The 113305-nt window shown below is 70.2% G+C and carries 107 protein-coding genes and 2 pseudogenes (1 of these 109 cut by a window edge); 76 read left to right on the top strand and 33 right to left on the bottom strand.

All coding sequences use genetic code 11. The features are described from left to right. On the top strand, nucleotides 1-1362 hold a 1362-nt coding region (locus tag ACFY2X_RS04925; RefSeq protein ID WP_389932376.1), incomplete at its 5' end, for a hypothetical protein. 306 nt (nucleotides 1363-1668) lie between these two features. Here ACFY2X_RS04925 and ACFY2X_RS04930 read toward each other — a convergent pair. After that, on the bottom strand, nucleotides 1669-2595 hold the full coding sequence (locus ACFY2X_RS04930) for an MBL fold metallo-hydrolase (protein WP_389932377.1): 927 nt from the start codon (nucleotides 2593-2595) through the stop codon (nucleotides 1669-1671). Nucleotides 2596-2706: 111 nt separating this feature from the next. Here ACFY2X_RS04930 and ACFY2X_RS04935 point away from each other — a divergent pair, with 111 nt between their 5' ends. Further along, nucleotides 2707-3225: a single-stranded DNA-binding protein gene (locus ACFY2X_RS04935; protein ID WP_389932379.1), complete on the top strand. Its 519-nt coding sequence runs from the start codon at nucleotides 2707-2709 to the stop codon at nucleotides 3223-3225. Between the two features lie 83 nt (nucleotides 3226-3308). Here ACFY2X_RS04935 and ACFY2X_RS04940 read toward each other — a convergent pair whose 3' ends face one another. Beyond that, entirely contained in the window at nucleotides 3309-4601 is a 1293-nt protein-coding gene (locus ACFY2X_RS04940; RefSeq protein WP_389932381.1) for a DUF1015 family protein, read from the bottom strand. Nucleotides 4602-4810: 209 nt separating this feature from the next. Between ACFY2X_RS04940 and ACFY2X_RS04945 the strand changes: the two genes are divergently transcribed. Together ACFY2X_RS04945 and ACFY2X_RS04950 are read left to right on the top strand one after the other, a co-directional pair. Continuing rightward, nucleotides 4811-5152, top strand: a complete 342-nt coding sequence (locus ACFY2X_RS04945; protein ID WP_389932384.1) for a tetratricopeptide repeat protein — start codon at nucleotides 4811-4813, stop codon at nucleotides 5150-5152. A gap of 321 nt (nucleotides 5153-5473) precedes the next feature. After that, complete coding sequence (locus ACFY2X_RS04950) at nucleotides 5474-6529, top strand: HAD-IIA family hydrolase (RefSeq protein ID WP_389932387.1); 1056 nt, start codon at nucleotides 5474-5476, stop codon at nucleotides 6527-6529. Nucleotides 6530-6819: 290 nt separating this feature from the next. Here the strand turns inward: ACFY2X_RS04950 and ACFY2X_RS04955 are convergent, their stop codons facing one another. Beyond that, nucleotides 6820-7167 (bottom strand): SCP2 sterol-binding domain-containing protein, encoded by a 348-nt coding sequence (locus tag ACFY2X_RS04955; protein ID WP_389932390.1) that lies wholly within the window; start codon nucleotides 7165-7167, stop codon nucleotides 6820-6822. Between the two features lie 125 nt (nucleotides 7168-7292). Between ACFY2X_RS04955 and ACFY2X_RS04960 the strand changes: the two genes are divergently transcribed. From ACFY2X_RS04960 to ACFY2X_RS05025, 14 genes and pseudogenes are all read left to right on the top strand, one after another. Further along, nucleotides 7293-7964, top strand: a complete 672-nt coding sequence (locus ACFY2X_RS04960; protein ID WP_389932393.1) for a phasin family protein — start codon at nucleotides 7293-7295, stop codon at nucleotides 7962-7964. Next, complete coding sequence (locus tag ACFY2X_RS04965) at nucleotides 7961-8134, top strand: hypothetical protein (protein WP_389932395.1); 174 nt, start codon at nucleotides 7961-7963, stop codon at nucleotides 8132-8134. The genes ACFY2X_RS04960 and ACFY2X_RS04965 overlap by 4 nt, the downstream gene beginning before the upstream one ends. After that, nucleotides 8131-8949 carry a TlyA family RNA methyltransferase gene (locus ACFY2X_RS04970; protein ID WP_389932398.1) on the top strand — a complete coding sequence of 273 codons (819 nt, stop codon included), beginning with the start codon at nucleotides 8131-8133 and terminating at the stop codon, nucleotides 8947-8949. Before ACFY2X_RS04965 ends, ACFY2X_RS04970 begins: the two co-directional genes overlap by 4 nt. Nucleotides 8950-8974: 25 nt before the next feature. Then, entirely contained in the window at nucleotides 8975-9880 is a 906-nt protein-coding gene (locus ACFY2X_RS04975; RefSeq protein ID WP_389932402.1) for an NAD kinase, read from the top strand. Between the two features lie 91 nt (nucleotides 9881-9971). Beyond that, complete coding sequence (gene recN, locus ACFY2X_RS04980) at nucleotides 9972-11684, top strand: DNA repair protein RecN (protein WP_389932405.1); 1713 nt, start codon at nucleotides 9972-9974, stop codon at nucleotides 11682-11684. 128 nt (nucleotides 11685-11812) lie between these two features. Next, nucleotides 11813-13024, top strand: a complete 1212-nt coding sequence (gene steA, locus ACFY2X_RS04985; RefSeq protein WP_389932408.1) for a putative cytokinetic ring protein SteA — start codon at nucleotides 11813-11815, stop codon at nucleotides 13022-13024. After that, nucleotides 13021-13983 carry a copper transporter gene (locus ACFY2X_RS04990; protein ID WP_389932410.1) on the top strand — a complete coding sequence of 321 codons (963 nt, stop codon included), beginning with the start codon at nucleotides 13021-13023 and terminating at the stop codon, nucleotides 13981-13983. Before steA ends, ACFY2X_RS04990 begins: the two co-directional genes overlap by 4 nt. Nucleotides 13984-13987: 4 nt before the next feature. Further along, a complete protein-coding gene (locus tag ACFY2X_RS04995; protein WP_389932413.1) occupies nucleotides 13988-14851 on the top strand; it encodes a hypothetical protein in 864 nt (287 codons plus the stop codon). After that, complete coding sequence (gene murJ, locus ACFY2X_RS05000; RefSeq protein WP_389932415.1) at nucleotides 14851-16491, top strand: murein biosynthesis integral membrane protein MurJ; 1641 nt, start codon at nucleotides 14851-14853, stop codon at nucleotides 16489-16491. Before ACFY2X_RS04995 ends, murJ begins: the two co-directional genes overlap by 1 nt. Before the next feature lie 2 nt (nucleotides 16492-16493). After that, nucleotides 16494-17588 (top strand): annotated as a pseudogene (locus ACFY2X_RS05005) (glycosyltransferase family 4 protein); the annotation flags it as partial. A 232-nt stretch (nucleotides 17589-17820) separates the two neighbouring features. Further along, complete coding sequence (locus ACFY2X_RS05010; RefSeq protein ID WP_389932418.1) at nucleotides 17821-18813, top strand: TerC family protein; 993 nt, start codon at nucleotides 17821-17823, stop codon at nucleotides 18811-18813. A 128-nt stretch (nucleotides 18814-18941) separates the two neighbouring features. Then, a complete protein-coding gene (locus ACFY2X_RS05015) occupies nucleotides 18942-19589 on the top strand; it encodes a phosphatidylserine decarboxylase (protein ID WP_389932421.1) in 648 nt (215 codons plus the stop codon). Then, nucleotides 19576-20406 (top strand): CDP-diacylglycerol--serine O-phosphatidyltransferase, encoded by an 831-nt coding sequence (gene pssA, locus ACFY2X_RS05020; protein WP_389932424.1) that lies wholly within the window; start codon nucleotides 19576-19578, stop codon nucleotides 20404-20406. Before ACFY2X_RS05015 ends, pssA begins: the two co-directional genes overlap by 14 nt. A 203-nt stretch (nucleotides 20407-20609) precedes the next feature. Next, nucleotides 20610-20894 (top strand): hypothetical protein, encoded by a 285-nt coding sequence (locus ACFY2X_RS05025; protein WP_389932427.1) that lies wholly within the window; start codon nucleotides 20610-20612, stop codon nucleotides 20892-20894. 29 nt (nucleotides 20895-20923) lie between these two features. On the opposite strand, the gene ACFY2X_RS05030 is transcribed toward ACFY2X_RS05025, so the two are convergent. Both ACFY2X_RS05030 and ACFY2X_RS05035 read right to left on the bottom strand, forming a co-directional pair. After that, a complete protein-coding gene (locus ACFY2X_RS05030) occupies nucleotides 20924-21565 on the bottom strand; it encodes an MBL fold metallo-hydrolase (RefSeq protein WP_389932430.1) in 642 nt (213 codons plus the stop codon). After that, nucleotides 21562-22368, bottom strand: coding sequence for a maleylpyruvate isomerase family mycothiol-dependent enzyme (locus tag ACFY2X_RS05035; RefSeq protein ID WP_389932433.1), 807 nt, complete (start codon nucleotides 22366-22368; stop codon nucleotides 21562-21564). Before ACFY2X_RS05035 ends, ACFY2X_RS05030 begins: the two co-directional genes overlap by 4 nt. Nucleotides 22369-22586: 218 nt before the next feature. On the opposite strand from ACFY2X_RS05035, the gene uvrA reads away from it, so the two are divergent. The 12 genes from uvrA to ACFY2X_RS05095 all read left to right on the top strand — a co-directional run bounded on the left by uvrA (nucleotide 22587) and on the right by ACFY2X_RS05095 (nucleotide 35769). Next, nucleotides 22587-25427 carry an excinuclease ABC subunit UvrA gene (uvrA, locus tag ACFY2X_RS05040; protein ID WP_389932435.1) on the top strand — a complete coding sequence of 947 codons (2841 nt, stop codon included), beginning with the start codon at nucleotides 22587-22589 and terminating at the stop codon, nucleotides 25425-25427. Nucleotides 25428-25536: 109 nt separating this feature from the next. Continuing rightward, nucleotides 25537-25938 (top strand): Rieske (2Fe-2S) protein, encoded by a 402-nt coding sequence (locus ACFY2X_RS05045; RefSeq protein ID WP_389932438.1) that lies wholly within the window; start codon nucleotides 25537-25539, stop codon nucleotides 25936-25938. A gap of 135 nt (nucleotides 25939-26073) precedes the next feature. Continuing rightward, a complete protein-coding gene (locus tag ACFY2X_RS05050; protein WP_389932441.1) occupies nucleotides 26074-26532 on the top strand; it encodes a Rieske (2Fe-2S) protein in 459 nt (152 codons plus the stop codon). A gap of 172 nt (nucleotides 26533-26704) precedes the next feature. Continuing rightward, nucleotides 26705-28675 carry an excinuclease ABC subunit UvrC gene (uvrC, locus tag ACFY2X_RS05055; protein ID WP_389933669.1) on the top strand — a complete coding sequence of 657 codons (1971 nt, stop codon included), beginning with the start codon at nucleotides 26705-26707 and terminating at the stop codon, nucleotides 28673-28675. Beyond that, on the top strand, nucleotides 28672-29544 hold the full coding sequence (rapZ, locus tag ACFY2X_RS05060; RefSeq protein WP_389932443.1) for an RNase adapter RapZ: 873 nt from the start codon (nucleotides 28672-28674) through the stop codon (nucleotides 29542-29544). Before uvrC ends, rapZ begins: the two co-directional genes overlap by 4 nt. Then, complete coding sequence (gene yvcK, locus ACFY2X_RS05065; RefSeq protein WP_389932445.1) at nucleotides 29541-30476, top strand: uridine diphosphate-N-acetylglucosamine-binding protein YvcK; 936 nt, start codon at nucleotides 29541-29543, stop codon at nucleotides 30474-30476. The genes rapZ and yvcK overlap by 4 nt, the downstream gene beginning before the upstream one ends. Nucleotides 30477-30568: 92 nt before the next feature. Further along, complete coding sequence (gene whiA, locus ACFY2X_RS05070; protein ID WP_389932448.1) at nucleotides 30569-31549, top strand: DNA-binding protein WhiA; 981 nt, start codon at nucleotides 30569-30571, stop codon at nucleotides 31547-31549. A gap of 342 nt (nucleotides 31550-31891) precedes the next feature. After that, nucleotides 31892-32896 (top strand): type I glyceraldehyde-3-phosphate dehydrogenase, encoded by a 1005-nt coding sequence (gene gap / locus ACFY2X_RS05075; RefSeq protein ID WP_389932452.1) that lies wholly within the window; start codon nucleotides 31892-31894, stop codon nucleotides 32894-32896. Further along, nucleotides 32896-34083: a phosphoglycerate kinase gene (locus ACFY2X_RS05080; protein ID WP_389932455.1), complete on the top strand. Its 1188-nt coding sequence runs from the start codon at nucleotides 32896-32898 to the stop codon at nucleotides 34081-34083. Before gap ends, ACFY2X_RS05080 begins: the two co-directional genes overlap by 1 nt. A 106-nt stretch (nucleotides 34084-34189) precedes the next feature. After that, on the top strand, nucleotides 34190-34975 hold the full coding sequence (gene tpiA / locus ACFY2X_RS05085; RefSeq protein WP_389932457.1) for a triose-phosphate isomerase: 786 nt from the start codon (nucleotides 34190-34192) through the stop codon (nucleotides 34973-34975). Between the two features lie 134 nt (nucleotides 34976-35109). Continuing rightward, entirely contained in the window at nucleotides 35110-35340 is a 231-nt protein-coding gene (gene secG, locus ACFY2X_RS05090; protein WP_389932460.1) for a preprotein translocase subunit SecG, read from the top strand. A gap of 81 nt (nucleotides 35341-35421) precedes the next feature. Further along, entirely contained in the window at nucleotides 35422-35769 is a 348-nt protein-coding gene (locus tag ACFY2X_RS05095) for an RNA polymerase-binding protein RbpA (protein WP_012892502.1), read from the top strand. A gap of 147 nt (nucleotides 35770-35916) precedes the next feature. Here the strand turns inward: ACFY2X_RS05095 and ACFY2X_RS05100 are convergent, their stop codons facing one another. The 6 genes from ACFY2X_RS05100 to ACFY2X_RS05125 all read right to left on the bottom strand — a co-directional run bounded on the left by ACFY2X_RS05100 (nucleotide 35917) and on the right by ACFY2X_RS05125 (nucleotide 41209). After that, nucleotides 35917-36522 (bottom strand): energy-coupling factor transporter transmembrane component T family protein, encoded by a 606-nt coding sequence (locus ACFY2X_RS05100; RefSeq protein WP_389932463.1) that lies wholly within the window; start codon nucleotides 36520-36522, stop codon nucleotides 35917-35919. Next, on the bottom strand, nucleotides 36519-37193 hold the full coding sequence (locus ACFY2X_RS05105) for an energy-coupling factor ABC transporter ATP-binding protein (RefSeq protein ID WP_389932465.1): 675 nt from the start codon (nucleotides 37191-37193) through the stop codon (nucleotides 36519-36521). Before ACFY2X_RS05105 ends, ACFY2X_RS05100 begins: the two co-directional genes overlap by 4 nt. After that, the gene (locus tag ACFY2X_RS05110) at nucleotides 37194-38348 is read right to left on the bottom strand and encodes a thiolase family protein (protein WP_389932468.1); all 1155 of its coding nucleotides are present in this window, start codon (nucleotides 38346-38348) and stop codon (nucleotides 37194-37196) included. It abuts the gene before it with no gap. A 1-nt stretch (nucleotide 38349) separates the two neighbouring features. Beyond that, nucleotides 38350-39807 (bottom strand): AMP-binding protein, encoded by a 1458-nt coding sequence (locus ACFY2X_RS05115; protein ID WP_389932472.1) that lies wholly within the window; start codon nucleotides 39805-39807, stop codon nucleotides 38350-38352. A 7-nt stretch (nucleotides 39808-39814) separates the two neighbouring features. Further along, on the bottom strand, nucleotides 39815-40462 hold the full coding sequence (locus ACFY2X_RS05120; RefSeq protein ID WP_389932475.1) for a biotin transporter BioY: 648 nt from the start codon (nucleotides 40460-40462) through the stop codon (nucleotides 39815-39817). 177 nt (nucleotides 40463-40639) lie between these two features. Further along, nucleotides 40640-41209 carry a permease gene (locus tag ACFY2X_RS05125; protein ID WP_389932478.1) on the bottom strand — a complete coding sequence of 190 codons (570 nt, stop codon included), beginning with the start codon at nucleotides 41207-41209 and terminating at the stop codon, nucleotides 40640-40642. 375 nt (nucleotides 41210-41584) lie between these two features. Here ACFY2X_RS05125 and ACFY2X_RS05130 point away from each other — a divergent pair, with 375 nt between their 5' ends. After that, nucleotides 41585-42286 carry a TetR/AcrR family transcriptional regulator gene (locus tag ACFY2X_RS05130; RefSeq protein WP_389932480.1) on the top strand — a complete coding sequence of 234 codons (702 nt, stop codon included), beginning with the start codon at nucleotides 41585-41587 and terminating at the stop codon, nucleotides 42284-42286. A gap of 116 nt (nucleotides 42287-42402) precedes the next feature. Here ACFY2X_RS05130 and ACFY2X_RS05135 read toward each other — a convergent pair whose 3' ends face one another. The 3 genes from ACFY2X_RS05135 to ACFY2X_RS05145 all read right to left on the bottom strand — a co-directional run bounded on the left by ACFY2X_RS05135 (nucleotide 42403) and on the right by ACFY2X_RS05145 (nucleotide 44828). Then, on the bottom strand, nucleotides 42403-42618 hold the full coding sequence (locus ACFY2X_RS05135) for a hypothetical protein (RefSeq protein WP_389932483.1): 216 nt from the start codon (nucleotides 42616-42618) through the stop codon (nucleotides 42403-42405). A gap of 181 nt (nucleotides 42619-42799) precedes the next feature. After that, nucleotides 42800-44062 carry an MFS transporter gene (locus ACFY2X_RS05140; RefSeq protein ID WP_389932484.1) on the bottom strand — a complete coding sequence of 421 codons (1263 nt, stop codon included), beginning with the start codon at nucleotides 44060-44062 and terminating at the stop codon, nucleotides 42800-42802. Nucleotides 44063-44213: 151 nt separating this feature from the next. Beyond that, entirely contained in the window at nucleotides 44214-44828 is a 615-nt protein-coding gene (locus tag ACFY2X_RS05145) for an ATP-binding protein (RefSeq protein ID WP_389932487.1), read from the bottom strand. Between the two features lie 251 nt (nucleotides 44829-45079). Between ACFY2X_RS05145 and ACFY2X_RS05150 the strand changes: the two genes are divergently transcribed. After that, nucleotides 45080-46456 carry a helix-turn-helix domain-containing protein gene (locus ACFY2X_RS05150; RefSeq protein ID WP_389932490.1) on the top strand — a complete coding sequence of 459 codons (1377 nt, stop codon included), beginning with the start codon at nucleotides 45080-45082 and terminating at the stop codon, nucleotides 46454-46456. Between the two features lie 424 nt (nucleotides 46457-46880). On the opposite strand, the gene ACFY2X_RS05155 is transcribed toward ACFY2X_RS05150, so the two are convergent. Both ACFY2X_RS05155 and ACFY2X_RS05160 read right to left on the bottom strand, forming a co-directional pair. Next, nucleotides 46881-48494: an amidohydrolase gene (locus ACFY2X_RS05155; protein WP_389932493.1), complete on the bottom strand. Its 1614-nt coding sequence runs from the start codon at nucleotides 48492-48494 to the stop codon at nucleotides 46881-46883. Nucleotides 48495-48637: 143 nt separating this feature from the next. Then, the gene (locus ACFY2X_RS05160; RefSeq protein WP_389932496.1) at nucleotides 48638-50038 is read right to left on the bottom strand and encodes an NAD(P)/FAD-dependent oxidoreductase; all 1401 of its coding nucleotides are present in this window, start codon (nucleotides 50036-50038) and stop codon (nucleotides 48638-48640) included. 166 nt (nucleotides 50039-50204) lie between these two features. On the opposite strand from ACFY2X_RS05160, the gene ACFY2X_RS05165 reads away from it, so the two are divergent. Beyond that, nucleotides 50205-51239: a GNAT family N-acetyltransferase gene (locus tag ACFY2X_RS05165; RefSeq protein ID WP_389932499.1), complete on the top strand. Its 1035-nt coding sequence runs from the start codon at nucleotides 50205-50207 to the stop codon at nucleotides 51237-51239. A gap of 285 nt (nucleotides 51240-51524) precedes the next feature. Here ACFY2X_RS05165 and ACFY2X_RS05170 read toward each other — a convergent pair. Further along, a pseudogene (locus ACFY2X_RS05170) lies at nucleotides 51525-51950 on the bottom strand (Clp protease N-terminal domain-containing protein); the annotation flags it as partial. Between the two features lie 181 nt (nucleotides 51951-52131). Here ACFY2X_RS05170 and add point away from each other — a divergent pair. Together add and ACFY2X_RS05180 are read left to right on the top strand one after the other, a co-directional pair. Next, complete coding sequence (gene add / locus ACFY2X_RS05175; RefSeq protein ID WP_389932502.1) at nucleotides 52132-53172, top strand: adenosine deaminase; 1041 nt, start codon at nucleotides 52132-52134, stop codon at nucleotides 53170-53172. Between the two features lie 332 nt (nucleotides 53173-53504). Continuing rightward, nucleotides 53505-53801, top strand: coding sequence for a DUF6204 family protein (locus ACFY2X_RS05180; RefSeq protein WP_389932505.1), 297 nt, complete (start codon nucleotides 53505-53507; stop codon nucleotides 53799-53801). Nucleotides 53802-53850: 49 nt separating this feature from the next. Here ACFY2X_RS05180 and pgl read toward each other — a convergent pair whose 3' ends face one another. From pgl to tkt, 6 genes are all read right to left on the bottom strand, one after another. Then, nucleotides 53851-54624: a 6-phosphogluconolactonase gene (pgl, locus tag ACFY2X_RS05185; RefSeq protein WP_389932508.1), complete on the bottom strand. Its 774-nt coding sequence runs from the start codon at nucleotides 54622-54624 to the stop codon at nucleotides 53851-53853. Nucleotides 54625-54692: 68 nt separating this feature from the next. Continuing rightward, nucleotides 54693-55604, bottom strand: coding sequence for a glucose-6-phosphate dehydrogenase assembly protein OpcA (locus tag ACFY2X_RS05190; protein ID WP_389932511.1), 912 nt, complete (start codon nucleotides 55602-55604; stop codon nucleotides 54693-54695). Beyond that, complete coding sequence (gene zwf, locus ACFY2X_RS05195; RefSeq protein ID WP_389932515.1) at nucleotides 55605-57299, bottom strand: glucose-6-phosphate dehydrogenase; 1695 nt, start codon at nucleotides 57297-57299, stop codon at nucleotides 55605-55607. Beyond that, the gene (locus tag ACFY2X_RS05200) at nucleotides 57300-58928 is read right to left on the bottom strand and encodes a glucose-6-phosphate isomerase (RefSeq protein WP_389932518.1); all 1629 of its coding nucleotides are present in this window, start codon (nucleotides 58926-58928) and stop codon (nucleotides 57300-57302) included. A gap of 5 nt (nucleotides 58929-58933) precedes the next feature. Beyond that, on the bottom strand, nucleotides 58934-60037 hold the full coding sequence (gene tal, locus ACFY2X_RS05205) for a transaldolase (protein ID WP_389932520.1): 1104 nt from the start codon (nucleotides 60035-60037) through the stop codon (nucleotides 58934-58936). Nucleotides 60038-60039: 2 nt separating this feature from the next. Beyond that, a complete protein-coding gene (gene tkt / locus ACFY2X_RS05210; protein WP_389932523.1) occupies nucleotides 60040-62151 on the bottom strand; it encodes a transketolase in 2112 nt (703 codons plus the stop codon). 305 nt (nucleotides 62152-62456) lie between these two features. On the opposite strand from tkt, the gene ACFY2X_RS05215 reads away from it, so the two are divergent. Together ACFY2X_RS05215 and ACFY2X_RS05220 are read left to right on the top strand one after the other, a co-directional pair. Then, the gene (locus ACFY2X_RS05215; protein WP_389932526.1) at nucleotides 62457-63413 is read left to right on the top strand and encodes a heme o synthase; all 957 of its coding nucleotides are present in this window, start codon (nucleotides 62457-62459) and stop codon (nucleotides 63411-63413) included. 195 nt (nucleotides 63414-63608) lie between these two features. Then, nucleotides 63609-64943, top strand: coding sequence for a PrsW family intramembrane metalloprotease (locus tag ACFY2X_RS05220; RefSeq protein ID WP_389932529.1), 1335 nt, complete (start codon nucleotides 63609-63611; stop codon nucleotides 64941-64943). Here the strand turns inward: ACFY2X_RS05220 and ACFY2X_RS05225 are convergent. Both ACFY2X_RS05225 and ACFY2X_RS05230 read right to left on the bottom strand, forming a co-directional pair. Further along, nucleotides 64922-65611 carry a vancomycin high temperature exclusion protein gene (locus ACFY2X_RS05225; RefSeq protein WP_389932532.1) on the bottom strand — a complete coding sequence of 230 codons (690 nt, stop codon included), beginning with the start codon at nucleotides 65609-65611 and terminating at the stop codon, nucleotides 64922-64924. The two genes, ACFY2X_RS05220 and ACFY2X_RS05225, sit on opposite strands and share 22 nt — an antisense overlap. A gap of 55 nt (nucleotides 65612-65666) precedes the next feature. After that, nucleotides 65667-66656 (bottom strand): heme A synthase, encoded by a 990-nt coding sequence (locus ACFY2X_RS05230; protein WP_389932535.1) that lies wholly within the window; start codon nucleotides 66654-66656, stop codon nucleotides 65667-65669. Between the two features lie 203 nt (nucleotides 66657-66859). Between ACFY2X_RS05230 and ACFY2X_RS05235 the strand changes: the two genes are divergently transcribed. The 13 genes from ACFY2X_RS05235 to ACFY2X_RS05295 all read left to right on the top strand — a co-directional run bounded on the left by ACFY2X_RS05235 (nucleotide 66860) and on the right by ACFY2X_RS05295 (nucleotide 79291). Further along, nucleotides 66860-68002 (top strand): NAD(P)/FAD-dependent oxidoreductase, encoded by a 1143-nt coding sequence (locus tag ACFY2X_RS05235; protein ID WP_389932538.1) that lies wholly within the window; start codon nucleotides 66860-66862, stop codon nucleotides 68000-68002. Then, nucleotides 67999-68385 carry a (2Fe-2S)-binding protein gene (locus tag ACFY2X_RS05240; protein ID WP_389932541.1) on the top strand — a complete coding sequence of 129 codons (387 nt, stop codon included), beginning with the start codon at nucleotides 67999-68001 and terminating at the stop codon, nucleotides 68383-68385. Before ACFY2X_RS05235 ends, ACFY2X_RS05240 begins: the two co-directional genes overlap by 4 nt. Nucleotides 68386-68392: 7 nt before the next feature. Next, on the top strand, nucleotides 68393-69781 hold the full coding sequence (locus ACFY2X_RS05245; RefSeq protein ID WP_389932543.1) for an NAD(P)/FAD-dependent oxidoreductase: 1389 nt from the start codon (nucleotides 68393-68395) through the stop codon (nucleotides 69779-69781). Between the two features lie 5 nt (nucleotides 69782-69786). Further along, nucleotides 69787-70680, top strand: a complete 894-nt coding sequence (locus ACFY2X_RS05250; protein WP_389932546.1) for a dihydrodipicolinate synthase family protein — start codon at nucleotides 69787-69789, stop codon at nucleotides 70678-70680. 94 nt (nucleotides 70681-70774) lie between these two features. After that, nucleotides 70775-71776, top strand: a complete 1002-nt coding sequence (locus ACFY2X_RS05255; protein WP_389932549.1) for a proline racemase family protein — start codon at nucleotides 70775-70777, stop codon at nucleotides 71774-71776. A 372-nt stretch (nucleotides 71777-72148) separates the two neighbouring features. Continuing rightward, nucleotides 72149-73324, top strand: coding sequence for a branched-chain amino acid ABC transporter substrate-binding protein (locus tag ACFY2X_RS05260; protein ID WP_389932552.1), 1176 nt, complete (start codon nucleotides 72149-72151; stop codon nucleotides 73322-73324). Further along, nucleotides 73321-74214, top strand: a complete 894-nt coding sequence (locus ACFY2X_RS05265) for a branched-chain amino acid ABC transporter permease (protein ID WP_389932555.1) — start codon at nucleotides 73321-73323, stop codon at nucleotides 74212-74214. The genes ACFY2X_RS05260 and ACFY2X_RS05265 overlap by 4 nt, the downstream gene beginning before the upstream one ends. Next, complete coding sequence (locus ACFY2X_RS05270; protein ID WP_389932556.1) at nucleotides 74211-75179, top strand: branched-chain amino acid ABC transporter permease; 969 nt, start codon at nucleotides 74211-74213, stop codon at nucleotides 75177-75179. Before ACFY2X_RS05265 ends, ACFY2X_RS05270 begins: the two co-directional genes overlap by 4 nt. Next, the gene (locus ACFY2X_RS05275; protein ID WP_389932558.1) at nucleotides 75176-75943 is read left to right on the top strand and encodes an ABC transporter ATP-binding protein; all 768 of its coding nucleotides are present in this window, start codon (nucleotides 75176-75178) and stop codon (nucleotides 75941-75943) included. Before ACFY2X_RS05270 ends, ACFY2X_RS05275 begins: the two co-directional genes overlap by 4 nt. Next, on the top strand, nucleotides 75936-76643 hold the full coding sequence (locus tag ACFY2X_RS05280) for an ABC transporter ATP-binding protein (RefSeq protein ID WP_389932561.1): 708 nt from the start codon (nucleotides 75936-75938) through the stop codon (nucleotides 76641-76643). The genes ACFY2X_RS05275 and ACFY2X_RS05280 overlap by 8 nt, the downstream gene beginning before the upstream one ends. Before the next feature lie 13 nt (nucleotides 76644-76656). After that, entirely contained in the window at nucleotides 76657-77676 is a 1020-nt protein-coding gene (locus tag ACFY2X_RS05285; protein ID WP_389932563.1) for a proline racemase family protein, read from the top strand. Further along, the gene (locus ACFY2X_RS05290; RefSeq protein ID WP_389932565.1) at nucleotides 77673-78599 is read left to right on the top strand and encodes an ornithine cyclodeaminase family protein; all 927 of its coding nucleotides are present in this window, start codon (nucleotides 77673-77675) and stop codon (nucleotides 78597-78599) included. Before ACFY2X_RS05285 ends, ACFY2X_RS05290 begins: the two co-directional genes overlap by 4 nt. 11 nt (nucleotides 78600-78610) lie before the next feature. After that, complete coding sequence (locus ACFY2X_RS05295; protein WP_389932568.1) at nucleotides 78611-79291, top strand: GntR family transcriptional regulator; 681 nt, start codon at nucleotides 78611-78613, stop codon at nucleotides 79289-79291. Nucleotides 79292-79375: 84 nt separating this feature from the next. On the opposite strand, the gene ACFY2X_RS05300 is transcribed toward ACFY2X_RS05295, so the two are convergent. The 3 genes from ACFY2X_RS05300 to ACFY2X_RS05310 all read right to left on the bottom strand — a co-directional run bounded on the left by ACFY2X_RS05300 (nucleotide 79376) and on the right by ACFY2X_RS05310 (nucleotide 82106). Further along, nucleotides 79376-80293 (bottom strand): DMT family transporter, encoded by a 918-nt coding sequence (locus ACFY2X_RS05300; RefSeq protein WP_389932571.1) that lies wholly within the window; start codon nucleotides 80291-80293, stop codon nucleotides 79376-79378. A 93-nt stretch (nucleotides 80294-80386) separates the two neighbouring features. Beyond that, nucleotides 80387-81154, bottom strand: a complete 768-nt coding sequence (locus ACFY2X_RS05305) for an ABC transporter permease (RefSeq protein WP_389932573.1) — start codon at nucleotides 81152-81154, stop codon at nucleotides 80387-80389. Between the two features lie 43 nt (nucleotides 81155-81197). Then, nucleotides 81198-82106 (bottom strand): ABC transporter ATP-binding protein, encoded by a 909-nt coding sequence (locus ACFY2X_RS05310; RefSeq protein ID WP_389932575.1) that lies wholly within the window; start codon nucleotides 82104-82106, stop codon nucleotides 81198-81200. Nucleotides 82107-82286: 180 nt separating this feature from the next. On the opposite strand from ACFY2X_RS05310, the gene ACFY2X_RS05315 reads away from it, so the two are divergent. The 17 genes from ACFY2X_RS05315 to ACFY2X_RS05395 all read left to right on the top strand — a co-directional run bounded on the left by ACFY2X_RS05315 (nucleotide 82287) and on the right by ACFY2X_RS05395 (nucleotide 98537). Then, nucleotides 82287-83063 carry a VOC family protein gene (locus ACFY2X_RS05315; RefSeq protein ID WP_389932578.1) on the top strand — a complete coding sequence of 259 codons (777 nt, stop codon included), beginning with the start codon at nucleotides 82287-82289 and terminating at the stop codon, nucleotides 83061-83063. A 151-nt stretch (nucleotides 83064-83214) separates the two neighbouring features. Beyond that, nucleotides 83215-84450: a multidrug effflux MFS transporter gene (locus ACFY2X_RS05320; RefSeq protein WP_389932580.1), complete on the top strand. Its 1236-nt coding sequence runs from the start codon at nucleotides 83215-83217 to the stop codon at nucleotides 84448-84450. 104 nt (nucleotides 84451-84554) lie between these two features. After that, nucleotides 84555-85277 (top strand): helix-turn-helix transcriptional regulator, encoded by a 723-nt coding sequence (locus tag ACFY2X_RS05325; RefSeq protein ID WP_389933671.1) that lies wholly within the window; start codon nucleotides 84555-84557, stop codon nucleotides 85275-85277. Nucleotides 85278-85326: 49 nt separating this feature from the next. Further along, nucleotides 85327-86739 (top strand): Fe-S cluster assembly protein SufB, encoded by a 1413-nt coding sequence (gene sufB / locus ACFY2X_RS05330; RefSeq protein ID WP_389932583.1) that lies wholly within the window; start codon nucleotides 85327-85329, stop codon nucleotides 86737-86739. Further along, nucleotides 86739-87857, top strand: coding sequence for a Fe-S cluster assembly protein SufD (gene sufD, locus ACFY2X_RS05335; protein ID WP_389932585.1), 1119 nt, complete (start codon nucleotides 86739-86741; stop codon nucleotides 87855-87857). The genes sufB and sufD overlap by 1 nt, the downstream gene beginning before the upstream one ends. Next, nucleotides 87854-88171, top strand: coding sequence for a Rieske (2Fe-2S) protein (locus tag ACFY2X_RS05340; protein ID WP_389932588.1), 318 nt, complete (start codon nucleotides 87854-87856; stop codon nucleotides 88169-88171). Before sufD ends, ACFY2X_RS05340 begins: the two co-directional genes overlap by 4 nt. Nucleotides 88172-88215: 44 nt before the next feature. Beyond that, nucleotides 88216-88947: a Fe-S cluster assembly ATPase SufC gene (sufC, locus tag ACFY2X_RS05345; protein WP_389933674.1), complete on the top strand. Its 732-nt coding sequence runs from the start codon at nucleotides 88216-88218 to the stop codon at nucleotides 88945-88947. A gap of 1 nt (nucleotide 88948) precedes the next feature. After that, nucleotides 88949-90208 (top strand): cysteine desulfurase, encoded by a 1260-nt coding sequence (locus ACFY2X_RS05350; RefSeq protein WP_389932590.1) that lies wholly within the window; start codon nucleotides 88949-88951, stop codon nucleotides 90206-90208. 19 nt (nucleotides 90209-90227) lie between these two features. Beyond that, nucleotides 90228-90665: a Fe-S cluster assembly sulfur transfer protein SufU gene (gene sufU, locus ACFY2X_RS05355; RefSeq protein ID WP_389932593.1), complete on the top strand. Its 438-nt coding sequence runs from the start codon at nucleotides 90228-90230 to the stop codon at nucleotides 90663-90665. Further along, nucleotides 90662-91027 carry a metal-sulfur cluster assembly factor gene (locus tag ACFY2X_RS05360; protein WP_389932596.1) on the top strand — a complete coding sequence of 122 codons (366 nt, stop codon included), beginning with the start codon at nucleotides 90662-90664 and terminating at the stop codon, nucleotides 91025-91027. The genes sufU and ACFY2X_RS05360 overlap by 4 nt, the downstream gene beginning before the upstream one ends. A 432-nt stretch (nucleotides 91028-91459) precedes the next feature. Continuing rightward, nucleotides 91460-93169, top strand: a complete 1710-nt coding sequence (locus tag ACFY2X_RS05365) for a DEAD/DEAH box helicase (protein ID WP_389932601.1) — start codon at nucleotides 91460-91462, stop codon at nucleotides 93167-93169. A gap of 485 nt (nucleotides 93170-93654) precedes the next feature. Further along, nucleotides 93655-93918: a phosphoribosyl-ATP diphosphatase gene (locus ACFY2X_RS05370; RefSeq protein WP_012892448.1), complete on the top strand. Its 264-nt coding sequence runs from the start codon at nucleotides 93655-93657 to the stop codon at nucleotides 93916-93918. A gap of 62 nt (nucleotides 93919-93980) precedes the next feature. Next, nucleotides 93981-94826, top strand: coding sequence for an ATP phosphoribosyltransferase (gene hisG, locus ACFY2X_RS05375; protein WP_389932604.1), 846 nt, complete (start codon nucleotides 93981-93983; stop codon nucleotides 94824-94826). A 322-nt stretch (nucleotides 94827-95148) separates the two neighbouring features. Beyond that, the gene (locus tag ACFY2X_RS05380) at nucleotides 95149-96033 is read left to right on the top strand and encodes an ABC transporter ATP-binding protein (RefSeq protein ID WP_389932607.1); all 885 of its coding nucleotides are present in this window, start codon (nucleotides 95149-95151) and stop codon (nucleotides 96031-96033) included. Beyond that, nucleotides 96033-96767 carry an ABC transporter permease gene (locus tag ACFY2X_RS05385; RefSeq protein WP_389932610.1) on the top strand — a complete coding sequence of 245 codons (735 nt, stop codon included), beginning with the start codon at nucleotides 96033-96035 and terminating at the stop codon, nucleotides 96765-96767. The genes ACFY2X_RS05380 and ACFY2X_RS05385 overlap by 1 nt, the downstream gene beginning before the upstream one ends. Next, on the top strand, nucleotides 96764-97915 hold the full coding sequence (locus ACFY2X_RS05390; RefSeq protein WP_389932613.1) for a sensor histidine kinase: 1152 nt from the start codon (nucleotides 96764-96766) through the stop codon (nucleotides 97913-97915). Before ACFY2X_RS05385 ends, ACFY2X_RS05390 begins: the two co-directional genes overlap by 4 nt. Nucleotides 97916-97931: 16 nt before the next feature. Beyond that, the gene (locus tag ACFY2X_RS05395) at nucleotides 97932-98537 is read left to right on the top strand and encodes a response regulator transcription factor (RefSeq protein WP_389932616.1); all 606 of its coding nucleotides are present in this window, start codon (nucleotides 97932-97934) and stop codon (nucleotides 98535-98537) included. Between the two features lie 141 nt (nucleotides 98538-98678). Here ACFY2X_RS05395 and ACFY2X_RS05400 read toward each other — a convergent pair whose 3' ends face one another. Continuing rightward, nucleotides 98679-99521 (bottom strand): siderophore-interacting protein, encoded by an 843-nt coding sequence (locus ACFY2X_RS05400; protein ID WP_389932618.1) that lies wholly within the window; start codon nucleotides 99519-99521, stop codon nucleotides 98679-98681. A gap of 208 nt (nucleotides 99522-99729) precedes the next feature. Here ACFY2X_RS05400 and ACFY2X_RS05405 point away from each other — a divergent pair, with 208 nt between their 5' ends. Next, nucleotides 99730-100113, top strand: coding sequence for a nuclear transport factor 2 family protein (locus tag ACFY2X_RS05405; RefSeq protein ID WP_389932621.1), 384 nt, complete (start codon nucleotides 99730-99732; stop codon nucleotides 100111-100113). A 16-nt stretch (nucleotides 100114-100129) separates the two neighbouring features. Here the strand turns inward: ACFY2X_RS05405 and ACFY2X_RS05410 are convergent, their stop codons facing one another. Then, entirely contained in the window at nucleotides 100130-101230 is a 1101-nt protein-coding gene (locus tag ACFY2X_RS05410; RefSeq protein ID WP_389932624.1) for an EAL domain-containing protein, read from the bottom strand. 137 nt (nucleotides 101231-101367) lie between these two features. Here ACFY2X_RS05410 and ACFY2X_RS05415 point away from each other — a divergent pair, with 137 nt between their 5' ends. The 5 genes from ACFY2X_RS05415 to ACFY2X_RS05435 all read left to right on the top strand — a co-directional run bounded on the left by ACFY2X_RS05415 (nucleotide 101368) and on the right by ACFY2X_RS05435 (nucleotide 106994). Beyond that, nucleotides 101368-102024, top strand: a complete 657-nt coding sequence (locus ACFY2X_RS05415) for an acVLRF1 family peptidyl-tRNA hydrolase (RefSeq protein ID WP_389932627.1) — start codon at nucleotides 101368-101370, stop codon at nucleotides 102022-102024. Nucleotides 102025-102197: 173 nt separating this feature from the next. Further along, the gene (locus ACFY2X_RS05420; RefSeq protein WP_389932629.1) at nucleotides 102198-103796 is read left to right on the top strand and encodes an ABC-F family ATP-binding cassette domain-containing protein; all 1599 of its coding nucleotides are present in this window, start codon (nucleotides 102198-102200) and stop codon (nucleotides 103794-103796) included. Nucleotides 103797-103910: 114 nt separating this feature from the next. Continuing rightward, the gene (locus ACFY2X_RS05425) at nucleotides 103911-104126 is read left to right on the top strand and encodes a helix-turn-helix domain-containing protein (RefSeq protein WP_030507271.1); all 216 of its coding nucleotides are present in this window, start codon (nucleotides 103911-103913) and stop codon (nucleotides 104124-104126) included. Between the two features lie 132 nt (nucleotides 104127-104258). Next, nucleotides 104259-105068 (top strand): enoyl-CoA hydratase/isomerase family protein, encoded by an 810-nt coding sequence (locus tag ACFY2X_RS05430; RefSeq protein ID WP_389932631.1) that lies wholly within the window; start codon nucleotides 104259-104261, stop codon nucleotides 105066-105068. Between the two features lie 51 nt (nucleotides 105069-105119). Continuing rightward, the gene (locus tag ACFY2X_RS05435) at nucleotides 105120-106994 is read left to right on the top strand and encodes an ABC transporter ATP-binding protein (protein ID WP_389932635.1); all 1875 of its coding nucleotides are present in this window, start codon (nucleotides 105120-105122) and stop codon (nucleotides 106992-106994) included. A 10-nt stretch (nucleotides 106995-107004) separates the two neighbouring features. On the opposite strand, the gene ACFY2X_RS05440 is transcribed toward ACFY2X_RS05435, so the two are convergent. After that, nucleotides 107005-107886, bottom strand: a complete 882-nt coding sequence (locus tag ACFY2X_RS05440; protein WP_389932638.1) for a sulfotransferase family protein — start codon at nucleotides 107884-107886, stop codon at nucleotides 107005-107007. Nucleotides 107887-107916: 30 nt separating this feature from the next. Here ACFY2X_RS05440 and ACFY2X_RS05445 point away from each other — a divergent pair, with 30 nt between their 5' ends. Further along, nucleotides 107917-108864 carry an LD-carboxypeptidase gene (locus ACFY2X_RS05445; RefSeq protein ID WP_389932641.1) on the top strand — a complete coding sequence of 316 codons (948 nt, stop codon included), beginning with the start codon at nucleotides 107917-107919 and terminating at the stop codon, nucleotides 108862-108864. Between the two features lie 39 nt (nucleotides 108865-108903). After that, nucleotides 108904-109836 carry a hypothetical protein gene (locus ACFY2X_RS05450; RefSeq protein WP_389932644.1) on the top strand — a complete coding sequence of 311 codons (933 nt, stop codon included), beginning with the start codon at nucleotides 108904-108906 and terminating at the stop codon, nucleotides 109834-109836. A 24-nt stretch (nucleotides 109837-109860) separates the two neighbouring features. On the opposite strand, the gene ACFY2X_RS05455 is transcribed toward ACFY2X_RS05450, so the two are convergent. Further along, complete coding sequence (locus ACFY2X_RS05455) at nucleotides 109861-111621, bottom strand: glycoside hydrolase family 15 protein (RefSeq protein ID WP_389932647.1); 1761 nt, start codon at nucleotides 111619-111621, stop codon at nucleotides 109861-109863. A gap of 33 nt (nucleotides 111622-111654) precedes the next feature. Continuing rightward, complete coding sequence (locus ACFY2X_RS05460) at nucleotides 111655-112260, bottom strand: YitT family protein (RefSeq protein ID WP_389932649.1); 606 nt, start codon at nucleotides 112258-112260, stop codon at nucleotides 111655-111657. A 74-nt stretch (nucleotides 112261-112334) separates the two neighbouring features. Here ACFY2X_RS05460 and ACFY2X_RS05465 point away from each other — a divergent pair, with 74 nt between their 5' ends. Next, nucleotides 112335-113305, top strand: the 5' portion of a protein-coding gene (locus ACFY2X_RS05465; RefSeq protein ID WP_389932652.1) for a PLP-dependent aminotransferase family protein. It continues 463 nt past the right edge of the window; only the first 971 of its 1434 coding nucleotides appear in the window; its start codon is at nucleotides 112335-112337; its stop codon lies off the right edge, out of view.

A 113305-nucleotide genomic window follows, 5' to 3' on the forward strand; every position in this document is an offset into this window, starting at 1 on the left:
CAGGTGCGTGGCCAGTATGGTTCGCGTCCTGGTGGTGGGGAGCGTCGTCCGTTCAACCGTGACGATCGCCCCGGTGGTGGTGAGCGCCGCTCCTATGGCGATCGCGACCAGGCTCGTGGTGGTGAGCGCCGCTCCTACGGTGACCGCGACAGCGCCCAGCGGCCTTCCTACAACCGTGACGACCGTGGCGGACGTTCCTACGGCGACCGCGACGGTGGCTTCCGCGGCGAAGGCCCCGGCTCCCGCACCCGTTACAGCCGCGACGACCGGCCTGCCGGTCGCGATGAGGCGCCGAGCCGGGAGCGGGAAGAGCTGCCTCCGCTCGCTCCTGACATCACCGCGGAGGAACTCGACAAGGAGATCCGCGAAGAGCTGCGCTCGCTTCCGCTTGACCTCGCTGAGCTGATCTCCCGGCACCTGGTGGCGGCCGAGCGGGCCCTTGGCGAGGACGACGCGGAGCGGGCCTACGAGCACACCAAGGTCGCCCGCCGCTTCGCGGCACGAATCGGTGTGATCCGTGAGGCCGTCGGTATCGCCGCCTACCGCGCAGGACACTTCGCAGAGGCGCTCAGCGACCTGCGCGCAGCTCGCCGTATGACGGGCTCCGACGCGTTCCTGCCGATCATGGCGGACTGCGAGCGCGGTCTCGGCCGTCCTGAGCGAGCCCTCGACCTGGTCCGCTCTAAGGAAGCCGAGCGACTCGATCGGGTCGGCAAGATCGAGCTCGCCATCGTGGAATCCGGTGCCCGCCGGGACCTTGGCCAGAACGACGCAGCGGTCATCACTCTCCAGCGGCTGCCGGAGCTGCGTGACACGCGTCCGCAGCCCTGGTCGGCTCGTCTCGCCTACGCCTACGCCGACGCCCTGGCCGATGCGGGTCATGAAGACCCTGCCGTCGAGTGGTTCGGACGTGCGATGGCCTTCGACGAGGACGGCGAGACCGACGCGGCCGAGCGCTACGCGGAACTGACCGGATCCGTCATCGAAGACATCGAAGAGGGCGACGAGGACATCGACACGGAATTCATCAGCGACGAAGAGATCGAGGATGAATTCGAGGTCGAGAGCGAGGAGATCGACGACGTCGCGACCCTCGACGCCGAACTTGAGGATGAGGCCGAACTCGACGAATACGAACCCGCCATCGGCGACGCTCCGGAAGCCGGGGCTCCCGCCGCCGAAGAGACGGGTGAAGACAAGGACGAGGACAAGGCTGCGGAGAAGGGCGAGACCGGTGTCGGCCCGGCCTTCATCGAGCCCGACTTCGGTGACATTCTCGATGACTCCGCCGACCTCGACGAAGACGAAGACGAAGACGAAGACGCGGGCAAGGGCAAGGGCGAGGGCGAGAAGAAGAAGTAGTCCCCTCGCGTCTCGGGTGAACCAACTGGTTCACCCGAGCACCTGCGGTGTGGATTTCCCGTCCTTCGGGGCGGGGAGGAAACAGGGAACGCCCCTTGATCCCGGCTTTCGGGTTCGGTGGGACCGGATGAGGCCGCCAGGCCGGTGATGACCAGGCCGGTGGTGCTTTCCGGACCACCCCAGGGAATGGGGCCGTGCGGGAGTCCTCCAGCGGCCGGGCGGGACCGCGAATCGTGAACCGCCCGGCTTGGCGGGAAAGCCCGGTCCTTCAAGGACCGGGAGGACGTCAACGAGACGGAAGACGCTCTACGGCTGGGCCCGATCCAGCCAGTGGAGGATTCCGGCCACGTTGGACGGGGCGCCGCTGAGAAGCTCGAACTGCTCAGCGGTCGCATCGTCGGCCTTCAGCGCCGCGTAGCGCTCCCGGGTGCGCTCCTTGACCATGGCCACCGCGTGGTCCAGGTCCATTCCCTCCGAGCGGGCCTGCCGGGTCAGGTCGACCCAGATGCGCAACTCCTCCGCAGAACGCCCGAGGATTTCCTCCACGTCCGTGACCGGCCCGTAGTGGCTGAACAGCAGTCGCTGCGGGCCCAGCGCCTTGAACAGGGCGATCGAGTCCAACGCGGTTTGCAGGTCGAAGTCCGGCGGTGGGGTGGCGGGACGCAGGTCGCCCGTCTGAGGGAGATAGACCCCGGCGGCGTCGCCGACGTAGAGGTCGCCGGTGCCCGAGTCGATCAGTCCTACGTGGTGCTTGGCGTGGCCGGGAGAGTAATGACTGCTCAGTGTGCGCCCATTACCGAGATCGATGGCTCCGGTATCGCCGAGCGCGCGGATCCGTGAGGCTTCGGTGGGCGACAGCTCGCCGAAAAGGGTGTCCAGCTTGTCGCCCCATACCATCCGAGCGCTGGCCATCAACCGAGATGGGTCGGCGAGATGCCTGGCCCCCTTCTCGTGGACCACGATCTCCGCACCCGGGTAGAACTTGGCGATGTCGCCGACTCCGCCCGCGTGGTCCAGATGGATGTGTGTGACGACGACCGTGGCGAGGTCGTCCGGGCCGACACCCAGCGAGGTCAAGGCGTCGCGCACCACCGGAGCTGAGGTGGAAGTGCCGGTTTCCACCAGGCAGGGGCGATCTCCGAGAATCAGATATCCGGCTGTGATGCCGGAGTACCCGGCCATTCTTGTGTCGATCTCATAGACGTCTCCGCCAAGGGCGGTGATGTTGTCCACAGGCCACCTCAGAACTGGAACCGGCTTCCCCAGAATGGCGTTCGAGCCATCCTGGCATAGCTCACATCGTAAAGAGTCATCCTCGATCGGCAGAGATCGAAGGAGGATTCGATGGACCGAAACGAGGTCACCCTGGTGGGTCGCCTGCCCGAAGCGGTGAAGGTCAGGTCGCTGCAGAGCGGAAGCACGCTCGGTGCCTGGCGGCTGATCGTCCGAAGGCAGCACCGCGGTCGCGGAACCCGGGTGGACACCATTCCGTGTGTGTCGTTCGAACCCGATGTCGTCGCGGCCGCCACCGACTGGCTACCCAATGACGTGGTCGAGGTGATGGGCGCGCTGCGCCGACGATGGTGGGGGAGCGAAGGCGCCAAATCCTCGGGTTACGAGGTCGAGGTCCGCTCGGCGAGACGTCTTGAACGCCGGATCACCACGGTCCTGACCGATGATGAGAGCGTCCCTGTCCCGGCTCCCGCCCCGCCACGGCCGGTGCGGTCCTTGCTGCATGCCGAGAGCGCTCCGGCCGAGGAGGAGAAAACCCTCCGGCTTCTTGGCCCGGGACCGGCCTACACCACCGAGGAGAGCATGCCGGCGCCTGTCCTGCAGTGCGTGGAGGTGCCGTCTCCGAGATGACGACTCGGCCAGGAGGCACGGAGAGGAAGGCCATGCCGCTCCGCGATGTAAGCAGATGTAAGCAATGGTTCGCGAAACGTGCCCTAGCCAAGAGCGAATGTGCGCAAGACCAGGCCGGTGCGAGGTTTGGGGCCGAAGGAGGTCGACTTGCGCGGCACCCGCTCCTTCTGAGCCGCGACCGCGAGCACGTCATTGACCGAAAGCGGATTCAGCAGCACCGCCGTCCCCCCAGACTCTTGCGCGAGCCGTACGGCCTTGTGCGCGTCGTGGTGCACGACGCGCACGGACTGCTCGTCGTCGTTCATCCCCCAGATCTTGGGCAGGAGGAACTCCGCGAGGACGGAGGTGTTCAGCGCGCGCCATCGGGCGGACCGGTCCGCGGGCATGGCCTGCTCGAGCTGCTCCGGGTCCGGGTCGGTGAGAAGATGCGCCGCATCCCCGGAGGACAGCAGGTAGGCGGGTCCCGTGGCATCCTCCAGCGCGGCCAGCCCCTCGGCGAGATTGCCGTATTCCTGCACCCGCCAGGCGCTCTTGGCCTTGGCCACCGCCTCGTTGAGCAGCAGCCCCGGGATGACACGGTGGATGGCCTTCAGATTCGGCGGGTAGGAGGTGGAGTCCACCAGGAGCGCCAGGCCGAAGTCCCAGGGACCCGGTTCCAGGGAACGGGCAGGCGTGGTTGCCGCATCGGCCGTGCTGTGGTGCTCGTGCTGGAGCGCGAGGTAGGTGGCGTAGCGATGATGGCCGTCGGCGATGAGAGCCTGACGGGTGCGGAGATCGGCGTTGAGGGAGGCGAGCTCACCGGGGTCGGTGATGGCCCAGAGGCGGTGCCTGACCTCGTCACGGGTCTCCGCCTCGACCAGCGGCGGCCGGGAGTCGGCGATCTGATCCACAAGAAGGGTCGCGGCGCCGCCCCCGCCTTCATAGAGCAGGAAGATGGGTTCCAGGTTGGCCTGGGTCGTGCGCATGAGGGCCAGCCGGTCGGCGACAGGTCCGGGCATCACGTTCTCGTGCGGCAGGATGATGCGCTGCTCCGGACTTGCCAGACCCACGTCGCCGATGAGCCCGCGCTGCAGGACGTCCGGGCCACGCTGCTCGTAGACATATACGGCCGGTGTCTCATCGACGGCCAGCACACCGGAGGAGAGCCAGGCGTGCAGAGTCTCCCGCGCCTCGGCGTAGCGGTGGCGGTCGGCGCCGGGAAGGATTAGCCGGACCACATTGTTGGGGTGTGTGTCGAGCAGGACTCGCACATCGGCTTCCGTGATGAGGTCGTACGGCGGGGAGGTCACCTCGGCCAGATCATCAACCGCGAACCGTACGCCGTGAAACGGGCGTAGCACCAGCCCATCAGGCACCGGCAGTTCAGGATTCGCCATAGAGGGCATGCTGCCATAAAGGCCTGAAACATCCAGGGACCGCCCCGATGGCGCGGTGGTGCCGGAGCTGTCAGGGAATCGGTCAGATCTGTTATCTGTCGATGAAGGAGGCCTCACGTATGGTCCAAGGACGTAGCGGCCCGTCTGATTCCCCCAACCCTGAGACGAGCGCTCCGGTCGGGGACGTCTACGACTGGTTTCAACGAGGGATGAAACTTCTAGGGGAAGGCAGCCCGGCGGCGGCCGCCGCGCTGCTGGAGCGCGCGGCCGATGCCGAGCCAGAATCGCGAAGCATCCGGGAGGCGCTCGCCCGCGCCCAGTTCAACTCACGGCAATACGCCGACGCCGTCGACAGTTTCCGTTGGATCATCGATGCCAATCCGGCCGAGGACTACGCCTATTTCGGTCTCGGTCTCGCCCTGTGGCGGACCGGCGATATGGAAGGGGCCCAGGAGCCCCTGGCGATCGCCGTCGCCATGCGGCCTGACCAGAGACACTACGTGTCGGCGCTGAAGAGCGTCCGCGCCACGTTGCGTGCCCGCCGGATGTGATCCTCGACGAAGCTTCTCAAGTGTGGAGACCCCGAGCCTCCGGCTCCGGGGAAGAAAACGCGGCACGTGTCGTACGGGAGTCGAGGTCCTGGCTGTCCGGTCTCAAGCACCGAGTCGCCGGGACCTGCCACCGGAATGGCGGGATATGAAACCGGTGGAGGCCGCGTAACACCGCCGGGCGGACCCTCGTCCCCACAGCCGGAACGGCGGTCGCCGACGGGCCGAAAGGTCCGGCGGGAGATCCGGCCGACCGGGGGTGGAGACGGGGCCGGGGTCTGGCTTCGGCCGCGAGAAGGAAATCAAGGATGGTGAAATGGGCGTGTGGATACAGAGACGCTGATCGACCCGTATGACACCCTCCTGCTCGATCTCGACGGAGTGGTCTATCTCGGGCGCGAGGCCGTGCCAGGGGCCCCTGAGGCGTTGCGAGAGGCGGCGAGGCGCGGTGTGCGGCTTGCGTACGTCACCAACAACGCCTCGCGTACATCTGGCGCGATCGCCGAGCACCTGAGCGAGCTTGGGGCTCCGGCTACTCCTGAGGACGTGGTCACCTCGGCTCAGGCCGCCGCACGGTTGGTGGCCGAGCGGGTCGAACCGGGTGCGGCGGTGCTGGTGGTCGGAGGGATGGGACTGCGCAGTGCCCTGCGCGCGCATGGCCTGCGCCCGGTCAGCACCGCCATGGACGCCCCGGTGGCGGTGGTGCAGGGCATCGCACCCAACCTCTCCTACGGCCTGCTGTCGGAGGGCGCGCTGGCCGTACGGCAAGGCGCCCTCTTCGTGGCCGCCAACGCGGACCTGACCATGCCGACCGGCCGGGGCGAACTGCCCGGCAACGGGGCGATGAGCCGGGTGATCGCCGCCGCGACCGGGGTGGAGCCCATCGTCGCGGGAAAACCTGAGCCGCCGCTGCACCGCGAGTCGATACTCCGGACCGGATCCGAACGCCCCCTGGTGGTCGGCGACCGGCTCGACACCGACATCGAGGGAGCTTCCAACGCGGGAGTGGACTCCCTGCTGGTGCTGACCGGGGTGGCAAGCGCGCTCGACCTGCTGACAGCCGCTCCCCGGCACAGGCCCGCATACGTCGCCGCCGACCTGTCGGCCCTGCACCGGCCTTATCCGCAGGTTCTGCGGAGCGAAGGCGGGTGGACCTGCGAGGGGTGGATCGCTCGTTGGGTCGAAGGCCGTCTCCGCCTCGACGGGCAGGGGGACCCGCTCGACGGCCTCCGGGCCGCCTGCGCCGCGACGTGGGAGGCCGCAGGTGAAGGGCGAGCGGAAGAGGACGCCGTGAAGGCCGTGCTTCACTCCTCGCTTCCCGACGCTCGTTCCATGAGCGGCAAGGCCGGTGATTCGGGGAGGGAACGCCCTGACGGCTGAGGGAAGACCCGGTGATCCCGGGATTCCGGCAGAGGACACCACTGACGGCACCGCTCCGGCCGTACCCGACGGGTCGGTCGATGACGCCGGTCGGGTACGGCTACCGGATTTTTCAAGTGACTCCTCCGCTCCCCGAAGAGAGCGGCTTCTCGCTTCCCTCGGCTGAGGTGGGCGACGGCCAAGCCCTGACCGTTTCAAACAAAGAAACCGTGACAGGGAAGCGATTCCCCTGCCGGGTAAATCCGGCAGTCCCCTCACCAGACTTGATGGAATTGCTCGAAACGGGCCGTTCAGAGGAGCTTGCGGAGGCGGAGCAGGTCACCGAAGCTGGCATCGATCTTGACCCGGCCGCTGAACACGGCGCGTCCCATGTCGAGTTCGCCGTTGACCAGGGAGACCAGGTCATCGCTGCCGATGGTCAGTTTCACCTCGGCGGGTTTGCCTTCGACGGGGGGCAGGTCGTCGAAGGGCCCGAGGCCGCCATGATGAATACGGCCGTAGAAGGTGACTCGGAGATCGCTGATATGGCAGCTGATGCTGCGCTCGACCACATGCCTGGCACGGCTCTCCTGGTCAACCTCGTCGAACTGCTCGCCGAGTCTGCGTAGTGCCGCCCGGCACTCGTCGACGGTCGCCATCGCGTGGCGCTCCCTTCTGTTTCGGACCGACCCGAATCCCTTGCATCTACGGACGGTAGCGTTCCACATGAATACAACGTGCGGTCCGGCACGCGGGGGTGCGCCGGAGGAGGGAGGCTCCTGCCATGGTGTTCGAAGCGCTGCGGGGGTATGTGCAAGGGGCTACGGGTCTCACTGAGTTGACAACGAGCAAGGCACGCGAAGTAGTTCGCGATCTGCTTGCTTCTGGAGAAACCGGTCTGTCGCAGATGTCCGGCCAGGTAGACAGACTAGCCAAGGAACTCGTCACGACGGGTAAGGCAAATCGGAGCCAGCTCGACGAGATCATCAAGACAGAGGTGAACCGTCTGCTCGGCGCGTTCGACATCGCTCTCACCGAGGAGACCGAGGAGATCGATCGCCTGCGGGCACGCGTGGCGGAGCTGGAGGCCAAGCTCGCCGCCGTCGAGAAGGAGTCCGGCAAAACCCCGGCCACGCGGAGCCGTACGGCGAAGGCTTCTTCCGGGAAGCCTGCCGCGAGCCGTGCGGCGGCGAAGGCTCCTTCCGGGAAGCCCGCCGCGCCGAGCCGTGCGGCGGCGAAGGCCGGTGCCGAAGAGAAGCCCGCGAAGAGCGTGCCGGCGAGGAAGAAGGCGCCGGCCGGGGACACGGGCAAGGAGGCTAAGGCGACGAGCGCCGCGGCTTCCGATACGGTCAAGGCGTCCACGGGCAAGACGGCTCGCGCGCCGCGTGCCCGTGCGACCACCAAGACCACCAGGACCACCAAGACGACGAAGAGCACCTCCGGAGGGGGCGCATGACGGACCTGCCGGAAAAGATCGGCGAGGAGCGGGTCGACATCGCGTTGGGCGGGCTCGCCCGGCTTGACGCGATGCCGGTCTCGGGGCACGTGGGTGTTTTCGAGGAGGTGTTCACCGGGCTGGAGCAGGCGCTCGCCTCGGTGGACGGCACCCCGGACCAGCACCGGTGAGCCGGCGGACACGCCTCGACAGCGAGCTCGTACGCCGGAAACTGGCCCGTTCCCGGGAGCAGGCGGCCCAGCTCATCGAGGCCGGCCGGGTCAGCGTCGGCGGCCGGGTGGCGGCCAAGCCCGCGACTCAGGTGGACACCGCCTCGGCGATCGTGGTCGTCGAGGCGGCTGAGGGTCCCGACTACGTCTCGCGCGGGGCGCACAAGCTCCTCGGCGCGCTGGAGGCGTTCGGGCCTCGGGGCCTGACCGTCGCGGGCCGGCGTTGCCTGGACGCCGGAGCCTCGACCGGAGGGTTCACCGACGTGCTGCTGCGCAACGGAGCGGCGCACGTGCTCGCCGTCGACGTCGGGTACGGCCAGCTCGCCTGGTCGCTGCGGACCGACGAGCGCGTCACCGTCATGGAGCGGGTCAACGTCAGGGACCTGACCCCGGACATGGTGGGAGAGGCCCCCACGCTGATCGTCGGAGACCTCTCCTTCATCTCGCTGCGCCTGGTGCTGCCCGCCCTGGCTCTGTGCGCCGCCGAGCGGGCCGATTTCGCGATGCTGGTCAAACCCCAGTTCGAGGTGGGCAAGGAGCGGGTCGGCGCGGGAGGGGTCGTCCGGGACCCCGCGTTGCGCGCGCAGGCCGTACAGGATGTCGCGGAGGCCGCGCGAACGCTCGGCCTGACCGTGCGGGGCGTCACCGCGAGCCCGCTGCCGGGCCCGTCGGGCAACGTCGAGTACGTCATCTGGCTGGGTAAGGGAGAAGGCGCGCCGCCGGTGGAGGATGTCGTCGCCGAGATCGAGCGCGCGGTGACAGAGGGCCCTCAGTAGTACTCATCCCCCGAAAGAGTGGAACATGACTACCAAGCGCACCGTGCTGGTCACCGCCCATACCGGGCGGTCGGCGGCCGTCGACAGCGCTCGGCTGGTGATCAGCCGGCTGGTGGACGCGGGACTGACCGTGCGCATCCTCAACGCCGAGGCCGAAGCCATCGCGTGCGCGGGCGCCGACGTGGTGCCCGCGAGCGCGGAGGCGGCCCAGGACGCCGAGATGATGATCGTGCTCGGCGGCGACGGCAGCCTCCTGCGGGCCGCCGAGCTCGCCCGCCCGGCCGGTGTGCCGCTGCTGGGCGTCAACCTCGGGCATGTCGGCTTTCTGGCCGAGGCCGAGGTGGACGACCTGGCGGTCACGGTCGACTGCGTGGTGCAGGGCCGCTATGACGTGGAGGAGCGGATGACCATTGACGTCACCGCCCGCCTCAACGGGCAGCTGCTGGCCGAGACGTGGTCGCTCAACGAGGCGACCGTGGAGAAGAACGACCGGATGCTCGATGTGGTCGCCGAGATCGACGGGCGGCCGCTGTCACGCTGGGGGTGCGACGGGGTCATCTGCGCCACGCCGACCGGTTCCACCGCCTACGCCTTCTCGGCCGGCGGGCCGGTGGTCTGGCCGGAGGTGGAGGCGCTGCTCCTGGTGCCGATCAGCGCTCACGCGCTGTTCGCCCGGCCCCTGGTGGTCTCCCCCCGCTCCAGGCTGGCGCTGGAGGTCCAGCAGGACACGGCCGGGGCGGTGCTGTGGTGCGACGGCCGGCGCCGCTTCGACCTGCCCGCCGGTGCGCGGGTCGAGGTGCGCCGTGGGGAAGTGCCGGTACGGCTGGCGCGGTTACATGGTGTGGAGGACACCGGGGCGCCTTTCACCGACAGGCTGGTCGCCAAATTCGACCTTCCCGTGCAGGGATGGCGCGGCCGGGCGCGGCCGTAGCTCATTCGGGCGATCGTCGTTCCGAGCGCGTAGGATCGTGCCCCGCGCACCGCACTGATGTTCGGTGAATTCGATGTGACAGGAGGGACCAGTGCGACCCAGGGTCGAGGAGGTCCGTATCCAAGGGCTTGGCGTGATCGACGAGGCCGTCCTGGCGCTGTCGCCGGGATTCACCGTGCTCACGGGCGAAACCGGCGCGGGCAAGACCATGGTGGTGACCGGTCTGGGGCTGCTGTTCGGCGGGCGGGCCGATCCGGCTCGTGTCCGTCCCGGCTCGGACAGGGCCACCGTGGAGGGCACCCTCGTGGTCGACCCGGAGGGCCGGGTGGCCCAGCAGGTGCAGGACCTGGGGGGTGAGGTCGAGGACGGTGCGCTGATCATCGCGCGCACCGTCTCCGCCGAGGGGCGCAGCCGCGCCTGGCTGGGCGGCCGCACGGTCCCGGTGGGCACGCTCACCTATCTCGCGGAAGACCTGGTGGCCGTGCACGGCCAGATGGACCAGCAGCGCCTGCTCCAGCCCGGCCGCCAGCGCGCGGCCCTCGACCGCTACGCGGGTGAGGACCTCGTCAAGCCGTTGCGCGCCTACGGGCAGGCCTACAAGCGTCACAAGCAGATCGCCGACCAGCTGGCAGAACTCACCACCAGGGCCCGGGAGCGCGCTCAGGAGGCCGACCTGCTCAGGTTCGGGCTTGAGGAGGTCGAGAGGGCCGAGCCCAAGCTGGGGGAGGAGGCCGAGCTCCGGGAGGAGGAGGAGCGGCTCGCCCACGCCGACTCCCTCAGGAGCGCGGCGGAGACGGCGCACCAGGCGCTGCTCGGCGACCCGATGTCCGGCGAGCAGGCCATGCAGGACGCCATCGCGCTGGTCGGCCGGGCGCGCGCGGCCGTCGAGGCGGTGCGCGACTTCGACCCGGCGCTGGCCGGGATCGCCGACCGGCTCGCCGAGGCGGGTTATCTCATCTCCGATGTCGCAACCGAGCTGGCCGCCTACGCCGAGTCGATCGAGGCGGACCCGGTCCGGCTCGGGGCCGTGCAGGAGCGCCAGGCCGTGCTCACCCACCTCATCCGCAAATACGGTGAGGACACCGGCGCGGTGCTCGCCTGGGCCGAGCAGGCCGCCCGGCGTGTCGCCGAGCTCGAAGGCGACGACGAGCGGATCGCCGACCTCACCCGCGAGCACGAAGAACTCACCGGACGCCTCACCGAGCTGGCCGCCGAGCTGACCCGGGTCCGCGCCGCCGCCGCCGAGCGCTTCGGTCGGGCCGTCACCGAGGAGCTCACCGCGCTGGCCATGCCGCACGCCCGGGTGGTGGTCGCCCTGACCGCCGCCGACGACTTCGGCCCGCACGGCGTCGACGAGGTCGAGCTGCGCATGTCCCCGCATCCCGCCTCGCCGCCCCTGCCGCTGAACAAGGGGGCCTCCGGCGGTGAGCTGAGCCGGGTGATGCTCGCCATCGAGGTCGTGTTCGCCGGTGCCGATCCGGTTCCGACGTTCGTGTTCGACGAGGTCGACGCGGGTGTGGGCGGCAAGGCCGCGGTCGAGATCGGCCGCCGGCTGGCCCGGCTGGCCCGCACCGCCCAGGTGATAGTCGTCACTCACCTGCCTCAGGTGGCGGCCTTCGCCGACCAGCACCTGGTCGTGGAGAAGGCCGGCGACGGCAGCGTCGTGCGCAGCGGCGTGGTCGCGCTCGACAAAACCGGCCGGGCGAGGGAGCTCTCCCGTATGCTCGCCGGGTTGGAGGACTCCGAGCTGGGCCGCGCGCACGCGGAGGAGCTTCTGGCGATCGCCGCCGCGGACAAGGCGTGAGAAGGCGTAACGAGGACTGTTTTGGATAGCTCGGGGGAGCTGAACCGCGTGGGGAACCGCAGTGACGAATCTGACACACCGTTGACTGCTTGGCTCGCCCGGTCATTCCCTCTGGCAGGATGGTCATGATGAAGGTGCCGATAGACGGGCTTCAAAGCAGGCTCACCGGTTACCTCCGCCAAAGGAAGGTCGCGGACCTTCCCGGGGTGACGGCAGTGGCGAGAATCGATCGGCGGACCAAGAGGCTGACCAAGCGCCTCCAGGCCGGGGAAATCGCGATTATCGATCACGTTGACGTTGACCGGGTGAGCGCGGAGGCGCTTGTCGCATGCGGTGCGGCAGGCGTGGTCAACGTTGCCGCGGGCATCAGCGGCCGCTATCCCAACCTGGGCCCGCAGATCATCGTCGAGGCCGGGGTGCCGTTCATCGACAGCGCCACCCCCGAGCTGTTCGAGCGGGTCAAGGACGGCGACCTGATCCGGGTGCACGACGGGGTCGTCTATCTCGAAGAGGAACCGATCGGCAAGGGCGACGTGCAGACGGCCGAGTCCGTCGAGGCCGCGATGACCGAGGCACGAGCCGGGCTGACCGTCCAGATCGAGGCCTTCGCGGCCAACACCATGGAATACGTCCGCCGCGAGCGCGACCTTCTCATCGACGGGGTCGGCGTGCCCGACATCCAGACCGTCATGGAGGGGCGCCATGTCCTCATCGTGGTGCGTGGCTACCACTACAAGGAGGACATCGCGGCGCTGCGCCCCTACATCCGGGAATACCGCCCGATCATGATCGGGGTGGACGGGGGCGCCGACGCGCTCATCGAAGCCGGTTACATGCCCGACATCATCGTCGGCGACTTCGACTCGGTGTCCACCAAGGCTCTCACCTCGGGTGCCGAGCTGGTCGTGCACGCCTACCGGGACGGCAGGGCCCCCGGCCTGGAGCGGGTCCAGCAGCTCGGACGCGACGCCGTGATCTTCCCGGCGATCGGCACCAGCGAGGACATCGCCATGCTGCTCGCCGACGACAAGGGCGCCGACCTGATCGTCGCCGTCGGCACCCACGCGACCCTGGTGGAGTTTCTCGACAAGGGCCGTTCGGGTATGGCCAGCACTTTCCTCACCCGGCTCCGGGTGGGCAGCAAGCTCATCGACGCCAAGGGCGTCAGCCGGCTCTATCGGAGCCGGATTTCCACCCCGTCCCTGCTCCTGCTCGTCGTAACCGCGTTGATCACCATGGGAGTCGCGGTCTTCTTCTCCCCGGTGGGCAAGATCTGGGTCGACAGCGTGCGGGATCTCTGGAACGGCTTCATCTTCTGGCTGGTCGGACTCTTCTCGTGATCGATTTCCGCTATCACCTCGTCTCCATCGTCGCGATCTTTCTCGCGTTGTCGGTCGGCATCGTGCTGGGCACCACCTTCCTGGAGAAACCGGCCATCAAGGCGGCCGAGTCCCTCGCCAACCAGCTCCGTGTGAGAAACGACGAATACCGCACCGAGCTGGAGGCCCTGCAGAAGCGGCAGGTGGCGAACGACAGGTTCGTCGCCGCCCACGGCTCCCAGCTCGTCCAGGGTGTCCTGACCGGGGAGCGCGTGGTGATCGTGGAGGCTCCCGGTGCCGCGTCGAGCACGCGTGAGGCGGTGGAGCAGACGATCTCCGAGTCCGGGGCGACGGTGACCGGCAGGATCGCTCTCACCGAGAAATACGTTGACGTCAGCCAGGTGGGCTCGGTCGGCAAGGTGGCCACCGGCGCCAAGCTCACGGATCTGATCACTCCGTCCGAGGGCAAGCCGTACGACAGGGCGGCGGAGATGCTCGCCAACGCGATCATGACAGGCGACCCCGCGCAGGTGGGCAAGGAGACCCCGGTCACCGCCGACGTCCTCGGCGCCTTCCAGCGTGAGGGCCTGCTCACCATCGCCGACCAGCCCGTCAAGCGTGCGGAGCTGGCGGTGCTGATCGCACCCGCGGAGCCGTACGCCGGGGAGGCCGTCGCGCAGCAGACGGGTGCGATCATGTCGATGGCCGCGGGCCTGGACGAGGCCGGGCGGGGCGCGGTGCTCACCGGCACGCTGCCCGCCGCCACGGCCGGTGGGGTGGTCGCCGCGCTGCGCGAGGACGCCGCCGCGGAGAAGGTCTCCACCGTGGACAACGCCGATATGCCCGTGGGCCGTGTCGCGGTGGTCTACGCTCTGCGGGAGCAACTGTCCGGGACCGCCGGTCAGTACGGCATCGGCCCCGGTGTCTCGGGTGCCGAGCCCAGCGTGTCCCCTGCCCCCACGGCCACTTCCGGAGGATGACCCGATGGCTCGTCGCGCTTTTCTCGGTGCCCTGGCCGGTGCTCTTCTCGGCGCGGCGGCCGCTCGTGCCGCCTATGCGGCCTTCACCCGCCGACCGCCGGTCGGCGACCTGGAGACCTGGAACCGGACCAACCATCGGGACGAACCGATCACCCTGCTTGAGGGCCCGGCCTTCGTCGCGGGTGCCGGTGCGGCCGCCGCCGTGGTCCCGGGCCTGCCCGCCAAGATCCGCGCGGCCGTCCTGCTGGCCGTGGCCGGCAGCGGTGGCCTCGGCGCCTATGACGACCTGTACGGTGCCACGTCCTCCAAGGGGTTCCGGGGACACCTGAGCGCCCTGTCCAAGGGCGAGGTGACCAGCGGTGCCGTGAAGATCCTCGGCATCGGCGTGACGGGCCTGGCCGCGGCCGTGCTGACCTCCCGCGGCCCCGTCGACATCGCGGTCAACGGCGCACTGGTGGCCGGTAGCGCCAACCTGGCCAACCTGTTCGACCTGCGCCCCGGCCGCGCCATCAAGGTCGGCCTGCTCACCGGCGCGCCTCTGCTCGCCGCGGCGCTCCGCAGGAACGCCCCGGCGTCGGCGACCCTGGCCGCGCTGCCGATCGGCGCCGCCGCCGCGCTCCTGCCCGAGGACCTCGGAGAGCGGGCGATGCTGGGAGACGCGGGGGCGAACGCGCTGGGCGCGCTGCTCGGCCTGGCCGCGGCCGTCACTCTGGGCCGCCCCGGCCGCCTTGCCGTGCTCGGCACCGTGGTCGCGCTGACCGCGGCCTCGGAGAAGATCAGTTTCACCAGGGTCATCGCCGGTAACCCCGTGCTCAACCGCATCGACATGTTCGGCCGTCGTCCCGTGGAGCAGGCGCCCGCCAGCTGATGATCAAAAAGATCGGGCAGGGGGTCGCCGGGGCGGCGCTCCTCATCGGAGTCGTGACCGTGGCGGCCCGGATTGTTGGATTTGGCCGTTATCTCGTTCAGTCGGAAACCGTCGGCAACTCCTGTCTCGGCAATGCCTACAACACCGCCAACTACGTGCCCAACATCGTTTTCGAGCTGGTGGCCGGCGGCGCCCTGGCCGGGATGGTGGTGCCGGTGCTGGCCTCGGCCGCGTCCCGGGCCGAGGAGGATCCCCGGGCCAGGGCGGAGGCGGGCCGGATCACGTCGGCACTGCTCACCTGGGTGATGCTGGTCCTGGTGCCGCTGACGCTGCTCATCGCGGGGTTCGCCGGGCCGATCGTCACGCTGCTGGTCGGGCGGGTCAAGGACTGTGACGTCTCCCAGGTCGTCGAGGTGGGCACGAGCATGCTCGTCGTGTTCGCCCCCCGGATGATCTTCTTCGGGCTCGCGGTGGTCCTGTACGGCGTGCTCCAGGCCCACCGGCGGTTCATGGGGCCCGCCCTGGCGCCGTTGGTCTCCAGCCTCCTCATCGTCGCCTCCTATCTGGTGTTCGAGCCGCTCGCCGGTGAAGCCGCCGACGAGCTGTCGGAGCTCACGACGGCGGGGCAGCTGGCGCTCTCCCTCGGCGCGACGATCGCCGCGGCGGCGATGGTGCTCACCGTGATCGTCCCGGTGGCCCGGCTCGGGCTGCGGCTGCGGCCCACGTTGTCCTTTCCTCCCGGGGTCGCGGCCCGCGCGAGGGGGCTGGCGACCGCGGGCCTCGCCGTGCTCGTCGCCCAGCAGATCACGCTGACCGTCGTGGTCTTCCTGACCAACGAACTGGGCGGGGCGGGGGGGCCGAGCGTCTACACCTACGCCTGGGCGCTGTACCAGCTTCCCTTCGCCGTGCTCGTGGTGCCGATCGCCACGAGCTCCTTCCCGGTGCTGTCCACCCGCGCCGCCGACGGGGACCTGGCCGGCTTCGACAGCCTGGCCTCCTCCACCACGCGGATGATCCTGCTGGTGACGGGCCTGGCGGCAGGGGTGATGGCGGCGGTCGCCATGCCGGTGTCCCGGGTGTTCCTGGAGGGCACCGCCGGGGGGAACCCCCCGGAGATGGCGGTGGCCGTCGCGCTGTTCGCGCCGGGCCTGGTCGGGTACGCGCTGATGCTCCATCTTGCGCGGGTCCTGTACGCCTGCGGCCGGGGCCGGTCGGCAGCGGCCGCCTCGGTGGCCGGGTGGGGGGTCGCGCTGACGGCTCAGATCCTGCTGGCCCATGCCGCCGCCCGTCCGGTGGACGTGGTGGGACAGCTGGCGCTGGGCAGCACCGCCGGCATGACCGTGGGCGGGGTGCTGCTGGCGCTCGGGGTGCTCAGAGCCAGGGGCGCGGCGGCGATGGGGGGGACGTGGCGTGCCCTGCTCGCCACCGTGCTCGGCGGGATCGCCGCCTACGGGGCGGGCCTGGCCGTCGTCACGGCCTTCGGCGACGTGTCGAGAGCGATGTGCGTGGTGGTCGGACTGGGAGCCGCGGCGGCCGGCGCGGTGGTGTTCGCGGCCGTGGCCGCGGTGATCGACAGGCCGGACGCCCAGATGCTGCTGGGACGGCTCAGACGAGTGCCCGCTTCGGAGGGGGACCATTAGCGATGACTGACTCGGGATCACGGGTGGCGTTCGTCCTGGGGACCAGCGCGGGCGGGGTCGGACGGCATGTGGCCATGCTGGCCGGAGGTCTGGTGCGCCGGGGCCACCGGGTGGTCGTGGCGGGGCCGCCGGCCACCGGGGAGAAGTTCGCGTTCAGCCGGTTGGGGGCGCGGTTCGTGCCCGTGCCGATCTCGGACCGGCCTCATCCGCTCAACGACCTCCGGGCGGTGCGGGAGCTGCGGGCGTTGCGCGGGGCGCATGCCGTACACGCTCACGGGCTGCGGGCCGGTGCGCTGGCCGCGCTCGCCCTGACCGGAACCCGCACCCCCCTGGTGGTGACCCTTCACAACGCCGCCACCGCGGGTGGTGCGATCGGCGCCGTCTACGGCGTTCTCGAACGGATCGTCGCCCGTCGCGCCGATCTGGTCCTGGTGGTCTCTCCCGACCTGGGGGAGCGGATGGCCGGGCTGGGGGCCAGGCACGTCGAGGCGGCCGTCGTCCCGGCGCCTGCCCTGGTCTCGTCCGGGCGTGAGCCGGAGGAGACCCGGGCGGAGCTCGGCGTGGGTGACCGTCCCGCCTTCCTGACCGTCGCCAGGCTCGCCCAGCAGAAGGGTCTGGAGACCCTGCTCGACGTCGCGGGCGCCTTCGCCGCCGGTACGGCTTCCGCGCGGACACCGGTGTTCCTGGTCGCGGGGGACGGGCCGTTGCGGGGGGAGTTGCAGGAGCGGATCGACCGGGAGGATCTGCCGGTGCGGTTGCTGGGAGACCGCGGCGACATCGCGGACCTCCTGGAGGTGGCGAGGGCGTTGCTGGTGCCGAGCCGCTGGGAGGGGCAGCCGCTCAACGTGCAGGAGGCGTTGCGGGCGGGGACACCGGTCATCGCCACCGCCGTGGGCGGCATCCCGGCGATGGTGGGCGAGGCGGGGCTGCTCGTGCCGTACGGGGACGTCGCCGCGATGCGCGACGCGGTCGGGAGGATGCTGGCCGACGACGATCTCGTGGAGGTCATGACCGGGGCGGCCGTCCGGCGGGGCCGGGAACTGCCGGGGCAGGAAGAGGCTCTGGAGGCCGTGCTGACGGCTTACGCCGCCGTCTCCGCCGGATGAAAAGCCGGGAACATCGGGCTGCGCTTGATTGTTGGATTAGGCGCCATCAAGACCCACACCTATACTTGCGTGGGTAGGGGGGGAGTATCCCTTCGCGGCAGTCTCGTCATCACGGTGTCGCCTCGCTCCACGAGGCCCCCGGGGCTGTCGGTCCGCGGAAGGTTCGAGCGGGCGGGAGAGACCTCCGGCAGTCAGTCGTGCGCGCCGCCGGAGGTTTTCAGCTGTGACTATTCCTGTGTGGGCATGGATCGCCGTCATCGGCGGTCTCCTCGTGGTCCTCGCATTCGATCTCTGGATCGTCGATCGGGGGGAGCCCCGGGAATTCTCCATGAAGCAGGCCGGCATCTGGGTCGGCTTCTACGTCACGCTCGCGGTGATCTTCGGTGTCCTGTTGTGGGTCTTCGCGGGACCGACCTCGTCCGGCCAGTTCTTCGCCGGTTATCTCACCGAATACAGCCTGAGCGTCGACAACCTCTTCGTCTTCTACGTCATCATGACCCGCTTCGCGGTTCCGAAGATCTACCAGCACAAGGTGCTGCTCGTCGGCATCGTGATGGCTCTGGTCATGCGAGGCATGTTCATCGCCCTCGGCGCCGCCGCGCTGTCGCGCTTCAGCTGGCTGTTCTACGTCTTCGGGGTGTTCCTGATCTACACCGCGGTGCAGCTGGTCCGCCAGCACGGTCAGGACGAGGACGACTTCAACGAGAACGCGGTCCTGCGCTGGGCTCGCCGGGCACTGCCGCACACCGACGACTACGTGGGTTCCAAGGTCATCGTCAAGGTCGACGGCAAGCGCATGGTCACCCCGATGCTGATCGTGATGGTCGCCATCGGCACCACCGACCTGCTGTTCGCGCTCGACTCGATTCCCGCGATCTTCGGTCTCACCACCGACGCCTTCATCGTCTTCACCGCCAACGCGTTCGCCCTGATGGGCCTGCGCCAGCTCTACTTCCTGCTGGGCGGTCTGCTGCAGCGCCTGGTCTACCTCAGCTATGGTCTTGCGTTCATCCTCGGTTTCATCGGGGTTAAGCTGATTCTCGAGGCGCTGCACGCCAGCGGCGTTTCCTGGGCACCCGAGGTGCCGATCTGGCTGTCGCTGTCGGTCATCGGCGTCACCATGGTGATCACCACCGTGGTCAGCCTGGTCAAACTTCGGCGTGACGGCCGTGAAGGCAAGGAAGTCACCACCTCCGCCGGTGCCAAGCAGGGCTAGCGGATTGGCGGTTGAGGCTGTTTGCTTGTCTCGTTCCGCCATATAAGGGCTGAGAGATAGGTAGCATCCTGCCTCAGGGTAGGTAGACATACCGGTCTAATGCCGCAAGACATCACAAAAGGTTCCCTGTGTCCCACGATTCAGCAAGCCATCAGTCCGGCCGGATACGGCTGGCACGTGGCGTCTCCCCGTGGTTACTCCCGACTGTGGCCGCCGCCGCCGCGACCTCGCTGCTCAGCCGCCGTGACCGGCGCTGGGCACTGGCGGCGGTCCCGCTGACCGCGCTCACCGGCGGCATGCTGTGGTTCTTCCGCGATCCTGAGCGCGTGCCGGGTCCCGCACGGATCCTGTCTCCCGCGGACGGCGTGGTGCAGAGCATCGACCCGTGGCCGGACGGCCGCACGAGGGTGGCCATCTTCATGAGCCCGCTCAACGTGCACGTCAACCGCGCGCCGCTGGCCGGTACGGTCACCTCCGTGGAGCACGTGGCCGGAGGGTTCCTGCCCGCCTTCAACAAGGACAGCGACAAGAACGAACGGGTCGTGTGGCACCTGGACACCGCGCTCGGCGACATCGAGCTGGTCCAGATCGCCGGCGCGGTCGCGCGGCGCATCGTTCCCTACCTGGCGGCGGGCGCGAAGGTGGACAGGGCGGAGCGGATCGGCCTCATCCGGTTCGGCTCCCGGGTCGATGTCTATCTGCCCGAGGGAATCGCTCCCGCCGTGTCGGTCGGCCAGAAGACCGTCGCGGGGGTGACGGCTCTTGACCACGGCTGACGCCAGCTGGCCGATGGACGAGACGGACGACGAGCCCCAGGGGCCCGTCGGCAAGGCGTTTCGGCTCTCGGCGGCTGACTCCCTCTCGCTCGGCAACGCGCTGTGCGGCTTCCTGGCCGTCTGTGTGATCGCCTGGTCGGCCATCCGCGCGCTCCAGGAGAGCAAGCCCTTCGTGGCCGATCCCCGGTTCTTCGGCACCGCCGTGGTGCTGTTGCTGATCGGCGCCACCTGCGACCTGTTCGACGGCCTGGTGGCGCGCAAGTTCCGCGCCTCGGCCATGGGTGCGGAGCTGGACAATCTCGCCGACGTGATCAGCTTCGGCTTCGCCCCCGCCTTCATGGTGGTCATGTGGGCCGGCTTCACCCCGCAGGTCCCGTTCCCGCTCGTGATGGTCGCCGCGGCGTCGGTGCTGCTGGCCGGAGTCATCCGGCTCGCCCGTTTCGCCTGTGTGAAGACCAAGAGCGGTGACTTCATGGGTCTGCCCATCCCGATGGGCGCCATGACCGTGGTCGCGATCGTCCTGCTGCTCCCACCGTCGAAGCTGGCGATGCTGCCGATCTTCGGCGTGGCCTACCTCATGGTGAGCCGGATCGAGTACCCCAAGCCCAAGGGCAACCTGGCGGCCGCCGTGCTCGCCTGGATGATGATCAACGTCGCCTGCCTGACGATCTGGGCCGCGGGCCTGGCCGGTGGCGACACGCTGATCAAGGTCGGCGCGGCCATGCAGGTGGCGATGGTGTCCGCCATCCCGCTGCGCATCCTGATGTTCAAGCGGGAAAAGCGCAAGGAGCGCAGAGAGGCCGAGCGCGTCGGCTGACAGATCACGGTCCTCGGCGCGGACGGCCTGCGCCGATGTCCGTCCGGTTCACGCCGTGGACGCGCGTGAGGACGTCACCCGCCGGAGTTCGCCGGCGGGTGCGTCGTTCCGGCACCGCCGTCGCGCGACGTGGGAGCCGGCTTTCCCCGCCGGTGAAGGGGATCGGCTTACCCGGCGGACAAACCCGGCTAGTCTCGCTAGACATGATGGCAGCTGAGCCACGCGAGCACACTCGCACCTACTTCCTCGGAAAGCTCGCCCGGGAGCTGGAACTCAGGGGAATGAGCGTGACGCTCAGGCAGAGCCCGCCGTCGCTGCGGGTGAACGATCCCGATGCGGCGCTGTTCAACGAGACCGTCGACTGCGTGCCGCTGCCCGCGGGCTGGTTCTACCGGTGGTCGTGGGGCGATGTGGTCGGGCGGGTGGAGGATCTGTCGGCGGTGGCCGACCGGATCGTCCGGGTTCTCGGGAGCCGGTCGGACGGCTGACGCTCCGGGCGCCAGCCGTACCGGAGGGGCTACCAGCCGCGCTCGCGCCACTCGGGCAGGGACGGGCGCTCGGCGCCCAGCGTGGTGTCCTTGCCGTGCCCGGGGTAGACCCAGGTCTCGTCGGGCAGCCGATCGAAGATCCGCTCCGACACGTCCGTGAAGAGCTGGGTGAACCGCTCCGGGTCCTTGTTGGTGTTGCCCACGCCCCCGGGGAAGAGCGAGTCGCCGGTGAACAGGTGGCCGGGGTAGTGCAGGGCGATCGAGCCCGGAGTGTGCCCCCGAAGGTGGATCACCTCCAGGGTGACCACACCGACCGTCACCCCGTCGCCGTGCTCGACCGTCAGGTCCACCGGAACGGGCAGCGCCGCCGCGTCGAGCGGGTGGGCGATCACCGTCGCGCCCGTCGCCTTGGCGACCCGCTCCAGAGCCTGCCAGTGGTCGCCGTGCTGGTGGGTGGTGACGATCTTGCTGATCGGCCGGTCGCCGACGAGCGCCAGCAGCCGGTCGGCGTCGGCGGCGGCGTCGATGAGCAGGCCGTCGCCGGTCTCGTTGCACCGGATCAGGTAGGCGTTGTTGTCGAACGGGCCGACGGCCAGCTTGGAGATCGTCAGGGCGGGCAGTTCGCGCACGTCGGCGGGGCCGCCGACGCGCACGTCACCTGTGTAGGTCATGGATACTCCTCCGGGGGAGCGGCGGGAAGGTGCGAGGGCGCGAGCCTGGTCAACCACGGCGGCGGAGCGGGCAGCGGCCCGGCCGCGGCGGGCCGGTTGCCCGCGGCCCCCTCCGGCATCACCCTAAGGCCCGCTCCGGGTGAGCGACCGGTCAGCCACCCCAGCAGGCTCCAGGCGTCGCCCTGCACCACCGGCCCCGATCCGAGTCCGGACCAGACCTGGTGATGCTTGTCACCGTCTTTGACCTCCTCCACGATGATCTCGCTGACCGTGCTGAGGTCGTGCGGCCACGCCACCATCGTGTCGTGCAGGTCCCTGCGGACGAACGCCTCCGGCCAGTCGGCGCACTCGTAACCCGCGCCCAGGTCCACGTGGTGCACCTCGACCTCGCGAAGCCGGCGGACCAGCGTGTACCAGGCCGGGTGGCCGGGCGGGCGCATGCCGCCGACCATCGTCGTCCATCTCTCGGCGGGCACCGCGCGGATCGCCTCGGCCAGCCGCGCCGCGCTGTCTTCCAGGTCGGCCAGCTGCTCCTTCGCTGGCCGTGCGGCTCCCGCCTCGATCCCCGCGTCACGCGCCTCCTGGCTGGGATACTGGGGGGTCTCGACACCGGTCCTGGCCCAGTTCGCCAGGTTGACGAGGCTGTCGGCGTTGCGGGCGACGTGGGCGAGGACATGTCCCCGGGTCCAGCCGGGCAGCCTGGAGGGGGCGGCGACGTCGGCGTCGGACAGCCCGGCGACGGTGGCGAGGAGATGATTGGTGGAGGCGGCCAGCTCCGCCTGGAATGTGTCTATGACGTTCATCTCTACTCCATCGCTCAAGTGGCGATCAGGTCAGGGCATAAACGATCGTGTTCACGCAGTTGAAACGTCAAGCGCCCTGTTGGGCTCGCGGGAAGGCCGTACCCTGGAGAGGGCGGGGAAACCCTGGGCCCCGGACGTTGCTCCGCAAAATTGTCGGACCCCGTCGCTAGTCTTCCCGCGACCGCTTCTTAACCCTCTACATCGACGTCGGGACTGCTGTGGCTGACCGCCTCATCGTGCGTGGCGCACGTGAACACAACCTCAAGGACGTCTCGCTGGACCTTCCGCGAGACTCTCTGATCGTCTTCACTGGACTGTCCGGTTCGGGCAAGTCCAGCCTGGCCTTCGACACCATCTTCGCCGAGGGCCAGCGTCGCTATGTCGAGTCGCTGTCGGCGTACGCCCGCCAGTTCCTCGGGCAGATGGACAAACCCGACGTCGACTTCATCGAGGGGCTCTCGCCCGCGGTGTCGATCGACCAGAAGTCGACGAGCCGCAACCCGCGTTCGACGGTCGGCACGATCACCGAGGTCTACGACTACCTGCGACTGCTCTGGGCGCGCATCGGCAAGCCGCACTGTCCGAAGTGCGGGCGCACGATCGCCAGGCAGAGCCCCGAGCAGATCGTCGACCGGGTGATGGAGCTTCCCGAGGGCACCCGCTTCCAGGTGCTCGCCCCGGTGATCCGCGGCCGCAAGGGCGAATACGTCGACCTCTTCAGCCAGCTCCAGGCCAAGGGCTTCGCCCGGGCCCGCGTCGACGGCACGGTGGTCCGGCTGGACGAGCCGCCGGTGCTGAAGAAGCAGGAGAAGCACGACATCGAGGTGATCGTCGACCGGCTCGCGGTGAAGGAGAGCGCCCGCAGCCGTCTGACCGGCTCCGTGGAGACCGCCCTGCAGCTGTCGGGCGGCACGATCACGCTGGAGTTCGTCGACCTCCCCGACGACGACCCGAACCGCGAGCGCTTCTACTCCGAGCACCTCTACTGCCCTTACGACGATCTTTCGTTCGAGGAGCTGGAGCCCCGGTCGTTCTCCTTCAACTCGCCCTTCGGCGCCTGCCCGGAATGCACGGGCCTGGGGGTGCGGATGGAGGTCGACCCCGAGCTGATCGTCCCCGATCCGGAGAAGACCCTGGGCGACGGCGCGATCTCCCCCTGGGCGGGCGGCCACACCAGCGACTACTTCGTCCGCCTCATCGAGGCGCTCGGCCTGGCGATGGGGTTCGGTCTCGACACCCCGTGGGAGAGGCTGCCCAAGAAGGTCCAGAACGCGCTGCTGCGAGGCTACGACGAGCAGGTCCACGTCCGCTACAGCAACCGCTACGGCCGCCAGCGCTCCTACTACACCACCTTCGAGGGGGCCATCTCCTGGGTGCAGCGCCGTCATGCCGAGTCCGAGAGCGACGGCATGAGGGAGAAATACGAAGGCTACATGCGGGAGATCCCGTGCCCGGCCTGCAAGGGGGCCAGGCTCAAGCCGGTCTCGCTGGCGGTCACGGTGGACGACCGCTCGATCGCCGACGTCTCGGCGATGTCGATCGGTGAGTGCGCCGCGTTCCTGGCCGGTCTGAAGCTGTCCGACCGGGACATGCACATCGCCGAGCGGGTGGTCAAGGAGATCAACGCCCGGATGGGCTTCCTGCTGGACGTGGGCCTGGACTATCTGACCATGGACCGGGCCTCCGGCACTCTCGCCGGTGGCGAGGCCCAGCGCATCCGGCTGGCCACCCAGATCGGTTCCGGCCTGGTCGGCGTGCTCTACGTGCTCGACGAGCCGTCCATCGGCCTGCACCAGCGCGACAACCAGCGACTGCTGGAGACCCTGCTCAGGCTGCGTGACATGGGCAACACGCTCATCGTGGTCGAGCACGACGAAGACACCATCGCCGCCGCCGACTGGGTGGTGGACATCGGCCCCGGCGCGGGCGAGCACGGTGGTCAGGTCGTCGTCTCCGGCACGGTGGCGGACCTGCTGGCCTCAGAGGACTCGATGACCGGCGCCTATCTGTCCGGCCGCAAGACCATCACCATCCCCGCCAAGCGCCGCAAGCGCGACAGGAAGCGGCAGATCACGGTGAAGGGCGCCCGCGAGCACAACCTCAAGGGCGTGGACGTGGAGTTCCCCCTCGGGGTGTTCACCGCGGTCACCGGCGTCTCGGGGTCGGGCAAGTCCACACTGGTCAACGACATCCTCTACAACGCCCTGGCCAAGGAGCTGAACGGCGCGCGCACCGTTCCCGGCCGCCACGCGCGGGTCAACGGGATGGACCTCGTCGACAAGGTCGTCCATGTGGACCAGTCGCCGATCGGCCGCACCCCCCGCTCCAACCCGGCGACCTACACCGGTGTCTTCGACAAGGTGCGCGACCTGTTCGCGCAGACCACCGAGGCCAAGATCCGTGGCTACCAGAAGGGCCGGTTCAGCTTCAACGTCAAGGGCGGCCGCTGCGAGGCCTGCTCGGGCGACGGCACCATCAAGATCGAAATGAACTTCCTGCCGGACGTCTACGTGCCGTGTGAGGTCTGTCACGGGGCGCGATACAACCGGGAGACCCTGGAGGTCCACTACAAGGGCAAGACGATCTCCGAGGTGCTCGACATGCCGATCGAGGAGGCCCTGGCCTTCTTCGACGCGATCCCGTCGATCAAGCGCTACCTCAAGACGCTGAACGACGTCGGCCTGGGTTACGTCCGGCTCGGCCAGCCCGCCACGACCCTGTCCGGCGGGGAGGCGCAGCGCGTCAAGCTCGCCTCCGAGCTGCAGCGCCGCTCCACCGGCCGGACGATCTACGTGCTGGACGAGCCGACCACCGGCCTGCACTTCGAAGACATCCGGCGGCTGCTGGCCGTGCTCGGCAAGCTCGTGGACGGCGGTAACACGGTCATCGTCATCGAGCACAACCTGGACGTGATCAAGACCGCCGACTGGGTGATCGACATGGGGCCCGAGGGCGGTTCCCGGGGTGGCACCGTGGTCGCCACCGGAACGCCCGAAGACGTCGCCCTCGTCGACGCCAGCCACACCGGTCGTTTCCTGCGCAAGATCCTCGGCACCTGAGGCCGGATGCGGGACCGGGCTTCCCCGTCAATACCCTTGACGCGGGAAGCCCGGCTTTGATGGGAAAATCGGGGGAAGGGCCGTAATGAGCAGCAGTGAAGATTCCGTCATGCCCACACGCAGGCACGTGATCGGCGCCACGGCGGCCGTGGCGTGCGGGGCGGCACTCACCGGATGCGCCGCCGGAGAGCCGGGTCCGGCCATCGTTCCGCCGGGCGTCAAGGGAAAGGTGATCGCGCAGACCGCCGACATACCGGTGGGCGGTGGCCTGGTCATCGACAAGTGGAAGATCTTGATCACCCAGCCCGCCGCCGGGGTGTTCAAGGCGTTCACCGCGAGCTGCCCGCATCGGGGCTGCGCGGTCGGACGGGTCGCCAACGGGATCATCCGCTGTCCCTGCCACGGCAGCGAGTTCGCCGCCGACTCGGGCAAGTGGCTCAAGGGCCCGGCGGGCGCCCCCCTGGCGGAGTTCGCCCTGAAGGTCGACGGCAGCGGCATCGTCATGGTTTGAGGTCTTGCTCCGGCTCGAGGGCGAAGACCCGTTGAGGGCGTAATTCTTCATACTCTCCTGATGCGGGGTAGGGCATGCTGAACCGTCAACGGGGCGCCAGCCGTACCGGAAGATAAAGGCCTTGGAAGGATGACCATGACAGATACGACACGTCGCGCGGTGATGCTCGGTGCGGGTGGTGCCGGCATGGCGGCGGTGCTGACCGCGTGCGCGGGTTACGGCGAGTCGGCGACCGGCGCGGCCGTGACCGACGCGCCCGCGGCCTCGTCCGCGCCGCAGAAGGGCTCGGACTCGGCGGGGTCGGAGGCGAAGGGCCTGGCCAAGACCAGTGACATCCCCGAGGGGGGAGGCAAGGTCTTCAAGGACGAGAAGGTCGTGGTGACCCAGCCGAAGGCCGGGGAGTTCAAGGTTTTCACCTCCGTCTGCACCCACCAGGGATGCGACGTGGCGAGTGTCTCGGGTGGCACGATCAACTGCCCCTGCCACGGCAGCAAGTTCAGCATCGCCGACGGCTCCGTCGCCAACGGCCCGGCCACCAAGCCGCTCGCCGAGAAGCCGTTCAAGATCGAAGGCGACTCCATCAGCCTCGGCTGAGCACGGCACGCGGCACCGGCGCCGGGCGATCCGCCCGGCGCCGTCGCCGTTCCCGGGGCCCACGACGCAGGACCTGGCGGTTGCGGGGTCGGGCGGTTGCGGGGTCGGACAGGGGTTCCGGGGAAGAGATCCTGTCGGTGGGGGCCGATAGGCTTCCGGTGTGGCGAGATCTGTGGGTGGTCCGGCGAGTTTCCGGCCGAAGCCGGGGTCGATTCCCGAGTCTCCGGGTGTCTACCGGTTCAAGGATGCCGAGGGCCGGGTCATCTATGTGGGCAAGGCCAAGAACCTGCGACAGCGGCTGAACTCCTACTTCGCCGACTTCGCGGGGCTGCATCCGCGCACCCAGACCATGCTCACCACCGCCGTCGACGTGCACTGGACGGTCGTCGGCACCGAGGTCGAGGCGCTCCAGCTCGAATACTCCTGGATCAAGGAGTATGACCCCCGGTTCAACGTCAAATACCGCGACGACAAGTCCTATCCCTACCTCGCGGTCACGATGGGGGAGGAGTTCCCCCGGGTCCAGGTGCTGCGCGGGGCCAAGCGCAAGGGCACCCGATACTTCGGGCCCTACTCCCACGCGTGGGCGATCAGGGAGACGGTCGACCTCCTGCTGCGGGTGTTCCCGATCAGGAGCTGCTCGGCGGGGGTGTTCAAGCGCGCCGGGCAGATCGGGCGGCCCTGCCTGCTGGGCTACATCGACAAGTGCTCCGCGCCCTGCGTCGCCCGGGTCACCGCCGAGGAGCACCGGGCGCTGGCCGACGACTTCTGCGACTTCATGGCGGGCAACACCGGCCGGTTCATGAAGCGGCTGGAGCGCGAGATGCGCCAGGCGGCCGCCGAGCAGGAATACGAGAAGGCCGCCCGGCTGCGCGACGACATCCAGGCGCTGCAGCGGGCCATGGAGAAGCAGGCTGTGGTGCTGGGAGAAGGCACCGACTGCGATGTGGTCGCGCTGGCGGAAGACCCGCTGGAGGCGGCCGTCCAGGTGTTCTACGTCCGGGGCGGCCGCATCAGGGGCCAGCGTGGCTGGGTGGTCGACAAGGTCGAGGAGGTCGGCCCCGGCGAGCTGGTCGAGCAGTTCCTGCTGCAGATGTACGGCGACGCGACTTCCGAGGCGCTGCCCAGGGAGGTGCTGGTGCCCGCTCTTCCGTCCGACGCCGAGGCGGTCACCGAGCTGCTCAGCGAGCACCGCAAGGCCCGGGTGGAGATCCGCGTTCCGCAACGCGGTGACAAGAAGGCGCTGCTGGAGACCGTCGAGCGCAATGCCGTGGAGGCCCTGAAGCAGCACAAGCTCAAGCGGGCCAGCGACCTGACCACGCGGAGCAGGGCGCTGCAGGAGGTCGCCGACGCGCTCGACCTCGACCAGGCGCCGCTGCGCATCGAGTGCTATGACGTCTCCCACACCCAGGGCACCAACGTGGTGGCCTCCATGGTGGTGTTCGAAGACGGCCTGGTCCGCAAGAGCGAATACCGCAGGTTCTCCGTCCGCTCCACCGAAGGCGACGTCGCCTCGATATACGAGGTGATCTCGCGCCGGTTCAAGCGCTATCTGGAGGAGCGCTCGACCACGGGGGAGCTCGACGTCGAGGCCGGTGCCGATCCGGAGACAGGTGCCCCTCCGGGCATCGACGGCGTCGACCTGGAGACGGGCGCCGCTCCCGGCATCGACCCGGAGACCGGCCGGCCCCGCAAATTCGCCTACCCTCCCAATCTGGTCGTCGTGGACGGCGGCCCGGCCCAGGCCGCGGCCGCCCAGCGCGCGCTGGACGAGCTGGGCGTGGACGACGTGGCGGTCTGCGGCCTGGCCAAGAGGCTGGAGGAGGTCTGGCTTCCGGGCCAGGACCTGCCGGTGATCCTTCCCCGGTCGAGCGAGGCGCTCTACCTCCTCCAGCGCGTGCGTGACGAGGCCCATCGTTTCGCCATCACCTACCATCGTTCCAAGCGGTCGAAGAGCGTGAAGGAAAGCGCCCTGGACGAGGTTCCCGGGCTCGGTCCGGCCCGCAGGCAAGCCTTGATCAAACATTTCGGCTCGGTTAACCGGCTGCGGGAGGCAACCGCGGCCCAGATCTGCGAGGTTCCCGGGATCGGCCCAGCAACGGCCGAGACGATCGTTTCGGCGTTGAAGGGGGAGAACCCATGAGTGAGAGAGAGCCCGCGTTCGTCATCGTCACCGGCATGTCGGGGGCGGGACGGAGCACCGCCGCCAAGGCCCTTGAGGATCTTGGCTGGTTCGTCATCGACAACCTGCCACCGGGGTTGCTGTTCGCCATGGCGGAGGAGGCCGGGCGGGTCAAGCTGGCCGCCGACAAGGTGGCGGCGGTGGTCGATGTGCGCAGCCTTGCCTTCACCACCGACCTCAACGCCGCGATCGAGGAGCTGGAGGGGCGCGGCGTCGCCGTGCGAGTGGTGTTCCTGGAGGCCAGTGACGAGGAGCTGGTCCGCAGGTTCGAGAACGTCCGCCGTCCGCACCCGCTCCAGGGAGACGGCCGGCTGGTCGACGGGATCGCCCGTGAGCGCGGCATCCTGCGTGAGGTCCGGGCGAACGCCGACCTGGTCATCGACACCTCCAACCTCAACGTCCACGAGCTCCGCGGCAAGATCGTCGCCTTCTTCGGCGGTGAGGACCGGCCGGGCCTGCGGGTCAACGTGGTCTCCTTCGGCTACAAGTACGGCCTGCCCGTCGACGCCGACCTGGTCGTCGACTGCCGGTTCCTGCCCAATCCCCACTGGGTGCCGGAGCTTCGCCCGATGAACGGGCTCGACGCCTCCGTCAGGGAGTACGTTCTCAACCAGGCGGGTGCGAAGGAGCTCCTCGACGCCTACGAGGAGGTGGTCGGCATCATCGCGGCCGGTTACACCCGCGAGGGCAAGAGCTACGCCACGCTCGCGGTCGGCTGCACCGGCGGTAAGCACCGCAGTGTCGCCATGGCCGAGCAGATCGGCAGTCGGCTGCGAGATCGGGGCGGCATGGATGTGCAGGTGAGCCATCGGGATGTGGGTCGGGAGTGATTGAAGGTCTCAAGGTCGTCGCACTGGGCGGAGGGCACGGGCTGTACGCGTCCCTGTCGGCGCTGCGCAGGGTCACCCCCGAGTTGACGGCGGTGGTCACCGTGGCCGACGACGGAGGGTCGAGCGGACGGCTCCGCCGCGAGCTGGGCGTCCTCCCCCCGGGGGATCTGCGGATGGCTCTTGCCGCGCTGTGCGGTGACGACGAATGGGGGCGGACCTGGAGCGAGGTCGTCCAGCACCGTTTCCGGAGCGAGGGCGACCTGCACGGGCACGCGCTCGGCAATCTGCTGATCGTGGCGCTGTGGGAGAGGCTCGGTGACACGGTCGCCGGGCTCGACTGGGTCGGGAGGCTGCTCGGCGCGCACGGGAGGGTGCTCCCGATGTCCTCGGTGCCGCTCGACATCGTCGCCGAGGTGGAGCTGGACAGCCAGGTGAGCACCGTGCGCGGCCAGGTGGCCTGCGCGCTCACCCCCGGCCGGGTCCGGGCCATCTCGCTGGTTCCCCACGACCCGCCGGCCTGCCCCGAGGCGGTGCAGGCCGTGCTGGACGCCGACTGGGTGGTCTTCGGTCCCGGGTCGTGGTTCACCAGCGTGCTGCCCCATCTCAAGGTGCCCGAGCTGGCCGACGCCCTGCACGCCACCGAGGCGCGCCGCCTGGTCGCGCTCAACCTCGCTCCCCAGCCGGGGGAGACCGACGGATTCTCTCCCCAGAAGCATCTGGAGGTGCTGCGGCGGCACGCGCCCGCCCTGGAGATCGACGTGGTGCTCGCCGACACCGGGGTGAGCGAGGACCGGGAGGAGCTGGAGAAGGCCGCGGCCGGGCTCGGCGGGCGGCTCGTCCTGGCCGACGTGGCGGACTCGGACGGCTCGCCGAGGCACGATGCGCAACGTCTTGCCTCCGTCCTGGACGAGATTTTCCGTGAGAAGCGTTGATCCTGGTCAGCGCCGCCCAGGAGTGCGAGAAACTTCTGTGAGCCTGTTTATCTCGGGCCGCACGGAGTCTGTATGGGGGAGGACGAACGCACATGGCGATGACAGGTGTGGTGAAGGACGAGCTGAGCCGGCTGCCGGTCCTGAAGCCTTGCTGCCGTAAGGCCGAGGTGTCGACGCTCCTCCGGTTCGCGAGCGGGTTGCATCTGGTCGGCGGGCGGATCGTCATCGAGGCGGAGCTGGACACCAACGTCACGGCCAGACGGCTCATCAAAGACATCGGGGAGGTGTTCGGGCACAAGGCGGAGGTGCTCGTCCTGGCTCCCGCGGGGTTACGCAAGGGGGCGCGTTACGTGGTGCGGGTCTACCGCGACGGAGAGGCGCTGGCCCGCCAGACCGGGCTGATCGACAACCACGGCCGCCCGGTTCGCGGCCTGCCGCGCCAGGTCGTCGCGGGAGCGACCTGCGACGCCGAGGCCGCCTGGCGAGGCGCGTTCCTGGCTCACGGGTCGCTCACCGAGCCTGGCCGCTCCATGTCGCTGGAGGTCACCTGCCCGGGACCGGAGGCGGCGCTCGCACTGGTCGGGTCCGCCCGCCGGCTGAAGATCCATGCCAAGGCCCGTGAGGTCCGCGGCGTCGACCGGGTCGTGGTCCGCGACGGTGATGCGATCAGCGCCCTCCTGACCCGGCTGGGTGCCCACGACAGCGTGCTGGCCTGGGAGGAGAGGCGGATGCGCCGGGAGGTCCGGGCCACGGCCAACCGCCTGGCCAACTTCGACGACGCCAACCTGCGGCGCTCGGCTCGCGCGGCGGTCGCCGCCGGCGCCCGGGTCCAGCGTGCCCTGGAGATCCTCGGGGAGGAGGCCCCCGAGCACCTGGTGATCGCCGGCCGTCTCCGGGTGGAGCACAAGCAGGCCTCCCTGGAGGAGCTCGGGCAGCTCGCCGATCCGCCGCTGACCAAGGACGCCATCGCCGGGCGCATCCGCCGCCTGCTCGCCATGGCCGACAAGAGGGCCCAGGACATCGGCATTCCCAACACCGAGGCGAACCTCACGGTGGACATGCTGGCGCCGTAGGCGAGCCCTCCGACACGACAGACGCGACAGGGCCGGTTCCCGCTTCGGGATCCGGCTCTCTTTCCCCCACGACTCCTCGTACGGCGCGCGGCCCCCTCCGTGGCCCGCCGGTTTGCCGATGTCACAGCGGGTTCCTAGGTGACTATCGGTATTTACAGTGATAAGTCGGGCACTTCACTTGAATGGTGCGATACCTATTCATGGGGCAGGGAAGGACATGCCTACCCCCACCATTGGTCTAAACCAATTTGGGTCCTATAAGGTTCGTGGTTGAGGTTTCAGCCCGCTCAAGTCGCCGGTCCGGAAGAGGCCGGCGCACCGACGTACGAGGAGATCGGCACCGTGACCATCCGAGTAGGCGTCAACGGATTCGGCCGCATCGGCCGCAACTTCTGGCGTGCGGTCGCTGCCAGCGGCAAGGACATCGAGATCGTTGCGGTCAACGACCTGACCGACAACGCCACTCTTGCCCACCTGCTCAAGTACGACAGCATTCTCGGCCGCCTGCCGTACGAGGTGAAGAGCACCGCGGACGAGATCGTCGTGGACGGCAAGTCGATCAAGGCCTTCGCCGAGCGCGACCCCGCCAAGCTGCCCTGGGGCGACCTCGGGGTGGACGTCGTGGTGGAGTCCACGGGCCTGTTCACCGACGCCAACAAGGCCCGGGTGCACGCCGAGAACGGCGCCAAGAAGGTCATCATCTCGGCCCCGGCCAAGAACGAGGACGTCACCATCGTGATGGGCGTCAACCACGACAAGTACGACCCGGCCAACCACACGATCATCTCCAACGCGTCGTGCACCACCAACTGCCTGGCCCCGATGGCCAAGGTCATCAATGACACCTTCGGCATCGAGAAGGGTCTGATGACCACCATCCACGCCTACACGCAGGACCAGAACCTGCAAGACGGCCCGCACAGCGACCTGCGCCGCGCCCGCGCCGCCGCGCTGAACATCGTGCCCACCTCCACCGGCGCCGCCAAGGCCATCGGCCTGGTGCTGCCCGAGCTCAAGGGCAGGCTCGACGGCTTCGCGCTGCGCGTGCCGATCCCCACGGGCTCGGCCACCGACCTGACCGTCGAGGTCGGTCGCGAGACCACCGTCGAGGAGGTCAACGCCGCGCTCAAGGCCGCCGCCGAGGGCGAGCTCAAGGGCTTCCTGAGCTACACCGAGGACCCCATCGTCTCCGCCGACATCGTCACCGACCCGTCGTCGTGCATCTTCGACGCCGGCCTGACCAAGGTGATCGGCAACCAGGTGAAGGTCATCGGCTGGTACGACAACGAGTGGGGTTACTCCAACCGTCTGGTCGACCTCGTCGAGCTGGTCGGCGCCGGCCTCTGATGAAGGATCTGTCTGAGTTCGACGTCCAGGGTCGGCGCGTCCTCGTGCGCGCCGACCTCAACGTCCCCCTCGATGGCGACGTCATCACCGACGACGGCCGCATCCGGGCCTCGGTGCCGACCATCAAGGAGCTGGCGGACAAGGGCGCGCGTGTGATCGTCTGCGCCCACCTGGGACGCCCGAAGGGCGAGCCGAACCCGAAATACTCGCTGGCCCCCGTGGCCAGGCGGCTCAGTGAGCTCCTGGGCGCCGAGGTCGTCTTCGCGACCGACGTGGTCGGACAGGCGGCCCAGGGCGTCGTGGAGGGCCTCCAGGACGGCCAGGTGGCCCTGCTGGAGAACCTGCGCTTCGAGCCCGGCGAGGAGTCCAAGGACGACGCCGAGCGCGCCGCGTTCGCCGGGAAGCTGGCCGCCTTCGCCGAGATCTACGTCGGCGACGGCTTCGGCGCCGTGCACCGCAAGCACGCCAGCGTCTACGACGTGCCGCTGCTGCTGCCGCACGCGGCCGGCAAGCTGGTCCTGGCCGAGGTCGAGGTGCTCAGGAAACTGACCGAAGCCCCCGCCAGGCCGTACGCCGTGGTGCTCGGCGGCGCCAAGGTCTCCGACAAGCTCGGCGTCATCGGCAACCTGCTCACCAAGGTCGACCGGCTGCTCATCGGCGGCGGCATGGCCTACACCTTCCTGGCGGCCCAGGGCTACGAGGTGGGCCGGTCGCTGCTCCAGCGGGACCAGCTCGACCAGGTGCGCCAGTTCCTCGACGAGGCGGCCAAGCGTGGCGTGGAGCTCGTCCTGCCGGTCGACGTGCTGGCGGCCACGGACTTCGCCGAGGACGCCGAGTACGAGGTGGTCGACGCCACCGCGATCCCGGCCGACCGGCAGGGGCTCGACATCGGCCCGCGCAGCCGCGAGCTGTTCGCGGGCAAGCTGGCCGATGCCGAGACCGTGTTCTGGAACGGCCCGATGGGCGTCTTCGAGTTCGAGGCGTTCTCCGGCGGAACTCGGGCGGTCGCCGAGGCGTTGATCCGGTCGGAGGCCTTCACCGTCGTCGGTGGCGGTGACTCGGCCGCGGCCGTGCGCCGGCTCGGCCTCCCCGAGGACGGGTTCTCGCACATCTCCACCGGAGGTGGCGCCAGCCTCGAATATCTGGAAGGCAAGACCCTGCCGGGGCTTGTCGCGCTGGAGGCGTAGGAATGGATCGACGCTGTGGGCACGGCGTTGTCCGGGTGCGCCTGTGGCACGACGGCCCGCGAGGAACGAGCGAGCCGCGAAGCGAGCGAGGAGCGACGAGCGACAGATGAGCACACCGCGCAAGCCACTCATCGCCGGTAACTGGAAGATGAACCTCAACCACCTTGAGGCCATCGCCCACACCCAGAAGCTGGCGTTCGCGCTGAACGACCGCGACTTCAACAAGGTCGAGGTGGCGGTCCTGCCGCCGTTCACCGATCTGCGCAGCGTGCAGACCCTGGTGGACGGCGACAAGCTGCGGATCGTGTACGGCGGGCAGGACCTGTCGCAGCACGACAACGGTGCCTACACCGGGGACGTCTCCGGGGCGATGCTCGCCAAGCTCGGCTGCACCTTCGTCGTGATCGGGCACTCCGAGAGGCGGCAGTACCACCACGAGGACGACGACCTGGTCAACGCCAAGGTGCAGGCGGCCTACCGGCACTCGCTCACGCCGATCCTGTGCGTGGGGGAGGGCCTGGCGGTGCGTCAGGCCGGCGACCACGTGGCCCACAGCGTCTCGCAGCTCGACGGGGCGCTCCGTAAGGTCACCGCCGAGCAGGCCGCGTCCATTGTGCTGGCCTACGAGCCGGTCTGGGCGATCGGCACCGGCGAGGTGGCGACTCCGGACGACGCGCAGGAGGTCTGCGCGGCACTGCGTGCCCGACTCGCCGAGCTGTATGACGGCCAGGTGGCCGCCGCTGTCCGTATCCTTTACGGAGGCTCGGTCAAGTCTGACAACATCGCCGGCATCATGGCCCAGCCCGATGTGGACGGTGCCCTGGTCGGAGGCGCCAGCCTCGATCCGGGGGAGTTCGTCAAGCTTTGCCGGTTTGGTGAAATGTCCGGCTGACTGGGCCGTTCGGAGGGTACGACTTGACACGAGGTCGTACCCTCTTAGAGCAAGTTTGAATCGTCACGCCATAGGCGTCATACAAGGGTCGCGCCCGGACGCGGGCCGCGCGTAAATAGGGAAACAGGTCAACGGTGATAATCGGAATCTCCATCGCCCTCATCCTGGCGAGCTTGCTGATGGTCCTGCTCGTCCTGCTCCACAAGGGCAAGGGCGGCGGTCTGTCGGATCTGTTCGGCGGCGGTTTCTCGTCGTCGTTCGGAGGCTCCTCGGTGGTGGAGCGCAACCTTGACCGGCTCACCATCATCACCGGTGTGGTCTGGTTCATCTGCATCATCGCGCTGGGTTTGCTGCTCAAGCCCTGACCCGGCTTCCGCCAAGCGTGACAGTGGTTCAGCCCCCCGCATTCAACCCGAGCGGTGGGCCATCGAGCGAGGAGTTCATCCGTGGGTAGTGGGAACGCGATCCGTGGCAGCCGTGTCGGCGCCGGGCCGATGGGGGAGGCCGAGCGTGGCGAGGCGGCTCCCCGTGTAAGGGTCCCGTTCTGGTGCGCGAACATGCACGAGACGCGCCCCAGCTTCGCCAGCGACGCGGCCGTTCCTGAGTTCTGGGACTGCCCTCGGTGCGGCCTCCCGGCCGGTCAGGACGAAGCCAACCCCCCCGCGCCGCCGCGTAACGAGCCTTACAAGACGCACCTCGCCTATGTGAAGGAGCGTCGCAGCGACAAGGACGGCGCCCAGATCCTGGCCGAGGCCCTGGAGCGCCTGCGCTCCTCCTCGCGCCCGATCTACTAGGAAGTCTCCCCCGTAGCCCGTCCACCGAGCGGTGGGACGGAGATCCACGGGAAACTCCCCGCGTACGGCTTTGCCGAAGACCCTCGTGGCTCGCCCACGGGGGTCTTCGCATCGGCGGCCGGGACCGTCCCCGGGCTCCGGATCGCGTCAGTCGTCCAGGCCGCGGGCGCTGAGCGCCTCGCCCAGCGCGTCCGCGTGCCGCAACGCGCTCACCACCAGCGGGACGGCGAAGGCCCGCACGCTCCGCTCGACCCCCCTGGCACGCTGGGCCTCACGGACCCGGGAGGCCAGCTCGGCGACGACCGGCACGCTGCGCAGGGTGAGGGAGAGCAGCAGCGACAGGCGGAACGGGTCCAGGCCCAGGTACTTCGCGGGGGCGAGGCAGCGTTCCAGGCAGGCCATCATGGCGGCGGTGCGCGTCGTGAGGGTGACCAGCCCGGCCAGGGCGACGGCGAGCACGACGTGAAGCGTCGAGGACACCGCGCCGGGCAGGTCCACCAGCAGGGCCTGCGTGCCGAACAGGGCCACGGCGAACCAGCGGACGGGCCGGATCTGCGCCCAGGCCGCCACGACGCCCACGCCGGAGACGACGTACAGCAGCACCACGACGGCCACGGCACCCGCCAGAGCCACGGGCGACCGCAGCGGCAGGAGCGCCGTACACAAGACGGCGAGCCCGGCGAGCTTGGCGCCCGCGGGGAGGCGGTGCAGGAGCGAGTCACCCGGAACGTAGGCCCCAGTGAGCCCGTTCAAGACATGAGCTTCCGGTAGTGGTCGATCGCCGCTCCGGGCGCGGCGTCGAAGACGATCCGCCCCCGGTCCAGCACCAGCACGCGGTCGAAGTCCGCCAGCAGCGCGAGGTCGTGGCTGACCACCACCACCTGCTGCGGCAGACCCCGCAGCAGGTCGGCGACCTGGCGGGAGTGGCGCAGGTCCAGTAGCGTCGTCGGCTCGTCCATGACCAGGATGCCGGGTTCGAGCACCATGACCGAGCAGAGGGCGAGCAACTGCTTCTGACCTCCGGACAGGTGGTGCGCGGGATGGTCGGCGTGCTCCTCCAGGCCGTACCGGGCCAGGACGTCCCGCACCCGGTGCTCGATCTCCTCGCGTGACAGCCCTTTGCGCCGTAGGGAGAAGGCCACGTCCTCGGCCACCGTCGGCATCACGATCTGCGCGTCGGGGTCGGTGAACAGGAACCCGACGCTGCGCCTGATCCGGGCGGCGTGGCGGCGGGTGTCGAGCCCGAGAACGGTGACGCTGCCCGAGGACGGCCGGGCCAGGCCGTTGATCAGGCGGGCGAACGTGCTCTTGCCGGAACCGTTGGCACCGATCACGCCCACGCGGCGCTCCGTCAGCGAGACCGTGATGCCGCACAGCACGTCGCGCTGCCCGAGACGCACGTGGACGTCGGTCAACTCGATCACTCACACCACCTCGAACAGGGCGGCGACGCCCAGGCCGCCGCCGACCGCGGCCGTCGCCACACCCAGCGTTCCCGACGGCGCGCCCGACCGCACGAGCCTGCTGAACAGCCTGGTGACCACTACGGCGCCGGTGGCCCCCCACGGGTGACCGAGGGCGAGCGCGCCGCCGTCGGCGCAGATCCGGTCCTCGTCGGCGCCCAGGGGGTCGAGGCCGAGGGCGTCGGTCACCGCGAGCACCTGCGCCGCGAACGCCTCCACGATCTCCACCGCGGCCACGCGCTCCAGGTCCACGCCTGCGCGCCGCAGCACCCGCCGTACGGCGAGCACCGGCCCCCACCCGGGAAGCTCGGGGTCACAGCCGACGACGGAGCCGGCCCGCAGCCGGAGCCCGGGCAGGCCCGCGGCCGCGCGCAGCCGCTCCGGCACGACGGCGACGACCGCCGCGCCGTCGCTGACCGGGGAGGAGTTGCCGGCGGTCACCGTGCCGCCGGGCACGAACGCCGCGGGCAGCCGTGACAGCGACTCCGGCCGCAGGACGCGCGGCCGCTGGTCGGCCACCCGGCCGCCGACCGCGACGATCTCCTGCTCGAACCGGCCCGCCTCGCGCGCGGCCAGCGCCCTGGCGTGGCTCCGGCACGCGTAGGCGTCCTGGCGTTCCCGGCTCACGCCGCGCGCCACGGCGAGCGCCTCAGCGGCGGGGCCCATGTCCGGGTCGGGGTGCCCGGCGGGGACGAATGGCGCCCGCTCGTACGGCACCGCGGCCTCGCCCGCGAGCCCGCGGTGGGCCCGCAGCGGCGCGGTGGAGGCGCTCTCGGCCCCTCCGGCGATGACGAGGTCCATGTCCCCGCCGCGGATCGCCTGACCCGCGAGCAGGATGGCGGCGAGGCCGCTGCCGCACTGCCGGTCCACCGTGACGCCTGGAACGCCGTGACCCATCCCGGCGGCCAGCGCCGAGACGCGCGCGAGGTTCCCTCCGGGCCCCATGCAGTTGCCGAGCACCACGTCCTCGACCGGGACGCCGAGGTGCGCCACGTCGCGGGCGACCGCCCCGATGACGGGTGCGGCGAGTTGGTCGGCCGTCAGGGTCTTGAACGCGTGCGCGGCGGTGCCGATGGGGGTGCGGCGGGCCGCCACGACGACTGGTTGCTCACGCATGTCAGATCAGCCGCCGGATGCCGGGGTCGCCGCCCGCCAGGCGGGCGGCGACCAGGCCGCGCGCCGGCTTGCCCGCAGGGGTGCGGGGCAGGTTCTGGACGGCGTACCAGCGCCGTGGCCGCTGCGCCGCGTCCAGCGCGCCGCGTGCCATCGCCTCCAGCGCCGCCCGTGACGCGCCCTCCCCTTCGACGATCGCGGTGACCACGGAGCCCAGATGCGGGTGCGGTGAGCCGATCACCACGATGTCGCCCACCCCCGGCGCCTTCCTGAGGACCTCCTCGACGTCCTCGGGCACGACGGTGGCGCCGCCGGTCTGTATCGCGCCGTCACCCCGGCCGCGCACCCGCAGGACCTCACCGGGTCGGTACGGCTCCGCCACGTCGCCGACGGTCATCCAGCCGTCGCCGTCCCTCCGCAGCGGGCCCGCCGCGTCGGCCAGGTAGCCCTCGGCCAGCCAGGGCGAGCGCGCCCACACCTCGCCCAGGGACTGTCCGGGCGCCGTCCTGACCTCGATCTCGACGCCGGGAAACGGGCGCAGCCCGGAGCCGTCGGCGTCCACGGCGACGAACGACAACTCGGTGGCGCCGTAGTAGGACACCACGTTCACACCGGCGTCCGCCGCCAGGGCTCGCGCGTCCGCGCTCAGGGCCGCCCCGCCGACCATGGCCGTCCGCAGCGGGCCTCCGGTCTCGCGCAGGGTCTCCAGGACGGCGGGCAGGCGGTGGGGCACCAGGTGGACCACGGTGGACCGCCGCAGGTGGGCGGTCAGCGACGCGTCGGACCAGCGTCCAGGCACGACGGCCGTCGCGCCGGTCGCCAGGGCGTGCACGGCCGCGAAGCCGTACAGGGAGGAGACCAGCGGGCCGGGGATCAGGACGACGTCGTCCGGGCCGATCCCGGCGAGGTCGTTCAGGTGCGGGAACGACGCCGTCCAGGACGCGCGGGTGCGCACCACGGCGCGGGGCCTGCCGGTGCTGCCGGAGCTGAAGCAGGCCCACGCCCGGTCCGAGGGCGAGCACGCCCGGCCGGCGGATGAGACGAACCCGGCGTCGGCCCGGACCGCGGGTGAGGCGGACCCGGCGTGCTCCCGGACCGCGGGTGAGGCGCCGGGCCCGGCCGGCGGTCCCTCCGCGGCGGGCAGCGGCGCGACGATGTGGGCGTCGGCGGGGATCGCGTCCATGATCCGCGCCCGCTGCTCCCGGTCCCAGGCGTGGTCGCACACCAGCGGGGTGGCGCCCGCCAGGTCCGCGGCCAGCACGGCGGTGAGCAACGCGACCGGATCGGCCAGACTGATCGCGGCCAGCGCGCCGCGGCCGACTCCCTGACCGGACAGGTGCCGTGCGCCGTCGCCGATCCTCTTCGCGAGCCCGGCGTAGGTCAGATCGCCTTCCGGGCCGCACACGGCGAGCCGGTGCGGACGGATCGCGGCATGTCGCATCACCTGCTCGGCTACCGGCATGGGCGGGTCAACGCTCCCCGGCGGTCTGGAGCCGCTCGCGGTGCACGGCGGGAACCGCGTCGGGGTAGGCCCGCTGCGTTCCCCTCACCACGAGGGACGCGAGCACCGCCTTGATCAGGTCGCCGGGCAGGAAGGTCGCGCTGAGCAGCGCGGCCTTGCCCAGGGAGAGCCCGGTGACCGCCGCCTGCACGGGGACGCCGAGGAGGTAGACCACCCCGATGCCGCCGGCCAGGCAGGCGGCCAGCAGCCGTGCGAGGCCCGGCGTCCGGCCGCCGCGCTCGACGATCCAGCCGATCATGGCCGCGCCCGGAAGCCATCCGATCAGGAATCCGGCCGAGGGTCCCGTGAAGACGCCCAGACCGCCGCGGCCGCCGGCCAGCAGGGGCAGGCCCGCGGCGACGAGCACGAGCAGGACCGCGACAGCGAGAGCGGCCCGCCAGGTGCCCAGGATCGCGCCGGCGAGCATGACGCCGAACGTCTGCAACGTGATGGGCACCGCGTTGCCGAAGACGTTCAGCGTTCCCGGCAGGCCGAGCACGGCGATCAACGCGGCGAACACGCTGACCCGGGCCAGATCCCCCGTGGGGAACCTGCGGGCTGACGAGGGTTCGGCTCCCTGTCCGGAGTGCGGCAAAGTCTTCCCTTCATCTGTCATGGAGGTGATCCCACACCAGAACGCCCCGGTTCACGAATGGAGGGATCCCACAACATTCTGCGTGATCATCTGAGGGCCGGGCACGTGGCCACCGTACGCGCCCGACCACCGCCACGACGACGCCGGGGTGGGAAGAGCCGACGGGCGGGCCGGACGCCCGGCCCGCCCGCCATCGGGTCAGACGCCCATCAGATCCAGCGCGAGGGTCGCCGCGCCGGCCGCGGCGATCAGACCGGTGACGAGGTTCGCGCGTGATGCCGCGGCGCCGGTCCTGAGCGCGGCCCGGCGGTAGAGGAACGTCCCGGCGAGCAGCAGGGCTCCCTCGATGCAGGCCGCCAGCCATGGGTACTGCCACAGGCCGAGACCCAGGCGGGGCAGGCCGCCGAGGTTGCCCGGCAGCAGGGGCAGGTCGGCCCGGTGCACCAGCAGGTCGAGCAGCCAGTGGGAGAAGACAGTCGCGCCGATGACCGTCCCCGCCCGCCGGCCCCACCAGTGGGCCGCTGCCAGGCCGGTGAGGGCCGCGATGAGCAAGGCCCCCAGCAGCGAGTGCGTGTAGTCGGCGTAGATGACGCCCGCGCCGTAGCCTCCATTGGTGCCGGGCGCGGGTGTGATGTACTCGACGCCGGTGAGCAACAGCGGCACGAAGATGACGTCCAGCCAGACGGTGGCGAGCATCAGGGCCCAGAGCGGGACGGGCCGCTGGGCGGACTTCACCATGGCGGCGAGCCCGAAGTGTCCGGTGATCATTTGTCCTCGGATCGTGGAGAGGGCCAGGGGAGACGGGCATCGAGTGCGCCGACGAGCGCGGCGAACAGGATCACGCCCAGGATGAATGCGATGGCGGGCTCCAGGTCACTAGTCGTGGGGGGGTGGGGCCGAGGCCGGGTTCGGGCCGCGCGCTCGTGGCGGCGGTGACGCCGGAATCGGGAATGCCGGGGAGGGGGCGGCGACGGGCCGTTTCTCGGTCCGGTGTGAGACGCACCGGTGGCCGCAGGCGGCTGCCGGGCCGGCGCGGATGGGTGGGGGTCGAGTTCCTTCGCCGGACGGTGAAGTGAACTGTACCGTACAGGATAGATCTTCTGAACTCAACTGTACAGTTCATATCGTTGGTAGGCTGGGGGAATGACAACGCAGATCCCCAGCGGGGAGCGGGCCGAGCGCAAACGACGGGCCATCGTGGCCGCGGCACGGGAGGTCTTCATCCGCGACGGTTACGAGGCCGGCATGGATCTGATCGCCGCCGAGGCGAACGTGTCGAAAGTGACCATCTACAACCACTTCGGCAGCAAGGAGGCCCTGTTCACCGCCGTGATCCGAGGCGCGCTCGACGAGGCGCTCGGCGCGACGCTGACGGAGGTGCGGGCCCGCTTCGCCGAATCGGACGACCTGCGTGAAACGCTCCTGTGGACCGCGCGCGAATGGGTCCGGAGCATGACCACGCCGCAGGTGCGCGCGCTGCGGAACCTGGTGGCCGGAGAGGTGCGGCGCTTTCCCGAACTGGGCAGGTTCTGGCAGGAGATGGGTCCGGGCAGGTTCCACCCGGTGATCGCCGGAACCCTGCGAGACCGCGTCGCCCAGGGCACGCTGGCCATCCCCGACATCGATGTCGCCGTGATCCAGTACTACGCGCTCGTCCTGTATCCGCACCTGGTTCACACCGCGTACGGCGTGACCCTCGACGCCGACTTCAGCGAGCGGCTCACGACGACCGGCGTCGACATGTTCCTCACCTACTACGGCATGCGGCAGCCGGCCGGCCTGACCGGCGACGACACGGCAGACGGGGGTGAAGAGCGCGATCAGTCGGCGCCGGTGAGCGGGTAGCTCGCGGTGGCTCAGTGGGACTGACGTCGCTGGGCGGCCAGGAGCGCGGCTCGCACGTCTTGGGGCATCTCGACGACGACCACTTCCATACCGAACTCCCTCAGGGCCCCGGCTGCCTATGACCTGGCGACGGTGAAATGCCGGGCGGCGACCAGGTCGGACAGGCATAACACCAGCCGGGGCGAGACCTTCAGCGTGGAGGCCATGTAGAGGAGCTTCAAGGCGTCGGCCGGCACCTTGTGCTTCTGGGCGGACTTCGGCGGCCCCTGGTGGGCCCATGCCTCCACCAGGATCGACAGGTCGTCGCTCGCGCCATCGATCTCCGCGCGCACCCCGTTGGGCGGGTGCCGACGCTCAGCCGCCGAGAGAGTTCGTCATCGTCGAGTGGTCGGCTCGAACGCTCCAGCTCCTCCAGGACGCGGGTCGCGATCGTCGGTGGGGCCACGGCCCCGGTGCCCCTCCCAGGCGTGAAAAGTCAGCCCCCGGCGGTTATGGGGAGGCGTTTTCGCGGTGTCAGGTGGCACGTCCCGAGCGCTCGGGGTCGGGCTGGCGGATGGGAGTGAAGAGCGCGATCATCGCGATCAGCAGGCAGGCGGAACCGGCGAACAGGCAGACCGCGGTGACACCGTAGCGTCCCACCCCCCAGGTGAGCGCGGCCGCGCCCACCGGACCCAGGGAGAAGTGGATGGTCCAGAAGGCCGAGGTGACACGGCCGAGCAGGTGGTCCGGGGTCACCTGCTGGCGCAGTGACATCGAGCAGATCCCGGCCACGCTGACGCAGCCGAGGTAGACGGCCATCAGGGTGGCGACCACGGGGATCTCGCCGGACGCGCCGATACAGGCTATGGCGAGCCCGCTCACCGCGATGGCGCCGATCCACGAGGCGCCGAAGCCCAGCCTGCGGCGTATGGACGCCGCGAGCAGGGATCCGGCGATCGTGCCCATGGCGGCGATCGCGAGGACCGTGCCGACAGTGCCGTCGGATCGGCCGAGATCGTGTTTGAGGTAGTAGATCAGGACGTCGGTCAGGCCGAGCGTCAAGAAGATGAAGAAGGACAGCAGGACGGTCAGGGCACGCAAGACCGGGTGCCGCCAGAGAAAACGAGCACCGGCCGACAGTTCCTGCCAGGGTTTCTGGCGTTGCGGTGCCTCGTCCGCCGGGACGGCGACCCGCCCGCGGAACCGGACGAAGAAGACGGCCGCCGCCGACACCGCGAAGCTCGCCGCGTTGATGGCGATCGACGCGGTCGGGCCGAACTGCCCCGAGACCACCCCGGCGAGCAACGGTCCGGCCACCCCGGCCGCCGCGGAGGTCGCGTAGAGCCGGCCGTTGGCCTCGGTGACGCGGTCGCCGTCGACGAGGTTGCGCACCGCGGTCACATAGGTGACCTGGAAGACCATCCCGATGGCCTCACTGATCGGCAGCACCACATACAGCAGCCAGACCTGTGGGCCGAACCACCAGACCAGCGGAATGAGCCCGTACAACGCCATCCGGGCCAGATCACAGCAGATCAGCAGGGTTCGCCGGTCGAGCTGGTCCACCAGGACCCCGGCGAAGACCCCGGCGCCGACCGACGCCGCACCGGCTATGCCCGTCAGCAGCCCCATCTGCGTGACCGACCCGGTCATGTGCAGCACCAGCAGCGGGATGGCGATGTACGCGAAGGAGTCTCCGGCGACGGAAAGCGTCTGGGCGGCCCAGAAGACGTTGAAGTCGCGGTCCCGCCACAGCGGGCGGGCGGGACCGCGTTCCTTTTCCTCTGTCTTTGTCACGGGGCGAATATGGCCGATTCCAGGCGATCTTCAAAATCGCGTTCTCCGCTCGCCCCGGTGCCGCGCTCTGCGCCTGATGACGGTGTCCCCGTCTCTGGCGCCTACCCGGACCGCGCGTCCCGTAGCGGCCGGGAGGCGCTGCTCGCCGCTTTCACGGTTCCAACTGGAGGTGGGCCGAGCGGCGGCCGAGGTGGAGGGGAGACGGGGAGGTCAGGCGGGTACCCGAGCGGGTGGGAAGGGCGAAGGCCACGGCTTTGGCGGGGGCGTCGGTGGTGAAGGTCGTCGTCGGGTAGGCCCGGCAATGGCCCCGGGAGAGCTCACGGACCAGCAGCAGGCCCCGGCCGTTCTCGGCGAACAGATCCAACACGGTCTGGGGGTGCGACCGGTCCAGAACGACGGGGATCCAGCCCAGATCGGGATCGCCGTCGACGAGCTCGCACCATGTGGGGATGCCGCCCACGCTGAAGACACGGAGCTCGTACGGCGGGCGGGCATGCCTCTCACAGTTGGCGGCGAGCTCCGCCACGACGGTCTCGGCATCGGCGACGTCGTCGCCGGGCACCCCCTCGGCCTGGAGTATCTCGCGCACGACGGCGCGGGCGCGGCGGGAGACCGAACCGGGCCGTAGGAGCCTGACCAGCATGTGAATGTCGCCGTGGGCTTTCCCGGAGGCACCTGGTTCGGCGCTCGTCCTTTGGGTGGAGTCGGCCAGGCGCTCGGCACGGGTGCCGAACGGGTTGGCGGGACCATAGGGGGGTGGCCGCATGCGCGCGCTCCATTGCTGTCGGTGACGGTGTCCAGTAGGAGATGCCATCGGGCGGGCGGAGGAAAGGTCCTCGGGTGGGCGTCACCGCCCATCGCGCGGGCCGCCGGGTGGGGACGGCCGACGCCGCCCGCTGTACGGATCATCGTGTCGGGTGGTCGTTTCCTGGTCGTTTCCCCTGGCGGGTGGAGGCGGAGAGACGTATCAGATGACAATGAGTCGTCAAATGGCAGCGCTATGTAGCGGAGGTGGCCGTGGGCGGGACAGGGCACGGCGAGGGGCGGCCGGAGCTGGTGCGAGCCCGCAAGCGGATGGGGATGAGCCAGGACGCCATAGCCGAGGCGCTGTGGGTGTCGCCGACCACGTGGAGCCGCTGGGAGCGGGGCCGCCAGGAGATCCGTCCGGTCTACCGGGCGCGGATGGCCGAGGTGTTCGGGGTGGACACGGCCGAGGTCGAGCGGTGGGTGGAGGGAGGGGCGCCGGTCGATACGGAAGCCTGGCTGGTTCCGGACTTCAGCGACCTGTCGCCCGCGGCTACCGTCGAAGCGGCTGGGCGACTGTGGAGGTGTGACGTGGATCCGGAGCGGCGTCATGTGCTGGCCGCGCTGCCGTTCGTGCCCGCGGCGCTGGGCGGGTGGCTGTCGGCGTGGAGCTACGGCGCTCCGGTCGCGTCGGCGGCGCGTCAGGGGACCGGCCCGGTCGTCGGGCTCTCCGACGTCCGGCGCGTCGTCGAGGCGCGGCAGGCCTTCGGGCAGATGGACCGCCAGTTCGGGGCGGGGCTGGTGCGCCCGGCCGTGGTCGACTATCTGAACACCGTCGTCGCGCCGTTGCTGCGGGGCCGTTACGACGACAAGGTCGGGGCCGAGCTGATGACGGCGGCCGCCGCGATGACCCAGATGGCGGGCTGGACCGCCTTCGACCTGGATCACCACGGGCAGGCCCAGCACTATTTCGGTCAGGCGCTCAAGCTGGCGAAGATCGGTGACGACCCGTTGACGGGTGCCTGGGTGTTGGCGACCATGACGCATCAGGCGGTTCACCTGGAGCAGGGCGCCCCGGCGGTCTGGCTGGCCCGGGCCGCCGTCGACACGGCCCGTCGGGCGCAGGCGCCTCCCCGTGTCATGGCGATGCTGCTGATCGGTGAAGCGCGAGCGACGGCCATGCGGGCGAGACCGGCCGAGACCGGCGACGCGCACAGTGCCAGGCAAGTAGAGCGGCTGCTCACCGAGGCCGAGCGGGCCTATGCCCAGGGCGCCACCGACCGTGATCCCGCCTGGGTCGCCTGGAACGACGAGCCGGAGCTGACCGCCAGGATGAGCAGATGCTGGAAGCTGCTCGGCGACTACCGGCGGGCGGCCGACTGCGCGGAGTTGGCGGTGCGCGAGTTCACGGCGAAGCGCCCCCGGGCGGCTCAGATCAATCAGGTGAGTGTCGCCGAGGCCTACCTCGGCATGGGCGAGGTGGAACAGGCCGTCGACTCGGCGCGGGCCGCCGTCCCGATGACCAGGTCACTGACCTCTGTCCGCTCCGTCGAGCGCATCCGGAAGTTCTCCGCCCGGCTTGAGCCGTACGGCACGACCGTCCAGGTCAGGGAGTTCCGCGCCTACCTGGATGCCGAGCTCGCCTCCTGAGGGGGCGCGTCCAAAAGCTTCAGGGCGCTCTGGCCGAGCTGGGCAGGAGCGCCCTTGCCAGCTGCAGGGTCAGGATGGCGTGCCCGGAGCGGGCTTCATCCGGGCCACGTCTCGGCGGTAGGAGCTAACCTCGTCGTCGTACTTCATGCCACGCCTGATGAACACCCTGACGCCACCTCGCGCGGTGTCCTGGAGGCTGGAGCGGCCTTACTCCACCGGCAAGACCTTGACGAGGTAGACCCGCGCCCTCGCCGACCTCGGCTGTTCAGCTCCCGTCAGCCCCGGTGAAAGCCGGCTCCGTGTGATCCCCGGCTGGTTCCCAGGGGCAGGGCATCCTCCTGCAGGTGGATGCCCTGCCCCTGGCGCGAAACCACCGGTTGGCCGACATTCGGGTGACCCGAGACCGTCGCCGCGTTCCCGAAGGTCAGCGCTTATAGACCTGCTCCCCGCCGACGAAGGTCATGGCGACCTCGGTCCGCCAGATGTCGGCCTGGGGCTCGGTGAACGGGTCTCGGTCCAGGACGACCAGGTCGGCACGGTTGCCCGGGGCGATCGTGCCGGCGTCGTCGTCGTGATTGATCCACGCGGAACCGGCGGTGTAGGCGGTCAGCGCGGTGGCCAGGTCCAGACTCTGGCCGGGCAGGAACGGAGTCTGCGCCGTCGGATAGCCCGCGTGCACCGAGCCGCCCGGTTCGGTGCGGTTGACCGCCACGTGCATGCCCTGGATCGGGTCGGGGTTGGAGACGGGCCAGTCGCTGCCCGCGCAGAACCGGGTGCCCGCCCGCAGCAGGTCGGCGAACGGATACTGCCAGGCCGAGCGCTCCTCACCCAGGAACGGGATCGTCAGCTCGTCCATCTGGGCGTGGTGGGTGGCCCACAGCGGCTGCAGGTTGGCCGTCACGCCGAGGGCGGCGAAGCGCGGCACGTCGGACGGCTCGATGATCTGCAGGTGCGCGATGTGATGCCGGTTGGCCGGGTCGGTTCCCTCGAAGCTGTCCAGCGCCTCGCGCACGGCCCGCTCGCCGATCGCGTGGAAATGCACCTGGAAGCCGTGCCGGTCCAGCTCGGCGACGTAGTCCTTCAGCAGCGCCGGGTCCACGTACGACAGGCCGGTCCCGCCGCAGCGGCAGTAGGGCTCGATCACCGCGGCGGTGAAGTTCTCGGCGATGCCGTCCTGCATGATCTTCACCGAGGTGGCGCGGAACCGCTCAAGGCCCTCGGCCGACCTGCGGCGCTCCAGGAGTTCGGGGATCTGCTCGGCGCCGCGCGTGCGGTCCCACCAGAGCGCGCCCACGACCCGGGCCTTCAGCGCCCCCGAGGCCGCCGCCGCCACGTAGGTGGGCAGCTGGTCGTCGGAGCCCGCGTAGGAGCCGACGATGGCGTCCTGCCAGCCGGTGATGCCCCTGGAGAACAGGTGGGCCTGGGCGTCCACCAGCGCGTCGGACAGATCCCGCGCGGCAGGACGCGGGGTGAGCAGGCCCACCAGGTCCATCGCGCCCTCGTGCAGCACGCCGCTCGGCGTGCCGTCGGCGTCGCGCTCGATCCGGCCGTCGGCGGGGTCGGGGGTGTCGCGGGTGATCCCGGCGATCTCCAGCGCCCGGGTGTTCACCCAGGCGGCGTGGTGGTCGCGCTGGATGAGGTAGACCGGACGGTCCACGAAGTCGATCTGGGAGCGGTGCGGCAGGCCGCCGGGGAAGGCGGCCATGTCCCAGCCGCCGCCGTCGATCCACTCGTGGCCCGGGCGGGCCTTCGCGTAGGCGGCGATCCGCTCAAGATACTCCGGCAGGCCGTAGACCCCGGACAGGTCGCACTTGGCCCGCTCCAGCCCGGCCTGGACCGGGTGGATGTGGGCGTCGGTGAACCCCGGGGTCAGCAGGCCGCCGTCCAGGTCCACGGTCTCGTGGCCGTGGGCCGCCAGCCGTGCGACGTCGGCCTCCGAGCCCGCGGCGGCGATCCGGCCGTCCCGGACCAGCACCGCCTCGGCGAAGGCGCCGCCGGCGAGGAACGCCCGGCCGCCGCGGAAGAGGGTGTCGCTCACCCGGCCACCGCCGAGACGTGGGGGAGGGCGTCGGACAGGTAGTGCATGGTTCTCCTTAGCGTCCAGTGATGGAGCCGATGAGGCTCAACGTCCGGTGATGGAGCCGATGAGGCTCAACGTCCGGTGATGGGAACCGATGACGTTCAGCGTCCGGTGATGGAGTCGGCGACGCGCGCCAGGACGGAGGTGCGGCCGAGGCCGGCCTTCTCCCTTGCGTCGGCCCGCCGGTAGAGGTCGTACATGGCGTGCACGCCGATCCACCGCAGCGGCTCGACCTCCCAGCCTCGCACCTTGCGGTCCACCCAGGGCAGCGACGTGAGTTCGGTGTCCTCGCCCAGGACCAGGTCGCGCAGGGTACGGCCGGCCAGGTTCGCGGTGGTCACCCCGTGGCCGGTGTAGCCGCCCGCCCAGCCGATGCCGGTGGCCCGGTCGACGTGGACGGTGGCGCACCAGTCGCGCGGCACGCCCAGCACCCCGGACCAGGCGTGTGCCACTCTCACGGCCTTCAGCGCGGGGAACATGCCGGTCAGCAGGTCCCACAGCGCCTCGACCGTCCAGGGGTGGGTGTGACCCCGGTCGTCCACGCGGGAGCCGTACAGGTAGGGCTTGCCGCGCCCGCCGAAGGCGATCCGGCCGTCCGCGGTGCGCTGGGCGTACATGTAGTAGTGCGCCATGTCGCCGAGCAGCTCGCAGCCCTCCCAGCCGATCGTGTCCCACAGGTCGCCCAGCGGCTCGGTGACGATCATCGAGCTGTTCATCGGCAGCCAGGTCCGGTGGTACTGCTTCATCCGGGCGGTGAAACCCTCGGTGGCGCGGATGACGTAGTCGGCGCGGACCGTGCCGTGCGGGGTGCGGGCCAGGCGCGGGGCGATCTCGGTGACCGGAGTGCGCTCGAAGATCTCCACCCCGAGGTCCTGTACGGCCCGAGCCAGGCCGCGGACCAGCTTGGCGGGCTGGATCCGGGCGCAGTGTGGGCTCCAGATCGCGCTGACCGCGCCTTCCACCCGCAGGCGGCTTTCCCGCTCTCCCGCGTCCAGCAGCCGGACGTCCTCCTCGGTCCAGCCCCAGTGGCGTTCGTGGGCGAGCAACTGGTGCAGCCGCTGGTCCTGGGCGGCGTTGGTGGCGACGGTGGTGACGCCGCCCTTGACGATGTCGGCGTCGATGCCCTCGTTCTCGGCGACGTCGATGACCTCGTCGATCGTCTCGAACATCACCCGCTGGAGCCGTTTCGCCGCGTCCACGCCGTGCGTCTTGGCATAGCGCTCGGGGGTGCCCGCCAGCTCGCCGACCAGCCAGCCGCCGTTGCGCCCGGACGCGCCGTATCCGGCGAACTCCTTCTCCAGCACCACGATCCGCAGGCTCGGGCGGGCTTTCTTCAGGTAGTAGGCGGTCCACAGGCCGGTGTAACCACCGCCGATGATCGCCACGTCGGCGTCGCGGTCACCGCTGAGGGGAGCACCTGCCACGGGGATGCCGGCAGAGCGGTACCAGAAAGAGACATCTCCATTGACAAAGTCCCCGGACAGGGGAACACGCGTACTCATGGCTTCATATCCTGCTATATCCGTCAATTGGGACGCACGTTCCGACGAAAACCGTTGTACAACCGCGTCATGAGTGATCTTCTCAGATGTAACGGTGGGCACACTCGTGTGTAGCAGCCCCGTAACAGGCCTGCGTCAGGCTGTGCTTGACGGAGGGAGCGTTCTGATGGGGTTTCTGAGGATTCGTACGATCGTCGACGAGCGCCCGGGGCGGCTGGCCTCGCTGGCCGCCGCGCTCGCGGACAAGGGCGGCAACATCCTGGGCCTGAGTGTCCAGTCCGATGCGGACGGGACCGTGGACGAATTCGTGGCGGAGATCCCCGCCGGCCCCGAGGCCGTGTGCGAGGCGCTGGAGGCGGCCGGTGGCCGCCGGGTCCAGGTCGTCGCCGCCACCGCCCACGAGCTGACCGACGAGCCCACCCGTGCGCTCCTGCTCGCCTCCCGGCTGCGGGCGATGCCCTGGCGGCTGCCCGAGCTGCTGGGGGAGCTGCTGCGGGCCGACGACTCCCGCTGGGTTTACGGTTCGGACATGAGTGATCTGCCGGACCCGACACTGCTGACCGTGCCCGTGGCCCCGCGTCGTGCCATCCGGTTGCGCCGGGCCGATCTGCCCTTCACGCTGACCGAGGCCGCCCGGGCCGCTTCCTTCGTACGGCTGGCCCAGCCCATGCCCCACCAGCCTTCGGGCGGTGAGCGGATCATCAAGCTGTCCGACGGCGTCGAGACCCAGGTCCGCCCGCTCACCCAGCTCTACCGTGAGGCGGTCCGCGACCTGCACGACCGCTGCTCGCCAGAGGCCCGCCGGTTCCGCTACTTCACCTCGATGCCCGTGCTGCCGCCCCGGGTCTTCGACCGGCTCTGCGACCGTACCCGCGGCCACTCGCTGGTCGCCGGATACGACGGCCAGGTGATCGCGCTGGCCAACCTGATGTTCACCCCCGACCCCGGCATCGCCGAGATGGCCTTCCTCGTGGAGGACCGCTGGCAGGGCAGGGGACTGGGCGCGGCGCTGGCCAGGATGATCGTCGCCCAGGCCCGCGACCTCGGCTTCGCCGAGGTCAGGGCGACCCTGCTGGCGGACAACGTGCGCATGCGCAGGCTCCTGGTCTCGCTGGGCGCGTCCCTGAGCCGCACCGAGGACCCCGCCCTGATGGAGGCCCGGATGGCCGTGGGCGTGCTGGCGACGGCCTCCCTGAGCTGAATCCGCCTCCCGGCCCGTCCGGTTCGAGATCGCTCAGGGGCCTCGAACCGGACGGGGCGGGTTCCGACGGCTCCCGGGAGCCTCCGCCGGAGCCGCCGGGGAGGCCTATGGCTCCTGCGGGTCCTGGTCCTGCGGGTCCTGCTCCTGCAGGGCCTCCAGGGCTTTCAGCCGGCGTTCGATCCGTTCCAGGCTTTCCTGGATCCGGTCCAGCCTCGCGCCGATCGACAACCCGACGCCGTGGAAGCTCTCCTCCAGGCTCGGAAGGTGGCCGAGGCCGCGCCGTCCGATCAGCGCGATCACCTGGGCGCGTACGGCCTCCAGGCGTGCGCCCCGCTGGTTGAGCACCTGGGCCGCGACGCCCTCGCCCTCGCGGATCAGGCCGAGCAGGATGTGCTCGGTGCCGATGTAGTTGTGGTGCAGGCTGAGCGCCTCCCGCAGGGACAGCTCCAGCACCTTCTTGGCGCGGGGGGTGAACGGGATGTGCTCCGCGGGGACTTCACGACCCTGGCCGATGATCTCCTCGACGTCGTCGCGCACCTGCTCGCGGCTGATGCCGAAGGACCGCAGGGCGCGCCCCGCGATGCCGTCCTCCTCGCCGATCAGGCCGAGCAGGAGGTGCTCGGTGCCGATGTAGTTGTGGCTGAGCCGCCGGGCCTCCTCCTGGGCCATGACCACGACACGGCGTGCGCGGTCGGTGAAGCGCTCGAACACAGGGGGCCTCCGTGAGGTGGTGTCGAGATGCTTGTCCCCACTATGCGCCAGATCGCTCGGCAAGGAGGAGAGGCATGGCGTCTGGTGTTTCGCATGCGGATCAGCTTTATCTTTACATTTTCATGTGAGATTGAAGCCTTGTGTCTATCGTGCTCGGACATGGCGTGCGTAGGGTCGCCGCATGACCATCGACGCCTTCATCGACGCGCTTCCCAAAGCGGAACTTCACGTTCACCTGATCGGTTCCGCGTCCGTCCCCACCGTGCTGGAGCTGTCGCGCCGTCACCCCGGCAGCCGGGTTCCCACCACGGAGGAGGAGCTCCGCGCTTTCTATAGATATCGTGACTTCCCGCAGTTCGCGAAGGTCTATCAGGCGGTCAACGCCCTGGTCCGTGACCCGGAGGACGTGGCGACCCTGGTGCTCGGCCTGGCCCGGGACCTCGCGGCGCAGAACGGGCGTTACGTCGAGCTGACGGTCACGCCGTACGCCCACCACATCGTCGGCATGTCCATGCGGGCCGTCACCGAGGCGCTCGACCTGGCCGCCCGGAGTGCCCTCGACGAGCACGGCGTCCGGGTCGGCTACATCTTCGACATCCCCGGCGAGTACGGGGTCGAGGCCGCGAAGGCGACTCTGGAGCACGCTCTCCAAGAACCTCCCCAAGCATTGGTAGGTTTCGGGCTGGCCGGGATCGAGCAGGAGCGCCCGCGCTACCGCGACGCCTTCAGGGACGCCTTCCGTGCCGCCACCGCCGCCGGGCTGCGCAGCCTTCCGCACGGGGGAGAGATGACCGGCCCGGAGACGATCTGGGAGGTCATCGACGGCCTGGGCGCAGAGCGGATCGGCCACGGCATCGCCTGCCTGGAGGACCCCCGTCTGGTCGCCCACCTGCGCGAAACCCAGATCCCCCTGGAGGTCTGCCCCACCTCCAACGTGTGCACCGGGCAGGTCGCCCACATCAAGGAGCACCCCCTGCCGCGCCTGCTGGAGGAGGGCCTGTTCGTCACGTTGAACAGCGACGACCCGCCCATGTTCGCCACCACCCTGAGCCAGGAGTACCGGATCGCGGCCGAGGTCTTCGGCCTGGACCGGGAGGCGCTGACGGCACTGGCCCGCAACGCCGTCAACGCGTCCTTCCTGGACGCGCCGGGCAAGCAGGCGATCCTCGCCGAGATCGACAGCCTGGACGCCGTTCCGAGCGCCGCCTCGGCGGAGGGGTGAAGGCGCGCCTGCGCTCCCGCCGGACGCCGGGACGCGGACGGCCGGCGAGGGCATGCCGACGATTAGGGTGAAGTTCGCTCTAAAATTGCAATCGACTTAATATTTGGAGCGTGGTTAAACTTCTAGCAGGGAGACCGAGACCGCGCCGGACGGCCCGCTGCCGCGACCGGTGGCCTGGGAGGCCGGCTGCTTCCACCCGCCGGTCTTCGCTGAGATCGGCGGGGGGGAGAGAGCCCCGGCGCGATCGCCGAGGCCGTGATCGAGCTCTTGGACGCCATCGAGGACCCGCCCGGCGAACCTGTCCTCGCCCATGCCGTACGAAAGGACCGACCGTGTTCAGAGTGACGATCCAGGGGAAGTTCAGCGGGCTGGACGACGCCGGCCGCGCCGCCGTCCTGGCGACGGGCGGCGCCGCGTTCACCGAGGCGGGAACCTTCACCCACGACCAGAGTGTTTCGGCGTTCACCTTCCGCTGCCAGGTGCCCGCGGGCCCGGACGACGGTGAGCGCGAGGCCACCCAGGCGGCGGTCGCCGCGCTGGAGACGCACGGTCACCCGCACCACGTTCTGCGCGTCGCGGTGACCGACATGCGCGACATCAAGATTCGCCGGAAGGGCCGGCGGGGATGAGGCCCCGGACCGCGCGGACCGCGTGACCCGGGACCGGGAGCTCGCGGGGTCAGGGGGAGGAGATGCGGCCCAGGGAAGAGGGGATCTTGGAGGCGGCCGCCCTGTCCAGCAGGAACAGCGTGCGCAGGCGCCCGCGGGCACCCGCGGCCGGGACCTGCATCGGTCCCGAGTCCGACAGCGCCAGCCGTACGGCTCCCGCCTTCTCCTCACCCGCGGCGATCAGCCACACCTCACGCGAGTTCTGGATGACCGGCAGCGTCATCGTGATACGGGTGGGCGGGGGCTTCGGGGAGCCGTGCACCGCCACCACCGGGCGGGTGTCGTAGAGCGCCGGCATGCCCGGGAACAGCGACGCCACATGGCCGTCCGGGCCCATGCCCAGCATCATGACGTCGAACGACGGCGCGGGACCGTGGTCCTCGGGGCGCGCGGCCCGGCGGAGCTCCTCGGCATAGGCCTCGGCCGACTCCTCGGCGGTCATGCCGGAGTCGGGGCCGAGCATCGGGTGGACGCGGGCGGGGTCGACGTCGACATGGTCGAGGAGGGCCTTGCGGGCGCCGGTCTCGTTACGCTCGGGGTGGTCGGCGGGAAGGAAACGTTCGTCGCCCCACCAGATGTCCAGGTGACGCCAGTCGATGGCGTCGCGGGCCGGGCTGGCGGCGATCTCGGCCAGGGTGGCGATGCCGATGGTGCCGCCGGTCAGCACCAGGGAGGCCGAGCCCTTGCCCGACTGGACGTCGACGGTGCGGGTGATCACCCGGGCGGCGACGGCCTTGGCGAGCACGTCGGCGTCGCGGTGGACGATCACGGTGGGAGCGCTCACAGGACTTCTCTTTCAACGAAGCTTTCAGTGAAGAGCGCCCCGCGGCGGGCCGCGGGGCGCTCGGAGGATCAGGACTTGCGACTGCGGGCGATTCGCCGGATCGCGGCCGCGTAGATCTCGTCCGGGTCCAGGCGGCGCAGCTCCTCGGCGAGAAGCTCCGCCGTCGGGCGGCGGGTCAGCGCGACCTGGCGGTCAGGCTGACCCGGACGTGACAGCGTGGCCACGCGGGCGTCCGCGCGGGTGATGAGAACCGAGCCGTCGGACGTCGACAGCTTGACGGCGGTCAGGCCGGGCCCCGCGGAGTCGGCGACCTTCACCGGGGCGCCGAGGCGCTCGCTGAGCCAGGCCGCCAGCAGCGGGGCGCTGGCGTGGCCGGCCGCGGCCTCCACGACGCCCTTCTTGACCGGGCCCACCGGCTGGTCGAACGCGGCGGCCAGCAGGGTCCGCCACGACGTCAGCCGGGTCCAGGCCATGTCGGTGTCACCAGGAACGTAACCGTCGGCCCGGCCGGTGATCGCCTTCACCGAGTCGGCCTCGGCCCTCGCGTCGATGATGCGGCGCTGGGCGAGCATTCCGATCGGATCCTGGGCGGGCACCTTCGGGCTGTCTCCCGGCCACCAGGCCACCACCGGGGTGTCGGTGAGCAGCAGGGGACTGACCACCGAGTCGGCGTGCTTGGTGAGCTCGCCGTACAGGCGGAGCAGGATCACCTCGCCCGGGGTGGACTCGCCGAGCCGGATCTCCGCGTCGAGCCGGTTCGGCTCCTCCGGATCGCGCGCGATGACGACCAGTATCCGGGAGGGGTGCTCCCTGGCCGCCTCGGTCGCGGCCCGGACCGCGTCGTACTGGTTGCTCTCGTCGCAGACCACCACCAGGGTCAGCACCATGCCGAGCGCCGGGGTGCCCATCTGGTGCCGCAACTGGGTGAGCTGAGAGGAGATCTTCGACGCGGTCGTGCCGCTGAGCATGAAGCTCGCCATCTACAGTCTCCTCCAGGCACGGCCGTCGCGGGCCATCATCTCGTCGGCCGAGGCCGGCCCCCATGTGCCCGCCTGATACTCCTCAGGCGGGCCCTGGGTGGCCCAGAACTCCTCGATCGGGTCGAGGATCTTCCACGACAGCTCGACCTCGCGCTGGTGCGGGAAGAGCGGCGGGTCGCCGATCAGCACGTCCAGCAGCAGCCGCTCGTAGGCCTCGGGGGAGGACTCCATGAACGACTCGCCGTAGGCGAAGTCCATCGAGACGTCCCTGACCTCCATCGCGGTGCCCGGCACCTTGGAGCCGAACCGCACCGTGATGCCCTCGTCCGGCTGGACCCGGATGACCAGGGCGTTCTGCCCCAGGATCTCGGTGTCGTCCTTGCTGAACGGCAGGTGCGGCGCACGCTGGAAGACCACCGCGACCTCGGTCACCCGGCGGCTCAGCCGCTTGCCGGTCCGCAGGTAGAACGGCACCCCGGCCCAGCGGCGGTTGGCGATCTCCAGCTTGACGGCGGCGTAGGTCTCGGTGATGGAATCGGGCGGGATGCCCACCTCCTGGCTGTAGCCGGGGACCGGCTCGCCGCCCTGCCAGCCCGGACCGTAGCGGCCGCGGGCGGTGCACAGCGACAGGTCCGGCGGCAGCTGCACCGCCTTGAGGACCTTCTCCTTCTCCCGCCGCAGCGAGTTGGCCTCGAAGGACGTCGGGTCCTCCATCGCCACCAGGGCCAGGAGCTGGAGCAGGTGGTTCTGGATCACGTCACGGGCCGCGCCGATGCCGTCGTAGTAACCCGCCCGCCCGCCGATGCCGATGTCCTCGGCCATCGTGATCTGGACGTGGTCGACGAAACTGCGGTTCCAGATCGGCTCGAACAGGTTGTTGGCGAACCGCAGCGCCAGGATGTTCTGGACGGTCTCCTTGCCCAGATAGTGGTCGATGCGGAACACCGAACTCTCCGGGAAGACCGCGCTGGTGATCGCGTTGAGCTCCTGGGCGCTCTTCAGGTCGTGCCCGAAGGGCTTCTCGATCACCACGCGGCGCCAGGACCCGGGGGGAGCGTCCGCCAGGCCCGTCCGCTTGAGCTGCTCGATCACGACCGGGAAGAACTTCGGCGGCACCGACAGGTAGAAACCGTAGTTGCCGCCGGTGCCCCGGGTCTCGTCGATCTCCTTGAGCATCATGGCCAGCGCGTCGAACGCGCCGTCGTCGGTGAACTCGCCCGGGCAGAAGAAGATGCCCTCCGCCAGCTGCTTCCAGACCTCCTCGCGGAACGGCGTCCGCGCGTGCTCCTTGACGGAGTCGTGGGCGAGCTGCGCGAAGTCCTGGTCCTGCCAGTCACGGCGGGCGAAGCCGACCAGGGAGAAGCCCGGGGGCAGCAGCCCCCGGTTCGCCAGGTCGTAGATCGCCGGCAACAGCTTCTTGCGCGCGAGGTCGCCGGTCACGCCGAACAGCACCAGCACGCACGGCCCCGCCACGCGCGGCAGGCGCTTGTCACGCGGGTCGCGCAGCGGGTTGGACGCCACCACCTCCTCGGTGGTGGCCGCGGTCGCGACCGCCGAGGCGGCGGCCACGGACTCGTCGGGGTGGATCCCGCCGGCGGCCGGCGCGGCGGGCACCCCGGCGGGCTGCAGCTCATCGCCGCCCACGCCGTCGGGGTGCGTCGCCTCGGTGTGCACGCCGGGGACTTCCTTGTTCATTCAGGCCTCCCGCGCTGCCTCAAGCAGGCGTGCGACACCGGCGGCGCGATCGGTCAGGTGCAGCCGCACGACGGGGCGGCCGCGCTTGGCCAGCGCGCCCTGGTCCCCCAGCGCCTGCGCGAGCTGGAGGCGGCCCAGGGTGTACGGCTTGCCGGGCACCTCGACGTCGTCCTCGACGGCCCCGGTGATCTGCAGGAACACTCCGTTCTGCGGGCCGCCCTTGTGGTACTGGCCGGTGGAGTGCAGGAAGCGTGGCCCCCACCCGAAGGTGATCGGCCGCTCGGTCCGCGCCGCGAGCTCCGCGCGCAGCGTGGCCGGGTCGGCCGCGCTCCACGCGTCGGTCATCTCCTCGAACGAGGCGCCCTCGGCGTGGGGGGCGTCGAACGCCGCCTCCCGGTCGAGATAGGCCATGATCGCGAGGTAGCCGTCGGAGGGGACGGCCTCCAGCAGCCGGGAGAACACCTCGGGCAGGTCCTTAGGGGCCTGCGAGCCGGGCAGCTCGCCGTACACCTCGACCGGGCCGTCGACCACGATCGGCGTCCCGACCGGCAGCTCCGGTTGGGCCAGCAGCCTGGCGGTGTTCTCCTTGGACTCGGCCACGTTCGGCTGGTCGAACGGGTCGATGCCGAGAACGCGGCCGGCGACGGCCGTGGCGTACTCCCAGACGAGGAACTGCGCGCCCAGCGGGCCGCCGACGGTCAGCGAGCCGTCGGAGTCGATCCCGGCGACCAGCTCGTCAGAGGTGTCGCGGGGATCGGCGCCGACGACCGGCAGGATGCCCTTGCCCTCCTTGCCGGTGGACTCGGCGACCAGCTGCTCGATCCAGTCGGGCAGGCCGTTGATCTCCGAGAGGCTGTCCTCCAGCAGGAGCTTGTCGCGCCCGGAGACCGCGGCCGCGCCGAGGGCGGCGCCGAGCTCCAGGCCCGGGTTGCCCTCCGCCTGGGCGAGCAGCGGCCGTACGGCCGCCGCGTCGTCGAGCAGCCTCTCGACGTCGGCTCCGGCCAGCGCGCTGGGCACCAGGCCGAACGCCGACAGGGCGCTGTAGCGGCCGCCCACGTTGGGGTCGGCCAGGAAGACCGGGTAGCCCGCCTCGTTGGCGGCCTGCTCCAGCGGCGAGCCCGGGTCGGTGACCACGACGATCCGCTCGGCCGGGTCGATCCCCGCGTCGCGGAAGGCCTTCTCGTAGATGCGCCGATGGCTGTCGGTCTCGACCGTGCCGCCGCTCTTGCTGGCGACCACCAGGATCGTGCGGTCCAGCCGGTCGTCGAGCGCGCGGCGCACCTGGTGGGGGTCGGTGGTGTCGAGCACGGTCAACGGCACGTCGGCGGTGGCGGTGATGACCTCGGGGGCGAGCGAGGAGCCGCCCATGCCCGCGAGTACCACGTGGTCCAGGCCCTGCGCGCGGGCCCGCTCGACCAGCTTGCCGATCTCCGGGAGGATCTCCCTGCTGGTCTGCGGGAGGTTGAGCCAGCCGAGACGGATGGCGGCCTCGGCCTCGGCCTCCGGGCCCCACAGCGTGGGGTCACCGGCGGCCAGGGCCTGGGGGACCCCCTCGGCGGCGAGCCGCTTGGCCGTCTCCGTGGCCTGCCCGGCGAGATCTTCCCCGCCGAACGTTACGGACACTGACATCTGCCTCACGCCTTCCGCAGCTCGGCGGCGACGGTGGCCAGGAGCTCTTTCCAGGACGCCTCGAACTTCTCCACGCCCTCCTCCTCCAGCACCCTCACCACGTCGTCGTAGTCGATGCCGACCTCCTTGAGCGCGGCCATGGCGTTCCAGGCGTCCTCGTAGGAGGGGCGGATGGTGTCGCCGGTGATCCGGCCGTGGTCGGCCACGGCGTCGAGGGTCTTCTCCGGCATCGTGTTGACCGTGCCGGCCGTGACCAGCTCGTCGACGTAGAGGGTGTCGGAGTAGCTCGGGTCCTTGGTGCCGGTGGAGGCCCACAGCGGGCGCTGCGGGTGGGCTCCGGCCGCCTTCAGGGCCTGCCAGCGCGGGGAGTTCATCACGTCTTCGAACGCGGCGAAGGCCAGGCGGGCGTTGGCGATCGCCGCCTTGCCCTTGAGGGCCTTGGCCTCGGGCGTGCCGATTTTCTCCAGTCGCTTGTCGACCTCGGTGTCCACACGGCTGACGAAGAAGGAGGCCACCGACTCGATGCCGGCCAGATCCAGCCCGTTCGCCCGCGCCCGCTCCAGGCCGGTCAGCCAGGCGTCCATCACGGCGCGGTAGCGCTCAAGGGAGAAGATCAGCGTGACGTTGACGCTGATGCCCTCGGAGAGCGCCCGGGTGATCGCGGGCAGGCCCTCGACCGTGGCCGGGATCTTGATGAGCTGGTTGGGCCGGTCGACCATCCACCACAGCGCGCGCGCCTCGGCGACGGTCTTCTCGGTCTCCCTGGCCAGGCGCGGGTCCACCTCGATCGAGACCCGGCCGTCCACGCCGCCGGTGGCGTCGTAGACCGGCTTCAGCACGTCGGCGGCCCAGCGGATGTCATAGGTGGTGATGGCGCGCACCGCCTCCTCGACGTCCACGCCGCGGACGGCGAGGTCATGGAGCTGGGCGGCGTAGGCGTCGCCCTTGCTCAGCGCTGCGGCGAAGATCGTCGGGTTGGAGGTGACACCGGCCACGTGCTTGTCACGGATCAGCGACTCCAGGTTGCCGCTGCTCAGGCGCTCACGGCTGATGTCGTCCAGCCATACGGAAACGCCCTGGTCGGAAAGACTCTTCAGGATCTCACTCATGATCAGTTTCCCGTCGTCTCGCCCTTGTCGGCCCCGGTCTTGGCGAGGCTGCCCTTGGCGGCGGCAACCACGCGCTCGGCCGTGAGACCGAACTGCTCGAAAAGGGTCCGGTAGGGAGCCGACGCACCGAAGTGCTCCAGGCTCACCACTACCCCTTCATCTCCGACGAACTCCCACCAGCCCAGTGCAATTCCCGCCTCGACGGCGACACGCGCGCGGACCGCCGGCGGCAGCACGGTCTGCTTGTAGGCGTCGTCCTGGGCCTGGAACCACTCGACGCACGGCATCGACACGACGCGGGCCGGAACGCCCTGGGCCTCCAGGATCTTGCGGGCCTCGACGGCCAGATGGACCTCCGAGCCGGTGCCGATCAGGATCACCTGGGGACGGCCGTTGGAGGCCTCCTCCAGGATGTAACCGCCCCTGGCGACCTTCTCCGGGTGGCTCGTGCCCTCGTAGATCGGGAGGTCCTGGCGGGTCAGCGCCAGCGCGGCCGGGCGGTCGTCGTGCTGGAGCACGGTCCGCCACGCGGCGGCGGTCTCGTTGGCGTCCGCCGGACGGACCACGTCGAGGCCCGGGATGGCGCGCAGCGCCCACAGGTGCTCGATCGGCTGGTGGGTCGGGCCGTCCTCGCCCAGGCCGATGGAGTCGTGCGTCCACACGTAGGTGACCGGCAGCTTCATCAGCGCCGCGAGCCGTACGGCGGGCCGCATGTAGTCGCTGAAGACCAGGAACGTGCCGCCGTAGGGGCGGGTGCCGTTGTGCAGCGCGATGCCGTTGAGGATCGCCCCCATGCCGTGCTCGCGGATGCCGAAGTGGAGCGTCCGGCCGTAGGGGCCGCCGGGGAACTCCCTGGTCTGGTACTCCTCCGGGATGAAGGACGGCTCGCCCTTCATCGTGGTGTTGTTGGACTCGGCCAGGTCGGCCGAGCCGCCCCACAGCTCGGGCAGGACCGGCGCCAGCGAGCTGAGCACCTCGCCGGAGGCCTTGCGGGTGGAGATGGAGGAGCCGGCCTCGAAGGTCGGCAGCGCCTTGGCCCAGCCGTTCGGGAGTTCGCGCTGGGAGATCCGGTCGAACTCGGCGGCGCGCTCCGGGTTGGCCGCGCGCCAGCTGTGGTAGGCCTTCTCCCACTCGGCGTGGGCCTTGCGGCCGCGCTCGACGACCTCGCGGGCGTGCTCCAGCACCTCGGCCGGGACGTGGAAGCTCTGGGCCGGGTCCATGCCCAGCACCTTCTTGGTGGCGGCTATCTCGGCGTCGCCCAGCGCCGCGCCGTGGATCTTGCCGGTGTTCTGCTTGTTCGGCGAGGGCCAGCCGATGATGGTGCGCAGCTTGATGAACGACGGCCGGCCGGTCTCGGCGCGGGCGGCTTCCAGGGCCTGGTGCAGCGCCTCGACGTCCTCGACGTATTCGCCCGTCTCGGTCCAGTCGACCGACTGGACGTGCCAGCCGTACGCCTCGTAGCGCTTGAGCACGTCCTCGCTCAGCGCGATCTGGGTGTCGTCCTCGATCGAGATGTGGTTGCTGTCGTAGATGACGACCAGGTTGCCCAGCTTCTGGTGGCCGGCGAGGGAGCTGACCTCGTGGGTGATGCCCTCCTCGATGTCGCCGTCGGAGGCGATGCACCAGATCATGTGGTCGAACGGGCTGGTGCCCTGCGCCGCGTCCGGGTCGAACAGCCCGCGCTCGCGGCGGGCGGCCATGGCCATGCCGACCGCGTTGCCGAGGCCCTGGCCGAGCGGGCCGGTGGTGGTCTCCACGCCGGCGGTGTGGCCGTGCTCCGGGTGGCCGGGGGTCCGGCTGCCCCACTGGCGCAGCATCTCCAGGTCGTGCAGGGTCAGGCCGTAGCCGGACAGGAAGAGCTGGATGTAGAGGGTCAGGCTGGTGTGGCCGGCAGACAGGACGAACCGGTCCCGGCCCACCCACGTGGGGTCGGAAGGGTCGTGCCGCATCGTCTGCTGGAAAAGCAGGTACGCGGCGGGCGCGAGGCTCATCGCGGTGCCGGGGTGGCCCGAACCCGCCTTTTCTACCGCGTCCATTGCCAGGGCCCGGACGACGTCGACCGCCTGGCGGTCCAGGTCGCTCCATTCAAGGGCTGGCGCGAGTTCGCTGCTCAAGTGCTCGATCTCCGGATCTAGTCGTGTGATGGTGGCGCCGGTTGGCTTTCCCGCCCACACCGGACCCTAACGGTTCGGCCTCGCTACCGCTGCGTAGGCCGGTCCGGGGCGCGTCCGTAAGGCTGGTGACCAGCGCGGACGAAACCCCTGGGAGGCGTTCCGTCGCACCGCTTCCACACCCCATGCCGGAACCGGCCACCTCAGCAACTACAGTTGAGTCTTCAAGGCTGGCTGGTGCCCGCATTCACGGATCCGCTCTAATCAGAGGTTACGCGTTGACCCCGCACGTGCTGGAAGCGCCTTAGATGGTGCTGACCGACAAGCAATCGACGACCCCGCCGCCCAAGGCGGGCATGGCAGACGCTGCCGTGCCGCGCTCGTTCGGCGACGTCGTGAAGGCCTACGTCGCCCTCACCAAGCCGCGGATCATCGAACTGCTGCTGATCACGACGCTGCCGGTGATGTTCCTGGCCGCACGTGGGCTGCCCCTGCTGTGGACCGCCGTCTGCACCCTGGTGTTCGGCACCCTTTCGGCAGGCAGCGCGAACGCGCTGAACTGCTACATCGACCGTGACATCGACGCCGCGATGCGCCGCACCCGGCGCCGCCCGCTGGCCCGCGACCAGGTCCCGCCGACCAACGCGCTGATCTTCGGCGTCATCCTCGGCGTGCTGTCGACCCTCGGCCTCGGCCTGACGGTGAACTGGCTCGCGGCGGGCCTCTCGCTGGCCGCGAACCTCTTCTACGTGCTCGTCTACTCGATGATCCTGAAGCGGCGGACCTCCCAGAACGTGGTGTGGGGAGGCATCGCGGGCTGCATGCCGGTGCTGATCGGCTGGGCCGGCGTCACCGGCAGCCTCGACTGGGCCCCGGTGGTGCTCTTCGGGGTGGTGTTCTTCTGGACGCCGCCGCACACCTGGACCCTCGCGATGCGCTACAAGGAGGACTACGCCGCGGCGAAGGTCCCCATGCTCCCGGTGGTCGCCACCGAGCGCCGCGTGGTGCTGGAGAGCATCGCCTACACCTGGGCCACGGTGATCTGCTCGCTGCTGCTGTGGCCGATCGCCGACACCACTCTGCTCTACCCCGTCGTGGCCACCGTGCTCGGCGGGGCCTGCCTGTGGGAGGTCTACCGGCTGCTCGGCCGCGTCAACGCGGGCAAGACCGGCGTGGATCTGCGTCCGATGCGCTTCTTCCACTGGTCCAACGCCTACCTGGCGCTGCTCTTCCTCACCGTCGCCATCGACTCGATGCTCGTCTGACGCCTTCCACCCGTACGGCCCGCGCCCCTGTGAGCGTTTCACGGGGGCGTTCTCATCTCATGTCCCATTCTCATGCTCATACCGTTCTCACGTCCGCGCCGTCACGCCCGCGAGCGGCCTGTCCAGGGCCGGTCACGAGCCAATCAGGCAGAGGGGGGATGGGACACCTCGTGGTTGATCGGTTACGGTGGCCACATGGCGAGCCGTGATCCTCGATGGGTGTTCAAGGACCGCCCCTCCGTCGCGCTGATCGCCGGGCTTGTGGTGGCCGGCCTGTGCGCGCTGGTGTCGTTCTCCTTCGACGTGCTGAACGGCGACCCGGTCTACTTCTTCATCGCGCTCGCGCTCGCCCTGGCGCCGGTGCCGGTGCTGCTGGCGGCCGTGCTGGCCCTGGACCGCATGGAGCCCGAACCGCGCAGCAACCTGATCTTCGCGTTCGCCTGGGGCGCGGGTGTGGCGGTCCTGGTCGCGGGCGTCGTCAACTCGCTCAACCTGATCTACATCGAGAACACGGTCAGGCTGGGCCGCGACACCGCGCACAACATCGCCGCGACCTTCGGCGCCCCGGTGGTCGAGGAGACGATGAAGGGGCTGGTCCTGCTGGGCCTGCTCAGGTTCAGGCGGGCCGAGCTCGACGGGCCGACCGACGGCATCATCTACGCCAGCATGGTCGGTCTCGGCTTCGCGATGAGCGAGAACGTCAGCTACTACGTGGCCGCGCTCGATGAGATGGGCGCCCAGGGCCTCGCGGTGACGGTCGTGCTCAGGGGGATCCTGTCGCCGTTCGCCCACCCGCTGTTCACCTCGATGATCGGCGTCGCGGTGGCCTATGCCGCGCAGCGTCAGGGACCGGGGCGGATCTTCGTGATCGTGGCGGGCTGGGTCGGCGCGATGCTGCTGCATGGGATCTGGAATGGCTTCGCCTCCTATGTCGGGATCGGCGGCCTGGCCGTCGCCTACCTGCTGCTGATGATCGTGCTGTTCGTCCTCATGGCGATCATCTTCCGCGACCGCAAGCGCATCGTCGGCCTGATCCAGACCTATCTGCCCGCCTACCAGGCGACCGGGCTGGTGGGACCCCACGACGTCTACATGCTCTCCTCCCTGCCGGGAAGGCGTCAGGCGCGGCACTGGGCCAAGACGCACGGTGGCCGGGCCGGGTTGCGGGCGATGAACGACTACCAGCTCGCCGCCACCGAGCTCGGCCTGCTCCACGAGCGGGCCAGGCGCTGGATGATCGGGGAGAGCGCGTTCAACGAGGAGCAGCAGGCGCTGCTGGAGTGCATGGCGAGCGCCCGCGCCCGGTTCCCCGCGCCGCAGGCGGAGGGTGGGAACGTTCCGCCCGGCAGCTTCCGGCCCGGCGACGTCCCGCCGGGGAACGCCTTTCCCGGCTACGGCGGGCCGGGTCACGGTGGGCGGCCCGGTCACGGTGGGCCGGGTCACGGTGGGCCGGGTCACGGTCCGTACGGCCCTCCTCAGGCCCCGCCGCCTCCGCCGGGCGCCTCTCCCTATTTCCCGCCCGGCCGGTGAAGCGCGGCGTCGAGGGTGGTCTCGCGCGGCCCGGGGAAGACGGGGGCGGAGTGGAGGAGCACCGAGTCCGCGACTCCCTTCGCCGAGGCGAGGAACTCGCGGGCCGCGTAGACATAGGTGGAGGCCCACCGCCTGGCGGAGTCGTCACCGACACCGAAGGCGTCCACGCCCGCCGTACGGCACAGCGCGACGGCCCTGGGCAGGTGGAAGACCTGGCTGACCACGGTCAGCCGGGTGGCCCCGAACACCTCGCGGGCCCGCACGCACGAGTCCCAGGTGTCGAAGCCCGCGTAGTCCAGGACGAGCGCGCCGGCGGGGATTCCGCGGGTGAGCAGATAGTCGCGCATCACCGTGGGCTCGTCGTAGCCGACCCGGCTGTTGTCGCCCGACAGCAGGATCGCCCTCACCTTGCCCGCCCGGTACAGCTCGGCGGAGATGTCCAGGCGCCTGGCGAGCATGGGGGAGGGGGTGTTTCCCGAGACCGCCGCCCCCAGAACCAGGGCCGCCGGGGCCGAGGGGATCCCGGCCAGCCAGCGGGGGGAGGAGTCGGCGACCGCCCGGTGGCCGGAACTGGTCAGCCAGGCCCAGGTCAGCGGGGCGATCGCGAGAACGCTCAGCAGCACGGCCGCCTGGTAGGAACGGCGGAGGGTCGCGCGGGAAAGGAACATCCGCCCATTATCCCGCCCGGGGGCGTTTTCCGTCGATCTTCGCCGTGGCGGGACCCTAGGCGGGAACGGAGTCGAGCCTCTGCGGTTCCCCGGCGGGGGTGCCCAGCGGCCCTCGCGACCGCATCGCGAACACCACCCGGAGCGTGAAGATCCACACCAGCGCCGAGCCGAGCGCGTGCAGGCCGACCAGGAGCGCGGGAACGGCGAGGAAGTACTGGACGTATCCGATGACCCCCTGGGCCAGCTCCACGGCCAGCAGCGTCAGCGCCGCGCGCCGGACGTGGCCGGGGGCCTTGGTCACGTGCAGCGCGAACAGCAGCGCGAACGTGAGCCCGACCACGACGTAGACGACGTCGGCGTGAATCCTGGCCACGGCCTCGATGTCGAACGCGAACCGGGAGGCCATCGCGTCCCCGGAGTGCGGCCCGGTGCCGGTCACCACCACGCCCGCCACGAGCAGGACGGCCACCGCGGCGGTGAGCACGTAGCCGAGCGTGCGGATGTCGCGGTGGACCAGCAGCTGCGGCGCGGCGTCGCCCTCCTTGGAGCGGGCGTAGAGCGCGAAGGCGGCGGCGGTCAGGACGATGGACAGCAGGAAGTGCACGCTCACGGTGAAGGGGTTGAGCACGCTCCGCACGACCAGGCCGCCCCAGAGCCCCTGCGCGGCCACGCCGGCCGGCTGCAGCCAGGCCAGCCGGATCAGGTCCCGGCGGCGGGGCCGGAGCTTCAGCGCGGCGACCACGCAGGCCACGCCCACGGCCAGGACCAGGAAGGTCACCAGCCGGTTGCCGAACTCGATGGCCATGTTGACCGGCGAGATCTCGCCGTGGGCGGCCGGGACGAAACTGTCCGGGGTGCACCGGGGCCAGGTCGGGCAGCCCAGCCCCGACTTGGTGACCCGCACCGCCACTCCGCTGACCGTGATGAGCGCGTTGACGACCACCGCCGCCAGCGCCCAGCGGCGCAGGCTGGTGGCCGTGGGAGACCATACGGTCTGCGACGCGTTCACGGCGTGGTTGCGAGCCTGGTCAAGGAGGTGCTTCACGGCTCACATGCTAGGCGGCGGGAGTGGTGGTCCCGCCGCTGGCCCATGCCCGCACCTCGCGGGCCTGGGCTCGCCGTACGGCTTGCGTCACAGACCGGCGGGTATGGGTCCGCTGAACTGGAGGAATGTGAGCGCCCCGGAATTGATACCACTGAAGGTATGTGACATAGTACTGATGGTCAGGTTAAGGGACGAGGTGAGTCATGCCGGATGTCGTGGTGATCGGTGCCGGGATCGTCGGGGCCGCCTGCGCCTATTACGCGGCGCGTGCGGGGCTGGACGTGGTGGTCGTCGACCGCGGGTCCGTGGCGAGCGGCACGACCGGCGCCGGGGAGGGCAACATCCTGGTCTCCGACAAGGAGCCGGGCCCCGAGCTCGACCTCGCCCGGCTCTCCAACGACCTCTGGCGCGAGCTGGCGGAACCCGGCGGGTTCGAGTTCGAGGCCAAGGGCGGCCTGGTGGTCGCCGAGACCGGCGAGGTGCTGCGGGCGCTCACCGGCCTGGCGGGCAAGCAGGACGTCGAGCACACGGTGGTCGCCCCCGAGGATCTCGGTGACTACGAACCCCACCTGGCGAAAGGCCTCGCCGGAGGCGTGTTCTACCCGCAGGACGCCCAGGTCCAGCCCATGCTGGCGGCGGCCAGGCTGATCCGGCAGGGAATGGAGCGCTTCGGCCGCGGCACCCTGACACTGCGCACCGGCGTCACGGTCACCGGCTTCGTCCGCCGGGGCGACCTGGTCACCGGCGTCACGACCGACCAGGGGGAGATCCTCGCCGGAGCCGTCGTCAACGCGGCCGGAACCTGGGGCGGCGAGGTCGCCGCCCTGGCCGGGGTGCACCTGCCGATCCTGCCCAGGCGCGGCTTCATCCTGGTCACCGAACCGCTCAAGGAGCCGTTGATCAGGCACAAGGTCTACACCGCCGCCTACGTCACCAACGTGGCCAGCGACTCGGAGGGCCTGGAGACGTCCGCCGTCGTGGAGGGGACCGCGGCGGGCCCTGTGCTCATCGGTGCCAGCCGCGAGCGCGTGGGCTTCGACCGCACCGTCTCCATCCCGGTGCTGGAACGCCTCGCCGGTCAGGCCGTCGCCCTGTTCCCGGAGCTGGCCGGATACAGGGCGATGCGGGCCTACTGCGGGTTCCGGCCCTACTGCCCCGATCACCTGCCGGTCATCGGCGAGGATCCCCGGGCCCCCGGGCTCTACCACGCCTGCGGTCACGAGGGCGCGGGCATCGGCCTGGCCCCGGCCACCGGGCATCTGATCGCCCAGGCGCTGGCCGGGGTCGACCCCGACCTGGACCTGCGTCCCTTCCGCCCGGAGCGCTTCAAGAAGGAGCACGTGTGAAGCAGCCCTACAGCCTCGTGCGGGCGAGGCCCGAGCCGGAGTTCGAGATCAGCGTGGACGGCACCCCCGTCCCCGTCGTCCCCGGCCAGACGATAGGCGCGGCCCTGCACGGCGCGGGCATCCGATCGTGGCGCGCCACCCGGTTCGGGGGGCGTCCCCGGGGGCTGTTCTGCGGCATCGGCGTCTGCTTCGACTGCCTGGTCACGGTCAACGGCACCCCGTCCCTGCGGGCCTGCCTGACCGAGGCCCGCCCGGGAGACCGGGTGAGCACCGGCATGCGGGACGACCGGGCGGAAGAGGGGGCCGCCCGGGAGACGGCCGGAGAGCGGCGTGACGAACGGCCGGGTGGCGAGGCCACCCGGGAGACGACCGGGGAGCGGTGAGCGGCCGGTGAAACCCATCTACGACCTCGCCGTCATCGGCGCGGGCCCCGCCGGAGTGGCGGGCGCGCTCACGGCGTCCCTCGCCGGACTGGACGTCGTGCTGATCGACGCCGCGGCCAGGCCCGGCGGCCAGTACTACCGGCACCTGCCCGAAGGCTTCCACGCCGACCGGCCCGGAGCCCTCCACCACGGCCTGGACAGGTTCGTCCGGCAGTGGGACACGCTCGGCGAGCGCGCCGACGTGCTGCTCGGCCACCGGGTCTGGGCGGTCGAGCGCGCAGGGGAGGGAACCGCCGAGGAGACGGTGACCGTACGCTGCCTCGAGGGCGAGCGCGACGAGCGGTCCCGCACGGTCACCGCGCGCAGGCTGCTCATCGCCACCGGCGCCCACGACCGGCCGCTGCCGTTCCCCGGCTGGGACCTGCCCGGAGTGCTCACCGCGGGCGGGGCACAGGCCCTGCTCAAGGGCAACCTCGTCGTCGCGGGCCGGAAGGTCGTGGTCGCCGGGACCGGGCCCTTCCTGCTCCCGGTCGCCGCAGGCCTGGCCGAGGCGGGCGCCGACGTGCGCGGCGTCTACGAGGCCAACGGCCGGTTCGGCCTGGCCAGGAACCCGCTGCTCGCCGCGGGCAAGTCCGGCGAGGCCCTCGGGTACGCCGCGAGCCTCGCCCGGCATCTGGTGCCCTACCGCGGCCGCCACGCGGTGATCGCGGCGCACGGCGAGACCGAGCTGACCCACGTCACGGTGGCCAGGCTGGACTCCGACTGGCGGCCGATCTCGACGAGAACCGTCGAGTGCGACACCCTCGCCTACGGCTACGGTTTCATCCCGCAGCTGGACCTGCCCACGCAGCTCGGCTGCGCGACCCACGCCGACGTGGACGGCAGCCCGGTGGTCACCGTGGACGCTCACCTGCGCACCAGCGTGCCGGGCGTCTACGCGGCCGGGGAGTCCACCGGCGTCGGCGGAGCCGTGCTGGCCGAGGTCGAGGGGCGCATCGCGGGCCGGGCCGCCGCCGCCGACCTGGGCCGCCGCGTCCCGCCCCTGCCGGGCCTGTCCCGGCGCAGGGACCGGCTGTCCGCCTTCGCCCGAGCGCTGCAGACCGCCTATCCGGTACGGCCCGGCTGGCAGGAGTGGCTCCGCGAGGACACGCTGGTCTGCCGTTGCGAGGAGGTTCCCCTGTCGGCCGTGCGCGAGGCCCAGGACCTCGGCGCCGCCGACGCGCGCTCCATCAAACTACTGGCCCGCCCAGGCATGGGCTGGTGCCAGGGCCGCATGTGCGGCTACGCCGTGGCGTGTCTCGCCGGAGAGAAACCCACGGCACCACGACGCCCGATCGCCCAGCCCATCCGGCTCGGCGATCTGGCCGAGTTGACCCTACCCCCCTTGGAAGGATGACTGTCATGACGACCCGCGTGAAACCCTGGCACGGGGTGATGGTGGCCACCGCGCTGCCTCTCAACGACGACCTCTCGGTCGACTTCGACGGCTACGCCGAGCACTGCCGGTGGCTGGTCGCCAACGGTTGCGACGGTGTGGTGCCGAACGGCTCGCTGGGCGAATACCAGACGCTGACCCCCGAAGAGCGGGCCAAGGTCGTGGAGACCGCGGTGGAGGCCGTCGGCGGAGACCGGGTCATGCCGGGAATCGCCGCCTATGGGGCGCTGGAGGCCCGTCGCTGGGCCGAGCAGGCGCGCGACGCCGGGTGCCAGGCGGTGATGCTGCTGCCGCCGAACGCCTACCGGGCCGACGACCGGATCGTGGTGGAGCACTACCGCGAGGTGTCCAAGGCCGGTGTGCCGGTGGTGGCCTACAACAACCCCCTTGACACCAAGGTCGACCTCACCCCGGCCATGCTCGCCCGGCTTCACTCCGAGGGCCTGATCGTGGCGGTCAAGGAGTTCACCGGCGACGTCCGCCGGGCCTACGAGATCGCCGAGCTCGCCCCCGACCTGGACCTGCTGATCGGCTCCGACGACGTGCTGCTGGAGCTGGCCCTGGCCGGCGCGGTCGGCTGGGTGGCCGGCTACCCCAACGCGCTGCCCAAGTCCAGCGTGGCCCTGTACGAGGCGGCCCTCGCCGGGGACCTGGACACCGCGCTCCCGCTCTACCGGGCGCTGCACCCGCTGCTGCGCTGGGACTCCAAGACCGTTTTCGTGCAGGCCATCAAGCTCTCCATGGACCTGGCCGGGCGGAAGGGCGGCCCGTGCCGTCCGCCGCGGCTGCCGCTGGTCGCCGAGGAGGAGGCACTCGTCCGTGCCGCCACCGAGAAGGCCCTGGCCGAGGGCCTGCGGTAGGCGGTCGGCTTCACCCCGTGGCCGGGCGCAATATTGAGTGCTGCGCCCCGCCGTGGGTTTGAAAGATAGCTCTACCCCCCCGCAAGGAGAATCAATGAGGACGAAACGGGTCTTCCACGCGGTGGACTCTCACACCGAGGGCATGCCCACCCGGGTGATCACCGGGGGAGTGGGGGTCATCCCCGGTTCGACCATGGCCGAGCGCCGTGAGCACTTCCTGGCCAACATGGACCACCTCCGGACCCTGCTCATGTACGAACCGCGCGGCCACTCGGCGATGAGCGGGGCCATCCTGCAGCCGCCCACCCGGCCCGACGCCGACTACGGCGTGCTCTACATCGAGGTCTCCGGCTGCCTGCCGATGTGCGGCCACGGCACCATCGGCGTCGCCACCGTCCTGGTGGAGACCGGAATGGTCGAGGTCGTCGAGCCGGTCACCACCATCCGGCTGGACACCCCCGCCGGGCTGGTCGTCGCCGAGGTGCGGGTGGAGGACGGCGCCGCCACCGCGGTGACCATCACCAACGTGCCCTCCTTCAGCGTCGGCCTCGACCGCACGGTCAAGGTGCCGGGCATCGGCGAGGTCACCTACGACCTGGCCTACGGCGGCAACTACTACGCGATCCTGCCGGTCGAGTCGGTCGGCCTGCCGTTCGAACGCTCGCACAAGCAGCAGATCCTCGACGCGGGCCTGGCGATCATGGCCGCGATCAACGAGCAGGACGAGCCCGTCCACCCGCTGAACGACGGCATCCGGGGCTGCCACCACGTGCAGTTCACCGCCCCCGGGTCCGACGCCCGGCACTCGCGGCACGCGATGGCCATCCACCCCGGGTGGTTCGACCGCTCGCCCTGCGGCACCGGCACCAGCGCGCGGATGGCCCAGCTCCACGCCCGGGGCGAGCTCGGGCTGGACACCGACTTCGTGAACGAGTCGTTCATCGGCACCCGCTTCATCGGACGTCTCGTCGAGGAGACGGAGGTCGCCGGTCTGACCGCGGTGGTCCCGACCATCACCGGGCGGGCATGGGTCACCGGCACCGCCCAGTACTTCCTCGACCCCCGTGACCCGTTCCCCGAAGGCTTCCTGCTCTGACCAACGTGGCCGGGAGCCGTTCTCCGGACCTGGGCGCGCGGCTGGATATCGGTCTGGTCAAGATGAGCGCCCCGACCGGCGGCGTGGGCTTCTGCCTGCCGTCCGGAGGGAGAAGGGCTCCGGCTACGGTGCCCGGGAGCAGGGCGAGGCGATGGGGGAGTTCTCCACCTCCGCCCATACCGTCACCATAAGTCCGACGAGCTAAAAGCATGTATTTTGTGCGGGGCATCTCCAACGGAGGTGTCCCGCTTGACGTATCTGCACTAAAAGCAAAGGAACGGTATGTGAACGTTAACGGTCTCATCTCGACCCTTGACGTGCATGTCCGTAAATGAGTGCAATGTCACATAACATCACTGTAAGGAGCCGCACATGCGTGCCACCCCCCTGAAATCCTTCGTGTCATTGGCCGCCGTGGGCCTCCTGGCCACCGGATGCGGCCAGGGCCTGCTCAGCAGCGGCGACGGCGGCGGCGACAAGGGCGCCAAGAGCGGCGACCCGATCGTGCTCGGCATGCTGATCCCCCAGTCGGGCAGCGAGGCCGCCATCGGCCCCTACATGAGCAACGCGGCCCAGCTCGCGATCGACGAGATCAACGCCAAGGGTGGCGTGCTCGGCCGCAAGCTGGAGCTGAAGACCGCCGACGACGCCTGTGACGCCCAGTCGGCGGCGGCCGGAGCCAACAAGCTGGTCACCGAGGGCGTGGACGTCTCGGTCGGAGGCTACTGCTCCGGCGCGACGCTGCCCACCCTGCCCATCTTCGGCAAGGCGAACATCCCGATGATCATTCCGGCGGCCAACTCCCAGGAGCTGGTCGACCAGAAGCTCAAGCACGTCTTCCTGATCAACGGCACCGGCTCCCAGCAGGCCGCCTCGGCCGAGAAGTGGATGACCAAGCAGGGTGCCAAGAGCGTCGTGCTGATGCACGACAACACCAGCTACTCCAAGGACATCGCGCTGCGCACCAAGGCTCTGCTCGACGCTCCCGGCGGCGCCGACGCCGCGCTCGTCGAGACGGTGACGCCCAAGGAGAGCGACTACAGCGCCAACGTCACCAACGTGCTGGCCAAGAAGCCCGACTTCGTCTACTGGACCGGCTACTTCCAGGAGGGCGGCCTGATCGCCCGCCAGCTCCGCCAGGCCGGATACAAGGGCTCCATCATGGTCGGCGACGGCTCCGTCTCGCCCAAGCTGGTCGAGATCGCCGGTGCCGAGGCCGCCGAGGGCGTCTACGCCACGATGACCCAGACCCCCGACACGCTGGAAGGCGCCGAGGGCTGGATCGCGGCCTACAAGAAGAAGTACAACACCGAGCCCGGCCCCTACTCCAACCAGGCCTACGACGGCGTGCGGCTGGCGGCCGAGGCGATCACCAAGGCGGGCGGCACCGACGGCGCCAAGGTCATCGCGGCCCTGGAGGGGATCGACGGGTTCCAGATGTTCTCCGGACCGCTGAAGTTCACCCCCGAGCACACCCTGTCCAACGGCGGCTTCCAGATCCTGGTCGTCAAGGGCGGAAAGATCACCCTGCAGGACTCCCTCAAATGACACAGCTCGTCTGGAACGGCCTGTTCGTCGGCTCGTTCTACGCCCTGGTCGCGTTGGGCTACAGCATGGTCTACGGGATCATCAAGTTGCTCAACTTCGCCCACGGCGACCTCTACATGCTGGGCGCGTTCGTCGGCTTCGCCATCCTTGGCGCGGTCGGCGGCGTGTCCCCCTCGATGGCCCTGCCGCTGCTGCTCCTGGTGCTCCTGGCGACCATGCTGGTCACCGGCCTGGCCGGGGTGGCGCTGGAGCGGATCGCCTACCGGCCGCTTCGCCGCGCGCCCAGGCTCTCCCTGCTGATCACCGCGGTCGGCGCGTCCTTCGTCCTGGAGTACGGCATGCGCGCCGCCGCCGGAGCCGACCCGCGGGTCTATCCGGTACGGCTCGGCGGCACCTCCATAGAGGTGCTCGGCGCCCGGCTGACGCTGCAGCAGCTCGTGCTGATCGGCGTGGCGGTGAGCCTCATGATCGGGCTCAACCTGATGATCACCCGGACCCGCGAGGGCCGGGCCATGCGGGCCATCGCGCTCGACCCGCGCACCAGCACCCTGATGGGCATCGACGTGAACGCGGTGATCTCCCGGACCTTCTTCCTCGGCTCGGCCCTCGCGGGGGCCGCCGGGGTGATGGCCGGAGCCTACTACGGGAAGATCGACTTCCTGATGGGCTTCCTGATCGGGCTCAAGGCCTTCACCGCGGCGGTCATCGGCGGAATCGGCAACATCCCCGGCACGATGCTCGGCGGGCTGCTGCTCGGGCTGCTGGAGTCGTTCGGCACGTTCTGGCTGGGCGGAGAGTGGCGTGACGTGTTCACCTTCGGGGTGCTGATCCTGTTCCTGACCGTGCGGCCCACCGGCCTGCTCGGCGAACGCGTGACGGAGCGCGTATGACCGGCACGACGACGACGCCCCGGCGGCTGGGCACCGACAAGCCTCCGACCCGGATGTCGAAGCTGCTGCAGAACAAGTGGGCCGGGCTGGGCGGGGTGCTGATCGCCCTGCTCGCGCCCTTCGTCAACGCCTCGAACTACGCGCTGTCGGTCATGACCACCGCGGCCATCTTCGTGATGCTCGCGGCCGGGCTGAACATCGTGGTGGGCTACTGCGGCCTGCTCGACCTCGGCTACGTCGCCTTCTTCGCGGTCGGCGCCTACACCAGCGGAGTGCTGGCCACCCGGTTCGACCTGCCGCTGCTGGTCACCGTGCCCGCCGTCATCGTGGTCACGGTCGTGGCCGGGATCATCATCGGCGCGCCGACCCTGCGGCTGCGCAGCGACTATCTCGCCATCGTGACCCTCGGTTTCGGCGAGATCATCCGGATCACCGCCAACAACCTGGACGTCACCGGCGGCCCCTCGGGCATCTACGGCATCCCGTCCCTGACCGACAACTCGGTGGTGTTCTACTACCTGACCGTGGTGGTCGTCTCCCTGGCCGTCCTCGGCGCGGCACGCCTGGGCCGCTCCCGGCTCGGCCGGGCCTGGCGGTTCGTCCGCGAGGACGAGGACGCCGCCGAGGCGATGGGCGTGAACACCTACCGCGTCAAGCTGGCCGCCTACATCGCGGGAGCCGTCTGGGGTGGCCTGGCGGGGGTCCTGTCCGCCGCCCAGCTGTCGGCGATCTCCCCGAACAGCTTCACCTTCCTGCAGTCCGCGCTGGTCCTGATGGCCGTCGTCCTCGGTGGCATGGGCTCGATCCCCGGCGTCGTCGTCGGCGCCATCGTGATCAGCCTGCTGCCGGAGTTCCTCCGCGACCTCGCCGACTACCGGTTCTTCATGTTCGGCGTCCTGCTCATCATCGTCATGCTCCTGCGCCCGCAGGGGCTCTGGCCGGCCCGTTCCAAGGAGGCCTCATGAGCCTGCTGACCGTGGAGGATCTGCGCCTGTCCTTCGGCGGGCTGGTGGCCATCGACGGGCTCACGTTCTCGGTGGGGGAGGCGGAGATCGTCTCCGTCATCGGGCCCAACGGCGCGGGCAAGACGTCGGCCTTCAACTGCGTCACCGGCTTCTACCGCCCGACCGCGGGCCAGATCACCCTGCGGGGCAAGAGCCTCCGGGGGCTGAAGCCGTCGGCGATCGCGGAGCGCGGCATCGCGCGGACCTTCCAGAACCTGCGCCTGTTCGGCGAGCTGTCGGTCCTGGACAACGTGCGCGCCGGATCCCACCTGTGGCTCAAGCAGAGCGTCTTCGACGCCCTGCTGCACACCCCCCGCTACCGGCGTTCCGAACGCGAGTGCACCGAACAGGCCAACCACTGGCTGGACTTCGTCGGCCTGCGCGGTGACCGGTACGGCGCCGCCCGCCACCTGCCCTACGGTGAGCAGCGCCGCGTGGAGATCGCCAGAGCCCTGGCCCGGCGTCCCGACCTGCTGCTGCTGGACGAGCCCGCCGCGGGCCTCAACCACGGCGAGAAGGCCGAGATGCTGGACCTGATCCGGAGGATCCAGGAACTGGGCGTGGCCATCGTGCTCATCGAGCACGACATGGGCCTGGTCATGGAGGTCTCCGAGCGCGTGGTCGTGCTGAACTTCGGCAAGGAGATCGCCGACGGCCGTCCCGAGGACGTCCGCCGGAACCCGGCCGTCATCGAGGCCTATCTCGGGAGCGACGCCAATGCTTGAGATCAACGGACTCGACGTCCACTACGGCGGCGTGCACGCCCTGCGCGGCCTGTCCCTCACCGTTTCCCAGGGGGAGATCGTCGCCCTGCTGGGCAACAACGGCGCGGGCAAGACCACCACGCTGTCGGCGGCCTCCGGCCTGGTGCGGCCCACCGCGGGCAAGGTCGTCTTCGAGGGCGAGGACATCACCAAGGACAAGCCCCACAAGATCGCCGCACGTGGCCTGGTGCACGTCCCCGAGGGCCGCAGGGTCTTCAGCACGCTCACCGTCCATGAGAACCTGCAACTCGGCGGCTACCTGGTCCGCGACCAGGCCGAGATCCGCAGGCGGATCGAGCGCGTCTACGAGCTGCTGCCCCGCCTGGCCGAGCGGCGCGCCCAGCAGGGCGGCACGCTGTCGGGCGGCGAGCAGCAGATGCTCGCCATCGGCCGGGCCATGATCACCGGGCCCAGGCTGCTGCTGCTGGACGAGCCCTCGATGGGCCTGGCCCCGCTGGTGGTCGCCTCGGTGATGGAGCTGATCGCGCAGATCAACGCCGAGGGCACCTCGGTCCTGCTCGTCGAGCAGAACGCCACCGCCGCGCTCAAGATCGCTCATCGCGGCTATGTGATCGAGAATGGTGAATGTGTGCTGGACGGCCCCGCCACCGAGCTCCGCGAGGACGCCCGGGTGGTCGAGGCCTACCTCGGCGGAGTCTGACGAGACGGGAAACATGATCCACACAATCGACTACCACACCGGCGGAGAACCGTTCCGGATCGTCACCGCCGGGGTGCCCGACATCCCCGGTGACACGGTGCTCGGCCGCCGCGAGGCGGCCCGGGCCCCGGAGATCGACGAGGTGCGGCGGCTGCTCTGCCACGAGCCGCGCGGGCACGCCGACATGTACGGCTGCTTCCTCGTTCCGCCGGACGACCAGGGCGCCGACCTCGGCGTGCTGTTCTGGCACAAGGACGGCTATTCCACCGCCTGCGGCCACGGCACCATCGCGCTCGGGGTCTACGCCGTGGAAAGCGGCCTGGTCAAGGCGGACCCGGACGGGGACACCGACGTCGTCGTCGACGTCCCCTCCGGCAGGGTGACGGCGAGGGTCCGCTGCGCGGCGGGCCTGGTGGAGGCGGTCACGTTCCGGAACGTCCCGTCCTACGTGCTCGCGCGAGGCGTCGAGCTGGGCCCGCTCGCCGGGTCCGGCTCGTCCCCGGCGGACGCCGGCTCCGGCCCGTCGGCCCGGCTCGCCGGGGTCACGGCCGACGTCTCCTACGGCGGGGCGATCTACGCCTCGGTCCCGGCCTCGGCGTTCGGACTGAGCGTGGCCCCCGAGCACCTGACCGAGCTGATCGCGCTCGGCCGGGCCGTCAAGGCCGCCCTGTCCGGGCACCCGGCGGCGCGGCACCCGGACGACGACCGGCTCTCCGGGATCTACGGCGTCATCTTCTACGACGACCTGGGCCCCGGCCGCCAGCGCAACGTCACGGTCTTCGCCGACGGCGAGGTGGACCGCTCGCCCTGCGGTTCCGGCACCGCCGCCCGGCTGGCGCTGCTGCACGCCGACGGCTTCACCGGCACGCTCGTCCACGAGAGCATCGTGGGCACGACCTTCCGGGCGCGGGTGGCCGAGGTGACCGAGGCGGGGATCATCCCGGAGGTGGAGGGCATGGCCTACCGCACCGGGGAGCACCGGTTCACACTGGATCCGCGCGATCCCGTCGGCACCGGGTTCACGCTGAGGTGAGCGGCCTTCCCTATCTGGACGGGGAGACCCTGCGCCGGCTGGTGCCGATGGCGCGGGCCGTACAGGTGCTGGAAGACGCGCTGCGCGCGGGGCTGGACCCCGAGGACACCCCGCAGCGGCCCATCGTGGAGGTCCCCGCCGGGCAGCTGTTGCTGATGCCCGCCGCGTGGGGCCGCCACGCGGGGATCAAGATAGCCGGGGTCGCCCCGGACAATCCCTCGCGCGGGCTGCCCCGGATCCAGGGCACCTACCTGCTCATGGACGGCGAGACCCTGACCCCGCTGGCCGCGCTGGACGGGATCGCGCTCACCTCGCTGCGCACGCCCGCGGTCTCCGCGCTGGCCGTACGGCACCTGGCCGAGCCGGGCGCCTCCACGATGGCGGTCTTCGGCACGGGACCGCAGGCGTGGGGGCACGTCGAGGCCTTCCGCGCGGTCCGGCCGGTGAGGCGGGTGAGCGTGATCGCCAGGGACCCGGAGAAGGCGGAGGCGTTCGCCGCCAGATGCGCCGCCGAGGGTCTCCAGGCGGACACCGAGCTGGATCTCGGGCAGGCCGATCTCGTCGCTTGCTGCACAACCTCCAGAATTCCCCTGTTCGACGGTACGCTGACTCGCAACGACGCTACCGTGGTCGCGGTCGGCTCCCACGAGCCGGATGCCCGGGAGATCGACGATGATCTCATCGCTCGGGCCACCGTGGTCGTCGAAGCCCGCAGTGCCGCTCTCGCCGAGGCGGGAGATCTGATCATCCCGCTACGGAGCGGTAAGATCACCAATGGTCATCTCGCCGGAAACCTCGGGGAACTGGTCGCCGGTGTCGTGCCTCGCGCTCCGGGACCCCGGGTTTTCAAGAGCGTCGGCATGGCGTGGGAGGACCTGGTGGTGGCGGCCGCCGCCTACGAGATGTGGATGCGAGCAAGATGAGAGGCGCTGGGATGTCCCCTTCGGCGGAAGACCGGCTCGACCTGCCGATCGTGGGCGAGCGGCAGAGCCTGCGCGAGCAGGTGGCCCACGCGCTGCGGGCAGCTTTGATCACGGGTGAGATGCGACCGGGCGTGGTCTACTCCGCGCCGGTCCTGGCCGCCCAGTTCGGCGTCTCGGCCACTCCGGTGCGCGAGGCGATGCTCGACCTGGCCAAGGAGGGCCTGGTCGAGGCGGTGCGCAACAAGGGCTTCCGGGTCACCGAGCTGTCCGAGCGGGATCTGGACGAGCTCACCGAGATCCGCCAGCTCATCGAGGTGCCCACGGTGGCCCGGCTGGCCGACACCGCGCGGGTGGAGAGCTTCGATCTGCTCCGCCCGATGGCCCAGCAGATCGTCGACGCGGCCGAGCGCGGAGACCTGCTCGCCTATGTGGACGCCGACATCCGCTTCCACGTGGAGCTGCTGTCGCTGGCGGGCAACGCGCACCTGGTGGACGTGGTGCGCGACCTGCGCAGCCGGGCCCGGCTGTACGGCCTGTCCGCCCTCTACGCGCGCGGCGTCCTGGTCGACTCCGCCCGCGAGCACCTCGACCTGCTCGACCTGCTCTCCGCCGGGGACCAGGCCGGTTCCGAGCGGCTGATGCGCGCTCACATCCAGCACGTCCGGGGCATCTGGGCCAGCAAACCGGAGTAGGCCGGAGCAGGCCGCTCACGCGGAAGGCCGCCGCCCCGCCCAGGCGGGTGCGGCGGCCTTTCCGTCCGGGCCGGTTCCGAGCGGTCAGCGGGAGCTGCGGGTGGCGCCCACGCTGGCGATGACCACGCAGCCGATGGCGGCCCACTCGCGCACGTCGAGCACCTCGCCCAGGACGAGCAGGCCGACCAGCGCGGCCACCGCGGGCTCCAGGCTCATCAGGATGCCGAAGACCCGCTTGGGCATCCTGCGCAGTGCCTCCAGCTCTATCGAGTAGGGGATGACCGACGACAGCAGGCCCACCCCGAGCCCGATCAGCAGCAGTTCGGGCCGGAGCAGGTCGGCGCCGCCGGTGGTGACCCCCACGGGGGCGACCAGCAGGAACGACACGATCATCGCGAAGGACAGGCCGGTGGTGCCGGGGAAGCGCTGGCCCACGGCGGCCGACAGCAGGATGTAGCCCGCCCAGCAGGCCGCCGCGAGCAGCGCGAACGCTATCCCGGCCCAGCCGATCCGTGAGGTGCCCGTCCCCCACGGGGCCAGCAGCACCACGCCCGACCCGGCCAGGGCGACCCAGAGCAGGTCCAGGCGGCGGCGCGAGGCGGCCACCGCCACCCCGAGCGGGCCGAGGAACTCGACGGCCACCGTGATGCCCATGGGCAGCCGGGCCAGCGCCTCGTAGAACGACAGGTTCATCACGCCCAGCGTCACGCCGAACGCCACGCCCAGCCCGACGTCCGTGCGGGTCAGCCCCTTCAGCCGGGGCCGGGCGACCACGCCCATGATCAGCGCGCCCATCGCGATCCGCAGGAACACCACCGCGCTCGGCGGCAGCTGGGAGAACAGGTCCTTGGCGAAGCCCGCGCCCACCTGGACCGACAGGATGGCCAGCAGCACCAGCCCGGACGGCGGAATGGCGTCCGACGCGGCCCGCAGCAGCGCCCCGGGCCTGGGCAGGCCCCGCTTGAACGGCTCGGCGGGTCCGTGCAGGGCTTCGGCGGTCATGGGGCTCCTTGTGTCAGGTGTGATGCGGTTTTTCAGACCTTACTCACCGGTGGGGTCGTTCCAGGAGCGGTTTCCACGATGCGAGATCGCCGGTCATTCCCAGCGGAACGTCCGCGACGCGAGAGCGAGGGACACGGCCGCCCAGGCCGCGAGGACGGCCGCCGCGGCGACGGGCAGCCCGGCGCCGCCGGTCAGGACCGAGCGGAGCCCGCCGGTCAGCGCGGTGATGGGCAGCAGTTCCAGCGCGGACCTCACCGAGCCGGGGAAGGCCGACAGAGGGAAGATGACCCCGCCGCAGCCGAGCAGGACCAGATAGACCAGGTTGGCCCCGGCGAGCGTGGCCTCGGCGCGCAGGGTGCCCGCCATCAGCAGGCCGAGCCCGCTGAACGCGGCGGTGCCCAGCAGGATCAGCAGGAGCGCGGCCAGGGGGGAGCCCGCGGGCCGCCAGCCCAGCGCGACCGCCACCCCGCAGATGACGACCACCTGGATGATCTCCACGGCGACCACCGCGAGCGTCTTGGCCAGCATCAGCCCGGTCCGCGAGAGCGGGGTCGCGCCCAGCCGCTTCAGCACGCCGTACCGGCGCTCGAAACCGGTCGCGATGGCCTGCCCGGTGAAAGCCGTCGACATCACGGCCAGCGCGAGCACACCGGGCGTGATGAAGTTCACACGGGGGCCTCCGCCGACGTTCACCAGCGGCGCGACCGAGAACCCGATGAGCAGCAGCACCGGGATGATCATCGTCAGCAGGAGCTGCTCGCCGTTGCGGAGCATCGCCCGGATCTCCGCGCCCGTCTGCGCGAGCACCATCCGGGGCAGCGGCGCGGCACCCGGGGCGGGCGTGAGGTCGAGGGTCGTCAACGTGCTCTCCTGCGGTCTGGCACAAGCCGTACTCGGTGAGGGGTCATCGGAGCTCCCGGCCGGTCAGCTCCAGGAAGACGTCTTCCAGGGTGCGGCGTTCGATGCTGAGGTCGTCGGCGGTGACACCCTCCGCGGCGCACCAGGCCGTCACGGTGGCCAGCAGCTCGGGCCCGACCTGCCCCTCGATGATGTAGTGCCCCGACGGCGACTCCTTGGCCGCGCTGCCGGAGGGCAGGGCCGTGAGCAACTCGTCGAGGGCGAGCCCGGGCCGGGCACGGAAGCGCAGCTGCCGTTCGGCGCCGGTGAGCGAGGCGGGCGTGCCCTCGGCGACCACCTTGCCGTGGTCGATGATGACGACCCGGTCGGAGAGCTTCTCCGCCTCGTCCATGTGGTGGGTGGTGAGCACCACGGAGACCCCGGCGGCGCGCAGGTCGCCGACCAGCTCCCAGCACGCGTGCCGGGCCTGCGGGTCCAGGCCGGCCGTGGGCTCGTCGAGGAAGACCAGCTCGGGCCGGCCGATGACGGCCGCGGCCAGCGACACGCGCTGCTGCTGGCCTCCCGACAGCCTCCGGTACGGCGTGCGGGCGTGCTCGGACAGCCCGAGACGCTCAAGCAGCTTCGCCGGGTCGAGGGGATGGGCGTGGAACCGGGCCATCAGGCGCAGCCACTCTCCGCACCGCGTCGCCGGGGGCACGCCTCCGGCCTGGAGCATCACCCCGACCCGGGCGCGAAGCTCCGGCCGGGACGGGCTGAGCCCGAGGACGTTCACGGTGCCGCTGTCGGCTCGCCGGAACCCCTCGCAGATCTCGATGGTCGAGGTCTTGCCCGCGCCGTTGGGACCGAGGATCGCGGTGACCGCGCCACGGTCGGCACTGAGGGTGAGGCCGTTGATCGCTGTCGTTCGGCCGTACCGCTTGACCAGGTCGATGACCTCAACGGCTGGGGAGTCCATGGCCACGAGTTTAGGGACTGTACCGGCTGGTCACGTTTCCGGACCTGCGGTGCAGAGCCTCCCATGCCCGGTAAAAGGCTTCGGGCGGATCACGCCAAGGCTCCCGATCACCCGCCGGGTACACCGGGTCCCGCGTGCCACCCTGAGCGTGTCCCGAATCATGACATGAGGAGGTTCGGCGTGTCCGAGCGGAGTGGTTACAAATCCGGTGTCCCGTGCTGGGTGGATCTGTCGAGCACGGACGTCACCTTGTCAGTCAGGTTCTACCGGGAGGTCTTCGGCTGGGAGGCGGTGTTCGATCCGCGTCCGGAGTCCGGCGGGTACGGCCGCTTCACGCTGAACGGCAGGGCCGTCGCGGGGATCGGCCCGAGTGCCGGAGACGGTGTGCCCGCGGTCTGGAACACCTATATGGCCACCGAGGACGCCGACATCACGGCCGCGAGGGTCCGCGAGGCCGGGGGCAAGGTCCTCATGGCGCCCGTGAGGGTTTTCGACGAGGGCTGCATGGCGGTCTTCCAGGACCCTTCGGGTGCCTCCTTCATGGCGTGGCAGGCCGGTCGGCACCAGGGCGCGGAGATCGCCGGCGAGCCCGGCGCGTTCGCCCGGAGCGAGCTGGTCACCCGCGACACCGCCGCGTGCGGGTCCTTCTACCCCGCCGTCCTCGGCTGGGACGCCGGCGACGACACGCGGGACACGCCGCACACCGAGTGGCGGGTGGACGGCCGTCCCGTCGCCTGGATGACGGAGATGGGCCCGTGGTTCCCGCCGGGCACGCCGTCGCACTGGATGACCTACTTCGCGGTCGAAGACGTCGACGCCACCGCGGCGAGAGTCCAGGAGCTGGGCGGCACCGTTCTCGCGGCACCGGCGCCGACCCGCGGGGGACGGGCGGCGGTGGTGGCCGACCCGCAGCTCGCGGCCTTCGCCGTCATCCGGCTGGACGGCCCGCCGGAGTGAGCGGCCACGGCTCTTCTGGCCGGTCTCCGGCCTCGGGTAAATCTTTTTTATGGAATCTCCTAAATATGGGAATTCAGGCATCCTGATTGCAGGTTGAGACCCCTGGCCCTCATGGGCCCACCGTGGCCTGTGAGGGTGAAGGGGATCGAACATGACCGCGACGACCGCAGAGTCGGAAGGCGTGCCGGTCGACAGACGCAGGGGACTGCTGCTGCTCGTCCTGGGCGCGCTGTTCGCGATCGGCCCGCTCTCGATCGACATGTACCTGCCCGCGCTGCCCGCCATCGCCGGGGAGATGGGCGCGAGCCAGGCCCAGGTGCAGCTCACCCTGACCGCCTGCCTCGTCGGAGTGTCCATCGGGCAGATCGTCACCGGCCCGCTCAGCGACGTGCGGGGCCGCCGGACGCCTCTGCTGACCGGCATCGCCGCCTACGCCGCCGCCTCGCTGCTGTGCGCGTTCCCGCCCTCGGTCTACGGGCTGATCGGGTTTCGCCTGCTCCAGGGCATCGCGGGCGGTGCCGCGCTGGTGATCGTCCGCGCGGTCGTCCGCGACCTCTACGAGGGGGCGGCCATCGCCCGCATCTTCGCCACCCTCATGCTCGTCAGCGGCCTCGCGCCCATCCTGGCCCCGATCGCGGGCGCGCAGCTGCTCAACCACACCTCCTGGCGCGGCGTGTTCGTCTCGCTGAGCGCCGTCGGGCTGGTGCTGCTGGTGGCGGCGCTGGCGGGGGTGAGAGAGACGCTCCCCTCCGACCGGCGCGAGAGCGGCGGGCTCAGGCGCACCTTCGTCACCTTCTGGTACCTGCTGCGCAACCGGTCCTTCATGGCCAGCGCGCTGACCGGGGGCCTGGGTTTCGGGGGGATGTTCGCCTACATCTCCGGCTCGCCGTTCGTGCTCCAGGGGGTGTACGGAGCCTCGCCGCAGACCTTCTCGCTGGCGTTCGGGCTGAACGCCGTCGGCCTGACCGTCAGCGCGCAGATCGGCGGGCGCCTCGCCGGGCGCCGGGTGGCCCCCGCGCGGCTGATCCTCACCGGCCTGTTCATCTCCGTGTCCGGCGCCGGGACGGTGTTCGCCACCGCGTTCCTCGGCCTGCCCCTGGCGGTGCTGATCGCCGGGCTGTTCGTGATGATGTGCGGTCTGGGCCTCGTCCTGCCGGGCGCGGGGGCGCTCGCCCTGGCCGGGCAGCCCCAGCAGGTCGCCGGGAGCGCCTCGGCGCTGATGGGCGTGCTGCAGTTCGCGTTCGGCGGGATCGCGGCTCCTCTGGTGGGGCTGGCCGGCGCGGGCTCGGCGCTGCCGATGGCGACGGTCCTGGCCGGACTCGTCTTCGCCGCCCTCGTCGCCTTCGTCGGCCTGAGGAAGATCCCCGGCGACGTTTCCGCAGGTTAGGTAAGGCTTGCCTGCGTGACAAATTGCATCCCGGCAGGCCTGCCCTGGGTTTGCCAGCCGGGAATGAATTACGCCACACTGATGTTGTGAAATACGTGACCGAGATGTCAGGCACCGAGGAGACCGCCGTCGTGCGGCCGTCCGGAGTGTCCGCCGAGCGCAGCACGCGCGCGCGTGTCGCCCGGCTCATCCTGGAACACGGACCCATCACCGCCGCCGCCCTCGGCGAGCGACTCGGCCTCACTCCCGCCGCCGTCCGCCGGCATCTGGACGCGCTGCTGACCGAGGGGATGATCGAGCCTCGTACGGCTCGGCCCCGGGGTCAGCGCGGGCGGGGACGGCCGGCGAAGCTGTTCGCCATAACCGATGCCGGGCGCAGCGCCTTCGAGCACGCCTACGACGGACTGGCGGGAAACGCGCTGCGTTTCCTCGCCGAGCGCGTGGGCGAGGAGGCCGTGACCGAGTTCGCCAGGGCGCAGGTGTCCGGCCTCGTCGGGCGCCTGCTGCCGAAGATGCGCGAGGTCCCCGCCGACCAGCGGGTGCGCGTCCTGGCCGAGGCCCTGTCGGCCGACGGCTATGCCGCTTCGGCGAGCAAGGCCAGTGTCGGTGGCGAGCAGCTGTGCCAGCACCACTGCCCGGTGGCGCACGTGGCCGCGGAGTTCCCGCAGCTGTGCGAGGCCGAGACGGAGGCGTTCGCGCAGATCCTCGGCACACCGGTGCAGCGGCTGGCTACCATCGCCCACGGCGACGGGGTGTGCACCACCCACGTGAGCCCCCGCAGGCCGGCCGAACCGGATGTGAGAGAACGAGCATCCGAGAGCGCGTGACCATCAGCAACCAGGAAATGATCGACAAATCGAGCAAGGAGACCGGAAGGTGACTGTCACCGACCGCCCGGAGCTGGAAGGCCTCGGGAATTATAAGTTCGGCTGGGCCGACTCGGACGCCGCCGGATCTATGGCCCGCCGTGGCCTGTCCGAGGAGGTCGTCCGTAATATCTCCGCGCTCAAGAACGAGCCGGAGTGGATGCTGGACCTTCGCCTGAAGGGCCTGCGCCTGTTCGGCAAGAAGCCCCTGCCGACCTGGGGTTCCGACCTCAGCGGGATCGACTTCGACAACATCAAGTATTTCGTCCGCTCCACCGAGAAGCAGGCCGCTTCCTGGGACGAGCTGCCCGAGGACATCAAGAACACCTACGACAAGCTCGGCATCCCCGAGGCGGAGAAGCAGCGCCTGATCGCGGGCGTCGCCGCCCAGTACGAATCCGAGGTCGTCTACCACAAGATCCGTGAGGACCTTGAGGAGAAGGGCGTCATCTTCCTCGACACCGACACCGCGCTCAAGGAGCACGAAGAGCTCTTCAAGGAGTACTTCGGCACCGTGATCCCGGTCGGCGACAACAAGTTCGCCTCGCTCAACACCGCGGTGTGGTCGGGTGGCTCGTTCATCTACGTGCCGCCGAACGTCGAGGTCGAGATCCCGCTGCAGGCCTACTTCCGGATCAACACCGAGAACATGGGCCAGTTCGAGCGGACCCTGATCGTCGTGGACGAGAACTCCTACGTCCACTACGTCGAGGGCTGCACCGCGCCGATCTACTCCTCCGACTCGCTGCACAGCGCGGTCGTGGAGATCATCGTCAAGAAGGGCGCCCGCTGCCGTTACACGACCATCCAGAACTGGTCGAACAACGTCTACAACCTGGTCACCAAGCGCGCCGTGGCCTACGAGGGCGCGACCATGGAGTGGATCGACGGCAACATCGGCTCCAAGGTCACCATGAAGTACCCGGCCGTCTACCTGATGGGCCAGCACGCCAAGGGCGAGACGCTGAGCGTCGCCTTCGCGGGCGAGGGCCAGCACCAGGACGCCGGTGCCAAGATGGTGCACCTCGCGCCGAACACCAGCTCCACCGTGATCTCCAAGTCCGTCGCCCGTGGCGGCGGCCGCACCTCCTACCGGGGCCTGGTCCAGATCGAGGAGGGCGCGCACGGCAGCGCCAGCACGGTCAAGTGTGACGCGCTCCTGGTCGACCAGATCAGCCGCTCCGACACCTACCCCTACGTGGACGTGCGCGAGGACGACGTCTCCATGGGACACGAGGCCACCGTCTCCAAGGTCTCCGACGACCAGCTCTTCTACCTGATGAGCCGGGGCCTGGGTGAGGACGAGGCGATGGCGATGATCGTGCGCGGCTTCGTCGAGCCGATCGCGCGCGAGCTCCCGATGGAGTACGCCCTTGAGCTGAACCGCCTGATCGAGCTGCAGATGGAAGGGGCCGTCGGCTGATGGGTCTCGAAACCAAGCCCCTGTCGACTCTCCACGAGAAGTCCTCCTACAGCGTGGACGACTTCGAGGTTCCGACCGGCCGTGAGGAAGAGTGGCGCTTCACCCCGCTGTCGCGCCTGAAGGGCCTGCACAGCGGGGTCGCCGCCGCGGGCAACGTGGTCGTCGCCGTGGACGCGGCCCCCGAGGTCACCGTGGAGACCGTCGGCCGTGACGACCAGCGGATCGGCAAGGCCTACGTGCCCGCCGACCGGGTCAGCGCCCAGGCCTACTCCGCCTTCGAGAAGGCCACCGTCATCACGGTCCCGCGCGAGGCCGTCGCCTCCAAGCCGACCGTGATCACCCTCACCGGGTCCGGCGAGGGCGCCGCGTACGGCCACATCCTGGTCAAGCTGGAGCCGATGGCCGAGGCCGTCGTCGTCCTGGAGCACCAGGGCAGCGCGGTCTACGCCGACAACATCGAGTTCGTCGTGGGCGAGGGCGCCACGCTCAAGGTCGTCAGCCTGCAGGACTGGGCCGGCGACGCCGTGCACGTCTCCCACCACCACGCCCAGCTCGCCAAGGACGCGGTCTTCCGCAGCTTCGTGGTCACCCTCGGCGGCGACCTGGTACGGCTGTCGCCCTCGGTCTCCTACACCGGCCCCGGCGGCGACGCCGACCTGACCGGCCTGTACTTCGTGGACGCCGGGCAGCACCTGGAGCACCGCCTGCTGGTGGACCACTCCCACCCGAACTGCAAGAGCAACGTCACCTACAAGGGCGCGCTGCAGGGCGAGGACGCGCACGCCGTATGGATCGGCGACGTCATCATCCGGGTCGAGGCCGAGGGCACCGACACCTACGAGCTCAACCGGAACCTCCTGCTCACCGACGGCGCCCGCGCCGACTCGGTGCCGAACCTGGAGATCCTCACCGGTGAGGTCGCGGGGGCGGGTCACGCCAGCGCCTCCGGCCGCCTGGACGACGAGCACCTCTTCTACCTCCAGGCCCGCGGCATCCCGTTCGATGAGGCGCGCCGCCTGGTCATCCGGGGCTTCTTCGCGCAGCTCCTGGAGAAGATCGAGCTTCCCGAACTGCGCGAGCGGGTGTTCGCCAAGGTTGAGGCGGAGCTGGAGAAGTGACATCGGTGAAGGTCTGCAAGCTCGACGACATCCCCGACGACGGTGTGATCGGCGTCGAGGTGGAGGGGACCCCGGTCGCCCTGGTCCGCCGGGGCGACGAGGTCTTCGCGCTGCACGACGTGTGCTCCCACGCCGAGGTGAAGCTCAGCGAGGGCGAGGTCTACGACAACAGCCTGGAGTGCTGGCTGCACGGCTCGTGCTTCGACCTGCGCACCGGCAAGCCCACCGGTCCTCCCGCCATCAAGCCCGTTCCCGTCTACCAAGTCAAGATCGACGGCGATGACGTCTTCGTCTCGCTCTCGAAGGAGTCATAACAGTGTCTGATTCGAGCCGAGTCCCCTCGGGCTCCACCCTTGAGATCCGTGACCTGCAGGTCGCCGTCGAGGACAAGGAAATCCTGCGTGGCGTCAACCTGACCGTGAAGGCCGGCGAGACCCACGCCATCATGGGCCCCAACGGCTCGGGCAAGTCCACGCTCGCCTACGCGATCGCCGGCCACCCGAAGTACACCGTCACCGGTGGCCAGGTCCTGCTGGACGGCGTCGACCTGCTGGACATGACGGTCGACGAGCGCGCCCGCGCCGGCCTGTTCCTCGCCATGCAGTACCCGGTCGAGGTTCCCGGCGTCAGCGTCTCCAACTTCCTGCGTTCGGCGGTCACCGCCGTGCGCGGTGAGGCTCCCAAGCTCCGCGAGTTCGCCAAGGACCTGAAGGCCGGCATGGACGCCCTGTCCATCGACGCCGCCTTCGCCCAGCGCAACCTGAACGAGGGCTTCTCCGGCGGTGAGAAGAAGCGCCACGAGATCCTCCAGCTCGAGCTGCTCAAGCCGAAGATCGCCGTTCTCGACGAGACCGACTCCGGTCTGGACGTCGACGCGCTGCGCGTGGTCTCCGAGGGCATCAACCGCTTCCGCGCCTCCGGTGACACCGGCGTGCTGCTCATCACCCACTACACCCGTATCCTGCGCTACGTGAAGCCGGACTTCGTCCACGTCTTCGCGGGCGGCCGGATCGTGGAGCAGGGTGGCCACGAGCTCGCCGACAAGCTCGAATCCGAAGGTTACGAGGCCTACACGAAGGCACTGGCCTGATATGAACACCGGCTTTGACGTGGAGAGGATCAGGAAGGACTTCCCGGTTCTCTCCCGCGAGCTGCCCGGCGGCAGGCCGCTGGTCTACCTCGACTCGGGAAACTCCGCGCAGAAGCCCACCCAGGTGATCGAGGTGATGCGCGAGCACCTGGCCATGCACTACGCCAACGTCGGCCGGGCCATGCACGCGCTGGGCTCCGAGTCCACCGAGGCGTACGAGGCCGCTCGCGACAAGATCGCCGCTTTCGTCGGCGCGCCGAGCCGCGAGGAGATCATCTTCACCAAGAACGCCTCCGAGGGGCTCAACCTGGTGGCCTACGCCTTCGGCAACCCCACCAACACGGACCCCAGGTTCCGGCTCGGCCCCGGTGACGAGATCGTCATCTCCGAGATGGAGCACCACTCCAACATCGTGCCGTGGCAGCTGCTCGCGCAGCGCACCGGCGCCACGCTGAGGTGGTTCTCGGTCACCGACGAGGGCCGGCTCGACCTGTCGAACCTTGAGGAGCTGGTGACCGAGCGCACGAAGATCGTGTCGATCGCGCACCAGTCGAACGTGCTCGGCACGGTCAACCCGGTCGCCCAGGTGCTCGCCAGGGTCCGCCAGGTCGGCGCGCTGATGATGCTGGACGCCTCGCAGTCGGTGCCCCACCAGCCGGTGGACGTGGCCGCGCTCGGCATCGACTTCCTGGCCTTCACCGGACACAAGGCCGTCGGTCCCTCCGGGGTCGGCGTGCTGTGGGGCCGAGGCGAGCTGCTTGAGGCCATGCCCCCGTTCCTGGGCGGCGGCGAGATGATCGAGGCGGTCTGGATGGACCACTCGACCTACGCGCCCGCGCCGCACAAGTTCGAGGCAGGTACCCCGCCGATCGTCGAGGCCATCGGTCTCGGGGCCGCGGTGGAATACCTGTCGGAGATCGGCATGGACGCCATCGCCCGGCACGAGCGGGAGCTCACCGGTTACGCGCTCGGCGCGCTGCGGGAGGTCCCCGGCCTGAAGGTGATCGGCCCGGAGAGCCTCGACCATCGCGGCGGCACGGTGTCTTTCACTCTTGAGGGGATTCACCCGCATGATGTTGGGCAGATCCTGGATGACAACTTCGGGGTCGCCGTGCGTGTGGGGCACCACTGCGCCCGCCCGCTGCACCTGAGGTTCGGGATTCCCGCCACCACACGGGCGTCCTTCTACCTTTACAACACCCCGGCCGAGATCGACGCCCTGGTCCGCGGCCTCCATCACGTGCAGAAGGTGTTCGCCTAGCCATGCCGGAGCAGTCGAGATGATCGCCGAGTCCATGTACCAGGAGCTGATCCTGGAGCACTACAAGCACCCCCAGGGGCGGGGTCTGCGCGACCCGTACGACGCCGAGGTCCACCATGTGAACCCGACGTGCGGCGACGAGATCACCATGCGGGTGAAGCTCGGCGACGGCGGCAAGGTCGAGGACGTCTCCTACGACGGTCAGGGCTGCTCGATCAGTCAGGCCGCGGCCTCGGTGCTCTACGAGCTGACCTCCGGCTCGACCGTGGACGAGACGCTCGCGGTGGTGGAGGAGTTCACCCGGCTCATGCAGAGCAGGGGTCAGGTCGAGGCTGACGAGGACGTGCTCGGGGACGCGGTGGCGTTCGCCGGGGTCGCCAAGTTCCCGGCCCGCGTCAAGTGCGCCCTGCTGGCGTGGATGGCCTACAAGGACGCGGTTGTGAGGAGTTCTACATGAGTAAGCCTGTTGAGACGCCGACGGCGGCGTACGACGGGGAGACGACCCTTGAGGAGGTCATGGAGGCCCTCAAGGACGTCGTGGACCCCGAGCTCGGCATCAACGTCGTCGACCTCGGTCTGATCTACGGGGTCAACCTCGACGCCGCCGAGGCCGGCGCCCCGCCGATCGCCACCATCGACATGACGTTGACCAGCGCGGCCTGCCCGCTGACCGACGTCATCGAGGACCAGGCGCACTCGGCCTTGGACGGCATGGTCTCCGACGTGAAGATCAACTGGGTCTGGCTCCCGCCGTGGGGTCCGGACAAGATCACTGACGACGGGCGCGAGCAGCTGCGCATGCTCGGCTTCAACGTCTGACACGCACATCCCGGTACGGCTCGCACCTGGAGCGCGTCCCACGGATCTTCCGCCCGCCGCGGCGTGGGCGGAAGATCCGCGGGACAGGGCTCAAAAGGGGTGCGAGCCGTATCGAATTGTGTGAGAAGATGCCCGGTGCGGGGAAGAAAGCCCGGCATCGGAGCGTTGCTCCACCGGCGGACAAGCGTCCGATGATGCTGGACGCCCCGGACCGGCCCGGCACTGCGAACGCCGGGTATGCTTGATCGTGGTTTGACTGCGTGCGGGTAAGCTAGACCCGCTCCGTGCGGTGCACCTCGACTCGCACCGCACCACCGCCCCCCACATCGGGCGTTGATTGAGCGCGGCTTCAGGCCGTGCGTTCCAGGCTCGTCCTTTCGCAGAAGTGACGTGCCCTTGTCCTTCTATCGAAAGGCACGAATCTTCGTGACCATGCTTGACGCTGGCCTGCCCGAAATCACCGATCTCCCCGAGACCCCCGCGGGTCCGTCCGAGTTCGCGCTCCTCGGCCTGCCGAAGCCGCTGGTGAACGGGCTCGCCCGGCAGGGCATCGACGCGCCCTTCCCCATCCAGAGGGCGACCATCCCCGACATCCTCGCCGGCAGCGACGTCCTCGGCCGCGGCCAGACCGGCTCCGGCAAGACGCTGGCCTTCGGCCTGCCCATGATGGCTCGCATCGCCGGGGCCAAGGCCCGCCCCGGCCGTCCCCTCGCCGTCGTCCTGGTGCCCACCCGCGAGCTGGCCATGCAGGTGACCGACTCGCTTGAGCCACTGGGCCGCGGCCTGTCCCTGCGGATGAAGACCGTGGTCGGCGGCATGTCCATGGGCCGTCAGATCGAGGCGCTGCGCCGTGGCGTCGAGGTCGTCGTGGCCACCCCCGGCCGGCTGACCGACCTGATCCAGCAGGGCGAGTGCAGGCTGGACGAGGTCCAGGTGACCGTCCTGGACGAGGCCGATCACATGTGCGACCTCGGCTTCTTCCCCGTCGTCAGCGCGATCCTGCAGCAGACTCCGGCCGACAGCCAGCGCCTGCTGTTCTCCGCCACCCTCGACGGCGACGTGGACAAGCTCGTCCGGCGCTTCCTCACCGACCCGGTGACCCACTCGATGGCCCCGGCCGCCTCCTCGGTGGACACCATGGAGCACCACGTGCTTGAGGTCCACCGCGACGACAAGTTCCCGGTGACCGCCGAGATCGCCAACCGCGAGGGCCGTACCATCATCTTCGTCCGCACCCAGCACGGAGTGGACCGGCTGTGCAAGCAGCTCGCCCAGGTCGGCATCAAGGCCGGGGGCCTGCACGGCGGCAAGCGCCAGAACCAGCGCACCCGCATCCTGGCCGAGTTCAAGGAAGGTGCGATCAACGTCCTGGTCTGCACCGACGTCGCCGCCCGCGGCATCCACGTCGACAACATCAGCCTTGTGCTGCACGTCGACCCGCCGCAGGACCACAAGAGCTACCTGCACCGCGGTGGCCGTACGGCTCGAGCCGGGGAGAAGGGCACCGTCATGACGCTGGTGCTTCCCAACGAGCGCCGCTCCACCGACGCGATGACCCGCCGCGCGGGCATCAAGCCGTTCCGCCTCAAGGCCACCCCGGGCCACCCGCGCCTGGAGGAGGTCGCCGGCGCCCGCCGGCCCAGCGGCGAGCCGATTCCGGTCTGGGAGCCCTCGGCCCCTGCCGCCAAGCAGCGTGAGCGCCGCGGCTTCGGCGGCGGCGGCGGCCGCGGTCCGCGCCGGTTCCGTGACCGTCCCGGTCACGGCGGTGAGCGCCCCGGTTACAGCGGTGAGCGTCCCGGCCACGGCGGTGAGAGCTTCGGCGACGGCAACCATGGCAACAACGGCAGCGTCAGCGACCTGCGCGGACAGTACCGCTCCGAGCGCCGCTTCGACGGCCGTCCCGACAACCGCGGTGGGGGCTACCGTGGCGGCGAGCGCCGCGAGCCGTTCCGTGCCGACCGTTCCGGCGGGGGCTACCAGGGCCGCGGTGACCACCGTGGCGAGCGGCAGCCGTTCCGCGCCGAGGGCCGCTCCGAGGGCCGCGGCGACAACCGTGGCGACAACCGTGGCGGCGCGCGCGGCGGGTTCCGCGGCGGACGGTCGTACGGCGACCACTCCGGCGGCCAGCGCTTCGGCCGCTGACCACTCCGATGGTCGGCGCTTCGGCCGCTGACCGCTTTTCGTGACGGCCGTGAAGGGCCGGGACCGGTTCGCCGCCGTCCCGGCCCTTTCCCGTTACCGATGAGGGGACTCCGGTGGCCGCAGGTCTTGTCGTGGAGTGACGACGAGGGGGTTCGGCGGCCTCGGGTCTTGCGGTGGTGTGACGACGGCGTCGCCACAGGAGCCGTCCGGGTCACCGTCGCGCCACGGGCGGGCGGCCGTCGCCGGAGAAGGCCGTTGCGAGCCGCTGTAGCGTACGCTGAGCCGTGTTTCACGCCAACCACCTAAAAGGGATCCGGAAGGTGTCGTGGCCGTCGTCAACGGCGGCGTGGGGCCGTGGCCGGGCGAGACGGACGAACCCGCCCTGACCGGCCGGTGGCCCCGTGTCCCAGGACGTGGACACGCACACCTGGGACCGAGTGGCCCGTTAGGCTGGGAAGGCATATCCGACGACGCCGAGAGAGATCATGAAGACCTTCGAAGAGCTGTACGCCGAGCTGTCCGACAAGGCGCGCACCCGCCCGGAGGGGTCGGGGACCGTGGCCGCGCTGGACGCCGGGGTCCATGCCATCGGCAAGAAGGTCGTGGAGGAGGCCGCCGAGAGCTGGATGGCGGCCGAGCACGAGTCGAACGAGCGGGCCGCGGAGGAGATCTCCCAGCTCCTCTATCACGTGCAGGTTCTCATGATCGCGAAAGGGATCGGGCTGGACGAGGTCTACAAGCATCTGTGAGCCGGTGAGCCCGGCTCCCGCCGCCTCGTAGGAACTCCATCCACGTAAGGAACCTTCACGCCATGCTGCGTCTCGCCGTCCCCAACAAGGGCGCTCTTACCGAAGCCGCCCAGACCATACTCAAGGAAGCCGGATACCGCGCCCGCAAAGACAGCAAGGAGCTCGTGGTCGTCGACCCCGACAACTCCTGCGAGCTGTTCTTCCTGCGTCCCAAGGACATCGCCGTCTACGTCGGCGAGGGCACCCTGGACGCCGGGATCACCGGCCGTGACATGCTCCACGACTCCGGCGCGCAGGTCGAGGAGATCATGCCGCTCGGCTTCGGGAAGTCCACCTTCCGCTTCGCCGCCAACCCCGGAGACTTCGACTCCGTCACCGACCTCAAGGGCAAGCGCATCGCCACCTCCTACGCCGGTTTGCTGGAGGGCTACCTCGCCGAGCAGTGCGTCGAGGCCCGGGTGATCAAGCTGGACGGCGCGGTCGAGACCGCCATCCGGCTGGGCGTGGCCGACGCCGTGGCCGACGTCGTGGAGACCGGCACCACGCTGCGCAACATCGGTCTGGAGGTGTTCGGCGACCCCATCACCCGCTCCGAGGCCGTGCTGATCAAGCGGGTCGGCGCCGCCGAGACCCAGGGGCTCCGGCAGCTCGTCCGGCGTCTGCAGGGCGTGCTGGTGGCCCGCGACTACGTGATGATGGACTACGACATCCGGGCCGAGCGGATCGAGGAGGCCATCGCCCTGACTCCGGGCATGGAGGGCCCCACGGTCTCCCCGCTGCACCGGGAGGGCTGGGTCGCGGTCCGCGCCATGGTGCCGCGAAAGGGGCACCAGCAGGTGATGGACCAGCTCTGGGCTATCGGCGCGAAGGCCATCCTGGTCACCGCCATCTTCGCGTGCCGCCTGTGACAGCAGGGCGTTCCGGCGCCCGTCACGTCCCGGACCGGTGAGGTGTTGGCGTGGTCCGGTCTGAGGGATGTCATCGCGTGCGGTCTTTGGCCGCCGGATGCTCTGGTCCCGTCATGTTCCGGGCCCGGTGAGGTGTTGGCGTGGTCCGGTCTGAGGGATGTCATCGGGTGCCGCCTGCGGCAGCCGGGCGTTCCAGGGCCCGTCACGCCCCGGTGCGGGTGAGGCGTCGCGCCGTCCGCAGCGTCCGATCTGACAAATGTCACCGCCAGACCTGGACGGCCGACACTGATCTTCACGCCGGAGCGCTTCTAGCGTTGAGGGCATGAACGCCATCGCCTTCACCGACGTGAGCAGAACCTACGGGGACGTGCTCGCCGTCGACGGCCTGAACCTCACCGTCGAGGCCGGTCGGACCGTCGCCCTGCTCGGCCCCAACGGGGCGGGCAAGTCCACCTCGATCAACATGCTGCTCGGCCTGCTGCGCCCGACCCGGGGCCGGATCGAGGTCTTCGGACGCTCCCCGGACGAGGCGGTCGCCCGGGGCGAGGTCGGAGCCATGCTCCAGGAGGGCGAGCTCATTCCCGAGCTCACGGTCCGGGAGCTGGTGGACTTCGTCCGGCGGCTCTACCCCCGCCCGCTGGACCTGGACGAGATCCTCAAGATGGCCGACCTCACCGACCTGGTGAAGCGGCGCGCGGACAAGCTCTCCGGCGGCCAGTCGCAGCGGGTGAGGTTCGCCATGGCGATCGCGGGCGCCCCCAAGCTGCTGGTGCTGGACGAGCCCACCGCGGCCATGGACGTGGAGTCGCGGCTGAGGTTCTGGGAGAGCATGCGCGCCTACGCGGCCGGAGGGCGGACGGTCCTGTTCGCCACCCACTACCTGGAGGAGGCCGACGAGAGCTCCGACCGGGTCATCGTGATCGCCCGGGGCCGGGTCGTGGCCGACGGCACCGCGGCGCAGATCAAGGCCGGGGCCGGTGGGCAGACGGTCCGCTTCACCCTGGGCGGGCAGGCCTCGGCCGGCCTGGACGCGCTTCCGGGCGTCACCGCCGTGGAGATCCTGGCGGGCACCGCCACGCTGAGCACCGCCGATCCCGACGCCACCGTCGCCGCCCTCTACCGGGGCACCTCGCTGGAGATCCGCGACCTGCGGATCGCCGGCGCCGACCTCGAAGACGCCTTCCTCGCCCTCACCAAGGAGTCATGATGTCGAACTACGTCAGGATCGAAGTCCTGAGGATGCTGCGCAACAAGCGCTACGTCATCCTCGTGGTGGCCATCCCCGTGGTGTTCTACCTTCTCTTCTCCAACCTTTACGGCGGCCAGGCCAGCGCCGACGGGGTTCAGGTGAAGGCCGTCATCATGGTCTCGATGAGCGCCTACGGCGCGCTGGCCGCCTCGTTGATGAGCACCGCCGTGCCGTGGGCGCAGGAGCGGCGGAGCGGCTGGCTCCGCCAGCTGCAGATCACCCCGCTCTCCAACTGGATGATCATCGCGGCCAAGCTGGTCGCCTCGCTGTTGCTGGTGCTCCCCGCCATCGTGCTCGTCTGCGCCGCCGCTGTGATCATCCAGGGTGTCTCGCTCACCCCGGCGCAGTGGGCCGGGCTGATCCCGGCGATGTGGGTGGGGGCACTGCCGTTCGCCGCGCTGGGGCTGACCATCGGGTCGCTGCTGCCGCCCGACACGGCGCAGTCCGTGTCGATGCTCGGGATGTTCGGGCTGGCGATCCTGGGCGGCCTGTGGATCCCGGTCGACGTCATGCCCTCGGCCATGAAGGCCATCGCACCCGCGATCCCGTCCTTCCCCTACGCCGACATGGGGCAGAGCATCATCGCGGGCCACGGCGTGCCGGTGCCGGACGCCCTGACCATCGCCGCCTGGGCGGTCGTGCTGGGCGCGGCCGCGGTGTTCGCCCACCGCCGGGCCACCGTACGAGCATGAAGATCGCCCCGGTCCTCACCTCGTTCCTCACCTTCGGCGGGGCGGGCAAGAGCCCGTCCCGCTGGGCGCGGCTGCTGGGGATATCCACCGGACTGGTGTATCTGTGCTTCCCGGTGGGGGACATCGTCACCGGACCGGTAACCGGGGCGAGGGTGTTCTGGGGCGTCCTCGGGCTGGTCGCCTTCGTCGCCTTCTTCCTCGCCACCGTGCTGGTCCCGAGGAGTTACGACCGGCTGCCCCCGCTGGCCTGGGGGCTGCTGGGGGTCACCACTCTCCTGGGCGTCTGCCTGCCGTTCTCCTTTGGCGGAAACTGGCTGACCCTGCCGATCTACACGACCGTCGCCTACAGCCTGATGCTGCGTTCCCGCCTGGCGGTGCTCGGCATGCTGGCGATGAGCGTCGTCATTGTGCTGGTCGGCGTCCTGAGGAAGAACGATCCCGCCACCACCATGGTTCTCGTCTTCCAGGTCCTGAGCCTCGGGACCCTCTTCATCAGCATGCGCAACACCCGGATGCTGCTGGTCAAGCTCCGCCAGGCGCAGGACGAGGTGGCCCGGCTGGCCGCGGGCGAGGAACGGCTGCGCATCGCCCGGGACCTGCACGACCTGCTGGGACACAGCCTGTCGCTGATCGTGCTGAAGAGCGAGCTGGCCGGAAGGCTGGCCGAGGGAGGCCCGCAGCGGGTCCTGACGGAGATCCGCGACATCGAGTCGGTGGCCAGGCAGGCGCTGGTCGAGGTGCGCGACGCCGTCACCGGCTACCGGCAGCGCGGCCTGTCGGGCGAGCTGGACGGCGCCCGCGCCGCGCTGGAGGCGGCGGGGACGCGGGTGACGGTCCGGCTCTCCGGGACGCCGCTGCCCGACGCGCTGGACGGGCTGCTCGGCTGGGCGGTGCGCGAGGGGGCCACCAACGTCGTACGGCACGCGCAGGCGGAGCGGTGTGAGATCGGCGTGACCCATGACGGGAGGACCGTCACTTTGGAGATCGTGAACGACGGGTGCCAGGTGGCGCCGTACAGCCCGGGCAGCGGGCTGGCCGGGCTGGCCGAAAGGGTGGAGGCGGCCGGCGGGACGGTCTCCGCCGGGCCGTGCGCGACCGGCTTCGCCCTCAGGGTCGCCATACCGGCGGCCGTGGAGTCACCGGCATGACCGTAGAGTCACGGGCATGATCCGGGTACTGCTGGTGGAGGACCAGGCGATGGTGCGGGGCGCGCTGGCCTCGCTGCTCGGGCTGGAGCCCGACATCGAGGTGGTGGGGGAGGCCGCCTCGGGGCAGGAGGCGCTCGCCGTGGCGCTCAGGACCCTGCCGGACATCGTGCTGCTCGACATCGAGATGCCCGGCGGCGACGGCATCACCGCCGGGGCGCGGATCCGCAGGGCTCTGCCGGACTGCCAGATCATGATCCTGACGACCTTCGGCCGTCCCGGCTACCTGCGCCGGGCGATGGAAGCCGGAGCGGTGGCGTTCCTGGTCAAGGACAGCCCGGCCCGCGAGCTCGCCGCCGCCATTCGCCGGGTCCGTGACGGCGAGCGGGTCATCGACCCCGGCCTGGCCGCCGCCGCGCTCAGCGCGGGCCCCAACCCGCTGTCCCCGCGCGAGCGCGACGTGCTGGCCGCCGCGGTCGACGGCTCCACCATCGGCGACATCGCCGAGCTCCTCCATCTGTCGGAGGGCACGATTCGCAACTACCTGTCCTCGGCCATTCAGAAGACCCATGCCCGCAACCGCATCGAGGCCGTTCAGCGGGCTCAGGCCCAGGGCTGGCTCTGAGAGCTCGACGAGGACCGCCCGGCGCGTTCCGGCTCGGGGGTGGTTCAGGCGGGCGCGCGGGGGCGATGGCTCAAGGGAAGGCCGCTCCGGAGGGCCCGGGGCGACGGCCGCTCCGGAGAGCCCATAGGGAACGGCCGCCGCTCAGGCTGACAGCGCCGTGGCTTCCTCCTCCTCGATCCGCTGGTTCCACTCGCGCTTGGAGGCCCGCCAGCTCTCGTCGTCGTTGCCCAGGCGCCAGTAGCCCGAGATGGACAGCTGGGACAGCGGGATGCCGCGCTCGGTCCGCAGATAGCGGCGCAGCGTCTTGACGAAGTTGGCCTCGCCGTGGACGAAGGCGTGCAGGGTGTCCGAGGGGAAGTCGAGCTCGCGGACGGCGGCGACCAGCGACTCGCCGACCTTCGCGTCGCCGCGATGCACCCAGACGATCTTCACGTCGCCGGGGGAGTCCAGCTGCTGCTCCTCCTCGGGGCCGGCCACCTCCAGGAACACGTGGGCGAGGGCGCCGGGGGGCACGCGCTCCAGGGACGCGGCGACGGCGGGCAGCGCGCTCTCGTCGCCCACCATGAGATGCCAGCCGGCCTCCGGGTCGGGTGCGTAGGCGCCGCCCGGGCCGAAGAAGTGGATCTCCTCGCCGGGCTGCACCCGGGCCGCCCACGGGCCGGCGATGCCGCTGTCACCGTGATAGACGAAGTCGAGCGTCAGCTCGACCGCCTCGGGATCCCACGACCGGACGGTGTAGGTCCGGGTGGTGGGCCACTGGTCGCGAGGCAGGTCGCGCTGGATGGCCTCCAGGTCGAACGGCGCCGGATAGGTCACCTTGGGCGGCGCGAACAGGAGCTTGACATAGTGGTCGGTGAACTCGCCCGCCTCGAACCCCGCGAGGCCGTCGCCGCCGAGCACCACCCTGATCATGTGCGGGGTGAGCCGCTCGACCCGCTTCACCTGGCCGCGAGTCGTTTTACGTGCGGGTTTGCCATCTGCCATATGCCACTCCCGATCAACTCAACTTAGGTGGACCTAAGTCGTAGCATATGGCCATTTTGGCCATCGTGAGGGAGTTGATTCACCCCGTTCGGGAAGGTGCGCCGCCGCGCCGCGGATGGGGGCTCCGCTCGCGGTCCGGCGCTCCTTGCGGCCGGGCCATTTTTCGATCATAGTTCTAGAGGAAGTTCTCTAAAACTTTGGAGGGGTAATGAACGCTGTCCAGCGGCTCTATGAGGGGTTCGCCGCAGGCGACGGGGAGAAGATCCTGTCCGCGCTCCACCCGGATTTCGTCGGAGTGGTGAGCGCGGGCATGCCGCTGGGGGTGGGCGGCACGCACCACGGGCCGGAGGCGATGTTCCGCGGCTGCTGGTCGGTGATCTCCCGGCACATGGAGACCTATCCCCGGCCCGAGGAGGAGCTCTGGTCGGGCGCTGAGCGGGTGACGGTGCTCGGTCACTACGTCGGCACGGTCCGCGCCACCGGCCGCGCCTACGAGGCCGCCTTCGCCCATGACCTGAGCCTGAAAGACGGCCTGATCGTCAGGCTCGTGCAGATCACCGACACCGCGAAGTGGGCCGAGGCCCTCGCATAGAAATCTACGATGATTCCTACCGCTGAGTGGCCGTGACCTGGCGGATCAGGTCGGATACCCGAACGATCCCCATGCAGCGGCCCACCTCGTCCGTGACGATCAGATCGTCGTAGACGCGCGCGGTGTCGCGCCCGGCGACCTGCATGGCGGCGATGACGGGAGTGGTCTTGGGCACCGTGCGGGCCTGGTCCGCCAGGCGCCTGGCGGGCTTCTTCCCGTGCAGGGCGTGTCCGAAGCGGTTGGCGATGGCCAGCAGGAAGCGGCTGCGGTCGAGGCTGCCCATGGGCCGCTGGTACTCGTCCACCAGGATCACGCTGGTGATGGACGGCCCGCTGCCGAAGGCCTCGATCGCCTCCTCGGCGGTGGCCTCATGGGGGAGGGTCACCGCGGGCAGGAGGAACTCCTGGACGCGGGGGCCGAGCATGACCTGTGCCGGCTCCCGCTCGGTGACCGGGAGCGGCACGTGGACCCGGCCGGACGAGTCCGGGACCAGCAGCGGGCCCTGCGCCAGCCGTACTCCCCAGCCGCGCACCGCGGCGAGCTGCGCCTGCTCGGTCACGCCCGGGGCCAGCACGTGGGCCCCCACCTCCCGGGCGAGCCTCGTGAGGCCCTCGGCGAGCGCCGCCCGGCGCGGGTCGCGCGGGATCCGCGCGATCAGCTCGGGCGAGAGCACCGCCAGGTACGGTGCCGCGTCGGTGAGCAGGTCCAGGGGGATGTGGCCGGTCCCCAGGTCTCCCACCGCGATCAGGTATCCGACGGCGCGGAGCCCGTCCAGCCCGATGACCAGGGCTCGGCGCTCGGCCTCCGAGAAACCGCCCCGGAGCATGAGGATGATTTCCCGGGGGCGTCGCCCGGACACGCGAAGGGCCTCGTGGAGTGGGGCCAGCGCGGCCGAGCCTCCGATGACCGCCTCCGTCGGCAGGGTGAGCAGCAGCGGGAGCAGGGCCTCGCTCCTGGTGACGTCGAGGAGCGTCCTGGAAAGCGAGGCGATGTTCCCACGATGGTCGCCGACCGCCTGGAGGGCGATGACGCCCCCGGTGTCGAGGTCGACGATCGGCGTGACATCCACGGTGGCCGCTGCGGAGGACGGCGGGAGGAGGTGCGCTCTACTCGACACGTACAGAGAATGGACCGTTCTCGGATATCGCATAAGCCCTGTGAAGGGATGTTCACCGATATTTCTACTGTTGGTCGAAGCGCGCCTCTCAGCGGAGGCTACGGCCGCAAGGAGCGCAACCGGTAGTGTCCCCTTCCATGACGTCACGACCCGCCAAGGGAGGAGGTCGCTGGGTCTCGGTGGGACCCCAGCGCCTCGGCCGCTGGGTCGACGGCTTCGTGGAGCGGCACGGGCCGCCGAGCGTGACGGCCACCGACGAGGTCGTGCGGATCGAGGGCGCCGACGGCGCGGTGGCCGAGTGCCAGGTGCCGTTCCCGCCGCTGACCTCGTCCGGCGGAGGCCCGCTGGCCCGCCTCATCACCCACGCGCGCAAGGAGCGCCGGGTCGGCGTGCTGCTGGTACGGCTCGGCGGTCACGCGGCCGGGGTCTTCCAGGGAGACGAGCTCCTCTCCTCCAAGGTGGGGTCCCGGCTGGTCCACGGCCGTAGCGCGGCGGGTGGCTGGTCCCAGCAGCGGTTCGCCCGGCGCAGGCAGAAACAGGCGGGCGAGGCGTACGACGCGGCGGCCGAGGTGGCGTTGCGCGTGCTCGGCTCCTGTGCCGCCGAGCTGGAGGCGGTGATCCTGGGAGGTGACCGGCGCGCGGTGGACGCCCTGCGGTCCGACCGCAGGCTCGCGCCGATCTTCGCGCTGGAGACCGAACCCTTCCTGACGGTCCCCGATCCTCGGCTGGTGGTGCTCCAGAGCGCGCCGAGCCAGTTCCGCGCGGTCCGCATCAGGCTGATCGACCCTGGTTAGCCGGGAAACCGGGTTGCAGACGCGCCGTACACTGATCCGTATGCGCACTTCCGATTGACGCCGCCCTGATGAGGCGAGACAGCCGAACCGGAAGCCGGAGAAGACAGGGCGCGGCGGGTTCGGCCACAGCGAGGTGAGCCGGTTTATTTCCAGTCTGGGAGTGTTCTCCAACCATGATCGTAGCTTCTGACATCGAACTGCGCGCCGGGGCCCGTCTGCTCATTGAGGGCGCGTCCTTCCGGGTGAACCCCGGTGACAAGATCGGGCTCGTCGGCCGTAACGGTGCCGGCAAGACCACTCTGACCAAGGTCCTCGCGGGGGAGGGCATGCCCGCGGCGGGCGCCGTCTCCACCACCGGCGCCGTCGGCTACCTGCCGCAGGACCCGCGCACCGGCGACCTCCAGGTGCTCGCCCGCGACCGGATCCTGTCGGCCCGGGGGCTGGACCAGGTGCTCAGGGAGCTTCGCGAGGCCGAGCTCGGCATGTCGTCGGCCGACGACCGCACGAGGGATCGCGCGGTGCGCGCCTACGGGCGCCTGGAGGACCGGCTGCACGTCCTGGGCGGATACGCCGCCGAGTCGGAGGCGGCCTCGATCGCCTCCAGCCTCGGGCTGCCCGACCGGGTGCTGGGCCAGCCTCTGGAGACCCTGTCGGGAGGCCAGCGCAGGCGGGTGGAGCTGGCGCGGATCCTCTTCTCCGGAGCGGAGACTCTCCTTCTTGACGAGCCGACAAACCACCTCGATGCAGACTCAATCGGGTGGCTTCGTGATTTTTTACGATCGCATCAGGGTGGTTTGATCATTATTAGCCATGACGTCGGGCTTCTTGAAGCGACGGTAAACAGGGTCCTCCACCTGGACGCCAACCGTGCGGTGATCGACACCTACAACGTCGGCTGGAAGGCCTATCTGGCCCAGCGGGAGACCGACGAGAAGCGCAGGAAGCGCGAGCGCGCCAACGCCGAGAAGCAGGCCGCGGCGCTGATGTCGCAGGCCGACAAGATGCGCGCCAAGGCCACGAAGGCCAAGGCCGCGCAGGACATGCAGCGCCGAGCCGAGCGCCTGCTGTCCGGCCTGGAGGTGGAACGGCAGGGCGACAAGGTGGCCAAGCTGCGCTTCCCCGCGCCCGCGCCGTGCGGGCGCACCCCGCTCACCGCGGAGGGCCTGTCGAAGTCCTATGGCTCGCTGGAGGTCTTCACCGACGTGGACGCGGCCGTGGACAGGGGGACCCGGGTCGTCATCCTGGGCCTGAACGGCGCCGGGAAGACCACGCTGCTGCGTCTCCTGGGCGGTCTCGAACAGCCTGACACCGGCGCCGTCAAGCCCGGCCACGGGCTCAAATTGGGCTATTACGCCCAGGAACACGAGACGATCGACCCGGAGCGGAGTGTCCTGGAGAACATGCGCTCGGCCGGGGGAGAGCTCGCCGACGTCGAGTTGCGCAAGGTCCTGGGCTCGTTCCTGTTCACCGGGGACGACGTGGACAAGCCCGCCGGAGTGCTGTCCGGCGGTGAGAAGACCCGGCTGGCCCTGGCCACCCTGGTGCTCTCCGCGGCCAACGTGTTGCTCCTGGACGAGCCCACGAACAACCTCGATCCGGCCAGTCGTGAGCAGGTGCTTTCGGCCCTAAGGTCCTATTCTGGGGCGATTGTGCTTGTCACGCACGATGAGGGTGCTGTAGAGGCTCTACGACCCGATAGGGTGATCTTGCTACCTGACGGAGTTGAAGACGCTTGGAGCGATGAATTTTCCGATCTTGTGGCACTTGCCTGATCTTAATTTGAGCGGGTACGGATCTTTTCCCATGGAGTAGGTAGCCGATCTCGCTGAAATGACTGATCATGGCGTGAGTAACGCTGCGGAAGTCTGGCACTACAGGAGGTACTCGTGGCCGAGACTCTTAAGAAAGGCACCCGGGTCACCGGGGCCGACCGTGAAAAACTGGCCGCCGATCTCAAGAAGCGCTACAGCGCGGGTGAGAGCATCCGCGCCCTGGCTGCTTCGACCGGCCGCTCGTACGGGTTCATCCACCGCATCCTGAGCGAGTCCGGTGTGACTCTGCGCGGGCGCGGCGGCGCCACCCGGGGCAAGTCAAAGCGCTGACCCCGCCTCGGAACGCGCGACCGCAGCCGCTCGTCCGCCATGCTGAGACGTCCCGCTCGGGCCTGTAGAACCTCGTTCTAGAGAATCGATAGGCTCGGGCGAGACGGAAGACGACAGCTGGGAGTGCGAGCGATGGCGGAAGTGGCGTTGGGGGGGAGTGCGGAGAAGATCTCCCTCGAGGAGGTCGGTCTGCGCTACGAGGTGGACGGCGAGATCGCGACGATTACGCTGGACCGGCCGGACAAGCGGAACGCACAGACGTTCGCCACGTGGTCGGCGCTGGCTCAGATCGGTGACAGCCTGCCGCAGCAGGTGAGAATCGTCGTGGTCAAAGGTGAGGGGCCGTCCTTCTCGGCAGGCATCGACCTGCGAATGTTCACCCCCGAGGGGGTTCCCGGTCAGGGCTCGTTCGCGTCCTCCGCGACACTCGACAGCTCGGCCTTCGAGCAGCGGATAGCGCAGGCCCAGCAGGGGTTCCTGTGGCTGCGACGTCCCGACATCGTTTCCATCGCGGCCGTTCAGGGCCACGCGGTCGGTGCCGGGTTTCAGCTGGCGCTCGCCTGTGACCTCCGGGTTCTCGCCGACGACGCCAAGCTGTGCATGAAGGAGCCCGCGCTCGGGCTGGTCCCCGACCTGACCGGCACCAAGCCGCTGGTCGACATCGTGGGCCTGCCCAGGGCTGTCGAGATCTGCCTCACGGCCCGCACCGTGGGAGCGGAGGAGGCGGCCAGGCTCGGCCTGGCCGAGCTGGTCGTCGCACCGGAAGACCTGGCGCGAGCCGTACAGGATCTGGCCGCGGCCCTGCTGGCGACGGACAGGGGCGCGGCGACGGCGACCAAACGGCTGCTCCAGGGCGCCTCCGGGCGCACGCTGGAGGAGCAGAGCGCCGCCGAACGGCGTGAACAGGTCGTGCGAGTCAAGACCTTGTTCGCCGGAAGCTGACGGGGGAATGGAGGTGCCTCTCCCGGTGCTCTCACCGGGAGAGGAGGCCAGATGGCAATGGTGGGCGGGGGTTTCAGTCCCCAGGCGATGCGTTCGTTGCGACGTGACAGCTCCGTGACCAAAGAACGTCTCACTCCCGGCACGGTGAGACGCATCGCCCGATACGCGCGGCCGTTCTCCCGGCAGATCGCGGCTTTCCTGGCGCTGGTCGTGGTCAGCTCAGTCGTCGTGATCGCCAACCCGCTGCTGATGAAGGCGATCATCGACGACGGGATCATCCCGAAGAAATCGGGTGTCGTGGTCACTCTCGCGGTGGTCATCGCGGCTCTGGCGGTCGCCGACGCGGTGCTCAGCCTGGCCCAGCGGTGGTTCTCCGCCCGGATCGGCGAGGGCCTGATCTACAACCTGCGGACCGAGGTCTTCGACCACGTGCAGCGGATGCCCGTGGCCTTCTTCATGCGGACCCAGACCGGAGCCCTGGTCTCCCGGCTGAACAGCGACGTGATCGGCGCTCAGCGGGCGCTGACCAGCACGTTGTCCTCGGTCGTGTCCAACGTGATCATGCTGGTGCTGGTCCTCGGTGCCATGCTGGCGCTGTCCTGGCAGATCACGGCCGTCGCCCTCGTACTACTGCCGATCTTCATCTTCCCCGCCAAGTGGGTGGGCAGGAAGATGTCCGGGCTCACCCGCGAGCAGATGAATCTCGACGCCGAGATGAGCTCCATGATGACCGAGCGGTTCAACGTCGCCGGCGCGATGGTCGCCAAGCTGTACGGCCGGCCGGACGAGGACGCCGCCGCCTTCGGCCACAGGGCCGGGCGGGTGCGCGACGTGGGCGTCACCGTCGGCATGTACGGAACGGTGTTCCGGGTCGCGCTCGGGCTGGTGGCGGCGCTGGCGACCGCCCTGGTGTACGGCGGGGGCGGCCTGCTGGCCGTCGGCGACGTCTTCGAGCTCGGCACCCTGGTGGCGCTCGCGGCCCTCCTGATGCGCCTGTACGGCCCGCTGACGAGCCTGTCCAATGTGCACGTCGACGTGATGACCGCGCTGGTGAGCTTCGATCGCGTCTTCGAGGTGCTCGACCTCAAGCCGATGGTCGCCGAGCAGCCCGGCGCCCGGCCGGTCCCGGCCGGACCTGCCTCCATCGAGTTCGACGACGTCCGGTTCAAATATCCGGCGGCCTCCGAGGTGTCGCTGGCCTCGCTGGAGGTGGTGGCCCGCCCCGACACCGGGCCCGGCCAGGACGTGCTGCGGGAGATCGGCTTCACCGCCCGCCCGGGCCAGATGATCGCGCTGGTCGGCCACTCCGGCGCGGGCAAGACGACCATCACGAGCCTGGTCTCGCGGCTGTACGACGTCGACGGGGGCGCGGTCCGGATCAACGGCCTGGACGTGCGGGAGGCCACCCTCGACTCGCTGCGTGACACCGTGGGGGTGGTCACGCAGGACGCGCACATGTTCCACGACACCATCGAGGCCAACCTCGCCTATGCCAGGCCCGGCGCGACCGAGGAGGAGATCTGGGAGGCACTGCGCGCCGCGCAGATCGCCGACATGGTCGAGAGCCTGCCCGAAGGGCTCCAGACCGTGGTGGGCGACCGGGGCTACCGGTTGTCCGGTGGCGAGAAGCAGCGCCTGGCCCTGGCGAGGCTGCTGCTCAAGGCGCCCCGGGTGGTGGTGCTCGACGAGGCCACCGCGCACCTGGACTCCGAGTCCGAGGCCGCGGTCCAGCGGGCGCTGAAGACCGCGCTGGCCGGGCGGACCTCGCTGGTCATCGCGCACCGGCTGTCCACGATCCGCGAGGCCGACCAGATCCTGGTGGTCCAGGACGGCCGGATCGTGGAGCGCGGCCGCCACGACGAACTGCTCGCCGAGGGCGCGGTTTACGCCGAGCTCTACCGCACCCAGTTCAGCCCGGAGTCATGACCCCGGCCGATCACCGGTAACCCAGGCGGGTGAGCTCCTCACGGGCGACCTTCTCCACGAGCGCGGTGTCCTCGCCGCGGAGTCTGGTGCGCCAGACGCCCACCTTCGGCACGCTCCTGCCGTACAGCGCGACCTTGGAGACCCGCGTCTCCAGGAAGGCGGAGATGTCCTGCACCGCCTCGGCGGGGGAGGCCACCAGATCCTCGTAGCGCAGGGTCAGCAGCTGCTCGCGGGGGAGGTCCTTGTGGAGGGTGGCCGACAGCCGGACGGCGCTGCGCCAGCGCAGCGCGCACTTGCCGGCCGTGGGCATCGCCTTCCAGCGGTCGCTGTGCTCGCCGGACTTGACGCCGAGGAACGGGTTGGGGAACTCGGTCTCCTCACTCAGCATGGCCGACTTGAACCATGACAGGGTCGCCGGATCGGTCATCATGTCGGCGACCACGTCGCGGCCGTCCCTGATGAGCTGGACGAACCGGGCGTCGGGGAAGGCCTGCAGCAAAACCGAGGCGCTGTAGAGCAGATCGGGGCTGGCGTCGCCGAACCGGGCCACCGTACCGGAGGCCGCGCACGGGCCCGCCCCGGTCACACCTCCCGCCTCGCGGCACGGGGCGGGGCACTCCAGGCAGGCGCCCGCGACGATCTGCCAGGACTCGGCCAGGGCGTCGCGAAGCACGCGGGTGGCGCCCATGCCCCGGCGGGCGATGGACGGGCGCCGGGCGAAGGCGTAGACGACATGGGCCACCGAGGCGCGGCCCATGGTGACGTGGAAACCGGGGGAGCGTTTCAGGGCGCGGGCAAGCAGGTCCGAGCCGGAGTGAGGGGCGGCGAGCACGAACACCGGCCGGCGGACCTTGATGCCGTTGACCACGAGGATGTGGGTCGGAGGTCGCATATGGGAGCCCAGTGTGGCACCGTTTGGGAGGTGAACGAACCGGCCACGCCCATCGCCGTTCCCGCGGACGGTGCGATCGTCCCGCCCCGGCTGCGTTCCGGCGACGTGGTGGCGGTGGTGGCTCCGTGTGGGCCTCCCGATCCGGTACGGCTGGCGCGCGGCGTCCGCGTCCTCGAAGGACTGGGCCTGAAAGTCGTCACCGGGCCTCATGTGTTCGACAGGGACCGCTATCTGGCCGGATCCGACGCGAGCCGGGCCGCCGACCTGCAGGAGGCCTGGTGCGATCCCGCCGTGGCCGCGGTGGTCTGCGCCCGGGGCGGCTACGGCGCCACGCGGATCCTCGATCTGCTCGACTGGGAGGCCATGCGGGCGGCCGGGCCCAAGACGCTGGTCGGCTCCAGCGACGTCACCGGCCTGCACCGGGCGTTCGCCGTCGAGCTGGGAGTCGCCTCCTGGTTCGGCCCGATGCCCGCCTGTGCCACGATCAGCGACCCCGACGGCCCCGAGCCGCGCAGTATCGGCCACTTCACCGAGGCCCTGTTCGGCGGCCCGACGCCGATCACCGGCGACCGGGTGGTCGTTCCGGGCAGGGTCGTCGCGCCTGTCACAGGAGGTAACCTCAGTTTGCTGGCCGCTCTGTGCGGCACGCCGTACCACCTGCGGGCGCGGGGGCGGATCGTGCTCCTGGAAGACGTCGGAGAGGATCCGTACCGGATCGACCGGATGCTCACCCAGCTCCTGCAGTCAGGCTCGCTGGACGGAGCCGCCGGTTTCGTCCTGGGCTCCTGGGAAAATTGTGGTGATCCCTACCCGGTTCTGGAGGAGCGGCTCGCGCCGCTCGGAGTGCCGACGATCGCCGGGCTTCCTGTGGGGCATGGAACGCCACAGTTCAGCGTGATGTTAGGGGCACTTGGTGCTATTGATGCAGAATCGTGCTCTCTGACTGGCTCAATCAGCGACTCCAGGGGGGCACCCTAGGTGCGGACCTAGGAGGAAACCGGCAGAGGGGATGCATGCGTGAGGCTGTTCAGGCGGCATCGTGACCGTCAGACCGAGACCCCGTCGCGTCCGATCGAAGAAGTCGATCTCGACTCCCTGCTCGCCCTGGTCGCCGACACCCTCGGTTACGCCTGCTCCTTCGCCCCCGGCGGCCGGACGCTGACGCTGTCGGGCCCCCGCCGGATCGTGGTACGGCTGGCCGGGCTGCGCGCGGAGGCGCGCCGGCGCTCGCGGGAAGACTGGCCGATGCTCGTCTCCGAACACCTGTCCCACGTGCTCGCCACCGTGGACGAGCCGTTCGACGCCTGCGACCTGGCCCAGGTCCGCCCGCTGCTGCGGACCCGGATCCAGCCCGACGACGACCTGGGCTCGGCCCGCCTGGTCGGACGCCATCTCACCGCGGACCTGGTCGAGGTGCTCACCGTCGAGTACGGCGGGACCGAGCGCCCGGTCCGTCCCGAGGAGGTCGGCTGCTGGCCGATCACCGCCGCTCAGGCGCTGGCCCTGGCCGTGGACAACGCCCGCCGGGACGAACGGCTCTCGGTCACCGAGGCCGACCTCGGCGGTGTGGCGATCCGGCGGCTGAGCGGCCCCACCCCGGGTGCCGCCGCCCATCTGCGCCGCCTGGACGACTACCTGCCCGTCCCCGCGGACGGCGTGCTCGTCGTGCTGCCCGATCCCGCCACGCTGGTGGTTCACCCGATCGAGGGCATCGGCGTGGTTCGCGCGATCGAGCGGCTGCGGCTGTTCGCCCAGCGGGAGTTCGACCGGCGGGCCGACACGCTCAGTCCCCAGGTCTACTGGTGGCACGACGAGCGGCTCGCCCTGATCCGGGCCGACCTGGTCAGCCAGGACGGGCAGACCCGGCTGGTGGTCGCCCCTCCGCCGGAGTTCGCCCGGGTTCTCGCCGCCCTGGCCGGCCGCCCCGACGGCGGGACCGCCGGAGGCTGACGCGGCCCGCGTGACCCGGCCGCCTCAGCTGAGCGCGCGGGCGACGTGGATCAACGGGACGTGGCTGAAGGCCTGCGGGAAGTTGCCGACCATGCGGCCGTAGCGGGGGTCGTACTCCTCGGCGAGCAGGCCGACGTCGTTGCGCAGGGACAGCAGGCGCTCGAACAGCTCGACGGCCTCGTCCTTGCGGCCGATCAGCGCCAGTGCCTCGGCCAGCCAGAAGCTGCACGCCAGGAACGCGCCCTCGCCGCCGGGCAGCCCGTCCACGTCGTTGTCGGCGGCCACCGGATAGCGCAGGACGAAGCCGTCGGCCATCAGCTCGCGCTGGATCGCCTCGACGGTGCCGATCACGCGCGGGTCCTCCGGCGGCAGGAAGCCGAGGATCGGGATCATCAGCAGGGAGGCGTCGAGCTCGCGCGAGCCGTACGACTGGGTGAAGGTCCCGCGCTCCACGTCGAAGGCCTTGTCGCAGATCTCGGCGTGGATCCGGGCGCGCAGCTCCCGCCAGCGCTCCACCGGGCCGGTCCGGCCGAATTCCTCCACATGCTTGATGGCCCGGTCCAGGGCCACCCAGCACATCACCTTGGAATGGGTGAAGTGCCGGCGTGGGCCGCGGACCTCCCACAGGCCCTCGTCGGGCTCGTCCCAGTGAGCCTCCACGTATCCGATGAGCTCACGCTGGATGGTCCAGGCCCGGTTGTCCGGCTCCATGCCCGAGAGGCGGGACAGGTACAGGGTGTTCATCACCTCGCCGTAGACGTCCAGCTGGAGCTGGGTGACCGCGCCGTTGCCGATCCGGACCGGCCGGGAGTTCTCGTACCCGGGCAGCCATTCGAGCTCCAGCTCCGTCAGCCGGCGCTCTCCGGACACGCTGTACATGATCTGCAGGTCCTGTGCGCGGCCCGCGATCGCCCGCAGCAGCCACGCGCGCCAGGCGCGGGACTCGTCCAGATATCCGGAGCCGAGCAGGGCCTCCAGCGTCATGGTGGCGTCGCGCAGCCAGCAGAAGCGGTAGTCCCAGTTGCGGACCCCGCCGAGGTCCTCGGGCAGCGAGGTGGTGGGGGCGGCGACGATGCCCCCGGTGGGCTCGTAGGTGAGGGCCTTGAGCGTGACGAGGGAGCGGACCACGGCGTCACGCCACGGCCCCTGGTAGGTGCACTGCTCCGCCCACGCGGTCCACAGGGCCTCGGTCTTCTCCAGCTGCTCGAAAGGGTCGATCTCGACCGGCTTGGTCTCGTGTGAGGGGTGCCAGGTGAACACGAAGGCCAGGCGCTCGCCCGCGGACACCCGGAACCTCGTCTTGTGCGCGTAGTCGCCGCCCTGCAGGGGAACCGGGGAGTGCAGCCACGCCGAGTCGGGACCGCCGACGGCCTGGATCAGGCCGTCGCTGCGGCGCACCCAGGGCACGATCCGGCCGTAGTCGAAGCGGATGCGGATCTCGGTGGCCATCTCCACCGTCCCCGACACGCCCTCCACGACCCTGACCAGGTCGGGGTTGGCGTGCCGGGCGGGCATGAAGTCGATCACGCGGACGGTGCCGGTCGGGGTGTCCCACTCGCTCTCCAGCACCAGGGTCTCGCCCCTGTAGCGGCGCCGGGTGGCGTCGGGCTGTCCGGCGTCCGCCGGGCCGAGCCACCACTGTCCGTTGTGCTTGTCGCCGAGCAGCGCGGCGAAGCAGGCCGGTGAGTCGAAGCGGGGCAGGCAGAGCCAGTCGATGGAGCCGTTCCGCCCGATCAGGGCGGCCGACTGCATGTCTCCGATAAGGGCGTAGTCCTCGATCCGCATGTGGTTGACGCTAATACCTCCGCCGCTCGGAAATCAGCTCCTGGGCCGCATCAGGGGCATGAAGAACTGGGTCAGGGGACCGATCGCGAGGGCGAACACCAGGGTGCCGAGGCCCACCGTGCCGCCGAGCAGCCAGCCCACGGCCAGCACCGTGATCTCGATGATCGTGCGGGCCGAGCGGATGGACAGGCCGAAGCGGTTGAGGCCGGTCATCAGCCCGTCCCGCGGGCCCGCGCCGAGCCCGGCGCCGATGTAGAGGCCGGTCGCCGCGCCGGTGACGACGACGCCGAGCAGCAGACAGGCCCAGCGCGCGACCATCGGTTCCGGCGTCGGGACCAGCCATATGACGGCGTCGGCGAACAGGCCGACGAAGACGACGTTGCTGATGGTGCCGATACCCGGTTTCTGCTTGAGCGGGATCCACAGCAGCATGACCGCGGCGCCCACCAGGATGATCCAGGTGCCGACCGACAGGCCCAGGTGGATGGACAGTCCCTGGTGGAACACGTCCCACGGGCTGCCGCCGAGGTGTGACTCGATCTGCAGGCCGATGCCGACACCGTAGAGCGCGAGACCCGCGTAGAGGCGCAGGAGCCGGTTGGGGAGGGAACCGAAAGTGGGCAGAGAAACTTCGCTCATAATGGCCTTAATCGTGCAGACCATTAACCCAGGATAGAAGGGCCAATCATGAAAAGTGGCCTTATAGTGGTGGCATGGACCGGTATCTGAGCGGACCCCAGCTCGCCCGTCTCCTGGCGATCGATCCCGAGGCGAGGCCGTACTACAAGGCGCTGGCCGAGGTCGTGCGGGCGCTCATCCTCGACGGGCGGGTGCCCGTGCGGACGCGCGTCCCGGCCGAGCGGCACCTCGCCGAGGCCCTGGGGGTGAGCCGCACCACCGTGACCGCCGCCTACGACCGGCTCCGCGAGCAGGGCTATCTGGAGAGCAGGCAGGGCTCCGGGAGCTGGACCGCGCTGCCCGAGGCCGGTGCGCTGGGCACGGACAATCCGTGGATCGTCTCCAACGACGACGGGCTGCTCCCGATGCACGCCGCCGCCCCGCTCGCGGCCTCGACGCTCCCCGAGGCGATCGCCTACGCGACGGAGCGCTACCCGCGCTACGGGCTCGGCATGGGCTACGACTCCGTCGGGATCGCGCCGCTGCGCCAGGCGATCGCGGCCCGATACACCCGGCGGGGGGTGGCCACCCGCCCCGAGCAGATCCTGGTCACCACGGGCGCCCAGCAGGCGATCCACCTCGTGGCCTCGACACTGCTGTCGGCGGGCGATCCGATGCTGCTGGAGTCGCCCACCTACCCGCACGCGCTCGACGTCGCCAGGATGCGCAACGCCCGGATCGTCCCGGTCGGCATCCCCGACGACGGCTGGCATCTGGACCTGCTCACCTGCGCGATGCGCCAGTCGGCGGCCCGCCTCGCCTACGTGATCCCCGACTTCCAGAATCCGACCGGGCACCTGATGGACGACGCCACGCGGGCCGGCCTGGTCAGCGCGGCCAGGCAGTGCGACACCACGCTGATCGCGGACGAGAGCTGGAGCGAGCTGGCGATCGACGAGGTGCCCAGGGTCGCCCCGCTGGCCGCCTTCGACATCGACGGGCGGGTGATCAGCATCGGGTCGGCGTCCAAGCTGTGGTGGGGCGGCCTGCGCATCGGCTGGATCCG

Source organism: Streptosporangium sp. NPDC000396 (assembly GCF_042898655.1).
In the GTDB taxonomy this organism is placed as follows: domain Bacteria; phylum Actinomycetota; class Actinomycetes; order Streptosporangiales; family Streptosporangiaceae; genus Streptosporangium.

Coding starts and splice junctions, on each gene's coding strand:
- ACFY2X_RS05360 (WP_389932596.1), top strand. CDS start 90,662: ATGAGTAAGCCTGTTGAGACGCCGACGGCGGCGTACGACGGGGAGACG.
- sufU (WP_389932593.1), top strand. CDS start 90,228: ATGATCGCCGAGTCCATGTACCAGGAGCTGATCCTGGAGCACTACAAG.
- ACFY2X_RS05190 (WP_389932511.1), bottom strand. CDS start 55,604: ATGGCGAGCTTCATGCTCAGCGGCACGACCGCGTCGAAGATCTCCTCT.
- ACFY2X_RS05130 (WP_389932480.1), top strand. CDS start 41,585: ATGACAACGCAGATCCCCAGCGGGGAGCGGGCCGAGCGCAAACGACGG.
- tpiA (WP_389932457.1), top strand. CDS start 34,190: ATGAGCACACCGCGCAAGCCACTCATCGCCGGTAACTGGAAGATGAAC.
- ACFY2X_RS05395 (WP_389932616.1), top strand. CDS start 97,932: ATGATCCGGGTACTGCTGGTGGAGGACCAGGCGATGGTGCGGGGCGCG.
- ACFY2X_RS04995 (WP_389932413.1), top strand. CDS start 13,988: ATGGCTCGTCGCGCTTTTCTCGGTGCCCTGGCCGGTGCTCTTCTCGGC.
- ACFY2X_RS05145 (WP_389932487.1), bottom strand. CDS start 44,828: ATGCGGCCACCCCCCTATGGTCCCGCCAACCCGTTCGGCACCCGTGCC.
- ACFY2X_RS05250 (WP_389932546.1), top strand. CDS start 69,787: ATGACGACCCGCGTGAAACCCTGGCACGGGGTGATGGTGGCCACCGCG.
- ACFY2X_RS05415 (WP_389932627.1), top strand. CDS start 101,368: ATGACGTCACGACCCGCCAAGGGAGGAGGTCGCTGGGTCTCGGTGGGA.
- ACFY2X_RS04945 (WP_389932384.1), top strand. CDS start 4,811: ATGAAACTTCTAGGGGAAGGCAGCCCGGCGGCGGCCGCCGCGCTGCTG.
- ACFY2X_RS05125 (WP_389932478.1), bottom strand. CDS start 41,209: ATGATCACCGGACACTTCGGGCTCGCCGCCATGGTGAAGTCCGCCCAG.
- ACFY2X_RS05255 (WP_389932549.1), top strand. CDS start 70,775: ATGAGGACGAAACGGGTCTTCCACGCGGTGGACTCTCACACCGAGGGC.
- hisG (WP_389932604.1), top strand. CDS start 93,981: ATGCTGCGTCTCGCCGTCCCCAACAAGGGCGCTCTTACCGAAGCCGCC.
- ACFY2X_RS05400 (WP_389932618.1), bottom strand. CDS start 99,521: ATGGCAGATGGCAAACCCGCACGTAAAACGACTCGCGGCCAGGTGAAG.
- ACFY2X_RS05380 (WP_389932607.1), top strand. CDS start 95,149: ATGAACGCCATCGCCTTCACCGACGTGAGCAGAACCTACGGGGACGTG.
- ACFY2X_RS05265 (WP_389932555.1), top strand. CDS start 73,321: ATGACACAGCTCGTCTGGAACGGCCTGTTCGTCGGCTCGTTCTACGCC.
- ACFY2X_RS05430 (WP_389932631.1), top strand. CDS start 104,259: ATGGCGGAAGTGGCGTTGGGGGGGAGTGCGGAGAAGATCTCCCTCGAG.
- ACFY2X_RS05110 (WP_389932468.1), bottom strand. CDS start 38,348: ATGCGTGAGCAACCAGTCGTCGTGGCGGCCCGCCGCACCCCCATCGGC.
- add (WP_389932502.1), top strand. CDS start 52,132: ATGACCATCGACGCCTTCATCGACGCGCTTCCCAAAGCGGAACTTCAC.
- ACFY2X_RS05080 (WP_389932455.1), top strand. CDS start 32,896: ATGAAGGATCTGTCTGAGTTCGACGTCCAGGGTCGGCGCGTCCTCGTG.
- tal (WP_389932520.1), bottom strand. CDS start 60,037: ATGAGTGAGATCCTGAAGAGTCTTTCCGACCAGGGCGTTTCCGTATGG.
- ACFY2X_RS05025 (WP_389932427.1), top strand. CDS start 20,610: ATGATGGCAGCTGAGCCACGCGAGCACACTCGCACCTACTTCCTCGGA.
- ACFY2X_RS05385 (WP_389932610.1), top strand. CDS start 96,033: ATGTCGAACTACGTCAGGATCGAAGTCCTGAGGATGCTGCGCAACAAG.
- ACFY2X_RS04940 (WP_389932381.1), bottom strand. CDS start 4,601: ATGGCGAATCCTGAACTGCCGGTGCCTGATGGGCTGGTGCTACGCCCG.
- ACFY2X_RS05390 (WP_389932613.1), top strand. CDS start 96,764: ATGAAGATCGCCCCGGTCCTCACCTCGTTCCTCACCTTCGGCGGGGCG.
- ACFY2X_RS05200 (WP_389932518.1), bottom strand. CDS start 58,928: ATGTCAGTGTCCGTAACGTTCGGCGGGGAAGATCTCGCCGGGCAGGCC.
- ACFY2X_RS05215 (WP_389932526.1), top strand. CDS start 62,457: ATGGTGCTGACCGACAAGCAATCGACGACCCCGCCGCCCAAGGCGGGC.
- ACFY2X_RS05455 (WP_389932647.1), bottom strand. CDS start 111,621: ATGCGGATCGAGGACTACGCCCTTATCGGAGACATGCAGTCGGCCGCC.
- sufD (WP_389932585.1), top strand. CDS start 86,739: ATGGGTCTCGAAACCAAGCCCCTGTCGACTCTCCACGAGAAGTCCTCC.
- ACFY2X_RS05435 (WP_389932635.1), top strand. CDS start 105,120: ATGGCAATGGTGGGCGGGGGTTTCAGTCCCCAGGCGATGCGTTCGTTG.
- ACFY2X_RS05035 (WP_389932433.1), bottom strand. CDS start 22,368: ATGAACGTCATAGACACATTCCAGGCGGAGCTGGCCGCCTCCACCAAT.
- ACFY2X_RS05325 (WP_389933671.1), top strand. CDS start 84,555: ATGTCAGGCACCGAGGAGACCGCCGTCGTGCGGCCGTCCGGAGTGTCC.
- ACFY2X_RS05120 (WP_389932475.1), bottom strand. CDS start 40,462: ATGACAGATGAAGGGAAGACTTTGCCGCACTCCGGACAGGGAGCCGAA.
- ACFY2X_RS04955 (WP_389932390.1), bottom strand. CDS start 7,167: ATGGCGACCGTCGACGAGTGCCGGGCGGCACTACGCAGACTCGGCGAG.
- ACFY2X_RS05270 (WP_389932556.1), top strand. CDS start 74,211: ATGACCGGCACGACGACGACGCCCCGGCGGCTGGGCACCGACAAGCCT.
- ACFY2X_RS04965 (WP_389932395.1), top strand. CDS start 7,961: ATGACGGACCTGCCGGAAAAGATCGGCGAGGAGCGGGTCGACATCGCG.
- ACFY2X_RS04975 (WP_389932402.1), top strand. CDS start 8,975: ATGACTACCAAGCGCACCGTGCTGGTCACCGCCCATACCGGGCGGTCG.
- ACFY2X_RS05295 (WP_389932568.1), top strand. CDS start 78,611: ATGTCCCCTTCGGCGGAAGACCGGCTCGACCTGCCGATCGTGGGCGAG.
- ACFY2X_RS05275 (WP_389932558.1), top strand. CDS start 75,176: ATGAGCCTGCTGACCGTGGAGGATCTGCGCCTGTCCTTCGGCGGGCTG.
- ACFY2X_RS05320 (WP_389932580.1), top strand. CDS start 83,215: ATGACCGCGACGACCGCAGAGTCGGAAGGCGTGCCGGTCGACAGACGC.
- ACFY2X_RS05050 (WP_389932441.1), top strand. CDS start 26,074: ATGACAGATACGACACGTCGCGCGGTGATGCTCGGTGCGGGTGGTGCC.
- ACFY2X_RS04960 (WP_389932393.1), top strand. CDS start 7,293: ATGGTGTTCGAAGCGCTGCGGGGGTATGTGCAAGGGGCTACGGGTCTC.
- ACFY2X_RS05310 (WP_389932575.1), bottom strand. CDS start 82,106: ATGGACTCCCCAGCCGTTGAGGTCATCGACCTGGTCAAGCGGTACGGC.
- ACFY2X_RS05280 (WP_389932561.1), top strand. CDS start 75,936: ATGCTTGAGATCAACGGACTCGACGTCCACTACGGCGGCGTGCACGCC.
- ACFY2X_RS05350 (WP_389932590.1), top strand. CDS start 88,949: ATGAACACCGGCTTTGACGTGGAGAGGATCAGGAAGGACTTCCCGGTT.
- steA (WP_389932408.1), top strand. CDS start 11,813: ATGAAGGTGCCGATAGACGGGCTTCAAAGCAGGCTCACCGGTTACCTC.
- rapZ (WP_389932443.1), top strand. CDS start 28,672: ATGAGTGAGAGAGAGCCCGCGTTCGTCATCGTCACCGGCATGTCGGGG.
- ACFY2X_RS05370 (WP_012892448.1), top strand. CDS start 93,655: ATGAAGACCTTCGAAGAGCTGTACGCCGAGCTGTCCGACAAGGCGCGC.
- zwf (WP_389932515.1), bottom strand. CDS start 57,299: ATGAACAAGGAAGTCCCCGGCGTGCACACCGAGGCGACGCACCCCGAC.
- ACFY2X_RS05225 (WP_389932532.1), bottom strand. CDS start 65,611: ATGTTCCTTTCCCGCGCGACCCTCCGCCGTTCCTACCAGGCGGCCGTG.
- ACFY2X_RS05045 (WP_389932438.1), top strand. CDS start 25,537: ATGCCCACACGCAGGCACGTGATCGGCGCCACGGCGGCCGTGGCGTGC.
- ACFY2X_RS05160 (WP_389932496.1), bottom strand. CDS start 50,038: ATGAGTACGCGTGTTCCCCTGTCCGGGGACTTTGTCAATGGAGATGTC.
- ACFY2X_RS04935 (WP_389932379.1), top strand. CDS start 2,707: ATGGACCGAAACGAGGTCACCCTGGTGGGTCGCCTGCCCGAAGCGGTG.
- ACFY2X_RS05365 (WP_389932601.1), top strand. CDS start 91,460: ATGCTTGACGCTGGCCTGCCCGAAATCACCGATCTCCCCGAGACCCCC.
- ACFY2X_RS05030 (WP_389932430.1), bottom strand. CDS start 21,565: ATGACCTACACAGGTGACGTGCGCGTCGGCGGCCCCGCCGACGTGCGC.
- ACFY2X_RS05220 (WP_389932529.1), top strand. CDS start 63,609: ATGGCGAGCCGTGATCCTCGATGGGTGTTCAAGGACCGCCCCTCCGTC.
- ACFY2X_RS05285 (WP_389932563.1), top strand. CDS start 76,657: ATGATCCACACAATCGACTACCACACCGGCGGAGAACCGTTCCGGATC.
- ACFY2X_RS05300 (WP_389932571.1), bottom strand. CDS start 80,293: ATGACCGCCGAAGCCCTGCACGGACCCGCCGAGCCGTTCAAGCGGGGC.
- ACFY2X_RS05115 (WP_389932472.1), bottom strand. CDS start 39,807: ATGCCGGTAGCCGAGCAGGTGATGCGACATGCCGCGATCCGTCCGCAC.
- ACFY2X_RS05405 (WP_389932621.1), top strand. CDS start 99,730: ATGAACGCTGTCCAGCGGCTCTATGAGGGGTTCGCCGCAGGCGACGGG.
- ACFY2X_RS05235 (WP_389932538.1), top strand. CDS start 66,860: ATGCCGGATGTCGTGGTGATCGGTGCCGGGATCGTCGGGGCCGCCTGC.
- ACFY2X_RS05165 (WP_389932499.1), top strand. CDS start 50,205: ATGGGGTTTCTGAGGATTCGTACGATCGTCGACGAGCGCCCGGGGCGG.
- murJ (WP_389932415.1), top strand. CDS start 14,851: ATGATCAAAAAGATCGGGCAGGGGGTCGCCGGGGCGGCGCTCCTCATC.
- ACFY2X_RS05440 (WP_389932638.1), bottom strand. CDS start 107,886: ATGCGACCTCCGACCCACATCCTCGTGGTCAACGGCATCAAGGTCCGC.
- whiA (WP_389932448.1), top strand. CDS start 30,569: ATGGCGATGACAGGTGTGGTGAAGGACGAGCTGAGCCGGCTGCCGGTC.
- ACFY2X_RS05260 (WP_389932552.1), top strand. CDS start 72,149: ATGCGTGCCACCCCCCTGAAATCCTTCGTGTCATTGGCCGCCGTGGGC.
- ACFY2X_RS05420 (WP_389932629.1), top strand. CDS start 102,198: ATGATCGTAGCTTCTGACATCGAACTGCGCGCCGGGGCCCGTCTGCTC.
- ACFY2X_RS05460 (WP_389932649.1), bottom strand. CDS start 112,260: ATGAGCGAAGTTTCTCTGCCCACTTTCGGTTCCCTCCCCAACCGGCTC.